The 115343-nt window shown below is 59.3% G+C and carries 100 protein-coding genes and 1 riboswitch (1 of these 101 running past the window's edge); of the genes, 56 read left to right on the forward strand and 44 right to left on the reverse strand.

The window, feature by feature from the left end; genetic code table 11:
* Positions 1-233: 233 nt before the first annotated feature.
* The gene (locus tag U9R61_RS01455) at positions 234-2075 is read right to left on the reverse strand and encodes a VanW family protein (protein ID WP_322487052.1); all 1842 of its coding nucleotides are present in this window, start codon (positions 2073-2075) and stop codon (positions 234-236) included.
* 275 nt (positions 2076-2350) lie between these two features.
* A complete protein-coding gene (locus U9R61_RS01460; protein ID WP_322487053.1) occupies positions 2351-4918 on the reverse strand; it encodes a GAF domain-containing protein in 2568 nt (855 codons plus the stop codon).
* Positions 4919-5074: 156 nt separating this feature from the next.
* Between U9R61_RS01460 and U9R61_RS01465 the strand changes: the two genes are divergently transcribed.
* Positions 5075-5638: a disulfide oxidoreductase gene (locus tag U9R61_RS01465; protein WP_322487054.1), complete on the forward strand. Its 564-nt coding sequence runs from the start codon at positions 5075-5077 to the stop codon at positions 5636-5638.
* Between the two features lie 483 nt (positions 5639-6121).
* Complete coding sequence (gene glmS / locus U9R61_RS01470) at positions 6122-7984, forward strand: glutamine--fructose-6-phosphate transaminase (isomerizing) (RefSeq protein ID WP_322487055.1); 1863 nt, start codon at positions 6122-6124, stop codon at positions 7982-7984.
* A 54-nt stretch (positions 7985-8038) separates the two neighbouring features.
* Here glmS and U9R61_RS01475 read toward each other — a convergent pair whose 3' ends face one another.
* The 8 genes from U9R61_RS01475 to U9R61_RS01510 form a co-directional block, all read right to left on the reverse strand.
* On the reverse strand, positions 8039-9379 hold the full coding sequence (locus U9R61_RS01475; RefSeq protein WP_322487056.1) for a DUF4129 domain-containing protein: 1341 nt from the start codon (positions 9377-9379) through the stop codon (positions 8039-8041).
* Between the two features lie 83 nt (positions 9380-9462).
* A complete protein-coding gene (rpmG, locus tag U9R61_RS01480; protein WP_066788233.1) occupies positions 9463-9627 on the reverse strand; it encodes a 50S ribosomal protein L33 in 165 nt (54 codons plus the stop codon).
* A gap of 128 nt (positions 9628-9755) precedes the next feature.
* Positions 9756-10928: an ArsA family ATPase gene (locus U9R61_RS01485; protein WP_322487057.1), complete on the reverse strand. Its 1173-nt coding sequence runs from the start codon at positions 10926-10928 to the stop codon at positions 9756-9758.
* A 71-nt stretch (positions 10929-10999) separates the two neighbouring features.
* The gene (locus tag U9R61_RS01490; RefSeq protein ID WP_066788244.1) at positions 11000-11383 is read right to left on the reverse strand and encodes an FmdB family zinc ribbon protein; all 384 of its coding nucleotides are present in this window, start codon (positions 11381-11383) and stop codon (positions 11000-11002) included.
* Positions 11384-11648: 265 nt separating this feature from the next.
* Positions 11649-12953 (reverse strand): pyrimidine-nucleoside phosphorylase, encoded by a 1305-nt coding sequence (locus U9R61_RS01495; protein ID WP_322487058.1) that lies wholly within the window; start codon positions 12951-12953, stop codon positions 11649-11651.
* A gap of 33 nt (positions 12954-12986) precedes the next feature.
* Positions 12987-14615 carry an NAD(P)H-hydrate dehydratase gene (locus tag U9R61_RS01500; protein WP_322487059.1) on the reverse strand — a complete coding sequence of 543 codons (1629 nt, stop codon included), beginning with the start codon at positions 14613-14615 and terminating at the stop codon, positions 12987-12989.
* 25 nt (positions 14616-14640) lie between these two features.
* Positions 14641-15057, reverse strand: a complete 417-nt coding sequence (gene acpS / locus U9R61_RS01505; protein WP_322487060.1) for a holo-ACP synthase — start codon at positions 15055-15057, stop codon at positions 14641-14643.
* Positions 15058-15063: 6 nt separating this feature from the next.
* Entirely contained in the window at positions 15064-16461 is a 1398-nt protein-coding gene (locus U9R61_RS01510) for a hypothetical protein (protein WP_322487061.1), read from the reverse strand.
* A 196-nt stretch (positions 16462-16657) separates the two neighbouring features.
* On the opposite strand from U9R61_RS01510, the gene lexA reads away from it, so the two are divergent.
* Positions 16658-17308 (forward strand): transcriptional repressor LexA, encoded by a 651-nt coding sequence (gene lexA, locus U9R61_RS01515; protein WP_416208805.1) that lies wholly within the window; start codon positions 16658-16660, stop codon positions 17306-17308.
* A 178-nt stretch (positions 17309-17486) separates the two neighbouring features.
* Here lexA and U9R61_RS01520 read toward each other — a convergent pair whose 3' ends face one another.
* The 4 genes from U9R61_RS01520 to U9R61_RS01535 all read right to left on the reverse strand — a co-directional run bounded on the left by U9R61_RS01520 (position 17487) and on the right by U9R61_RS01535 (position 22265).
* Positions 17487-18575 (reverse strand): ABC transporter permease, encoded by a 1089-nt coding sequence (locus U9R61_RS01520; protein WP_322487063.1) that lies wholly within the window; start codon positions 18573-18575, stop codon positions 17487-17489.
* 106 nt (positions 18576-18681) lie between these two features.
* On the reverse strand, positions 18682-19644 hold the full coding sequence (locus tag U9R61_RS01525) for an ABC transporter ATP-binding protein (RefSeq protein WP_322487064.1): 963 nt from the start codon (positions 19642-19644) through the stop codon (positions 18682-18684).
* Positions 19641-21983, reverse strand: a complete 2343-nt coding sequence (locus U9R61_RS01530; RefSeq protein ID WP_322487065.1) for a hypothetical protein — start codon at positions 21981-21983, stop codon at positions 19641-19643. Before U9R61_RS01530 ends, U9R61_RS01525 begins: the two co-directional genes overlap by 4 nt.
* 147 nt (positions 21984-22130) lie before the next feature.
* On the reverse strand, positions 22131-22265 hold the full coding sequence (locus tag U9R61_RS01535; protein WP_281181285.1) for a hypothetical protein: 135 nt from the start codon (positions 22263-22265) through the stop codon (positions 22131-22133).
* Between the two features lie 156 nt (positions 22266-22421).
* On the opposite strand from U9R61_RS01535, the gene U9R61_RS01540 reads away from it, so the two are divergent.
* The 3 genes from U9R61_RS01540 to murJ all read left to right on the forward strand — a co-directional run bounded on the left by U9R61_RS01540 (position 22422) and on the right by murJ (position 26238).
* Positions 22422-23228 (forward strand): biotin--[acetyl-CoA-carboxylase] ligase, encoded by an 807-nt coding sequence (locus U9R61_RS01540; protein WP_322487066.1) that lies wholly within the window; start codon positions 22422-22424, stop codon positions 23226-23228.
* Positions 23229-23547: 319 nt separating this feature from the next.
* Positions 23548-24669 (forward strand): LCP family protein, encoded by a 1122-nt coding sequence (locus U9R61_RS01545; RefSeq protein ID WP_322487067.1) that lies wholly within the window; start codon positions 23548-23550, stop codon positions 24667-24669.
* Positions 24670-24678: 9 nt separating this feature from the next.
* Positions 24679-26238 carry a murein biosynthesis integral membrane protein MurJ gene (murJ, locus tag U9R61_RS01550; RefSeq protein WP_322487068.1) on the forward strand — a complete coding sequence of 520 codons (1560 nt, stop codon included), beginning with the start codon at positions 24679-24681 and terminating at the stop codon, positions 26236-26238.
* A 19-nt stretch (positions 26239-26257) separates the two neighbouring features.
* On the opposite strand, the gene U9R61_RS01555 is transcribed toward murJ, so the two are convergent.
* On the reverse strand, positions 26258-27223 hold the full coding sequence (locus tag U9R61_RS01555) for a nucleoside hydrolase (protein ID WP_322487069.1): 966 nt from the start codon (positions 27221-27223) through the stop codon (positions 26258-26260).
* Between the two features lie 129 nt (positions 27224-27352).
* Between U9R61_RS01555 and U9R61_RS01560 the strand changes: the two genes are divergently transcribed.
* Entirely contained in the window at positions 27353-27859 is a 507-nt protein-coding gene (locus tag U9R61_RS01560; protein WP_322487070.1) for a ribonuclease H-like domain-containing protein, read from the forward strand.
* Positions 27860-27899: 40 nt separating this feature from the next.
* Entirely contained in the window at positions 27900-29699 is a 1800-nt protein-coding gene (gene pknB / locus U9R61_RS01565; RefSeq protein ID WP_322487071.1) for a Stk1 family PASTA domain-containing Ser/Thr kinase, read from the forward strand.
* Between the two features lie 111 nt (positions 29700-29810).
* Here pknB and U9R61_RS01570 read toward each other — a convergent pair whose 3' ends face one another.
* The 5 genes from U9R61_RS01570 to rdgB all read right to left on the reverse strand — a co-directional run bounded on the left by U9R61_RS01570 (position 29811) and on the right by rdgB (position 33585).
* Positions 29811-30008 (reverse strand): hypothetical protein, encoded by a 198-nt coding sequence (locus U9R61_RS01570; RefSeq protein ID WP_322487072.1) that lies wholly within the window; start codon positions 30006-30008, stop codon positions 29811-29813.
* 128 nt (positions 30009-30136) lie between these two features.
* A complete protein-coding gene (locus U9R61_RS01575) occupies positions 30137-30844 on the reverse strand; it encodes an ABC transporter ATP-binding protein (protein ID WP_416208806.1) in 708 nt (235 codons plus the stop codon).
* A 272-nt stretch (positions 30845-31116) separates the two neighbouring features.
* A complete protein-coding gene (locus tag U9R61_RS01580; protein WP_322487074.1) occupies positions 31117-32037 on the reverse strand; it encodes a branched-chain amino acid transaminase in 921 nt (306 codons plus the stop codon).
* Positions 32038-32065: 28 nt separating this feature from the next.
* Positions 32066-32902, reverse strand: a complete 837-nt coding sequence (locus U9R61_RS01585; protein ID WP_322487075.1) for an MBL fold metallo-hydrolase — start codon at positions 32900-32902, stop codon at positions 32066-32068.
* Positions 32903-32985: 83 nt separating this feature from the next.
* Positions 32986-33585 carry an RdgB/HAM1 family non-canonical purine NTP pyrophosphatase gene (gene rdgB, locus U9R61_RS01590; protein WP_322487076.1) on the reverse strand — a complete coding sequence of 200 codons (600 nt, stop codon included), beginning with the start codon at positions 33583-33585 and terminating at the stop codon, positions 32986-32988.
* Positions 33586-33793: 208 nt separating this feature from the next.
* Here rdgB and U9R61_RS01595 point away from each other — a divergent pair, with 208 nt between their 5' ends.
* From U9R61_RS01595 to U9R61_RS01605, 3 genes are read left to right on the forward strand one after another with little or no spacing between them, the layout of a single operon-like run.
* Entirely contained in the window at positions 33794-34747 is a 954-nt protein-coding gene (locus U9R61_RS01595) for a decaprenyl-phosphate phosphoribosyltransferase (RefSeq protein ID WP_322487077.1), read from the forward strand.
* Between the two features lie 5 nt (positions 34748-34752).
* Complete coding sequence (locus tag U9R61_RS01600) at positions 34753-35559, forward strand: isopentenyl phosphate kinase (RefSeq protein WP_322487078.1); 807 nt, start codon at positions 34753-34755, stop codon at positions 35557-35559.
* Complete coding sequence (locus tag U9R61_RS01605; RefSeq protein ID WP_322487079.1) at positions 35556-36536, forward strand: stage II sporulation protein M; 981 nt, start codon at positions 35556-35558, stop codon at positions 36534-36536. The genes U9R61_RS01600 and U9R61_RS01605 overlap by 4 nt, the downstream gene beginning before the upstream one ends.
* Before the next feature lie 11 nt (positions 36537-36547).
* On the opposite strand, the gene U9R61_RS01610 is transcribed toward U9R61_RS01605, so the two are convergent.
* The 8 genes from U9R61_RS01610 to U9R61_RS01645 all read right to left on the reverse strand — a co-directional run bounded on the left by U9R61_RS01610 (position 36548) and on the right by U9R61_RS01645 (position 45991).
* Positions 36548-38515, reverse strand: a complete 1968-nt coding sequence (locus tag U9R61_RS01610; protein WP_322487080.1) for a glycosyltransferase family 39 protein — start codon at positions 38513-38515, stop codon at positions 36548-36550.
* A gap of 214 nt (positions 38516-38729) precedes the next feature.
* The gene (locus tag U9R61_RS01615; RefSeq protein ID WP_322487081.1) at positions 38730-39074 is read right to left on the reverse strand and encodes a DUF192 domain-containing protein; all 345 of its coding nucleotides are present in this window, start codon (positions 39072-39074) and stop codon (positions 38730-38732) included.
* 18 nt (positions 39075-39092) lie between these two features.
* Complete coding sequence (locus U9R61_RS01620; protein WP_322487082.1) at positions 39093-40019, reverse strand: type II secretion system F family protein; 927 nt, start codon at positions 40017-40019, stop codon at positions 39093-39095.
* 9 nt (positions 40020-40028) lie between these two features.
* Positions 40029-41027, reverse strand: coding sequence for a type II secretion system F family protein (locus U9R61_RS01625; RefSeq protein WP_322487083.1), 999 nt, complete (start codon positions 41025-41027; stop codon positions 40029-40031).
* Between the two features lie 42 nt (positions 41028-41069).
* Positions 41070-42464, reverse strand: coding sequence for a CpaF family protein (locus U9R61_RS01630; RefSeq protein WP_322487084.1), 1395 nt, complete (start codon positions 42462-42464; stop codon positions 41070-41072).
* Between the two features lie 51 nt (positions 42465-42515).
* Complete coding sequence (locus tag U9R61_RS01635; protein ID WP_322487085.1) at positions 42516-43769, reverse strand: AAA family ATPase; 1254 nt, start codon at positions 43767-43769, stop codon at positions 42516-42518.
* A gap of 100 nt (positions 43770-43869) precedes the next feature.
* Complete coding sequence (gene cpaB, locus U9R61_RS01640) at positions 43870-44958, reverse strand: Flp pilus assembly protein CpaB (RefSeq protein ID WP_322487086.1); 1089 nt, start codon at positions 44956-44958, stop codon at positions 43870-43872.
* A gap of 148 nt (positions 44959-45106) precedes the next feature.
* A complete protein-coding gene (locus tag U9R61_RS01645) occupies positions 45107-45991 on the reverse strand; it encodes an alpha/beta hydrolase (RefSeq protein WP_322487087.1) in 885 nt (294 codons plus the stop codon).
* Between the two features lie 115 nt (positions 45992-46106).
* Between U9R61_RS01645 and U9R61_RS01650 the strand changes: the two genes are divergently transcribed.
* The 4 genes from U9R61_RS01650 (at position 46107) to U9R61_RS01665 (ending at position 49959) form a co-directional block, all read left to right on the forward strand.
* Positions 46107-46763: a uracil-DNA glycosylase gene (locus U9R61_RS01650; protein WP_322487088.1), complete on the forward strand. Its 657-nt coding sequence runs from the start codon at positions 46107-46109 to the stop codon at positions 46761-46763.
* Between the two features lie 250 nt (positions 46764-47013).
* Positions 47014-48765, forward strand: coding sequence for an alpha-amylase family glycosyl hydrolase (locus U9R61_RS01655; RefSeq protein WP_322487089.1), 1752 nt, complete (start codon positions 47014-47016; stop codon positions 48763-48765).
* Positions 48765-49541: a HipA family kinase gene (locus U9R61_RS01660; protein ID WP_322487090.1), complete on the forward strand. Its 777-nt coding sequence runs from the start codon at positions 48765-48767 to the stop codon at positions 49539-49541. The genes U9R61_RS01655 and U9R61_RS01660 overlap by 1 nt, the downstream gene beginning before the upstream one ends.
* Entirely contained in the window at positions 49522-49959 is a 438-nt protein-coding gene (locus U9R61_RS01665) for a DUF3037 domain-containing protein (RefSeq protein WP_322487091.1), read from the forward strand. Before U9R61_RS01660 ends, U9R61_RS01665 begins: the two co-directional genes overlap by 20 nt.
* Before the next feature lie 14 nt (positions 49960-49973).
* Here the strand turns inward: U9R61_RS01665 and U9R61_RS01670 are convergent, their stop codons facing one another.
* From U9R61_RS01670 to dnaX, 4 genes are all read right to left on the reverse strand, one after another.
* A complete protein-coding gene (locus tag U9R61_RS01670) occupies positions 49974-50345 on the reverse strand; it encodes a hypothetical protein (RefSeq protein WP_322487092.1) in 372 nt (123 codons plus the stop codon).
* 194 nt (positions 50346-50539) lie between these two features.
* The gene (gene recR / locus U9R61_RS01675) at positions 50540-51157 is read right to left on the reverse strand and encodes a recombination mediator RecR (protein WP_066788345.1); all 618 of its coding nucleotides are present in this window, start codon (positions 51155-51157) and stop codon (positions 50540-50542) included.
* 17 nt (positions 51158-51174) lie between these two features.
* Positions 51175-51477: a YbaB/EbfC family nucleoid-associated protein gene (locus U9R61_RS01680; protein WP_322487093.1), complete on the reverse strand. Its 303-nt coding sequence runs from the start codon at positions 51475-51477 to the stop codon at positions 51175-51177.
* 241 nt (positions 51478-51718) lie between these two features.
* A complete protein-coding gene (dnaX, locus tag U9R61_RS01685) occupies positions 51719-53536 on the reverse strand; it encodes a DNA polymerase III subunit gamma/tau (RefSeq protein WP_322487094.1) in 1818 nt (605 codons plus the stop codon).
* 256 nt (positions 53537-53792) lie between these two features.
* Here dnaX and U9R61_RS01690 point away from each other — a divergent pair, with 256 nt between their 5' ends.
* The 6 genes from U9R61_RS01690 to U9R61_RS01715 all read left to right on the forward strand — a co-directional run bounded on the left by U9R61_RS01690 (position 53793) and on the right by U9R61_RS01715 (position 57051).
* The gene (locus U9R61_RS01690) at positions 53793-53918 is read left to right on the forward strand and encodes a hypothetical protein (RefSeq protein ID WP_322487095.1); all 126 of its coding nucleotides are present in this window, start codon (positions 53793-53795) and stop codon (positions 53916-53918) included.
* Between the two features lie 121 nt (positions 53919-54039).
* Complete coding sequence (locus U9R61_RS01695) at positions 54040-54174, forward strand: hypothetical protein (RefSeq protein ID WP_322487096.1); 135 nt, start codon at positions 54040-54042, stop codon at positions 54172-54174.
* Between the two features lie 81 nt (positions 54175-54255).
* Complete coding sequence (locus U9R61_RS01700) at positions 54256-54414, forward strand: hypothetical protein (RefSeq protein WP_322487097.1); 159 nt, start codon at positions 54256-54258, stop codon at positions 54412-54414.
* A 12-nt stretch (positions 54415-54426) separates the two neighbouring features.
* Positions 54427-54720, forward strand: coding sequence for a hypothetical protein (locus U9R61_RS01705; RefSeq protein ID WP_322487098.1), 294 nt, complete (start codon positions 54427-54429; stop codon positions 54718-54720).
* A 40-nt stretch (positions 54721-54760) separates the two neighbouring features.
* Complete coding sequence (locus tag U9R61_RS01710; RefSeq protein ID WP_322487099.1) at positions 54761-55426, forward strand: hypothetical protein; 666 nt, start codon at positions 54761-54763, stop codon at positions 55424-55426.
* Positions 55426-57051, forward strand: coding sequence for an McrB family protein (locus U9R61_RS01715; protein WP_322487100.1), 1626 nt, complete (start codon positions 55426-55428; stop codon positions 57049-57051). The genes U9R61_RS01710 and U9R61_RS01715 overlap by 1 nt, the downstream gene beginning before the upstream one ends.
* Positions 57052-57058: 7 nt before the next feature.
* On the opposite strand, the gene U9R61_RS01720 is transcribed toward U9R61_RS01715, so the two are convergent.
* Positions 57059-57673 carry a WD40/YVTN/BNR-like repeat-containing protein gene (locus U9R61_RS01720; protein WP_322487101.1) on the reverse strand — a complete coding sequence of 205 codons (615 nt, stop codon included), beginning with the start codon at positions 57671-57673 and terminating at the stop codon, positions 57059-57061.
* Positions 57674-57845: 172 nt separating this feature from the next.
* On the opposite strand from U9R61_RS01720, the gene U9R61_RS01725 reads away from it, so the two are divergent.
* The 3 genes from U9R61_RS01725 to secA all read left to right on the forward strand — a co-directional run bounded on the left by U9R61_RS01725 (position 57846) and on the right by secA (position 64155).
* Positions 57846-58895 (forward strand): sensor histidine kinase, encoded by a 1050-nt coding sequence (locus U9R61_RS01725; protein ID WP_322487102.1) that lies wholly within the window; start codon positions 57846-57848, stop codon positions 58893-58895.
* The gene (locus U9R61_RS01730; RefSeq protein WP_322487103.1) at positions 58861-61086 is read left to right on the forward strand and encodes an HD domain-containing phosphohydrolase; all 2226 of its coding nucleotides are present in this window, start codon (positions 58861-58863) and stop codon (positions 61084-61086) included. Before U9R61_RS01725 ends, U9R61_RS01730 begins: the two co-directional genes overlap by 35 nt.
* A gap of 78 nt (positions 61087-61164) precedes the next feature.
* The gene (secA, locus tag U9R61_RS01735) at positions 61165-64155 is read left to right on the forward strand and encodes a preprotein translocase subunit SecA (protein WP_322487104.1); all 2991 of its coding nucleotides are present in this window, start codon (positions 61165-61167) and stop codon (positions 64153-64155) included.
* 263 nt (positions 64156-64418) lie between these two features.
* Here the strand turns inward: secA and U9R61_RS01740 are convergent, their stop codons facing one another.
* The 4 genes from U9R61_RS01740 to gnd all read right to left on the reverse strand — a co-directional run bounded on the left by U9R61_RS01740 (position 64419) and on the right by gnd (position 68564).
* A complete protein-coding gene (locus U9R61_RS01740; RefSeq protein ID WP_322487105.1) occupies positions 64419-64787 on the reverse strand; it encodes a hypothetical protein in 369 nt (122 codons plus the stop codon).
* A gap of 57 nt (positions 64788-64844) precedes the next feature.
* Positions 64845-65984 carry a glucose-6-phosphate dehydrogenase assembly protein OpcA gene (locus tag U9R61_RS01745; protein WP_322487106.1) on the reverse strand — a complete coding sequence of 380 codons (1140 nt, stop codon included), beginning with the start codon at positions 65982-65984 and terminating at the stop codon, positions 64845-64847.
* A 12-nt stretch (positions 65985-65996) separates the two neighbouring features.
* A complete protein-coding gene (gene zwf, locus U9R61_RS01750) occupies positions 65997-67517 on the reverse strand; it encodes a glucose-6-phosphate dehydrogenase (protein ID WP_322487107.1) in 1521 nt (506 codons plus the stop codon).
* A 144-nt stretch (positions 67518-67661) separates the two neighbouring features.
* Positions 67662-68564, reverse strand: coding sequence for a phosphogluconate dehydrogenase (NAD(+)-dependent, decarboxylating) (gene gnd / locus U9R61_RS01755; protein WP_322487108.1), 903 nt, complete (start codon positions 68562-68564; stop codon positions 67662-67664).
* 220 nt (positions 68565-68784) lie between these two features.
* On the opposite strand from gnd, the gene U9R61_RS01760 reads away from it, so the two are divergent.
* Positions 68785-70236, forward strand: coding sequence for an LCP family protein (locus tag U9R61_RS01760; RefSeq protein WP_322487109.1), 1452 nt, complete (start codon positions 68785-68787; stop codon positions 70234-70236).
* An 82-nt stretch (positions 70237-70318) separates the two neighbouring features.
* Here the strand turns inward: U9R61_RS01760 and U9R61_RS01765 are convergent, their stop codons facing one another.
* Positions 70319-71875 carry a PucR family transcriptional regulator gene (locus U9R61_RS01765; protein ID WP_322487110.1) on the reverse strand — a complete coding sequence of 519 codons (1557 nt, stop codon included), beginning with the start codon at positions 71873-71875 and terminating at the stop codon, positions 70319-70321.
* A 198-nt stretch (positions 71876-72073) separates the two neighbouring features.
* On the opposite strand from U9R61_RS01765, the gene U9R61_RS01770 reads away from it, so the two are divergent.
* The 17 genes from U9R61_RS01770 to U9R61_RS01850 all read left to right on the forward strand — a co-directional run bounded on the left by U9R61_RS01770 (position 72074) and on the right by U9R61_RS01850 (position 91598).
* Positions 72074-72514, forward strand: a complete 441-nt coding sequence (locus U9R61_RS01770; protein WP_322487111.1) for a MarR family transcriptional regulator — start codon at positions 72074-72076, stop codon at positions 72512-72514.
* Positions 72515-72595: 81 nt separating this feature from the next.
* On the forward strand, positions 72596-73834 hold the full coding sequence (locus tag U9R61_RS01775) for an extracellular solute-binding protein (RefSeq protein ID WP_322487112.1): 1239 nt from the start codon (positions 72596-72598) through the stop codon (positions 73832-73834).
* Between the two features lie 95 nt (positions 73835-73929).
* Positions 73930-75009: a sugar ABC transporter permease gene (locus U9R61_RS01780; RefSeq protein WP_322487113.1), complete on the forward strand. Its 1080-nt coding sequence runs from the start codon at positions 73930-73932 to the stop codon at positions 75007-75009.
* Entirely contained in the window at positions 75002-76099 is a 1098-nt protein-coding gene (locus tag U9R61_RS01785) for a sugar ABC transporter permease (RefSeq protein ID WP_322487114.1), read from the forward strand. Before U9R61_RS01780 ends, U9R61_RS01785 begins: the two co-directional genes overlap by 8 nt.
* Before the next feature lie 123 nt (positions 76100-76222).
* Positions 76223-78130, forward strand: a complete 1908-nt coding sequence (locus U9R61_RS01790) for an alpha-amylase family glycosyl hydrolase (RefSeq protein WP_322487115.1) — start codon at positions 76223-76225, stop codon at positions 78128-78130.
* 316 nt (positions 78131-78446) lie between these two features.
* Positions 78447-78650: a 30S ribosomal protein S21 gene (gene rpsU / locus U9R61_RS01795; RefSeq protein ID WP_066788396.1), complete on the forward strand. Its 204-nt coding sequence runs from the start codon at positions 78447-78449 to the stop codon at positions 78648-78650.
* Positions 78651-78874: 224 nt separating this feature from the next.
* Entirely contained in the window at positions 78875-79957 is a 1083-nt protein-coding gene (prfA, locus tag U9R61_RS01800; RefSeq protein WP_322487116.1) for a peptide chain release factor 1, read from the forward strand.
* A gap of 1055 nt (positions 79958-81012) precedes the next feature.
* Positions 81013-82053 (forward strand): adenosine deaminase, encoded by a 1041-nt coding sequence (gene add / locus U9R61_RS01805; RefSeq protein WP_322487117.1) that lies wholly within the window; start codon positions 81013-81015, stop codon positions 82051-82053.
* 112 nt (positions 82054-82165) lie between these two features.
* Entirely contained in the window at positions 82166-83719 is a 1554-nt protein-coding gene (locus tag U9R61_RS01810; RefSeq protein ID WP_322487118.1) for an ABC transporter ATP-binding protein, read from the forward strand.
* Positions 83720-83964: 245 nt separating this feature from the next.
* Complete coding sequence (locus tag U9R61_RS01815; RefSeq protein ID WP_322487119.1) at positions 83965-85104, forward strand: ABC transporter permease; 1140 nt, start codon at positions 83965-83967, stop codon at positions 85102-85104.
* 98 nt (positions 85105-85202) lie between these two features.
* Complete coding sequence (locus U9R61_RS01820) at positions 85203-85736, forward strand: acyl-CoA thioesterase (protein WP_322487120.1); 534 nt, start codon at positions 85203-85205, stop codon at positions 85734-85736.
* A complete protein-coding gene (locus U9R61_RS01825; RefSeq protein ID WP_322487121.1) occupies positions 85733-86200 on the forward strand; it encodes a flavin reductase family protein in 468 nt (155 codons plus the stop codon). Before U9R61_RS01820 ends, U9R61_RS01825 begins: the two co-directional genes overlap by 4 nt.
* A gap of 44 nt (positions 86201-86244) precedes the next feature.
* Entirely contained in the window at positions 86245-87048 is an 804-nt protein-coding gene (locus U9R61_RS01830) for a phosphodiester glycosidase family protein (RefSeq protein ID WP_322487122.1), read from the forward strand.
* Positions 87049-87160: 112 nt separating this feature from the next.
* Positions 87161-88201, forward strand: coding sequence for a lysylphosphatidylglycerol synthase transmembrane domain-containing protein (locus tag U9R61_RS01835; protein ID WP_322487123.1), 1041 nt, complete (start codon positions 87161-87163; stop codon positions 88199-88201).
* Positions 88198-89517 (forward strand): NAD(P)/FAD-dependent oxidoreductase, encoded by a 1320-nt coding sequence (locus U9R61_RS01840; RefSeq protein WP_322487124.1) that lies wholly within the window; start codon positions 88198-88200, stop codon positions 89515-89517. Before U9R61_RS01835 ends, U9R61_RS01840 begins: the two co-directional genes overlap by 4 nt.
* 171 nt (positions 89518-89688) lie before the next feature.
* On the forward strand, positions 89689-90744 hold the full coding sequence (locus tag U9R61_RS01845; RefSeq protein WP_322487125.1) for a LamG domain-containing protein: 1056 nt from the start codon (positions 89689-89691) through the stop codon (positions 90742-90744).
* A gap of 284 nt (positions 90745-91028) precedes the next feature.
* Positions 91029-91598, forward strand: coding sequence for a helix-turn-helix domain-containing protein (locus tag U9R61_RS01850; protein ID WP_322487126.1), 570 nt, complete (start codon positions 91029-91031; stop codon positions 91596-91598).
* A gap of 21 nt (positions 91599-91619) precedes the next feature.
* Here the strand turns inward: U9R61_RS01850 and U9R61_RS01855 are convergent, their stop codons facing one another.
* From U9R61_RS01855 to thiM, 4 genes are all read right to left on the reverse strand, one after another.
* Positions 91620-92423 (reverse strand): SDR family oxidoreductase, encoded by an 804-nt coding sequence (locus U9R61_RS01855; RefSeq protein ID WP_322487127.1) that lies wholly within the window; start codon positions 92421-92423, stop codon positions 91620-91622.
* A 136-nt stretch (positions 92424-92559) separates the two neighbouring features.
* Positions 92560-93360: a bifunctional hydroxymethylpyrimidine kinase/phosphomethylpyrimidine kinase gene (gene thiD / locus U9R61_RS01860; protein ID WP_322487128.1), complete on the reverse strand. Its 801-nt coding sequence runs from the start codon at positions 93358-93360 to the stop codon at positions 92560-92562.
* Between the two features lie 9 nt (positions 93361-93369).
* Positions 93370-94026: a thiamine phosphate synthase gene (thiE, locus tag U9R61_RS01865; protein WP_322487129.1), complete on the reverse strand. Its 657-nt coding sequence runs from the start codon at positions 94024-94026 to the stop codon at positions 93370-93372.
* A 179-nt stretch (positions 94027-94205) separates the two neighbouring features.
* The gene (gene thiM, locus U9R61_RS01870; protein ID WP_322487130.1) at positions 94206-95039 is read right to left on the reverse strand and encodes a hydroxyethylthiazole kinase; all 834 of its coding nucleotides are present in this window, start codon (positions 95037-95039) and stop codon (positions 94206-94208) included.
* A gap of 104 nt (positions 95040-95143) precedes the next feature.
* Positions 95144-95266: riboswitch (TPP riboswitch) on the reverse strand.
* Positions 95267-95591: 325 nt separating this feature from the next.
* Between thiM and infC the strand changes: the two genes are divergently transcribed.
* The 11 genes from infC (at position 95592) to aroQ (ending at position 112144) form a co-directional block, all read left to right on the forward strand.
* Positions 95592-96296: a translation initiation factor IF-3 gene (infC, locus tag U9R61_RS01875; protein WP_416208807.1), complete on the forward strand. Its 705-nt coding sequence runs from the start codon at positions 95592-95594 to the stop codon at positions 96294-96296.
* Between the two features lie 55 nt (positions 96297-96351).
* The gene (locus U9R61_RS01880) at positions 96352-96558 is read left to right on the forward strand and encodes a large ribosomal subunit protein bL35 (protein WP_066788446.1); all 207 of its coding nucleotides are present in this window, start codon (positions 96352-96354) and stop codon (positions 96556-96558) included.
* Positions 96559-96721: 163 nt separating this feature from the next.
* A complete protein-coding gene (rplT, locus tag U9R61_RS01885; RefSeq protein ID WP_066788453.1) occupies positions 96722-97081 on the forward strand; it encodes a 50S ribosomal protein L20 in 360 nt (119 codons plus the stop codon).
* 593 nt (positions 97082-97674) lie between these two features.
* Positions 97675-98478 carry an RNA methyltransferase gene (locus U9R61_RS01890; RefSeq protein WP_322487131.1) on the forward strand — a complete coding sequence of 268 codons (804 nt, stop codon included), beginning with the start codon at positions 97675-97677 and terminating at the stop codon, positions 98476-98478.
* A gap of 40 nt (positions 98479-98518) precedes the next feature.
* Complete coding sequence (pheS, locus tag U9R61_RS01895) at positions 98519-99568, forward strand: phenylalanine--tRNA ligase subunit alpha (RefSeq protein ID WP_322487132.1); 1050 nt, start codon at positions 98519-98521, stop codon at positions 99566-99568.
* A gap of 3 nt (positions 99569-99571) precedes the next feature.
* On the forward strand, positions 99572-100444 hold the full coding sequence (locus U9R61_RS01900; protein WP_322487133.1) for a hypothetical protein: 873 nt from the start codon (positions 99572-99574) through the stop codon (positions 100442-100444).
* Complete coding sequence (locus tag U9R61_RS01905) at positions 100441-101361, forward strand: DMT family transporter (RefSeq protein WP_322487134.1); 921 nt, start codon at positions 100441-100443, stop codon at positions 101359-101361. The genes U9R61_RS01900 and U9R61_RS01905 overlap by 4 nt, the downstream gene beginning before the upstream one ends.
* 186 nt (positions 101362-101547) lie before the next feature.
* Positions 101548-102543 carry a sugar phosphate isomerase/epimerase family protein gene (locus tag U9R61_RS01910; protein ID WP_322487135.1) on the forward strand — a complete coding sequence of 332 codons (996 nt, stop codon included), beginning with the start codon at positions 101548-101550 and terminating at the stop codon, positions 102541-102543.
* A gap of 145 nt (positions 102544-102688) precedes the next feature.
* Positions 102689-106477, forward strand: a complete 3789-nt coding sequence (locus U9R61_RS01915; RefSeq protein WP_322487136.1) for a right-handed parallel beta-helix repeat-containing protein — start codon at positions 102689-102691, stop codon at positions 106475-106477.
* A 10-nt stretch (positions 106478-106487) separates the two neighbouring features.
* Positions 106488-111641, forward strand: coding sequence for an NEW3 domain-containing protein (locus tag U9R61_RS01920; RefSeq protein ID WP_322487137.1), 5154 nt, complete (start codon positions 106488-106490; stop codon positions 111639-111641).
* Between the two features lie 41 nt (positions 111642-111682).
* Positions 111683-112144, forward strand: a complete 462-nt coding sequence (aroQ, locus tag U9R61_RS01925) for a type II 3-dehydroquinate dehydratase (protein WP_322487138.1) — start codon at positions 111683-111685, stop codon at positions 112142-112144.
* Between the two features lie 48 nt (positions 112145-112192).
* Here the strand turns inward: aroQ and U9R61_RS01930 are convergent, their stop codons facing one another.
* Together U9R61_RS01930 and U9R61_RS01935 are read right to left on the reverse strand one after the other, a co-directional pair.
* Positions 112193-113197 (reverse strand): amidohydrolase family protein, encoded by a 1005-nt coding sequence (locus U9R61_RS01930; RefSeq protein WP_322487139.1) that lies wholly within the window; start codon positions 113195-113197, stop codon positions 112193-112195.
* Positions 113194-113586 carry a metal-sulfur cluster assembly factor gene (locus U9R61_RS01935; protein WP_322487140.1) on the reverse strand — a complete coding sequence of 131 codons (393 nt, stop codon included), beginning with the start codon at positions 113584-113586 and terminating at the stop codon, positions 113194-113196. Before U9R61_RS01935 ends, U9R61_RS01930 begins: the two co-directional genes overlap by 4 nt.
* Before the next feature lie 391 nt (positions 113587-113977).
* Between U9R61_RS01935 and U9R61_RS01940 the strand changes: the two genes are divergently transcribed.
* From U9R61_RS01940 to yidD, 3 genes are all read left to right on the forward strand, one after another.
* On the forward strand, positions 113978-114487 hold the full coding sequence (locus U9R61_RS01940) for a MogA/MoaB family molybdenum cofactor biosynthesis protein (protein ID WP_322487141.1): 510 nt from the start codon (positions 113978-113980) through the stop codon (positions 114485-114487).
* A gap of 79 nt (positions 114488-114566) precedes the next feature.
* Entirely contained in the window at positions 114567-115205 is a 639-nt protein-coding gene (locus tag U9R61_RS01945; protein WP_066788492.1) for a 4-vinyl reductase, read from the forward strand.
* Positions 115206-115209: 4 nt separating this feature from the next.
* Positions 115210-115343: the 5' portion of a membrane protein insertion efficiency factor YidD gene (yidD, locus tag U9R61_RS01950; RefSeq protein WP_066788495.1), read on the forward strand. 79 nt of this gene lie beyond the right edge of the window; 134 of the gene's 213 nt are visible here — the first part of the coding sequence; the start codon lies at positions 115210-115212; the stop codon falls past the right edge of the window.

Here is a 115343-nt window from a genome sequence, read left to right on the forward strand (position 1 = left end):
GCCGTCGCTTGGGGCGCCAGATGCGATGATCGTTCACGAGCACCCCGCGCGTCGCATTGGAGCGAGAGCCCGGTTTCGTGGCGCTCGTAGCACATGAACCGTGTTGAACGACAAGGGGTATCCCCGAACCGGCGCGCCGTTGGTTCGCATAGCGGCGCTTCATGCCACCGCGAAAGCGTGTGGGCTTTCGCGTCACGGTTTCTGTAAGGGCGACCCTGATAGTCGACCTTACTTTAACCCGTCGCATCCTGCACGGGTTCAGCCGGCGCCGGTTCTGGCGTAGGAGTCGGCAGCGGTTTGCCATCGGGGCCGAGGTCAGCCGGATTATACTCAAAGATATCGGGCCATGGCTTGAAGCGCGTGACAAACTCGCGCCGTTCGATCTCTTTCTCATCAGGGCCTAGCACAATCCGGGTAAAGAGAATATCCATCCCGCCGCGAGCCTTGTCACTCTGGCGCGGCTGGCCGACGGGACGATCCGGCACTGCCACATAGACCGGCTCGGTCGGGGCTGGTGTGCGGTTGGTAATCACCGGCCCTTCCAGCAAGACTTTCCGGCCGGTATCAGGGCCATAGAGCCTGACTTCGGCCAAGTTACGCCGGGTATCCACCAGTGTCTGCATCAAAATCCAGCCACCGGTATCGTTGAGGAACTTCAAATCGGGACCGCCGGTAAAGATCGTCGCATCCATCCCCGGCCCGTCGCCATAAGGACCAAAGCCATACCGATCGTACCAGTTGATGTAAAACGAATGCCCCCAGCGCTCGGTGATCGGCAAACCAGCCCAAAACGCAGCGCGGAACACCGTCGTACTATCTTGGCAAATCCCGCCGCCCCACTCCAACTGAGTGCGATTCTGAATAATCGCGTATCCCTCAACAAAGCCGTTTGAGCCATCAATCCGGCCAATGGTCTGATTGAACGAAAACTCTTCGCCGGGAGCAATGAGCACCCCGTGCAGCAAGCGCATACCGGCTTGAATATTGGTCACGCGGTACGGCGCCGAGCCGGTAAAGTCGCTCCGCCCAACCCCAATCAGGGTCGTAAGGCCCAATTGATCGAGGTTCGCTGCGTTGATCGGCGGCGGGATCTCGCGGAAGCTGACCGCTACGGTGCGCTGGTCAGCCGGCTTGGTCAAGGCTGCCAACACTGCTTCGAGCGCCTGCGCTTCATCAATCCGCCGCCCCGGTTTGCCCTCTTGGAAAATTTCGAGCCGGCCATCATTCCAATTTAAGCGCGGATAGGTGCCTTTCACCTCGGTTGAATCGCCGAGCGCGCTCAATCGTTCTATGATCATCTCGCGATCGATGCTCACGGCCAACCGGTCACCGGCCGGATCGGCCACGCGCTCCACCCTGATCATACGGGCCAATTCATCGAGCGACCACACAAACGGCCGGTTATCAACCAGCAGGGTAATTGGCCCGGCTAGCATCGCTGCGATCTGATCTTGGGCTACAAACGCCGCATCATCGCGCAACGCCGGTTCGAGTGTGCGCGTGCGCAAGGCTACCGTGTCGGAGTTTAAATCCTGAATGGCGGCGAGTATCTCGTGGAGCGTTTCAGTCACCAGCACTTGGCGACCAGCCGCACTTGGTTCCACCTGCACCGTGGTGCCATTCAGCACCAACCGGGCATCAACCGCTGGTCGTTCGACTTCGGCAACCCGCGCCAGCAGGTAACGCTGCATAGCCTCTTGATCGATCGAAAGCCTGAGCGGCAGCTCAACCCCATACTGCCACACGGCCCCGATCTGTTGCAGATTGGTGAAGAGATTATTGCCCCGGCCAACAGCCAGTGCGGCATCCAGCGCTTCATCAATCTCGAGCGTCACCCCTAATTCAGCGAGGGTCGGCGTCCACGAACGGCCGCTGTACGTCAAGACCACCGGTTGGGCCAGAAAGGGGGCAAACGTCGCCTCGATCGCAGCGCGGGCATCATCCCGAGTCAGATTGCCCACCGGCACGCCACGCACGCTGATATTGGGCAAAATACGGCCCGCATAGCTCTGTTCCAGATAGACGAGCGTGCCGGCAACAAGACCAACGCTGCCAAGCAGCATCAGCAACAGCACCCACCATCCACGCTGCGACCGACGCCGTGTTCGCCGAACTGAGCTATGCTGCTCCGCCGGCTGTGGCACGGTCTGATCTGGACAATCAACTGCGCCGGGCAACGACGGCACAAATGTATCATCTGCCGGGCGAACGTGAGCTGGATTGAAAGGCTGCGAATGCTGGGCCGACACCAGAACCTCCTCACCACCACATATTTTGTCTGACAATTTACTATACCGTTGCAAGAGCGGCATGTCAATAAATCAAAGCTGACAAATAGCTGGCGTTTAGTTCAAGACAACGGCATCTCGCGCATCCGGATCAGCCGTTGTACCAACGCAAGCAGCGCCTCGGCCCGGAATGGCTTTTGCAGCGTGGCTACTACCGGCACATCCCCTAACTGGCTCGCATCAACTGGGTAGCCACTGATCAAGGCCAGCGGAATGCGCGCATCACGCGTCGTGATCCGGCGACAGAGATCATACCCGTCGGTATCGGACAGCGTCAGGTCAATCAGCGCGCATGCAATCTCACCACCGCACCCCACGAGTTGGAGCGCTTCACTACCGCTGGATACCGCTTTGACCTGATACCCGGCATGCACCAGCATCCGTTCGATCAACGATCGCACTTCATCGTTATCATCGATCACCAGCACCAACGGCCCTGCATCGCTTTCGGCAGAGAACGGGGTGTGTTCCGTTACTGTAGCCGGCTGCGGCGCAAGCCAAACGCTAAAGGCGCTGCCGCTGCCGAGCTGGCTTTCAACCTCTAATGCCCCGCCATGCCGGCGAACAATGTTGAGCACACCCGCTAGGCCGAGGCCATGGCCATGCGCTTTGGTGGTAACGAAGGGATCAAAAATGCGCTGGCGAATCGCCGGATCAATCCCAACCCCGTTATCGCGCACTACCATCACCACGTACTCGCCGGGTAATAACTGTTGTAGTGGTATTAAGCGATGGGATGTATCGGTGTCAAGTGTGCGCTGCCGGGTCTGAATCCAAATCCAGCCGCTGCGCTCTGGCAACGCTTCATAGGCATTCATCACCAGATTCATTAACACCTGCCGGAGTTGCACCGGATCAGCCATAACGTCCGGTAACTCCGGCGCCAAATCAAGCCGCACTTCCACCTGTGATCCCAGCGACGACTGTAACATCGGTAAGGTTGCTTCAATCAATTGATTGATTTGCAGAGTCTGGATCTGTAGGCGATCTTCGCCGGCAAAATTCAACAGTTGATGCGCCAAATCACCGGCTTGGTGGGCAGCGCTTAACAGGTGGTGCAGACTCTGCCAGGCAAATGATTCAGTGGTGTATGCCGTCTGCAACAGATGAGCATTGCCAATGATAATATTGATCAGATTATTGAAGTCGTGGGCAATCCCGCTCGCCATCACCCCCATACTCTCTAACCGCTCGATCGCTTGCAACCGCCGCTCATAGTTCAACAGTGCGATCGACTGTTCGCGCTGTTCAGTCAAATCTTGGCACACCAGCAAGAGCTCAGCAACGTCGCCATTCAACTGCCACCGGCACGTGATCGTCCAGAATAACCACCGCTTATGCCCCTGCACCGCCAGCATCGTTTCAAACGAACGGCTACTGCCGCTGCTCATCACCTCGCGCACCAGCGCCGCAAACAATGGCCGTTCCGCCTCCGACAGCAACGCAGACGGATAATCAGATCCGATCATCTCGCCGCGGGTGCGGCCAAAGACCTGCTCGGCCATACGGTTGAATTCGGTGATGCGCAAATTGGGGCTGAGGCAGATAATCACGTTGCCAGCCAATTCGATCAATGAGCGAAATCGCTCAAAGGTTTCGAGCATACGGGCAAAAAGAAACGAGTTTATTAACGCGACACTGACTTGGTCAGCGAGCAGCGATAACAAGAAAAAATCTTCATCATCAAGCGGGGGATTGCCAGTTGACTCAACAATAATCACGCCGGCCGGAATGCCCTCAGCGTAACGCAAGGGCACAATTATGCACTGGGTCGTGCCCGGCCACACCTCAATAAAATCGGGATCAAGGCTGGCATCGCGCACAAACTCGGCCTTACCAGTGCGCAGAACTCGCCCCGCCACACCTTCGTGCAATTGAATTTTTTGCAACACCTGATCATAGCCAACGACGGATTGCAAACGCAATGCGCCATCTTGCAATAAATAAATGCTGACCAACTGATACCCAAACACTGAATGTAATTGGCGCACCACGAGTTGGCAGAGCATCTCGGTTTGCAACACCGAATTGACGAGGCCGGCCACCCGCTGCACCAGCAGCAATTGGTTGAGCCGGCGTTTCATGGTGCGATACAGGACGACATTTTCTACCGCCAGCGCCATGCGCTGGGCCAATTCCGTCGCAAACTCAATATCGGCTGGCGTAAAGCGGCGGCCCGATGCGTCGGTGAAATTCAAAACCAATACCCCATTGACCTGATCGCGCGCCCGCATTGGCACGCAAAGCAGATGGCGGGGCCGGACTTGCATTATCACGTCGCGGTACGCTGGCGAAAACGCCGGTTGTGCGCTGTACTCATCGGGAAGATCGGCCAGCAACACCAGTTGCCCGCTCCGCAGCACTTGGGCCGGGGCAGAGGCTGGATCAACTAACGGATCGGCTTGGACAAGCTGATCGGCGAGCGGCTGTTGGCGGGGATCGGCGCAGGCCATCGCAACTCGGCGCGCCTGCTGATGTTCGTCGCGAATGATGATTGCGCACCAATCGCCCAATAGTGGCACTAACCGGTGGGCAACCTGTTGAAACGCCTCAAGTTGGTCGAATGAGACGAACAAGACGCCTACGTCGGCAAGCAAACGGGTTTGTGCCGCGGTCCAGCGTTTATCCATGTGATCACGCCGAATGTATGTAGTAATACATCAACAACCCGCTCGCTACATCGCAATATTATTTTTTAGTATACACTTGCTTAAGCGCCGCTTCAAGCAATATCTCGTGATACAATGCAAATGATTCATAAACTAAATGAGGTGGAGCACGACGTTATGGAACGCGCCCAATCGATGCCGATAACCACTGCGACAACAAAGCTTGGCTTGCTTGATTGGTTGAGCCTGAGTTGCCGGCATATCGCCTTACTCACTGCGATGACTGCAACCGCCGGCAGTCTCTTTTTTAGTGAAGTCTTACGCTGGATTCCGTGCGAATTGTGTTGGTATCAGCGGATTTTGATGTACCCGCTGGTTGTGATTCTCTTTGTCGGGATTTGGCGTGATGATCGCAAAGTCTACCTCTATGCGCTGCCGTTAGCGCTGGCTGGTATCGCCGTCTCGCTCTACCATTACCTGATGGTGATGCTGATTATTCCCCCCGCCCCCTGCGCCGGCGCGGTGCCTTGCGCGTTCGATTACATCAATATTCCCGGCGCGCTGAGCTTTGTGAAGATTCCGTTTCTGGCGCTGGTAGCCTTTAGCATCATTAGCGTGATGATGGCTAATCTGGCGCTGGCCGAAACGCCGCCAGCCTGTGGCCGCCCTGCCCGTATCACGGCTACATTGATCGTCATCGGTACCGCCGCGCTCTTTATCGGCTTGGGGATGATGATCTAATCGTTAGCCCCGCCATAAGCAAACTGTCATTACCCAACTGCCCGGAGTGTGGTATACTCCGGGCATCAATACTAACTGGCTAGGGCTGCGCGGGGGCGCAGCCGGGAGGGTATCGCACACCACGGATTGAGACGATGAAGCGCATGGGCTTCGCCTACCGGCGAAGTTGACGAGGACGGAGGTTCCCGGCGCGAGCCGGAGCTAACGGGCGTGAGCCGCCCGGAACATCGAGCGATCAGCGGAAGCCTCCCCGGTGCAGGGCGCCACCGGCGAGCCGATGGGGTAACACCTCCCGGTGACGGGCAAGGGCAGAGCCGTCGGCAGCGAACCACCACATGCTTTTTCCCCCAAAACCCGATCTGAATATCCTGTCCAAGCTGCTTGACCGCAGACGCTTGCTCACGCTTTCTGCTGAACCCTATGCAGCAGTAGGCTGTGCGCCTGCTGGCTGGCGCTGCCATGATATTGTTAGGAGTTCTCAGTATGTGCGGTATTGTTGGGTATATTGGGCCTCGCGAAGCGACCACCGTTGTGATCAATGGCTTGCAACGGCTTGAATATCGCGGTTACGATTCCGCCGGTATCGCGATCTATGACCCTGACCTCGGTCTGCAATTGCGTCGCAGCGTCGGCAAGCTGAGCAATTTGCAGCAGCGACTGGCCGCCGAACCAACGCACGGCCAGATCGGGATCGGCCATACCCGTTGGGCCACCCACGGCGGCGTGACCGAGATCAACGCTCACCCCCACCGTGACGCCAGCGGCGCGATTGTCGTCATCCAAAATGGTATTGTCGAGAATTATCTCAGCCTCAAGGGACGGTTGCTCGAACTTGGCTACCAGTTTGAGTCGCAAACCGACACCGAAGTGATTGCGAAGCTGATCGGCCACTACTACCGCGATAGCCGCGATCTAGTCACGGCGGTGCGCCAGACGCTCAGCGAGCTGCGCGGCGGCAATGCGATTGTGGCCTTCTCAATCCACGAACCTGATACGCTGGTAGCGGCGCGGCTTGGCAATGCTGGCGGCGTGGCGATCGGCCTCGGTGAGGATGAACAGTTTGTCGCCTCGGATATTCCGGCCATCCTCGACTACACCCGTACCTTGATCTTCCTCGAAGATCGCGATGTCGCCGTCGTGCGCCGCCACAGTGTCACGCTCACCCGGCTTGACGGCACCCCGGTCGAGCGCCCCACCCACACGATTGCGTGGGATCCGGTGGCAGCGGCCAAGGGCGATTATCGCCACTTTATGCAGAAGGAGATTGCCGAGCAGCCACGCGCGCTGATGGATGCGCTGCGCGGGCGGATCGACCAAGAGCAAGGCCGGATCGAATTAGAGGATCTGCGCCTGAGCGATGACGATCTGCGCCGGGTGCGCCGGATCTACGCTACCGCCTGCGGTACGGCGTGGCATGCGGCGCTGGTGGCGAAATTTTTGATTGAGAATCTCGCCGGGGTGCGGGTTGAAGTCGATTACGCCAGCGAGTTCCGGTATCGCGGGCCGATCTTGCAGAGTGATGGTGAGCGCGACGCTTTATTGCTGGCGTTCACCCAAAGCGGCGAGACAGTTGATACGCTGGCGGCGATGGAAGAGGCACGCGCGCAGGGCGCGCCGAGCGTGGCGATTGTCAACGCGATCGGCAGCCAAGCGGCCCGGGTGGCTGACGGCGGCCCGATTTATCTCCATGCCGGCCCTGAGATTGGGGTCGCTTCGACCAAAGCCTTTACCTCGATGCTGGTCGTTGCTTACTTGTTCGCGCTGCGACTAGCGCAAGCGCGAGGAACGCTCACACCGGCCCAGATCCGCGAGCATATTCAGGCGTTGATCGAGCTGCCCGGCAAGGCGGCGCAGACGATCGAGCTGGCGACGCCAATCTGCATTGAGCTGGCCGAACGTTATCACCGTGCCGGCAACGCGCTCTTCCTTGGCCGCCAGATCAACTATCCGATCGCGCTTGAGGGTGCGCTCAAGTTGAAAGAGATTAGCTACATCCACGCCGAGGGCTACCCGGCGGGCGAGATGAAACACGGCCCGATCGCGCTGATCGACGAGAACATGCCGGTAATCTGCATTGCGCCTCGTGACCACATCTACGAAAAGATGATCAGCAACGTCGAGCAGGTGCGCGCCCGCCACGGGCAGGTGATCGCGATCGGTCACGCCGGCGATGCACTGCTGGCCGAAAAGGCCAATCACATGATCGGCGTCCCCACAACCCTGCCGCTCTTGCAGCCGGTGCTGAACGTGATCCCGTTGCAAATCTTCGCTTATCACGTTGCGGTGCTGCGCGGGTGCGACGTCGATCAACCGCGTAACCTCGCGAAAAGCGTGACGGTGGAATAACAAAGGCGGCAAGGGGCGCCCTGCCGTGCGGGGGTGCCCTGCCGTGCGCCCCTACTACGACGGACGTACCGTTTGGGCGGCTTGTTCGGCGATGGCGGCCTCGGTTGGATCGACGCCGGCGGGTTGATAACGCGCTCGCTCGTAGATAGCGGTAAGCTCGGCAAACGGCGCGGGGTCGGGCAAGGTGGGGGCTACCGTCGCATACCACTCGGCGGGTGTCTGCGCCGGAGGCCGGCGTAAACCGCGCTCCTCCAGCGCTAGCAGCGCCTGAATATAAGCGCGGCGTACTCGCGTCACCGGGTCGGCGCCGCGCAAAGCCGCCAGCGCCGCTTGCAAGCCGCTCAACCGGCGCTGAAACGGATTGCGCAGCGCGCCGAGCAGATCGCGCACATCGGCCAGCAGACTTTGGCCGATATCGAGCGACTCGCGCTCTTCATCCGTTTCAACCCGGCGCGCGCGCCGCCGCCACCAGACCAGCAAGACCAGCAACACTGCCAGCGGGATCAACGCCAGCCAGAAGGTTGCCTGCTGCGCCAAGGCGATCACCGTCTCGACGGCGGCATCGTCGATCGGCGCCGTATCGGTCACCGGCGGCGGTTCAGGGCGGAGGTTCATCTGGGCCAGCGCCTGCCCCAACAGCGCCAAGAGCACCCGGATCAGATCACCAAAGATTACGGTGAACAGATAAACTAGCGCCGCTCCAATCAGCGCCAACGGCAAGAGCAAGAAACGCAGCAGGTTGACCACGCCATCGAGCGCCGCCTCACCGCTGAGCAGCGCGGTCAATGCTGCACCAATCGCCAACACGCCGCCGATCACCCCCAAGAGCAAGAGCGTCCAGCGCAGATCGAACACCCGCGCGCGATCAGCCGCCGTTTCGACGAGGTGGGCTAGCGCCAGCGATCCTAAGCCTGAGCCGATCGCGACTGCCACATACGCCTTTAACAGATCATCGGGCAAGGCAGCGCCGGCGCGCAGCAGCGGGCCAACCAGCAGCGATGCGATCACGGCAACCATCCCTCTGCCGGCAAGGGTGAGAATGGTGGCGCTATCGTGGCTCTCCAACCCCGCTCCCCGCCATGTCAGAAAAAACGCAACCAGCGTCGCCACGTATGCCAGACCACTTTGCGGTTGGCCCGGCAGCAAGGCTAGCCACAGCGCCAGCAGATCGCCGCCAACCACCAGCCACAGCAAGCCGGTAGCGGCAAGCAGCGGCGCCAGCGCTAGCGGCACATAGTGGAACGGACGGTGCAGACAGCGCGCCGCGCCATCGGCCAGCCAACCGAGCAGTACGGCACCAAACAACCCCGGCCACGGCAATGCTAGCGTAGCCAGCGCCAGCAACGGCAACGCGACCAGTGTCGTTTCAAAAGCGGCAAGGAGAACAATACGCAACAGGCGGATCATGCACTTAAACTGAAACATGTATGGGCAGAGCGCTGCTCTGCCCAGCTTGTTCGCAGAGCGCTGCTCTGCCCCTACTTGGTCTCGCGGTACACCACGTGACGGCGGACAATCGGATCATACTTGCGCAACTCGAGGCGGCTCGGATCGTTGCGCCGGTTCTTCTCGGTCGTATAGGTATGGCCGCTCTCGGTGCTCTTCAGCTTGATCACGATGCGGTTACCCTTCTTGCTGGCCATAGCGATCCCTCTTCCCAGAACTACACACGAAATTGCGCCCTTGGGGCGCACTAGCGGTTAGTATACCATATCAACGGAATGCGAGCAACTTACACCGCGGCGTACAGGGTAGCGACGCTAACCCCCTCCTACGCTGCCGCCTCGCGCCGGAAAATCACCCGGAGCGACGAATCCTCGAAGAAGGCATCTTGGGCGCGCAAACGGGCCAACGATTGCGGCAAGACGATGCGATGGCGGTGCCAGCCGACCGAAATCAGCAGCTCGTCATCGCTCTGAGCCAGATGGACTTGATCCTCAGAAGCAAACGGCAGCGGCACGATCAAATCGTAGCCATCGGGAGTCTTTTCCAGCCGTTGGGTGGGGCCTTGATAGAGGAAAGCCGCCGGATCGTACTTGCCAAAGAGGTGGTCGGCCAACTGCGAAAGCAACTCAACCCCGACAATCTCTTGCGAGAAGTGGGGCGCGCGCAAGATTGGCAACGGCTCGAACATCTCCTCGACCATCGGCGCGTATTGCTGCTGCATCGCCCGCCACTGGCCAAAGTGAGCATCCACTTCGGGCGGCAGAATCCGGTTGACGACAATCCCATCAACCGCATAGCCGAACAGGCTGAGGTAGGTCAGCGAACGTTGCGCCTCGCGGATCACCATCTTTTCGAGGTTCATCACGATCCGCGCCGTGCAAATCTGCTGGTTCGTCAGCAACTGGCGCACATCGATCAGGGCATCGATCGCCTGCTGCGCCGACGCCAGCACATCGTCATCGGCGATCGGCATATCGGTCACGCGCCGCGCCACCGGACGCACCACCCGCAGCAGCGCCCGCGCAATCGGGAAGAGGCGGGCAATCCACCACCGCATCACATCGGGCAGTGACAGCAAACGCAGCGTCTCGCCGGTAGGAGCGGCATCGACTACGATCACGTCGTACTTGCCTTCATCGTAATGGCGCTTAATCTGAAGCAGGCTGAAGAGTTCTTCGGTGCCGGGAATGACCGACAGCTCGCCTTGGGCGATCGTTTCGACCCCCTGCCACGCAAGCAGATCGGCTAAATAGCGTGACACCACCCCCCAGCTCGATTCAAGCTCGTGGAGGGCGTTAATCTCTTGCGCCCACAGATTCGGCGCCACCTGAATCGGTTCGGCGCGCAAATCAACCCCGAGCGAATCGCCCAGCGAGTGGGCCGCATCGGTCGAGAGCACGATAGTCCGATACCCAAGTTGGGCGCAGCGGAGGGCGCTAGCCGCTGCCACACTGGTTTTGCCAACGCCGCCCTTGCCGGTGTAGAAGAGGATGCGCATACTCGACCGTTCATTCTAGAATCGACTTTGCTTTATAATACCGTTAGATTGTCTTGTATGCAAATGGACAATCACGCCCAACCGAGATCATCAGGCTTCGCTGGCGAACGACCCTCCTCATCGTCCTGTTTGCCGCTCAGCTCCTCTTCGAGCATCTGATCGACCATCTCATCCCAATCTTCGCCGGCGTCTTCGCCTAACTCCTTGCCCAAGCGCTTGGCCCAACGGGCAATCGAACGCGGATCGCTCTCGTCTAACCCCATAAAGTTGGATGGATCGGCTAACGACTCGATCCGGTCATCTTCCGACTTCAGGGTAGCAAAGCGCGAAATGGCGCGGCGAACCTCGGTATTGCCGCAACGCGGGCAAGCCAAGCCGGGTGGATCGCTAAAGCCGCGCACTAACTTTTGGAATTGGCCATTGCAGGCCGGGCAGAAATATTCATAGATCGGCATAGCCAACCTCGTGATGGTAGATTCTTATGTCATCGCGAGCCGCAGGCGGCGCAGCAATCTCCTTCTCTAAGCGGGAGAGATGCGTACAGGCATACTTCCCGTAGAAGCAGGGGATTGCTTCGGGCACTCCGCACCCTCGCAATGACATGCTGGTTTGTCATTGCCCGCCGCTGTCCGCTTGTCATTGCGAGCCAAAACGGTACTCGACAAACTGGTAAAATTATATCCTGTCCCGGTTTCAAACATCTGTTGCTAAGCCATAACCTTAGCGAATAATCTCTTCAACCAACGGCAATGGCGGCGGCGGTGCGTTATGAATAGTATAGGCGGTGCGCAACTGATCAGCAACTGCCTCGACATCGCTCTGGCGCGCTGCATGAATGGTGAGGAGCGGATCGCCGGCAGCAACGCGCGTTCCCACCTTCGCCCGCAAGACCAACCCAACCGCGTGATCGATCGTATCTTCTTTACGTGACCGGCCACCGCCGAGTGCATTTACTGCCAAGCCCAAGGCCTGCCCATCAATAGCGGTAACAAACCCAGCCCGTGGCGCCGGCAGCTCGACCTGCACCGGCGCCGTGGGCAATCGCTCCGGTTCGTCAATCACCGCTGGATCGCCACCCTGATTGACCACCATGGCCCGAAACTTCGCCCACGCCGCGCCACCGTGCAACGCTTCTGCGAGCATTGTCCGCGCTGCATCAGCATCAGCCCACACCCCGGCCATCTGCACCAGCTCGCTGCCTAAGACCAGACACAACTCGACCAGATCGTCTGGCCCCGTCCCGCGCAGCGCCGCGACAGCTTCGCGCACTTCGAGCGCATTGCCAACCGAAAAGCCGAGCGGTTGCTGCATACTGCTGAGCACAGCGGCTACCTTCCGCCCGGCGTGGCGGCCAATCGCCACCATAGTCTGGGCCAGCCGGCGCGCATCGTCGAGCGTGCGCATAAATGCGCCTTGCCCGTATTTGACATCAAGCACAATGCAATCAGCTCCAGCCGCCAGCTTCTTGCTCATCACACTGGCGGCGATCAACGGGATCGACTCAACCGTAGCGGTCACGTCGCGCAAAGCGTAGAGTTTCTTATCCGCCGGGGCCAAATCGCCGCTCTGCGCGGCAACGACCAAGCCCAACTCGCGCACGGCGCGGCGAAACTCTTCGGCGCTCAGGTTAGTGCGAAAGCCGGGAATACTCTCTAATTTATCAATAGTGCCGCCGCTAAACCCTAGGCCGCGCCCGCTCATCTTGGCTACCGGCAACCCCACCGCCGCCACCAACGGCGCCAGCACCAGCGTGGTCTTATCACCAACACCGCCGGTCGAATGTTTATCGACAATCAGCGGAGCAATATCGTGCAGATCGAGCATATCGCCGCTGCGGGCCATGGCCATCGTCAGATCAGCCGTCTCGCGATCGTCCATGCCACGTAGCACAATCGCCATCGCTAGCGCCGCCATCTGATAGTCGGGAATCTCACCGGCAGCATATCCTTTGACAACCCAATCAATTTCAGCCTTCGTCAATGCTCTGCCGTCACGTTTGGCGGCAATAATATCAACTATACGCATCGCGGCCATTCCTTTCCCACCTTGTGCAATACTTCAGCCTGCGCGCAACTCGCGGATCGCCTGTGGCACCAATGGTAACAGATCGCCAGCCACCACGCCGGCATCACCCATGGCGGCGCGGGCCTTGTCCCCGGCAGCACCATGCAGATAGACACCCAACGCCGCAGCCGCAAGTGGCGCGCAGCCCTGCGCCATCAAGCCGGCGATAAGACCGGCCAGCACATCGCCCGAACCGGCGGTCGCCAAGGCCGGATTAGCGCCATCGTGAATCAGAGTATGGCCATCGGGCGCCGCGATCACCGTTGTCGCCCCCTTGAGCACCACCGTCTGCCGCCAGCGTTGGGCCGCCTCCGCCGCCACCGCCACCGCATCCGGCGGCAACTCGGTCACGCCAAGCAACCGGCGCATCTCGCCGGGGTGAGGCGTCAGCACGCACCGTTCGGGAGATAACCGCTCGAACCAACCGCTAGCGCTCGCCAATAGATTGAGGCCATCGGCATCGATCACCGTCGGCGGCAATTCGACAGTTTTCTGCGGCAAATGAGCTATCGCATCCCCCACCGCTACAAACCCCACCCGCGCCCGGCTGCGCACCTGATCGAGACCAAACAGACGCAACACCAACTGGCGGGTTGCCTCAGCTTGGCCCAAGCCCGGCCCGATCAACAACGCCTGATAACGCGTCAAATCGTCGGCCAGCTCATCGATCGCCGCCGGCCCGATCGCCCCCCAATCTCCTTCGGCCACCGGCAGCAACGTCACTTCCGGCGGAACTTTGGCCAGCGCCAACACATTCCGCCCGGTCGCCAAGGTAACGAGACCGGTGCCCGAACGCTGCGCACCGGCGCAGGCCAACACCGCGGCGCCGGGATAATTGATCGAACCGGCTAGCACCAGCACCTTGCCAAACACGCCCTTGTGCGCATCAGCCGGACGCGCCGGCAGAAATGCGCGGGCCTGCGTTGCCGTTAATAATTCACTCATCGTCAAAGCCTCATCTAAAGATCCCAGACCAATCGGCGCTACCACTATCATGCCGGCATAGCCCCGTCCGGGCCAGAGCAACAATCCCCGCTTGAGCAAACCGGTCGCCACCGTCAGATCGGCCCGGATGGCGATGGTTGCCACTTGCCCATCATCGGCAGCCACACCACTCGGCAGATCGATCGCCACAACGCGCAGATCAGCGCGCTGCGCACGGGCAGTGTTGGCAGCGGCAATGATCGCGGCCAGATCGTCTGCCGGCGGGCGAGCGCCGGTGCCGAGCAGACCATCGATCACCAACGTCGCTTCGGCAAGCATAGCCCTTAGCAACGCCCCATCCGCATCATCAGCCGCGTGTACTTCACGGATGCCGCGTGCGCGGCATATCAGCAGGTTATCATCAACCCGGTTGCGCCGCCAGCAATAGAGCGTCATCTGCGCGCCGGCATCGGCCAAATGGCGAGCGGCAACCAGCGCATCACCACCGTTGTTGCCGGGGCCAACCAGCGCCAGCACTGTGCGCCCATCCAACGGCGCGAAATGAGCAAGCGCAGCCTCTGCCACCCCAGTACCGGCCCGCTCCATCAATACGGCCCAATCACTGCCGGCAGCCACCGCCGCTTCCTCGGCGGCGCGCATCAGGGCCGCTGTCACCACGAACGGCGAAACAGATTCCATGCGCCACTCTACCTCACAGGTCTCGCTACAAACCCCATGCGACCACGCTAGCCAGCGCCAAATCACCGGTATGCGACAGGCTCACTGCCAGCGTTGCAATCCGCAGGTCAGCCGCCGTCTGCGCCGCGATCCCTGTCAGCCGTAACACAGGCCGGCCCGCCGCCTCACGCACAACCTCAATCTCAAGCAACCCGGCGCGCGGACGATCGGCAACGGCTAGCGCGCCTAACCCACGCAATCCAATTCCTAGCGCCTTGGCACACGCTTCCTTGGCTGCCCACCGCGCCGCCAGCGCCTCGAAACGCAGCGTACCATCAACGGACACACAATCGGCCTGCTCGGCGGCAGTATAGACGCGAGCAAGAAAGCGCTGACCATAACGCAGCGCCGCTTGCCGGATTCGCGCCACTTCAACCAAATCAATGCCGTGATAGAGCCTCATCTTGCGTTATTGCGTCCCGACCAACGACACATCGACGACCCGCGCATCGTAATCATGCCCATTGGCATAAATTTCAACGCTGCGCAAATAGCGGTAATCGGGCAACCATCCCTCATCGCGCAAATCAACCCGGAAGCGCGTCCACGTTGCTGGATCAACCCGCTGATAATAGACGCCATCGGCGCGCACCCGCAAATCCTGATCACTAGCTGCCGTATAGAGACACACCACCCGCTCTTCGTCAGGATCAGTGGGACTACTGCGGCGGGCCACAATCCGGATCATAATCGGGCATTCGGTACCGCGATCGCCGGCGGCCAATAATGACTGATAATCAATCCGTCCCCAGAGTGAAAAGACCAGCGAGCGGAACTCGGACACATCAACCCCGGCGCCATTCACTCCCAACGACTGGCGAATACTGGTCACAAACCCGTTGACTTGCCCGCCCGTCCGGTAAAACCACGCCGCGGTACGCCGGTCTTCCGGCGGGCAGTTGAGCGCCGGATTCGGCGGCCGGCAAATCATCGCCAACCGGAAAAAGCCTCGTTGGGGCAGCGGCAGATTCGGCGTCCCTGAGACTTGCCATGTCGTCGCGCGCGGCAAGGTCGGATCATCGGCGCGAGTGGTATTGTTATATTCCGCCTCGGAAAAGAGGGAAAACCCACCATCACGGATCAACTCCCAGCGCGCCGGCACCGGCAGACCGGGCAAGCCGGCTGGATCGACCTCAACGCGCTGGCCGGCAGCTAACCGCACCGGTTGGCCAACGGCCCCATTGACGACCGCACTGCCGGTACGCACCGCAATATCGGCGATCAGTGCGGGCCGGCCATCGCTGCGGATAACGCGCCGTTCCGGCGGGTATAGGCTAATGCTATAACTGCCGCCGGGAGTGAACTCGACCCGTGCATCTCCAACCAATACGGTAAAGCGCACCGTTTGAAACGGCTGATCGGCACGCAAGTCGTACCGCACATACCCACCGGTTTGCTCAAGCGTAACTTGCAACGCGCCGCTATACCAGCGGGTGGTGCGCAATTCGATCAAGCGCAATTCTGCGTCAGCCCACAAATCGAGCTGGCTGCCTTCAAAGAGACGCAACGAGGCCACTTGCCCATACCCGGCATTCGGCAAGGCGCGCAATCCATCGCCTTCGCCAAGCTCTTGCTGATCGCGCGTACCCTGAAAGATCGTCCGGCCTGCCGGCTGCCAGACAATACTCTCATTCAGACTCCGCACGACCAATGTCGCCTTCTGCGTATCAGTCGCCGCAAGGTACCACTGTCGCACACTCAATGCTACCAGCGTGACAAGAGTCAAAAACAACCCCAGAAACATAAACAGCGTCAGCCACGCAATACGTAGGGTGCGGCGTTGAGCAACTAATCGATCATCTGGCACAGTTGTTGTTCCCATACTGTGCATTATACTCGAAGCGACCTGCCTACCAGCAAGCGGCCTCATACCAGCCGGATCGCAAAAACTTGAACAAACGTACTTGACAAAACAAGTGTTCGGAAGCTATAATTGCTACATCAGTTCTAGTTTTGTCTGCCGCAGTCCGCCGGGGCCGCGGCCTAATGAAAGGATAGCGGCCATGAGAAGACGCGAGATGTCTGATCGACAAGCGGATATTTACGAATACATCGTCAACTTCATCAAAGCGCGCGGCATCTCGCCATCGATCCGTGATATTCAGCACGATCTGAACATCTCATCAACCTCGGTCGTTTCCTACAATCTCGATGTGCTTGAAAAGTTGGGCAAGATCGTGCGCAACGACAAGATCTCGCGCGGGATCAGCATTCCGGGTTTGTCACCGGCGCTGTTGAGCCAAGAGATTGGGCGCGTGCCCTTGCTTGGTACTATTACCGCCGGTTCGCCCCTGCCCGACCCCGAAGAGATTGACCACAGCCGCGCCGAGCAGATCGTGGTCCCGGCCGATGTGGTGCCACCCACCCGTCTCGACGGGGTCTATGCGCTGAAGGTGCGCGGCCAATCAATGATCGATGCGCTGATCGACGATGGCGATATTGTGTTGCTTCGCCGGCAAGAGACAGCCGAGAACGGGCAGATGGTCGCGGCATGGTTAATCGACGAAAACGCGGTCACGCTCAAGAAGTTTTATCGCGAAGATGGCCGCATTCGCCTCCAACCGGCCAATTCAACGATGCAGCCGATCTACACCTCACCCAATAATGTGCGCATCCAAGGTCGTGTGATCGGTGTGTTGCGCAGTCTGGTGTAGCAGCCTGCCCCTAATGGAAAGCCGCACGGCAATGCGGCTCTAAAACGGTGGTGTAGCTTATCACTGTGAGCGCAGACGCGGCGCACACTGGTAGATCCAAGAGTATGTCAGGGCGGGTGGTATATGTATGGGCGGGTTTGAAACCCGCCCGTACGTCATCCTATCTCGACCGCATCCACTACGGCACCGGCGCTGGATTGACCGGCACCGGCATTGGCACCGGATCGACCGGCATCAGCCACGGATCCACCGGCGGTACAATCCACCACCAATCGATCCGCACCCACATCAACAGCGCAATCGCCCCCACCGCCGCCACAAATCCTACATCGCTCCAGCGTGGTCGCCAGCGCCGCGCCGGTAAGGCAAGGTGTGAGCTGAGCCAGAGCAACACAAAGGTTCCCAGCCAGAAACCCAACAAGGTGGCCCGATAGACCGGCATGAGCACTGGCCCCTCCGGCACATACCGGATAATGCCGACACTAAACTGTGACAAGAAGGGCACAACCATAAAGGGATCGTTCACACTGAAAAACGGCACATCGGGTTGCAAGGCGGCTGGAGTCACGGTTGTCACCGCTACAATTGCGCTAAACGGATTGAGATAGAGCAGCCACGGCGGCGGGCTTTGCCCCATCGGGTTGCTAAATTGCGGCCAAATTGACGCAACCAGCAACGGCACCCCGCACAAGATCAGCACCAGCGTATAACTCGCAATTGTTGCCGGCGTCGTCTGGCCAAACAGCGATGAACAGAAGAGCCCGATCGTGCCGAAAAAGAGCGCGGCGCTGCCTAATAGCAACACCACCCAAATCAACGTGCGCAGCTCGATCCCGCCAAAGATTAACACCGTGCTAAACACCGGAATGGAAGCCACAATCAACAACAAGAGATAGCTGAGCGCGCCAATCAGCTTGCCCGCCAGCAGTTGGCCGGGTTTGAGCGGAGTGGCGAGCAGCATATCATAGGTCAACCGTTCCCGCTCACTGCTGATCGCGCCGCTGGTGAGGATCGGCGCCACCAAGACGATAAAGAGCATCTCAGTGAACGCTAAACCCTTAAAGAGCGACTGCCCAATGTGTGAGCTGAGCACCACCATGCCAGTGCGGGCCTGAAACACCATATACTGGTAGATGCTAAACGCACTGAGGATCAGCAGTAATAAAAAGGCGGTCAGGATCAGATACGGGCGAAACCCACGCATGCGTGTGCGAGCTTCCCGCACCAGTATCGGATTGAGCAGTGGCCGACGAATGTGGGTTGCCATAGGCATTCTCACTGGTAGCTATTATGACAAGCGCCCCAAGGGCAGCGATGACGTTACCGTCTGCCAGCGGTGCAAAGTGGTACTGCCGGCATCCTTACCCCCGGCTTCAACCGTTAGTTTGGCCCGTGGTGGCCGTTAAGCGCAAGAAGAGTTCTTCGAGATTTTCGCTGCGTGCGCTGAATTCGCTGACCGCGACGCCGGCATTGACCAATTCAGCGAGGATCGCGGCGCATTGCTCTTCATTGAGCGGCTCGCTGAAGTCGATGATCAACGCCCGCGGATCGGCGGCGGCAGCGCCGGCGGCGCTCACTAGCGGGTGGCGTTGCAGCAGCGCCAACGCCAAAACCACATCATTCGCGCGGGCAATGCGCAACCGCGCCCGCGCGCCGGTCGCTAACTGCTGCTGCACCTCGGCCAGTGGCCCGCTGATGATCATCCGTCCGTGATCGATAATCCCGATCGCATCGCATACCTCGGCTAATTCACTGAGAATGTGCGAGCTGAGCATAATCGTCTTGCCCATATCGCGCAAGGTGCGCAGCAGTTCGCGCAACTCCACCCGCGCCCGCGGATCAAGCCCGCTGGCCGGTTCATCAAGCAACAAGACCGGTGGATCATGCACCAGTGCATGGGCCAGACAGAGCCGCTGCTGCATGCCGCGCGATAGTGTCTGCACAAAGGCATCACGTTTGCTGGCCAGATCGACCAGATCGAGCAACTCATCAACCACCTGCCGCAGCCGCGCGCCGCGCAAGCCGTAACAACGGGCAAAGAAGTCGAGGTATTCCCACACCCGCAGATCGTCGTAGACCCCAAAGAAGTCAGGCATATAGCCTACCAGCCGTTGCGCGGCGCGCGTCGTCAACCGCTCGCCCAGCAGGCGCACCTCGCCTTTGGTGGGGGACAACAAGCCAGCCAAAATGCGCAGCGTGGTGGTCTTGCCGGCGCCGTTGGGGCCAATAAAGCCGTAGATGCAGCCCTGTTCTACTCGCAAGTTGAGCCGGTCGAGCGCAACCAGCTTTTTGTTGTAGCGGTGCGTAAGATCAATCGTCTCGATCGCCAGCGTCATGGCATTCGCCCCTGTATGACCGGATCAACATAGACACACGAAAAGCTCTGACCTTGATCGAGCCGTTGCAGACGAACCCGCATTACACCATTAACGTTGAGAAAGCGCGCCGGTTGTTCAACGCCAACGGACAGGTTTTGCATCATCGGATCAATCGATAGCGCCTCCCACTGGCCCTGCACCCAATCGTACACTTCGATCTGGCCATTCCAGAAGGCATCGGAACGGATATCAAACTGCAAACTATTGACTTGCAAGCCCTGTAACGATCGCGGCAAGGTAAAGCGTATCACCGCCGGTTGCAGATCCGGCACCAACCCGACTTGATCACCAGTGTAGCACGGACTATTCATATTCCCCATCTGCTCGAACGCAGCAGCAAAGCCATTGCGCAGCGTGAACTCGCCTGAGATCTGGAGCTGGGCAATACCGCGCACCAGTGCCAGTCCCTGCATCGTTGCATGTCGATCCACTGGTTCGAGCTGCGCTCTTTGGTCGCTGTACCAACCTAGCACCAGCGGCTGCGCACCGCGCGTGCCCGTGCCATACCCATACAACGCATCAAGGATGCGGCCACGCAGTTGCAACGCCGGCTGAATCGGTTGGCTCATCCGCCCGCTCTCTTCAAATTTCGGGCCATAGATGAGATAACCAAGCATGACACCTTCAAAAGCATGCTTAGGCCGCTCGAGCTGCACCGTGCGTTGCTCTCCCGGCATGAGGGTCTCGATCAGCGTGAGGTAATCGTTATACACGACGGCGACCTCTTCCAAGGTTTGGGAACCGCGATTCGCCACCTCACCCAAAACCTGATCACCGTTGACCGTAATCCAAGCCGAAAGACCGGGTGAAGGTACGATTCGGTCAACCATCACGGCTTGCAACGACCATTGCGCCACATTCAACCCTTCCACTACCTGACCATCAGACGCTATCTGCACATAGCGGCCATTAACCGGCGGCTCCGGACTCCACGGCCCCTGCACGGTAATTGGACGCACCAACGGCGCTTCACCAACCGCGCGCAACCGGTAGGTTGAACGATCAGGCGAAAAGATGCCAATAAAATCACGCTCGCGCGCCAAGCCCGGCTCAACAGCATCGATCAACGCGATTTGGCTGACGATCACATCGCCGCCGCGCAGGTTGAAGCCAGCGCCATAGGCAGTTGCGGCAAAGATCACCGTGATCGCCGGCACCACCACCCAACCGAGCGCCAGCCGATCGAGCCGGCGCAAAACGAGGTAGGTAACCGGCCCTACCACGATGAGATAGCAGCCGAGCAGCAAGGCCAGCAGGTTTATGGACGGCAGATCAAGCACCGGCAAGCTCGTCAATGCATTCGCCAGATTCTCTTCGATAAAAGCTGCATAGAGCTTTGTGCCGAAACCCATTCCTGACGGAACAAATGCAGGTGGCGGTAAGATGGATTGCCAGAGTTCGCGCCAACCGGGCCAATTGATCAATTCCGGCGTCGCCAGATCGAATGCAATCACAATGACATTGCCATCACCGTACCGTTGGCCAAAGGCCACCGGCGTTGGGCTATCAAGCAATGGCAGAGTAAGTGGATAAACGCGATCCGGCTCATTATTCCGCGGCGTTAACTCAAGTGGCGTGAGCAGCGGATCGCTCAGCGATGGCAAGAGGTTGCCCGGCGTAACCGGGATCAGTTCAGGCGGTAACAGAGCTAATGTGCGATTGATACCAGCGTCACCGTTGACAATCAGCGTGCCGCCGCGCAACACCCATGCTTGCAAGGCGCTGCGCTGCGCCGGCGCCAATTCAGCGGCTGCGACATCGGTCAGGATCAGCGCATCAAACGGCGATAAGCCTAACCCCTCCGCCGGAATATCGGCCAGCGCAAACGATACACTCGTGACTTTTATCCCATCGGCCAGTTGGGCCGGGAGGCGCACGCTCCGCTCGCCAACAACACCCACCAACAATCCTTCACTGACCGGTTGCAAGCGCGTTGATGCGGTGGCGATCTCTTCATCATTGACCAATGCGCGCACCCCCAACTGGCGCGGCGCCCCCTGTATATGGATATAGAGCGTCAATCCTTTGCGACTACCGCCGGGTAAATCGATGATGGCACTGTGGAACGGCCCCTTCGGAGTGCCGGCCACAATTTCCACTGTGCGATCAACCCCATTGTTAGCCACCTCGATCACAACCGGCAGCCATGTGCCTGAGCGCGCAAAGCCTTGAAATGCGGGCCGCACGGTCAGCGTCACATCGGCATTCTGGGCAGCCGCCGGCACCAGCCACGCCGGCCCTATCACCGCCAGAACCATCACCACCACGAGCCAACGCCACGCACGCTTGGTCTGCATGCGGTATCCTCCCTCCAGCAACACCTGCACTGGCATTCCGGTTCAAGGACGTTCCCAGCAAGGAAAAAGTTCCCTAAAAACACAACCACGCCAACCCTCAGGGCGAGGGGAGGCGCGGCGCGCAAAGCTGCGGTACAATAGGAACGGTTAGCGGCGCAGACGGCGCGGCAGATTGCGATCGCGGACCCGAACCCGGATCGGCTCAGGCTGCACCCGACGCAGCGAAATGAACAATCCTCCGGCTATGAGGATGAATGCCGCCAGTAGGATGAGTGTGGTCATACGCGAATCCTTTCCGCTGCGAAGAGGTAAGCACCCGCAGGGGTACGTGCATAGCTTCAGTAGTGGGTAGTATAACGAAAAATTGTTACCGCGTCCATACCATTTGGTGGATTTTTAGCGATTTTTCATTTTCGCCATCACGGACAAGAGCAACATATGCTTGATGCTGATGCTATTCGCGCCGGTTTAGCGCCCGGCGCAACCCTGCCTGCCACCATTCACTGTTGCGAACAGGTTGGCTCGACGATGGATCTGGCGCGTACTGCCATCGCGACCCTGCCACCGAGCGCCTTGCCGGTATTGATCGTCGCTGAAGAGCAAACGGCCGGCCGGGGCCGGCTTGGCCGGCGTTGGGTCGCCCCGCCGGGCAGCGCACTGTTGTTTTCGCTCGGCATCCGCCCGCCGGCCGTCGTCACGACGACACCCACCGCCTTGATTTGGCTGGCGGCTGTAGCGTTGCTCGAAACGATCGAAGCCGAAACGCCACTGCGCGCTGGGTTGAAATGGCCGAATGACGTGTTAGTACAAACACCCGCCGGCTGGGCTAAAACCGCCGGCATCCTGCTCGAAGGCGGGTGGGATAACGGCACGCTGGCGTGGGCCATTATTGGTTGCGGGATCAATGTGAGCGCCGCGCCTGATCCGCAAGCCACTCTATACCCCGCAACGGCCTTGACGATTGCCGGTGCGCCGGACGTTGACCGGCTCAGACTGTTGCAGGCATTGTTACACCGGTATGACTTCTGGTTCCGCCAGTTGCAAGCCGGCGACAGCGATCGGTTGTGGGAGGCGTGGCGCAGCCGGTTGCTCACTCTTGGCCAGATGGTCACGATCACGACCGGTAGTGGCACGATCCACGGCACAGCAGTGAATGTCACGCGCAGCGGCGCGCTGCTTGTACGCGAACCTTCCGGCGCAGTGAGCGTGGTCGAGAGCGGCGACGTGGGCTTGATCGGCAGTTAGCAGCGCAATCGGCAGCCAAACTGCCATCTTCACAACGCGGCTAACCGAGTCGAGCCTACAATACAACCACAATACACGCAATGCTGTGCCAGATTCGAGCTACCATCAGCCATTTTTCAGCTCTACATCATTTTAACGGTTGTTCACGTATTTGGCTTGATATGGTATAGTAACAGTCGGTGCGGAAGATTATCACAAAGATGCCCGATCCGCGTCCGATCGCCGCAATGCGCGACGGTGACAGAAAACCGGGGTGGGTTCTGTATTGTCACGTCGCACAGCCGAAGCGAACGGCATCTGAAATTCGGAGCAGGAGGTTATGTTGGCTTTGCGCAGGCGCATCCTGACCAGCGCCGCTTTTATCATAAGTCTGATTGCCGTAGCCATGATGCTGCGCATTGCCTTTGAATGGCGTCAGGCGCTAGCTGATATTGACGCAATGATTGTCACGCCGGTAACGTTGCCCACTGAAGCGAGCGTTGCGCCAACTCCCCAATCGATCACCTCTACCCGCGAGATCTATGGCCCGCCACCGGCCCCTCCGGCGGTGCAGCCAATCGTAGTCGCACCACCGCCGGTTGATAACCCACCGGCGGCAACGGCAACCGCTGAAGCACTGCGGCTCAGTCGGCCTGAAATGAACATTCTCTTGTTGGGCACCGACGCCCGGTCTGATGATACCGGCCCCACCCGCACCGACGCGATTGTGTTAGTGCATATCGCCCGCGATACCGGGCGCGTCAGTATGCTGTCAATTCCGCGCGATCTTTGGGTGAGTTACCCCACCGGCGGCGAAGGCCGGATCAATGCCGCTTATGCGATTGGCGAGAATCGTTTCGGCCCCGGCGGCGGCGCGGCGCTGGCCAAATCGACGGTGAGCAAGTTATTGGGGTTGCCGGTTGACCATTTCATCTTGATCAATTTTGAAGGGTTCAAGAAGATTATCGATCTCATTGACGGGATTGAGATTGACGTTCCCCGCGCCATCTACGATCCGGCCTACCCCACCGAAGACTACGGCACCATCGAGGTCTCTTTCAATGCCGGTCGCCAGTGGATGGATAGCGCGCGCGCGCTGATTTATGCCCGCACTCGCCACGCCGATAGCGATTTTGGCCGCAATCAGCGCCAGCAGCAGGTGTTGATGGCCATTTTCCACCGTATCCGCGACCGGGGGCTGCTCCAGCAATTGACCAGCCTCGATGACTATACCGGCGCATTGCGCGGTTACGTGACCACGGATCTCAGCCGCCGCACGATGCTTGAACTGGCGAATTTTGCCCGCACGATTGATAGCGAGAATATTTTACGCTACGCGATTGACTCGTCATCGATTGTCGAACTTGGCGGCGGCGCAACCTTCCGCGTCCAACCACAAGCATTACGGCGGATTGTCGCTCAGTTCACCGGCGAAGCCGTTTCGACGGCTGGCGGCGAGTAGTACCTTCCTGTGACCGAGCCTTCCTCTTCGACCAGCGTTTTTCGCAGCATTGCGCTGGCGGCGTTACTGATTAGTCTCGGCAATGTCGCCAGCCGCGTGTTGGGGTTGGTGCGCGAGCCGATTATCGCCGCCTACTTCAGCCGCGGTCTGGAAGTTGATGCGTTTACCTTGGCATGGACGCTGCCCAATGCCCTTTACGAGCTGCTGATCAGCGGTGCGGTCAGCGCGGCGCTGGTGCCGGTGTTTAGCGAATACGCCGAACGTGACCGCAACGAGTTCTGGCACGTCGTTTCCACAGTCATCACCCTCGCGTTTACGATGCTGGTCATTGCCAGTGCACTGCTGGCATGGCAGGCGCCGCTTGCAGTGGCGCTGCTCGCTCGCCCCACCGAGTCGGCGTTGCAGGCTGAAGCCGTGACCTTAGTCGGCTGGCTGCTGCCGGCAGTGACGCTCATGGGGATTTCGGGGATCGTTACCGCCGTGCTGCATGCCCAACGCCGGTTTTTGTTGCCTGCCTTTGTCGCGGCTGCTTTTAACACCGGCATGATTGTCGGGATTGTGACGCTAGCGCCGCTGGTGGGGATCAAGAGTCTCGCCGCCGGCACGTTGTTAGGAGCCAGCGCCCAACTCCTCATCCAGTTGCCGGGCTTGCGCGACGCCAAATTGCGTATCCGTTTCGATCTGCGCCATCCGGCTGTGCGGCGCATTTTGCGCCTCTATGCGCCGGTTACGCTTGGGATCGGTTTTTCGCTGATCGGAGCGGTGATCGACCGCTGGCTGGCGTCAGGGTTCCCGGCGGCGCTTTCGACCATGCGTTTTGCCACCACCTTGATCCAGTTTCCGTTGGGGCTCGTCGCTTCAGCGGTGGCGCTGGCCGTCTTGCCAACCCTTTCACGCCAGAGTGCCGCCGGTGACGAGCCGACGTTTCGGGCCACGCTGGCGATGGGTCTTAAGATTGTGTTGTTGTTGATCTTGCCGGCCACCGCTGGGCTGGCCGCGCTGAGCCAGCCGATTACCGCCACCCTCTTCGAGCGCGGCGCGTTTGGCGCCGAAGATACGGCTATCACCGCGCTCGCGCTCCTCGGTTATCTGCCGGGATTGCCGGCAGCCGCGATCGATCAGATGCTGTTGTTTGCCTTCTACGCGCGCAAAAACACTCTCACCCCCAACTTGATCCAAGGCGCAGCCATTCTCTGCTATCTAGCAGTTGCTGTGCCGCTCGCCGAATGGACATCGCTTGGCTTCTTGGGGTTAGTGCTGGGCAATTCGGTTCAATGGATCGGGCACGCAATCATTACGGCATGGCTGTTGCAGCGATCGTTGCCGTTGGGTGGCCTGCGACTGGGCGAAGCAACCGTGAAAGGCGTTATCGCCAGCGGTATTATGGCGCTGGCCGTGAGCGGCATTGCCACACTGGGCCAGAACTGGACGCCACTCGTACAGGTGGCGGTGGCGGGCAGCGCCGGTATCGCGATCTATACGCTCCTTGCCATTGCCTTGCGGCTGGAAGCCGCGACCTTTTTACTCAACATCATCCGGGCGCGTTTGGGGCGAACGCCGTCGTCATAGGGAAAGCAGCGCTCTGGCGCTATGACGCCTCATACAACCGTTCCTCAAGCGCCTGCATCCGCTCGACGAAGAGTGACAGGAAGCGCGGCGTATCAAACGTCACTACCGCCCGCGCGTTCGGTTGGCGGCCATCTTGGAGCATGAAATCGGCCACGGTAAAGCCCATCGTCAGCGGACTGCACGTCTCGACGGTGACATGCACATCGGCATAGGTAGCCAGATCGGGCAGAAAGACCAACACCAGCGCCGCCGGGTCGTTGATCGCACAACTGTCGTACCCAAAATATCGGCGGTGAAACTCGATGTAAAAACGGGTCGCATCGGCGATAAAGCGCCCGACTGGCTTACCGGCATGCGCCAACCGGTTGACCTCGCTCTCGTGCAGCCGCACCAGCCGGGTAATATCCCACGGCATAATCACCAGCGGCGCACCCGACGAGAAGACAATCTGGGCCGCATGCGGATCGGCATACACGTTAAACTCAGCGCGCGGCGTTACATTGCCATCGGCCCGCAGCGCGCCACCCATTATGACAATTGCACGCAACGCACTGACCAGCCGTGGCTCTTTGCGCAGCGCCAACGCCACATTGGTCAGCGGCCCGACGGCGACTAACGTCACTTCGCCGGGTGCAGCCATCACGGTGCGAATGATAAAATCGACCGCATGCTCATCCGCCGGCTGTACCTGCGCTGCCGGCAGCCGCGCATAGCCTAATCCGTGCTGACCGTGGGTGTCATGCGCCGTGGTCAGCGGCCGCAACAGTGGCCGATCACACCCGGCAAACAGCGGGATGTGCTGGCCGCCGCCCAATTCGAGCACGGCTAAACCATTCGCCACCGCTTCGGCTAAGGTGCAGTTGCCATGCACGACGCTCAGGCCGGCTAGTTCGATTTCGGGCGAAGCCAGCGCGAGTAAAATAGCTAATGCATCATCAATACCGGGATCGGTATCAAGAATGATGCGGTGGGGCGAGGCACTCATAGGGACTCCTTACAAGAAACAAATCGCACCACTGAAACGTTGATTACTATAGCATAGGATGTAGCGCGCATTGACGCACTGCAAGGGGCGTGCCATAATGAGCGCGAGACGGCTGCAATAGGAGTTGGCATGCGCGCCTATCTCGATATCGAAACTTCTTACAACGGCGTCATGAGCGTGCTGGGAATCTACCGGCAAGACCGTGGCATCATTCAATTGGTTGGCGGCGGGATTAGTGATATTGCGCTGTATGAGGCGCTAGAACATGTAACAACCATTGTCACATTTAACGGCAGCAGTTTTGATCTGCCGGTGATCAAGCGCCAGTTGCACGCCGATTTGCGCGCCGAATTCGCCCATCGCGATTTGTTACACGAATGCCGCCAGCGCGGGTTGCGCGGCGGGCTGAAGGTCGTTGAAGAGAAACTTGGCATTGCCCGCGCCTCTGCCGGCCTCAGCGGGCGTGACGCGCCGCGGCTGTGGAATCGCTACGAGCAGTATGCTGATCACGCCGCCCTACAAACCTTGCTGGATTACAACCGCGATGATGTGGTCAATTTGGCATTGCTGGAAGCCATTCTTGATGCGAATGGCCCGCTGTTGGCCAATCCAGCCCGCATTGTGAAATTGTGGTAACTCGTCACTGATTTGGATGCCTGTGCAAGATCGCTTACCAATGCAACCACAACTACTTGACGGTCGCTACCAAATTGAACGACTGCTCGGCGATGGCGGCATGGCCCGCGTCTATTTAGGACGCGATCGGCGACTGAATCGCCCGGTAGCGATTAAGATTCCCCATCCTCATTTGATGACCGATCCCGACTTTCTGGCCCGCTTTCGCCACGAAACGCACGCGGCGGCGATGGTGAGCCACCCCAATCTGGTCGATGTTTACGATGTCGGCCAAGATGGTGACCAGCACTATATTGTGATGGAGTATGTCGCGGGATCAACACTGAAACAATTGATCAACCGCGAAGCGCCGTTCGCCATCCCGCGCGCGGTGCGGATCGGCGAGCAGATTGCGCGCGGCTTGCACGCCGCCCACCGCGCCGGATTGATTCACCGCGACATTAAGCCGCAAAATATTATCGTCACCGATGACGGACAGGTGCGGATTACCGATTTCGGCGTCGCCAAGAGCCATCTGTCCACCGCGATGACCGAGACCGGCATCACGCTCGGCACCGTTGACTATATCGCCCCTGAGCAGGCGCAGGGCCGCCCGGCAACACCGCAATCCGACATCTACGCGCTGGGGGTGGTATTGTACGAGATGCTCACTGGCCGGCTGCCCTTTACCGGCGACACGCCAGTCGCGGTGGCGATGAAACATATTAGCGAACCGCCGCCGCCACCGCGCCGGTGTAATCCGCATATCCCGGCTGCACTTGAGGCGATTATCCTCCGCGCGCTAGCCAAAGACCCGGCCTTACGCCAACGCAGCGCGCTTGAATTGGCCGAGGAGTTGCGTTCGTATGAGCAACTGGTGACCCAAGCTACGGTGGTCAACCCCGGTATTGAGCCGCCGGCCCAAGTACGACCCGCTGCGCCGCCACGACCCACTCAAGTCACAGCGAGCCGTCCGGCGGCAATTCCGAGCCCGCGCCCAACCACCGCCCGCGCCCCGCGGCAAGAAGGCTTGGGGTGCGGCGTCTTTCTGGTCGGGATGCTCACGCTGGTCGGCGTGCTCGCGGTCGTGTTTGTCGTCAGCAGCGGAATGCTGAACAATCTTTTCGGCAATCCTTCACGGCCACCAACCACCCAACCGCCCAATGGCCAGAGCACCGAGGTCGTGCCATCACCGACCGTGGTGACAACCGTCACAGTGCCCGAACTCGTGGGCCGCAGCGATGGCGAAGCGCGCACGTTGTTGCAGCAAAACAAGCTCATTCCTGTGCCCAGCAGCGAGCATAACCGCACCGTGCCGCAGGGGATCGTCATCACGCAGGCCATCCCGCCCGGCACGATCGTCGAAGAGAATAGTCCGGTTTCGTATACCGTTAGCTTAGGGCCATTATTGGTGGAAGTACCAAATGTCACTGGTACGCGCCAAGATATTGCCCGCAACCAACTGGCTGCCGCCGGTCTGGTGGTGAATGTGGTGGAAGAGCCGAGCCAGCGGGTTGATGAAGGTTTTGTGATTCGCCAATCGCCCAGCGCAACGCTGCGCATTCCGCAAGGCGATACGGTAACGATTTACGTCAGTCTAGGCGATGTTGTGCGCTTTCCTGACGTGATTGGACGCAGCCGCGCCGAGGCCGAAGCTATCTTGGCCAATACGCCGGGATTAACGCTCATGTTTGTTGATGTACAGGGCCGCGACCGTTTGCCCAATTTCGACCGCTACGCACCCAACGAAGTGGTCAGCGCCGCGCGGATCGTAGGCAACAATCAGGTGATTGGTATCAGCAACGGCGATTACCTCCCCCGTGGCAGCAGTATTGTGCTAGGCGTACGCGCCGAAGAGTAGGGGCATAGCAGTGTTATGCCCCTACTCTTGGCGCGCCACAACTGTATTCAAAAACAACAACGCGGGTGGTGCCGTTGCCACCCGCAATCATTGAACGCTGGAACGCGCCGCTTAGGCGTGGTCAGCAGCCGGTGCGTATTGGGAATGCAACCGCTCGGCTTCAGCCAACAATTGCTGGCGCTCACTGACGCTCAGCGCCCGATCGGCAAAGCGGCGCCACTCTTCATTCGTGACCCACGCCCACTGGCCAGCAGCAGTCTTGATCCAGCGCGGCGCCTTGGGGGTTGCATGGTGATCGGTTTGCATCATGCTTCGTCTACCTCCTCATCAATCTAAGACACAACTCCACTATCTTATAGATGCCAGTCACAAGTGAAGTGTAACAACTTGTTCTTGCGACCGGCTGAATAAAGCGTCACTCGCGGCTAACAACCTGCTCATCGCGTTGCCAGCACGGTTTCTTCGCTGATCCGGCCATTGCGCAACTGGAAAACCCGATCGGCAACACCGATCATCTCGCGGCTATGCGTCACCATCAGCAGCGTTTTACCCACCTGCCGGGTGAGCCGGTCGAGCAGATCAAGCACCTGCGCGCCGGTATCGCTATCAAGATTGCCGGTCGGCTCATCAGCCAACACGAGATCGGGGTTATGCACCAGCGCGCGGGCAATCGCTACCCGCTGCTGTTCACCGCCGCTGAGCCGATCAGGATAGGTATTGGCGCGATCGGCCAACCCCACCGCAGCCAGCATCTCTAACGCCATTGCGCGCGCCGCCGGTCCGCGCTGGCCGTTTAACTCGAGCGGCAAGAGGACATTTTCTAACGCCGTCAACGTTGGCGCAAGGTTATAGAACTGGAACACAAACCCGATCGATCGGCGACGAAAGAGCGTGCGTTCTCGTTCGCTCAGTCGGTCAAGCCGCTGGCCGGCCACCCAGATCGCGCCCGAACTCGGCGTGTCAATCCCGCTGACCAGATTGAGCAACGTGCTCTTGCCGCTACCACTCTTGCCGAGCAGCACCACAAATTCGCCGGCAGCCACAGTAATCGTAATATCGTGCAACACGGTGCGCTGTTGATCGCCCTCAAGGTACGATTTCGTGACCTGCTCGCACCGGATGACAGTTTTGTCAAGCATTTGCATTGCCTATCGCAACGTTTTGCACAAATATATCAGTATTATACGGCATGTTGCCCAGAACATGCAACGCATTGCGTAATAACACTGCGCTGGCTCAGGTAAGAAGTGCGGCAGGAGGACTGCCGCACTTCCACCGGTGGCGGGATGAGAGCGGCAAACGCATTGTGGCATAGCACTGCGCTAGCTCAGGTAAGAAGTGCGGCAGGAGGACTGCCGCACTTCCACCGGTGGCGGGATGAGCAACGATGCGCTACGCGGCGCAAACGCGATTCATCCTAGGCGTATTCAAGCCAGCCGTAGCGATCGGGCCGCTCGCCTTGCACAATGCCAAAGAAGGCCTCTTGCACCGCAGCCGTGATCGGGCCACGGCGACCGGCACCCACCGGGATGCGATCCACCGAGCGGATCGGCGTTACCTCGGCGGCAGTGCCGGTAAAGAAGAGTTCATCGGCAATGTAGAGCATCTCGCGCGGCAGAATCTGTTCACGCACCTCAACCCCCATCTCATGCAAGAGGGTCATCACTGTATCGCGGGTAATCCCGCTGAGGATCGAGGACGTCAATGGCGGTGTATACACCACTCCATTGCGCACCAAAAACAGGTTTTCGCCGCTGCCTTCGCTCACGTGGCCGTCGGCATCGAGGGCAATGCCTTCGGCATAGCCGTTCGCCAGCGCCTCCATCTTGATCAACTGCGAGTTCATATAATTGCCGCCCGCTTTGGCCAACGCCGGCATCGTATTCGGCGCAAAGCGATTCCACGACGAGACACACACATCAACCCCTTGCTCCATCGCTTCGGCGCCAAGGTACTTGCCCCATTCGATAGTGGCGATCGCCACTTCGACCGGGTTATTCTGCGGGTTGACGCCAATTTCGCCGTAGCCGCGGAAGACAACCGGCCTAATGTAGCCGGCACGCAGCCGGTTGGCGCGCACCGTTTCTTTGACCGCCACCACCAATTGATCGAGGGTGTAGGGAATGGTGGTGCGATAAATTTTAGCCGAATCGATCAACCGTTGCATATGCGGGGTCAAGCGAAAGATCGCCGGGCCTTGCGGCGTTTCATAGCAGCGGATGCCCTCGAAGAAGCTGGTGCCATAATGAACGACGTGCGACATCACGTGGATCGTCGCTTTATCCCATTCCACCAACTCACCATTGAACCAGATGTAATCCATTTTTTGGATCGGCATTGATCGTCTCCTTTGCTTGCCTCCAAGTTCATGACTCATCAAACGCAAACAGATGCGGTTGCTGCCATCGCTCACTGACGCGCCAGATCGAGATACCGCCCGCGATCGGCTGCGCGCGCGCCGGCAGCGGGTGTAAGCGCGGAATCCGTTGCACACCAGCCTGCCGTAGCGCCCGCCCGACCTCGGCCACCGCTGCCTGCGGCGTGTTGGCATGGCGCGAGAGGTGGGCCAGCCAGACATCGCTCGGCGCGCCATTTGCAACGATCTGGGACAGCAATTGGCCGCATTGCGTGTTATCGAGATGGCCGCGCGGCCCGCTGATTCGCCGGCGTACCGCCGGCGGATACGGCGCAGACGGCAATAACTCGCGGTCATGGTTCGCTTCGAGCACGATCAGATCCGCCGCGCTGAGCGCGGCTACCGTCGCCGCATCCCAACTGCCCAAATCAACGGCCACCGCAACGGTCACGCCTGCCGCCTGTACGCGATACCCAACCGGGTCGGCAGCATCGTGCGGCACGCGAAAACTCTCGACGCTAAATACGCCGACAGCGCCCCGTTCGCCCACGGGCAAAGCCGCGACCGGCACCGTCGGCGACGTTTCACCGAGCGCCGCCAATGTTGGCGCATTGGCCACCACCGGAACGCCGTACCGGCGAGCGAACGCTACTGCGCTCAGGGCATGATCGTCGTGCTCGTGGGTTAGCAGCACTGCTCGCACCTGTGCGGGAGCAACGCCGCGCTCGGCAAGCAATCGTTCGAGCGAGCGCAGCGAAATGCCGGCATCGATCAGCAATGCCTCATCACCCGCCTGCACTAGCAGCGCATTGCCGGCGCTACCTGAAGCTAACGACGCGACCAGCACACGATCCTCCAACCCGCTTTCCCAATTTTTTGCGCCGGCAATATCGCCCTCATCCTTCACTCTGCTGCGCCAAGCGGGCCGTGCTATGATGATGCATGCAGCCAGCGTGCCAACACCTCGCGCGCTGCCCGCGCCGCTTGGGATCGATGGCTGATCTGATTCTTGCGCTCGGCGCTCAGCTCGGCCAGCGTTGCATCTTCATCGAGCACGTAGAAGAGGGGGTCATAGCCAAACCCGCCGCTGCCGCGCGGGGCAAACTCGATCACGCCGGGCAACGTGCCTTCAATTAGCTCGGTCGGACGATTGGGATGGGCGAGCGCAATCACGCATACAAAGCGGGCCAGCCGCTGATGCCACGGCACATCGCGCATCTGGTCGAGCAGATACTGCAACTGCGCCGGGCCGGTCACACCGCCATACCGTGCCGAATGCACCCCCGGCGCACCACCGAGCGCCGCTACTTCTAAACCACTATCGTCGGCCAAGGTTGGTAACCCGCTGAGCGCGCAATACCCCTCGGCTTTCAGCCGCGCATTCTCGGCAAAGGTTTGCCCGGGTTCCTCCACCACCGTCGTAATACCGAGATCGGCCAATGAATAGAGGCGCAGGTTGAGATCGGCGAAGATCGCGGCAAATTCGCGCAATTTACCCGGATTGTGGGTGGCGATAAGCAATTCGTGCATAACGTTGTTCGTTGGGATGCTCACGCTAAAGCTGACAGCCATTGTACACGAATGTAGAGGCGCGGGCAACCAAGGCAGAGGGTAGACACTAGGGATTAGGGAAATAGGGAGATAGCACTCTAACACACTTCCTCATTCATTGACGATTGTTGCCCTTGTCGAGTACAATCAAGACAAGTTAATCGTACCAAGGCATTGACAGGCAGGCATGAACAATCTTTCCGGCACCCAATCCATCGAACGCGCTGCACCGCTCAGCATCCGTTCGTTGCGCGCTCTCGTGCGCACGATGCGCCCGCGGCAATGGATCAAGAATGTTTTCGTCTTTGCCGCGATCGCCTTTTCCGAAGGGCGTCTCTGGTATCATCAACCACTTGAACTCCTACGCGTGATCGGGGCGTTTGTCGCATTTAGCATGGCGGCTAGCGCCATCTATCTGATCAACGATCTGGTTGATATCGAGAAAGATCGTGCGCATCCGAAAAAACGGCATCGCCCATTAGCTGCTGGGTTGCTTAGCCCCACTGTCGCAGCCGTAACCGCAGCAATATTGATTATGTCAGTCTTTCCGTTTGCGGTCTGGCTGGATGGCGATCTCGATTTTGTGCTCGTGCTGGCCCTCTACGTGGTGGTGCAGGGTTTTCTCTACAGCTATTGGCTCAAGAATGTCGTGATTTTCGACATTCTCATTATTGCCGCCGGTTTTGTCTTACGCGCCGTCGCCGGTGCGGCGGTGATCGATATTGTGATCACGCCGTGGCTGATCGTTTGTATGGGATTGTTGGCGCTCTTCCTTGGCATTGGCAAGCGCCGTCATGAGTTGAAACTGCTTGAAGACGGGGCCGGCAATCACCGGCGCATCCTCGAAGAGTACTCGATCCCCTTGCTCGATCAGATGCAGGCGATCGTTACTGCGAGCATCGTGATGGCATACAGTATGACGGCCTTCTCGGCGCCGGTTGCGCCCCAAGAGCCGTTTCCAATGCTGATGATCACGATCCCGTTTGTGGTCTATGCCATTTTCCGCTATCTGTACCTGATTTATCAACGCGATGGCGGTGGCGCGCCCGAAGAATTGGTGCTGCAAGATCGCCCGCTAGCGCTGAGCATTATCTTGTGGGGTCTCACAGTTTTGGGTGTTCTGATCATCTTTCCGTCGTAACTGCCGTGTATACCTTCATCAAATTTGGCGGTTCGGTCATTACCGATAAGACTGGACGCGAAGCGGCTGATGTGCCCGTGATCGAGGCTCTGGCCGGCGCAGTGGTGGCGGCGCGCACTGCCGATCCATCGCTGGCGTTAGTGCTCGGCCACGGCAGCGGCTCGTTTGGCCACCACTACGCGGCGCGCTACGGCGTTCATCGCGGGACGCCGCTCGATGCTGACCATACCGGCTTTGCCCTTACTGCTGCCGCGGCGCTGCGCCTTAACCGGATCGTGGTTGACGCCTTGCTCGCCGCTGGCGTTCCGGCGGTCAGCTTGCAACCGTCGGCTTCGCTGCGCAGCGCCAATGGCCAGATTACCGATTGGGAAACTACGCCGATCAGCGAGGCGCTTAAGCGCCGGTTGGTGCCAGTGATCCACGGCGATGTCGCCTTCGATATGGCCCAAGGCACCGCGATCATCTCTACCGAAGCGCTGCTGAGCTTTCTGGCGCTACGCAGTCCGCTGCAACCGCGCCGGATCGTGCTGGTCGGCGAGGCGGCGGTCTACACCGCCGATCCGCACCGTGACCCGTCGGCCCAGCCGATCCCGTTGATCAATCGCGCCAATATTGGGCAGGTGTTGGCTGGCGCCGGCGAATCGCGCGCCGCTGATGTCACCGGCGGCATGCGGAGCAAGCTTGAGTTGATGTGGCGCTTGGTCGAGACCGTACCCGGCTTAGAAGTCTACCTCATCGGGCCGCAACCCACCTTGTTGACCGCGGCATTGCTTGACCAACCGCTCGCTAGTGGCACTTGTATCCGGCAATGACCACGCCTGAACACCAGATTCGCCAACGCCATAAGGCATGGAAACGTCTGGAGGAGCTGATCACCCGCGCTAACGGCGGGATCGGCCAATTACCGGCGGATGAATTGCGCGAGCTGGGCCAACTGTACCGGCAAGTCGGCACCGATCTCGCTATTGCCCGCCGCGATTATCCCGATCATACACTTACCAACTATCTCAACCAGCTCGTGACGCGCGCTCACGGGGTGATCTATCGCTACAGCGCCGCCGAACCCAATCGGGTAGTCACGTTCTTCCGCTATACCTTGCCGCACACCTTCCGCGCTACGTGGCCGATGACATTAACCGCGGCGTTGGTGTTTCTGTTGCCGGCTATCGCCTCGTTTATCGCTGCCTTCCGCGATCCCGCCTTAGGCGAAACCTTCGTGCCCGGGGCTGATTTCATCGTCAATCAGATTCGCAACGGCGAAGAGTGGTGGTTACGGATCAATGAAGGCCCCGCCGCCGCTTCAGCCGAGATTATGACTAACAATATCACGGTCGCGATCAGAGCGTTTGCCGGCGGGGTCACGTTAGGGTTGTACACCCTCTACGTGTTGCTCGTGAACGGCTTGTTGTTGGGCACAGTTGCCGGCATTGCCCAACGCTTCGACTTTGCGATCAATCTCTGGGGCTTTGTCGCCGCGCATGCCACACTCGAATTCAGCGCCATTTTCATCGCCGGCGGCACCGGCCTGCAACTCGGTTGGGCGATCCTCCGGCCCGGCACGCTGAGCCGACGTGTCGCATTAGTCGTAACCGCACGGCGCGCCGTGGTGTTGCTGATCGGTTGCGCCTTGATCTTGGTCGTCGCCGGTCTGATCGAAGCCTTTATCTCACCCACCACCCTCCCGCTGGCCCTGAAACTGTTCGTCTCGATCAGTTCAGGCGTCCTCCTCTACGCATACCTGCTGCTTAGCGGGCAAGATAAGGAAGAGGGCAGCAATGAGCCAAGATGAGCGGGTACCCGTCATTCACCGCCGCCGGCCGGTCGCCGTATCAGCCGGATCGACTCCACAATCACCATTCCGCCATCACCGGTGCTGACCGGATCGAAGCGCAACCCGCCCGCGAGATCAAGTCGTTCGGCCAAGGCGGTGACATCCAGCCGGTAGGTAGTCACCGTCGCCCCCTGCGTTAAGGTAAAGCGGAGCGAATACGCTTCACTGGTCTGGCCAGCGGGGTCAAGGAGAAAGAGTTGGGCATCGCGCGCAGTGGTTGTCGCCGCCAAGCGCACCTCTACCGCCGCCACATCAGCCAGCGAGAACAGCAGCGGCGGACTGATCAGTGCCGGATCAAAGGCCGGCGTCACTTGCCAACCGGCAGCCGTCATGACTTCAGTCACTACTCCGGCAGCGCGCCAACCCCAGCGCCCAGCGCGAAAATCCCAGCCATCCGTCCACAATAACGCATTCGCACGCGGAATCATGCGATACGACGGCAGATCATCGGCCAACGCCACCGGTCGCAACTTGGCCTGGAGGGGGGCGTAACAGGCCGCCACCTGCTCGGCGGTCAAGCCAAATCGCTCAGCCGGAGTTGGCGGTTGGCCGGGCGGGGCAGGCGCCGGACGCTGCGCTGCATCGGCAATCAACACCGCATAGCCGCTCGCCAAGGCGGTCTCGATCCGTTGTTGGATCAGGGCGCAAGCCGCCGGCCAATCGCCGCCGCTCGCAGTCATTGCCTGATTAAGGCCATAGACGGTATCGCGCCCCCAGTAATGCGGCAGATAGAGTTCGAGCACACCATCGGCCACAATAATCAGATCACCGGGTTGACTCAATTCAGCAAGCGCCGCAGCAATCCGGCGTTGCAGATCGCGGTTGGCATCACCCCGTTCCACGAGCGCCGGCACATTGAGCACCAGCAGCGCTCCTGCCAGAGCGACACCGGCTACACCTGCCACCCCTGTACGCCAACGATCGAGCGCATGGCGCGAAGCCAACGCCGCGCTGAGTAGCACCGCCAGCGGCGGCAGGCTAGCAATCCAGAACTCGATATTATCCGGCTCCCACCAGAGGAAGAACAGGCCATACACCAACAGCCAGCTTAGCAATCCGGCCAGCAACGAGCGCGGCAACCGAGCAATCCCGCGCCACCCAGCCAGCAGCAGCACGCAGACCAAAACACCCACGATCGCGCCGCCGTTCATGGCCAGCGTTTCACTCCAACCCTTGCCCAAACCGGCCAATTTCGCGCCATCAATCGCGCCCCCCCAAAACCCGGTGCGGGCATAGCCGGTCAACCATGCCCACACCGCATCCCAACGGCGCATCCCGCTGACACCAAGCGCCACCCACAGATACGCGCCACCCACGATGAACCCCAGCGGCAGCAGATAGGCCATTCCCAAGCGCAGGCGGTCACGATGAGCGCCAACCGCCAACCCAATCGTCACCAGCGCCGGAATCGCTAACAAGGCATTGGTCTGGTGGCCCAGCACTGCCACTCCGTGCGCTACCCCCAGCCAACAGGCCGTCTGCCAGCGTGGCCGGCGCGCAATGACGGCCAACAACCACAGCGCAGCAATCAGGGCAACCGCGGCAAGGGTGTAGACCTCTATCTCTACGGCGTAATACCAATAGGCATAACTCCAACCAACGCTCAGCGCCGCCGCCAGCGCGGCAATGGTCGAGCCAGTCACAGCGCGACCGAGCAAAAAGAGCAGCGCCACACCGGCCGCGCCGGCGAGCGCATTCACCGCTTGCAGCCATAGCTCGGCGCTACCCTGCCAACCCAAGCTGGCCGCCAACCAGCGGATCAACGCCCCCAGCGGGCCGTAGAGGAGGTGATGGGGATGAAACAACTCTGGCCATGGCTTACGATCCACATCAAGGACATACGAGAGGGCATCATACGTATGCACCTTGGTTAATGTGAGCAGATAGAGGACAACAAAAACGACGCCGAGCAGCGGCGCCAGCCAGCGCGAATACATCTGGGAATCGTTCATTGGCGACGTTTAAATGAGCTAACTTCGCTATATCGGCAACTTCTCATCACGAGCAAAGCCACGATATGGGATATACAGAGTGAGGCAGTGATGCTGCCGCACTCTGTATAACGAGAGAGGCCAATCTCAACGAAATCATGTTTCCCGCAACAGATCTGTCCGCTGCGCACCCAATCGATGCCGTGACGCAGCAGAAGCTTCATTCTGCCACCGGCTGCACCACAATCTGATCACCGATGGCGGTTTGGGTGGCGGCAATTACCCCCGCCGGCAGCTCAAGTACATAGCGCGCACGCCGGTGACCAGCGTAGAGCTGCCATGGCGGCAATGAAGGATAGAGCGCCACTACCTGTCCCTGCCGATCAACGAAGATAGCATCAATTGGAAACCGCATAAAGAGCATATGAATGCTGTTACACGGTTCGATCAATAGACCGCTCTCCGGCGGTAATGATGATCGGCCTAACAAACCACGGCCCCGGCTGAGAAACGTGCGCGCCACTTCGCATTGGCGGGCAAGGACAGCACGCCGAGTTTGGTTCACAACTTGCACCATCACCGCTCAATTACCGCCCATCGCACCCAGCGCCATCATGATCCGCGGTACTGCCGGGCCAAGGATAACCACGAACAAAGCGGGGAAGATCAAGAAGACCATCGGGATCAGCATCTTCACCGGCGCCTTCTGGGCTGCCTCTTCTGCGCGTTGGCGCCGGCGCACACGCAACTGATCAGACTGGATGCGTAGAATCTTCGACATTGACACACCCAATTGATCAGCCTGTATCACCGCGGAAACGAAAGTCTGCACATCATCGACGCCGGTGCGAGCGGCCAGATCACGCAACGCCTCGCGGCGGGTGCGACCAAGGCGAATATCTTGCAACACGCGCTGGAATTCGCGTGACAATTCGTTATCCCACTTCTGCGCTACCCGCTGCAGCGCTAAATCAAACGCCAAGCCGGCTTCAACACTGATGCACAGCAGGTCAAGCGCATCGGGCAACGCCTTCAGAATATTCTTCTTGCGCTCTTTGATCTTCCGATCGAGCCAAATGCCGGGCAAGATATACCCAATCATCGCCGCGATCAGCGTCCCGATCAAGGCTTGCATCAACGGCAGGCGACCAATCACTAACAGCCCAATCAACATCATCAACACGATTGCCAGCGCCATGCGCAAGCCAATGAACATATTAGGCGAGATATTGCCGGGATTACCGGCCAATTGCAGACTCGTCCGCAACCGTTCCTGATTCTGCTTGAGGCCAAACCGGCCTAGCGTATTCAGCAGCGCGCGAAACATCGGGATGAGCACCCGTTCACGAAACGGCTGCTGCAACTCAAGATCTTCGAGCGACAGCGACACATCGGTATACTGATCGAGCCGCTCGCTGATCGCCCGCGACTGGTTCATCTGGCGCACCGCAACGATGAGCAGCGCAGCTCCGACCAATACGATCCCGGCGATAATCAAGATATCGATCATAGCTGCACCTCACACTTCGATATTGATAATCTTCTGGATCGCAAAATATCCCATTGCGATCATCACCAACGAACTCACCGGCATACAGCACCACGCCTCTGGCGGCATCCCAAACGTGAACAGGGGGGCCATATAACTAGGATTAACGACCGTAATAAACATCGCCAAGGCTATGGGCAGGCCGGTAATAATCCACGACGAAATTCGGCCTTGCGCAGTGAGGGTAGATATTTCACCCTTAATACGCACCCGCTCACGAATGGTATGGCCGATCGTATCGAGGACTTGAGCGAGATTCCCGCCAACTTCCATCTGAATGCTAACGGCGGTAATCAAGAGATCGAGGTCATCAGAGGGAACGCGCCGGAGCAAGTTTTGCAATGCTTCCTCGGTTGAGCGACCGAGACCAACTTCTTGCACCACGCGGCGAAACTCGGTCGAAGCTGGGACGGGTGCCTCACGCGAGACCATATCGAGCGTCTGCAAGAAGCTATAGCCGCCGCGCAGCGCATTTGCCATCATTGTGATGACATCACCCAACTGGTTATTGAACGCCTTCACCCGTTGTCTAGCGCGAAAACTCACATACAGATTAGGCAGAAACGAAAAAACAATCGCGCCAACCAGTGCTGCGGCCACTTGAGCACGAAAATCAGCCCGCCCCAAGATCATGCCAAACACCACGCCAAGCAGGGCCGCCCCCAGCTTCAGGCCCATAAACTCGGCCACGGTGAGTTTCAGATCGGCCCGCGCCAGCTCATTCTTGATCGAGCTGCCCTGCTTACTCCGTGAAACAACAGCATCAATCCGCTCGATCGCTTGGCGCGTGACAGGCTCATTGGGTCGTTCTTGCGCTTTGCCACCGGCATACGTCTCAAGGCGCTGCGCCACATCAACCGTAGCCGACTGCCGCATCAGCGCCACCACCACGACCAGCAGCAAGATCAGCAAGAGACCTAATATGCCTAACGTGACCGGCATCATCTCCGGTGATAACAAGACATCCATAGGATCGACGCCTCCCTCTAGCGCCGGCGGTGGGCGGGATGCTTAGAAGCTGAAACGCTCCGACGAACCAAAGATGGTTGGCGGCAAGAAGATATTTAGCGCCTCGAACTTCTCGAGGAATCGCGGTCGCACCCCAGTGGGGCGCAATTGGCCCACAATCTTGCCCTTCTCATCCATACCGGTCTGTTCAAAGACGAAAATATCCTGCAAGACGACCACATCGCCTTCCATCCCAGCAACCTCGGTGATTTGGGTCACTTTGCGCGAACCATCTTTGAGACGCGACTGTTGGACGAAGACGTGGATAGCGGAAGCGATTTGCTCACGGATAGCGCGCGCGGGCAGATCCATGCCTGCCATCAAACACATCGTTTCAATACGGCTAATGGCATCACGCGGCGTATTGGCGTGGATCGTCGTCATCGAGCCATCGTGACCGGTATTCATCGCCTGCAACATATCAAGCGTCTCACCGCCACGGCACTCACCGACGATAATCCGTTCGGGGCGCATACGGAGACAGTTAATCACCAGATCACGGATCGTAACCTCACCTTTGCCTTCAACATTTGGTGGACGTGACTCAAGCGTTACGACGTGATCTTGGCGCAGTTGCAACTCAGCAGCGTTTTCGACCGTAATAATCCGCTCGTCTTCTGGAATGAACGACGACAGCACATTGAGCAACGTCGTCTTGCCTGAACCGGTACCACCGGCCACCACAATATTCAGCCGCGCTTTGACGCATGCCGCCAGAAAATCGGCCATATCTTGCGACATCGAGCCAAAGCGCACCAGATCTTGCACCGTCAGCTTATCCTTGCGGAACTTGCGGATGGTAATCGTTGGCCCATTCAACGCCAAGGGGCGAATCACCACATTCACACGCGACCCATCTTTGAGCCGGGCATCGACCATCGGCGACGACTCATCGACGCGCCGGCCCAGCGGTGCCACGATTCGATCGATAATCCGCATCACGTGGTCATCGTTGGCGAAGGTGATATCGGTTTTGATCAACTTGCCCTTCTTTTCAACATAGACCTGTTTCGGGCCGTTGACCATAATCTCACTGACATCTTCATCGGCCAGCAATGGTTCGATCGGCCCCAAGCCGATGATATCAGCCGTAATGCTCTCAAACAGGCGCTGGCGCTCGGCGCGTGACAACACGATGCTCTCGCTATCGAGAATCGCGTTAAAGATCTCTTCGACCTGCTTACGCACCTTGGCCGGATTATTGAGATCTATCTGCGGATTCAACTCGTTAATAAGACGATCCTGCACGCGCGAACGCAGCTCACGGAACGTCTCGTCCGTGCTTGGCGCACCAGCCGCCGGTAACCGGCCGGTTGCTTCAGACCGGATCGGCGCACGCGACGCCGCCGGTTCGACCGGTGTAGGGACGTTCCCACCAATTCGCTTCAGCAACGACATCGCGCTCACCTCCCTGATCGATACCGCAATCACCGGTCAATGCCACACGCATCAACGACGGGGAATCAGACCGCCGAACAAACTGCGCGACTTCACCCCACTCTCGGCTGTCGCCTCTTTGCTCGCTTTTGCAACCAATTCCCGCGCCAGATTCATAATATCCTTCGCCACTTGATGGTTGGGTTTCGCCATCACGATTGGCGCCCCCTGATTAATCGCCAACGTCATTTCCTGCGCTGCATCGCCAATCTGCAATGCCAACTTGCGTTGCAGGTGCTTCTCTACCTCATCAGCACGAATCCCAGTGCGATTGGTCGCCTTATTCAAGACCAACATCACCTTCTCGGAAGGGTAGCTCAGCAGATCAGACACTTCAAGGAAAAGCTTGACATTGCGGATGCAGTGCATCTCGAGCGTCATCAAGGTCACGATGCGCTGGGCCATATCAAGCGCGGCCAGCGAGCGGTCTTGAAACGAGGCCGGCGTATCAACCACGACGTAATCATACTCGTGCCGCAACACCTCAAGAATGGCGCGGATATGATCAGCCGTCACCATTTCACCCCGTTGCGGATCGAGCGGGGCCAGCAGCACCTTCACTTGGGTGGGATGGGTTGCCATCACATCGTTGAGCAGATCGTGATCAAGCCCTTCGATCCGCGCTGCAACGTCAACGATCGTCTTATCGGCGCGCAGATTAAGAATAACGCTCAGATCGCCAAAAATCACATTCCCGTCAACGAGAGCTACCTTCTTATTCGTTTGCTGTCGGATCGCGATCGCCAAATTAGCGGCAATCGACGAAACACCCACCCCGCCTTTCGGGCTAAACACAGCAAAGATCTGGCCCTCGACCGAAGGTTTTCCGGCTGCTGCCGCACCAGCCGCTGCGCCACCGGCAACCGTCACCACCGGACGCATCGCTGCCAGTTTGGCAACATGCCGGATGGAACGGTAGAGGTCATCGGCGCTAATCGGCTTGATCAGAAACTCGCGTGCGCCGGCCAACATCGCCCGCCGGATATAATCAGTCTCGCCCTGCACGCTCATAATGATGACTTGAATGCCCGGATCTTGGGTTAGAATCGCTTCGGTGGCAGCGATTCCATCCATATCGGGCATATTGATATCCATCAAAATGACCTGCGGACGGTACTGGCGGGCGAAAGCAATCGCCTCGCGCCCATTGCTCGCCTTAGCCACCACTTCGATATCTTTTTCAAAAAAGAGCAACTTCTCGAGCTGATCGCGCGTATCAACTACATCATCCACGATCATCACTCGAATCTTCTCGTCGTCACTCATGCCTTAGCTCCTCAGACCTCGTCATGTATTGGCCGCAACGGGCGCGCATCATTTCTGCTTACTGTCATTGTACTCTAGAGCCGGCACCAATGGAATAGAGTTATGGCTGCGGAGTTGGCGTCGGCTGTAAGATAGGCGTTGGCCGCAACGACGACGGGGGTACGGTTGGCGTCGGCGCCGGCACGAAGACTTCATCGGTGCTATAGACGCGCGGCTGCAACGGTCCGGGCAGCGGCAAACCAAATTCACGCACCATATAATCAATGGTCACGCCGATGGTTTCTTCAATATCACTATCATCGGCGCTCCGCAACGCCAACACGATGCGCGCGCTACTTTGGAGAGCAAACTCGAGCAACTCGATTTCTTGATCGGTCAGGGCAAGCACTAACACCCACGACCCTTCCGTCAGGTAGTTTGTGCTAGTACTTGGCGCGCTGCTAACCGGCTGATTAATCGGCTGCCCGGAAGCATCAACTGGCGGTGGGCCGCTACTGGTGGGAGGTTGGTTCGCAGCACCTTCTTCAGTTGGAACTGCTTCCGGCGGTGGCCGTAAAATCTGCAACACCTGCGCACGCTGAATAATCGTCTTAGTGGTGAAGAAGGTCTGTTCACCAACGTATTCGTAACCACTGGCGAATTGATCATTCGTTAATGGAGAAGATTGGACTGCAGTAGGTCGTACAATCAAACGATCAACCGAAAACGTGGCAATCACATCCACAAAATCATTAACTGCCACTTGATCCGCCACACCTGACAAACTATCAACCGAGATCGGATATGCCTTCACCTGCGCTTGGCCGGGCTCGGCGGTCGGCATCCGTTGGGCAAGGCCGGCGTCGCGCACATTATCGCGCCGGATCGACTGGCCGGCCACGACCGGGTTGATCAGCAACTTGCCGAGGACATCATTAATGTTGCTAAATTCGTTCTTTTCGTCAAATTCGGTGATGGGCACTTCCACCACATCGAGCAGCGCCGGATCGTTGAGCAAGGTATTGGCGTCAAGATCCACTCGCGCCTGCACCACGCGCACGAGCGGCACTATCGTTGGCGTCGGTGGAAGTTCCGGTGTTGTCGAGGTCGTAGTCTGTCCCGCGCCACCGCGCAAGAGCAAGAAAGACGCCAACCCACCAATAATGACGATGAGGCCGATGAGTAGAAACAGTAATGCGCCACGCCGCATAGAAGGCAACCTTCCTGTTCAGAGCGAAGCCGGTCAACTTCGCACATTGCCTTGCCCATTATAGCATACGCTGGCAAGAGGGAGCAGGAAGTTTACGCCTTTTATGCGGCGAAGTAGTCTTTACACTTTATCATTGCTACTGTAAACACTACGACAAATAATCGTTTTCTCCATCGAGAAAGCGCGCAATTGCGTGATAGCAAGCCGCCGGCTCTTCAACCATCGGCACATGACCACAATCAGGAATGAAATAGACCTTCGCATCCGGCAAGTAACGGCTGAGCGCTTTGACATTGATGGGTGGAAAGACCGGATCATAGCGCCCGCTGATCAACAACACCGGCGGCAATGGCCGTCGCACGGCGCGCTTGAGTTGGGGATGACCCATGATCGCCGCCGCTTCTATTGCGACCAGCGGATCCATCGCGACGAGATCGGCAATGCCTTGCGCTAACAATGAACTATCGAGCGGGCGGCGCACCATCGGGCGGGCCAGCAATTCAGGCGTGGGAGGCATCGTCCACCATACCTGTCGCCATTGCTGAGTCACACCCCACCATGGCCGCCACCAGATCAGCCACGGTCGCCAATATGCCGCCGCTACTTGCCATTGCGCCCCAGCGATCGTGACCAGATTATCCTCGTAGAGATTGGCGCTGAAGCCAAAGCTGATCAGTCCTAACCGCTCGATCCGTTCGCAAGCGAGATCGGCAACGGCTAACGCAATCGCCGCGCCAAGTGAATGACCAACCAGCGCAAACCGGTCAATATCGAGCGTATCGGCAACCGCCAGCACCGCGCGCGCATACGATGCCAACGTCACCGGTTCGTCCGGCGCCGGCGAAGCCCCACAGCCGGGCAGATCAATGGCAATCAACCGCCGATTCGGCAAAAAAGCCGGCGCCGCTTGCCAATAGCGGCTTGAACCGCCCCATCCATGCAAAAAGAACAGGGGGCGTCCCTGACCAGAAACCCGAAACGCGACCGGACCAAGCGGACTTTCAATTTCCCAGAGTGTCGGCGACGTTGACATGGCAAACCTCCTCTGTTCGCTGGATTCCACTATAATCCCAAACAGTTACAGAATGTTATCAACTGATACGATGGCAGTCGACAAATATGTCAAATAGGTGATGAGGGAGGGATGCGTGGCGAGTGAGATAATTGCGGAATTGATCGCAGATCTCGCGTTGCTGCCAACGCCGGCCCATACTGTCAACATGTATGCATGGGAGGCGAACGATGACGAGCAACGGCACGGCAATGCCATCCGGCGGGCGAATCTGGCCTTGGCGCTGCAACTGGCGTATGAGCGCGGCCCTGATCTAGTGCTGATCGGCGAAGCTCCCGGCTACAACGGCGCGCGCCGCACCGGCGTGCCGTTTACCAGTGAACAGATCTTGTTGGCGGGGGTCGATCCTCCCGGCCAATTTGGCGCGGCGCGCGGCTTCCGGCAAGCCACAAACGATGGGCGGATCTCGCGCGAACAGACCGCGACCATCGTGTATCGCGAACTCGCGGCGCTGAACCGGTTTGCGGTGGGATGGAACACCTTCCCGTTGCACCCGCACCAACCCGGCCAGCCACAGAGCAACCGCACCCCGCGCCAGAGCGAATTGGCGCTCGGCTTGCCATTGTTGGCCCGCGCCTGTGCGCTCTTTCCCGGCTGCCGAGTGGTGGCGATGGGGCGGATTGCGAGCCAAGCGCTAGCCAAGCTTGGCATTGCACACCACGCCGTGCGCCATCCAGCCCAAGGCGGCGCGCGCCAGTTTGCCGAGGGATTGCGGAGCGTCTTGAAGACATAAGGTGCAGAGGACGCAGAGGCGCAAAGGGTTTGGATGTTCACGAAAGTGTGCTTGGGAAGCTGGGATCCGAATGGGTTACGCCTTCGTATCGTGGCTTGAAACACCTTGGCATTCAGATTGCTTTGCATCTTAGCGCACCTTCGCGCCTTTGCGGTCAGACTCGCTGCGCCTTTGCTTCCTTTGCGTCTCTGCGTTGCAGATTTGCTATAATGCAGGCAGACGCAATTAGTTGATTACAAAATGGTTTCTTATGCACCGATTATCCTTGCTCTTGCTAACGGCAATGCTTTTGGCAGCGTGCGGCCTACCGGCGGCTACGCCACCCACCCCCGCCGAGACGCCAACTTCCGCTGCCACCCCAACGAATACCCGCCCGCCAACGCCAACCCGTGACCCGCGGTTGCCGACCTTGCCGCCTCGCATCACCCCCGGCCCTACTGCGACGCCGTTCCCGCTCGCAGCCGGTTGGTGGGAAGGCGCGGTCTGCTATGAGATTTTTGTGCGCTCGTTTTACGATAGCGACGGTGACGGGATCGGCGATCTCAACGGGATCATCGCCAAGCTGGATTATCTGAACGATGGCAACCCCACGACCACCACTGATCTCGGCATTAACTGCATCTGGCTGATGCCGGTAGCCGAGGCGGCCAGCTATCACGGTTACGATACGATTGATTACTACACCGTCGAAAAAGATTACGGCACCAACGACGATTTTAAGCGGCTGGTCGCCGAAGCAAATAAACGCGGGATTAAGATCATTATCGATCTGGTGCTGAACCACACCAGCACCCAGCACCCGTGGTTCCAAGAGGCGTTGCGCGACCCCAATTCGCCCTACCGCGACTGGTACCTCTGGTCGGCGATCGACCCCGGCTACCGCGGCCCGTTTGGTAACAACGTCGTCTGGCACAAATCGCCGGTGCGCGATGAATATTACTACGGCGTCTTCTGGGGCGGGATGCCTGATCTCAACTTCCGCAATCCGGCAGTGACGGCGGAAGCCTACAAGATCGCCCGTTTTTGGGTGGAAGAGATGGGAGTGGCCGGTTTCCGGCTCGACGCGATCAAGCATCTGATCGAGTACTACACGCTACAAGAAGACACTGCCGAGACGTTTGAATGGCTACGCGAGTTTCGCCGCTTCCTTGAGCGCGAGCTGCCGGGCACCTTTACGGTCGGCGAAGTCTTTAACGGCAACCCGCGCACCTTAGCGTCGTATTACCCCGACCAGCTCGACTACTACTTCGAGTTTGAAGTCGCCAAGCAGATTGTCGGCGCAGCCAATACTGGGTTGGCGCGACTGTTGATGCAAGCTGCCCAAGACGCCTACACCAAACTGCCCTACCAACGGTGGGCGCCGTTTTTGACCAACCACGACCAAAACCGGGTCATGTCGGTGCTTGGCAACGATTTTACCAAGGCGAAGCTAGCAGCGCTGGCATTGTTGACCATGCCGGGATTGCCGTTCATCTATTATGGGGAAGAGATTGGCATGCTCGGCGTCAAACCCGATGAACGCATCCGCACGCCGATGCAATGGACGAAAGAGGAGTTTGGCGGCTTCACCAGCGGCTTCCCGTGGCAAATGCCACAGCTCGATTACCCATCGAAAAATGTGATGCTGCAAGACGAAAACCCGGATTCGCTGCTCAATGCCTACCGGCAACTGATTCACTTGCATATCAACACACCGGCGCTGGCCACCGGCGACTTTATCCCGTTGCAGGCCAAAGGCGACGACATTGCCGCCTACATCCGGCGCAGCGGCGATGATATAGTAATAGTGATCATCAATTTCGACGCCCTCTCGACCGAGCCGTTTACGCTCTCGTTGAGCGGGAGCGATTTGCCGGACGGAACGTACCAGCTCGTGTCGCTGTACGGCACGCCACCGGCCCCGCCGGCGCCGCTGACCATCAGCAATGGCGCGATCGTCGAATACCAACCGTTCACCGAAATCCCGGCCCAGACGGGCTATATCTTGAAGGTGGAGCGTTAATGTTACGGAGAGTGACGGCCACCCGTTATGTGGCGCCGCTACGTGAAGGCGGCTCGCTGCCGGCGATTGTCGAAGCCGACGACGACGGCCTGTACGTGGTCAAGTTTCGCGGCGCGGGGCAGGGGCCAAAGGTACTGGTCGCCGAGCTGATTTGCGGCGAACTGGCCCGCGCGCTCGGCTTGCCGGCACCGGAACTAGTGCTGATTGAGGTTGATCCGGCGTTGGGACGCAACGAACCCGACGGCGAAATACAGGACTTGGTAACGGCTAGCGCCGGGTTGAATCTGGCTGTTGACTTCTTGCCGGGCGCGCTGGCGTTTGATCCGATCGCCATTCGCACCGTCAACCGCGAATTAGCCTCGTTGATCGTCTGGTTTGACGCCTTTATCACCAATGCTGATCGAACGCCGCGCAACACCAATTTGCTCTGGTGGCACCGGCGGCTGTTTCTGATTGATCACGGCGCGGCGCTGTACATGCATTACACGTGGCACGATTATCAAAGCCGGGCCAGAATGCCGTTCAGCCAGATCCGGGAGCATGTGCTGTTGCCGGCGGCAACCGAATTAGCGACGGTTGACGAGACGCTGGCACGGCAGATCACCCGCGACCTGCTGTGGGAGATTGTGGCGAAAGTTCCGGATGAATGGCTGGCCGATCCGCGCTTCCCCTCGGTTGAAGCGCATCGGGCAGCGTATGTCGAATACCTCAGTCTGCGGCTGGCAGCGCCGCGCGCATTCGTACAGGAGGCCATCGATGCCCGCGAGCGCCTTTGAGTATGCTCTGTTGCGGCTAGTGCCGCGTGTCGAGCGGGGCGAACAGATCAACATCGGGGTGGTGCTGCTCTGCCGGCAACAACGCTTTCTCGGCGTGCGCACGCAACTCGACGAGGGTCGAATTGCCGCGCTCTGGCCCGATCTCGATCTTGAGCCGGTGCGTGAGCAATTAGCCGCCTTTGAGTTAGTCTGCGCCGGCGGCAGGGCAGCGGGGCCAATTGGGGAACTGCCGATCTACGAGCGATTCCGTTGGCTCACGGCGACGCGCAGCACGATTATTCAACCCTCAGCAGTGCATTGCGGGTTGTGCGAGCAAGCGCCGGCGACACTTGAGCACATCTTTGCCGAGATGGTGCTGGTGCCGGGTGAGGTGATGACGCCGCATAGCCGCGAAGAGACGCAAAACGAAATCGGGTAAAGCGGCTATGGCGCTCACAACTCGGCGCGCACCCGTTCGACCATGGCTTGGAGCGCAAACCGGGCCTTGCCCAGATTAGCAATCTCGCTGAGCACGCCGAGCACACCGTAATAGCCGGGCATAATCTGGGTCGCCAGCATTAACAGCGCATCGGTTTCGATCACCAGATCGCGCACATAACCGGCGCCAATCCGGTCAGCCGCCGCGGTCGCCCGCGAGGTCAGTTCGGCCAATTCGAGTTCGGCCAACTCGATATCGAGATCAAGTTCAACGGCGGTGGGGTGGTAGGCCATCGCCACACTGAGGCCATCGGTGCCGACGATACCGGCAAACTGGGCGCCTTTGATGCTGGCGATCGTTTCGTTGAGGATCGTGGTGACGTTCATAACAGTGTGATTGGGTTATTGCGAAGCGATTGTATAGAGCGGTTGTTTCATCTTGTGGGCTAACGCTGCGAGTGACGTCGTCCGCTATCGTGGGGGATTGCTTCGCCGCGCAGGGCAATGCGGCGCATTGCCCCTACGCGCGGCTCGCAATGCAATGACATCAGCAGCGGCGCTCTGCCGCACCCCGATTGCCCCTACAACTCCCGCCGGCCTTCCAACGCCGAACCAAGCGTTTCGGGATCGGCCCATTCCAGATCGCCGCCAGTGGGCAGGCCACGGGCAGGGCGCGTCACCCGCACGCCGAGTGGAGCCAGATCGCGCAACAGCAAGAAGGCGGTCGCTTCACCCTCGGTATTGGGATTGGTGGCGAGAATTACCTCGTTGACCGGCTCGCTGCGCACGCGGGCCAGCAGCTCATCAATCTTGAGATCCTCGCGGTAGATACCCTCAAGCGGAGCGATATGGCCGTGCAAGACGTGGTACAAGCCGCGATACGCGCCGGTACGTTCGATCGCCAGCACATCGAGCGGCTCTTCAACCACGCAAATCTTGGTCTGATCGCGGCTGGGATCGCGGCAGATCGGGCACAGCTCGCCGACGGTGATATTGAAGCAGCGCCGGCAATACCCCACTTGCTCTTTGACATCGAGGATGGCCTGCGCCAGCGCTTGGGCCTGCTTCGGCTCAGCGCGGAGCAGGAAGAAGGTCAAGCGCGAGGCGGTCTTGGGGCCGATGCCGGGCAGCTTGGCAAACTCCTCGATCAAGCGGGCCACTGGCGCAGCGATCAACGTTTGTTCTGGGTGAACGGCCATACCTTCCCCGCAGCGGCTTAGAACAGCCCCTTCAGCCCGCCAGTGAGCGGCTGCATCCGCTCTTCGGCCAACTGCTGGGCTTTGCGCGAAGCGTCGTTAATGGCAACGAGCAACAGGTCTTGCAGCATATCCACATCATTCGGGTCAACCACCTCGGGCGCAATCGTGATGGACTGCACCTCACGGTGGCCATTCATTTTGACCGTAATCGCGCCGCCGCCAGCTGTGCCCTCCACAATGGTGACGGCCAATTCTTCCTGCACCTTCTGCATCTGGCGCTGCATCTGCTGGGCCATCTGCATCAGTTGGCGTTGATTCATGGAATCTGCTCCTTTCACGCACTGGTAAAGAGGTTTACATTTGGGTTTGGCGTGCGGCATTCAAACTGCCGCCCCCAAAACTGTCACGCTGAAAATCACAACCTGTTGGTAAGATTTGGAATGCGGCAGTTGCACTGCCGCACGCCATACTGTCGTACGCAGACAACCCACTCACGACCGGTCACAGAACCGCACGCTTCTTCTACACAGGGTACCATACTGCGCGCCGCTTGTACAGCAATCATTCCGGTTCGAGCGGCTCAATATCCACGATCTGAGCATCAAAGATATTCAGAGCAGCGCGCACCAATTCATCTTTGCGCGCCTCGCGAATCTTGCCGCGCAGATCGGTAGGTTCGACCGATTTTTCTTCGATGGTGCAGCGGACGGCATAGACCTTGCCTAACCGGCGGCGCAAGACCTCTTCGATAATCGCCCGATTTTTCGGCTCTTCCAGTCGCTCTTTGTGAAATAAAGACGACACCAGCAAGACGATGGTATTCCCTTCAACATCGTAGGGACGGGCGCTATTGAGCAGCGCCTGCACGGTCGGGCTGCGCGGGCGGACATCGCGCTTAAAATCTTCCCACGTCGCTTCGAGTTGTTCGAGCAATGACAGTTCGGCGTCAGCGGCGCGAGCGACTGCTGGATCAGCCGGCGGGCGGGCGTGTTGGGCTGTGGCCCATGCCGCTGGCGGCGGAGGCGGCGGATCAGTGACAGGAGCAGGCGCGGGCGCTGACGGTTCAGGCGACGGCGCTGGCGTAACCGGCGGCGGATCGGCAGAGGCTGGCGGGCGCGATGGTTCAGGCGGGCCAGCCGGTTGCGGGCGGGAAGCGGGGAGGGGCGCAACGCTAGCACTCGTGACAAAGCCAAATTGACTCTCAGACAATTGCGGGCGCGGCGCGACGGCTGGTATACTCGGCTGGGGCCGGGCCGGTTGCGTACGCGGCGCTAGCGGTTGGGGCATGGGGGCGGGAGCGAGCAACGCTTCGACCACCGCCACTTCGAGCGGCAGGTGGCCGTAGGGCGTGGTGCGCAACTGGTAATCGAGATTGCTAAACAGCTTCACCCACTGCACCAGCGCCACCATCTCGGCCTGCTGCGCCCACTGCGCCAACTGCGCCGCCTCATCGTCGCCGAGATCGAGCAGCGTGCGATCGCCGGTCGCCTTGAGCAACATCACCGCGCGCAGCCGTTCCACCAGATCGCGGGCAAACTGGCGCAGATCAGCACCCTGATTCGCCACCGCATTGACCGAGCGCAGCGCAGCGGTCAGATCAGCGGCGAGCAAGGCCGCAATCAACGCATCTACCTCGGCGGCAGCGGTCATGCCGAGCAGACTCTGCACGTGGTGCAGGGTAATCGGCCCCTCGACGAACGAAGCCAACTGTTCGAGAATGCCGAGCGCATCGCGCATACTGCCGGTCGCAGCGCGGGCAATCGCTTCGGGAGCGCCATCGGCCAGCGCGATCCCCTCGGCGGCGGCAATCCGGCGCAAGTGGGCCGCCATGGAAGTCACGCTATGGCGGACGAAGGTAAAGCGCTGGCAGCGCGACAAAATCGTCGCCGGCACCTTATGCACCTCGGTCGTGGCGAGGATAAAGAGGGCATGATCGGGCGGCTCTTCGAGCGTCTTGAGCAGGGCATTAAACGCTGCCGTCGAAAGCATGTGGGTCTCGTCGATGATATAGACCTTCATGCGAGCGACGCTCGGACGAAACTGCACCCGCTCGATAATCTCGCGCGCATCCTCCACGCTAGTATGGGAGGCGGCATCCATCTCGATCACATCAACCGCGCGGCCCTCGGCGATCGCCGTACACATCTCGCACGTCCCGCAGGGACGCGCCGCCGGATCGGGATGGAGACAGTTCACCGCCTTGGCCAGCAAGCGGGCCATCGTCGTCTTCCCGACGCCACGCGGGCCGGTGAAGAGATAGGCATGGCCGACCCGGTCTTCGGCAATCGCATTGCGCAGCGTCTGCACCACATGCTCCTGCCCCACCAGCTCGGCAAAGGTTTGGGAACGCCATTTGCGGTAGAGTGACTGAACTGCCATCGCGCTTTCAGGTGTCGGTTGGTCAGCAGATGGTATTATACCAGAGGCGAGCGGACAGCATATCTGATCCAGCATCCGGCCCTCAAGGGTCGGGCTACTATTACGAAGCCCGCTACGCGGGCTGAATAGCCACGAAAAGACACAAAAGGCACAAAAACATCCCGTACGATATCTGGCGCGCGGTGGTTGCCCACTGGCTGGCAAAGCTCACCGGCGAGCATGTGCCGGCAGCTCGTTGGCACGAGAGGTTGCTTGGGTGCGCCAAAACCCGGAACCGCTGGCCCGCATCGCGCAGGCGGCTGACCGGCGCCTAGCCAGCGAGCAGCGTTACGGGTTGATCGTCTTCGACGCCCTCGACCGCACTAGTACTGACCAGTACTGACTGGAACACGGTAAGCCAAATCGGCTTCGATCTCTTGCGCGTGGTCGTTGTGGTTGAAAGAGTTTAAACGGTTGCATGCCAAAGTCTTTCTCCGCGAGGATCAATTCACGAGCACGGTGCCGTGCTGCGCGACCTTTATGCCCGCATCACCGGCTATCCCGCCCGCACCGAAGATGGCGTTTGGATATTGAGCAACGACGTGAAATGTGACGAGCGCCGGCAGCGCGCACTCTTCGCCGCTTTAGCCAGCGACTGAATGGGCAAAGATAGCCGGCGAGGCGCACCCTACGTATGGTACGTATGGGTGGTCAGTCACTTAGCCGATGGACATGGGCGCGTGTCGCCGCGTTCCTTTCTGGCCGCGATTCGGGCGGCGGCTAAAGACTCGAAGCGCTATCCGAACTATCCCTACCCGCTCCATTACGAAAGCATCACACGCGGCGTCCAACAAGCATCACAGACACGGGTGGATGAAATTGCTGAAGACTATCCGTAGTTCACGAAACTGATGGAGCCGCTCCGCGGCCTATCCGTACCTTACCCTTGCCCGATTGAAACGATGATAGCGCGCTGGCAAGAACGCTTTCCGAACGGGCCGGTTGATCTTGGCGGAAACTATTTGCCGCCACTATGGACTGATGACGGATGGAGCGGCATCAAAAATCATTTGCGTCACCTTGGCATTTTTGCATTCACGAGCGACAATCGCGTCAACATGCCCGACATCTACCGGATCGGTTTCGGGCTTGGCCGGCGCGGCTGGGTCAAACCGATCAAAACTGGAACATCACCGGTGGTATAATGTTATATCAATACCACCCGTCTGCGCCAGAGGATGCCTTATGCTCACCTACGAGCAATTGATTGCCCTGTTGATCGAAAGCTTCGAGCAACACCAGATCAACATCGTCCACACTCAAGAACTGCTTGACGTTCACACGTTGGGGCGCAGCCTGCACGTGACTTGTTTGCCGCCGAACGTTGACAAAACCGGCATGTTGATGCAACCGCCATTGCGCGCTGTGGTGAGCATCCACTGGCCAGCGGAGCTGACCATTGCCTCATTGCACGGCCAACCCATCATTGATGCACTCAACCAGATCGTCGCCGAGCGGCTGCACACGATGCGGCGCGCGAGCCCAATGGCGTTCGACGTGACCTATTTCCTGCCGCTGAGCGATAACGAACAGCAGGCAGCCGATTTTGAAGATACCACCGCCAAGATCCTTGACCTCTTTGTGCGCCATGCTGACATTGAGGATAACTTCGAGATCAACGGCGTCCTCCGCTTAAGCAGTGAACAGTCGCCAGCACTGGCGCAATTAACCGTGAGCCGGCTTTTCCCGATGGAGCGATTGCAGGCTAAGGCGGTGGAAGAGGTGATTGCGGCCATGAGCGGCGAACTGTGCGAGATCCTGCCGCAGTTAGCAACGATCTTTCCGCCAACGCCGGGCGATCCTGAACCGGGGCTTGATCCGCAGTTTTATTTGCGACCACCGACTGTCTGATGCCATTTTCGCCTTCCGCGCTGCAAGCACTGCTCCAACCCGGCGTGAGCGAGCGCTGGCAAGCGGTGCAACGCTGGTTGCACCCCGACATGCTGACACTGGCCAACCGTGCCGCCGAACGGGCGGCAGCGCTTTTGCCGCGACAGTGGCCGCTGTACGAGTTGAGCTTCAAGACGCGACGCACGATTGATCGCGGCAAGGGCCGGCGCGATCCGATCGAAGACTATTGGTTCGCGTTCGACCGGCCACCGCGTGGGGCCGGCGTTATGCTGACGGTGAGCGGGGTTGAACGCACGGTCACGGTGGGCTTGCAACTGTGGGGAACGCGGCGACCGCAACTGGCCCGGCTCTGGCGCGAAGCGCGCCCGTTGTGGGCAGAGCTAATCGACCGGATCGGCGCGGAAGGGCAGGCGCGGTTTGCCAGCCGTCGCCCACCCGCGCCGGGCATACGCTGGATCGATCACTATCTGACCCAACGGCAAGCCCAGTACCTGTGGGCCGGTTTTGTCTATCCGTGGGACAACGTACCGCCCGATGAGCGGCTGATTGATGATCTCTGCGCGTTGCTGCCGCTCAATGAAGCCTTGATGGAGCTGGCCGAGATCGAGCTGGCGACCACCCATACCTTGCGCGAGACGCCAGAACGCTACCACGTCGGATTGCCGCCGTTCGAGCAGATTGCCGCCACGATTCGCCGGCGCGGCATGGTGATTGATGAACGCATGCTGGAAGCGTTTCATCTGGCGGTGCAAGCGCGGCCCCTCGTGATTCTGGCCGGGCCGAGCGGCAGCGGCAAGACGTGGCTAACCCGGCTGTACGCCGATGCGCTGATCGGCGGCGGTGAAGGCCAACCTAACCCGATCTACCTGCTGGTGGCAGTGCAACCCGACTGGCACAGCGCCCGCGACCTGCTCGGCTATTACAACACGCTTACCGGTCTCTACCAGCCGACCGCATTTCTGCGCCATGTGCTCAAGGCTGCCGCCGACCCCGATCAGACCTACATCGTCTGCCTCGACGAGATGAATCTGGCCCGGCCCGAATACTATCTGGCGCCGATCCTCTCGACGATGGAGACGGCCGAGGGGTTGATCGATCTCGGCACCCCGCTGGCCGAAACGCCGCTGACCGGCGGCGGGGTGGTGCGCAACCCGCTGCGCTGGCCGGCCAATCTACGCTTGATCGGCACCGTCAACGTCGATGAAAGCACCTTCTTACTCAGCGACAAAGTGCTTGATCGGGCCAACTTGATCGAACTAGGGAGCATTGATCTCGACCGCTTCCGCGCCGCGTATCAAGGCGTCATCGACGACCAAATCTGGCAGATGCTGGCCGCGATCCAGACCCACATGGCAGCGGCAGGAAAACCAGCGGGGTATCGGGCCTTAGGAGAAACACTCCGCTTCATCGAACAAGCCAGCGGGATGAGTCCATTCGAGGCGCTCGACTTACAGATGCTCCAACGCCTCTTGCCGCGCCTGCGCGGCGACGACAGCCCGCGCTTCCGGCAGGCGCTGCGCGGGTTGCACGCGCTCTGTGAGGGAAGGCTCCCGCGCAGCGCAACCCGGCTCGAACAGATGTTAGCCCGGCTTGATCGCGAGGGGTATACGGATTTTTACGGCTGATCCGGCGTCACGCCACCCGCACCGCGGCGAGACAACGCACCGGCGAAGGGACACTGCCCACCGGTTGCCACGTGCGCCCGCGATCATCGCTACGCCAGATCTGGCCGGCATCGGTACCGGCCCACACCACGTCAATATGGTAGGTGCTCGGCGCAAACGCACTGAGCGCACCTTGCCACGCACCGGTCACTTCCTGCCACGTCTTACCGCCATCCTCGCTGCGCAGCAAGCGGGAGCCATGCGCGACCGCTGCCAACAACACCTCTTGCTTCCCCGACAACACTGCTAGCAAATGTGCATCCGGCAGGCCCAGATCGGCATTACGCCAAACGCCCATCCCCTGCACGGTCGCTACCGGCAAGCGATCACTGGCGAGAAAATTAAACAACGCCCGATCCTCAGCATCGGCCTCGCGCCACTGCCGGCCACCATCATCACTACGCAAAAAGGCCTGCTTCGTCGCCACCACCAGACTCAGCGAATCGGCGGCAACCAGCGCAAACACCTGCTCGCCGGCCAACGCCGTATCGGGCAACAAGCGCCAGCGACCCGCACCACCCGGATCACTGAAGATGTACAGACCATTATCGGCGCCAACGTAAAGCACTCCAGCCTTTGCCATGCCGCCTCCTCCACCATATCTCAAACAGGCGCACTCTGCAAACCTCACGCGATTGTAGCATACCATTGCATGATGCAATGTGATATGATGATAGAGTATCTCAAGCTAAAGCACATCCCCGTTCGATGGTGCCACATAGTTGCTCGCTGCACAATCACTGCGGGAGGGGATTATGTCGCTCGCACATCTGCGCCAGCTTTGGCAGAGCGCCAATCCGGCATCAAGCGCACTGCGCTTAGCGTTTTGGTACACGATCATTGCCGGAGCATGGATAGCCTTCTCTGACCGGCTCCTCGCGTTTATGATCAACGATATCAAGAGCTTGACCGACTGGCAGACGGCGAAAGGCTGGTTGTTTGTGCTGGCAATGGCCGGTTGGTTGGGAGGGGAACGGTGGCACACGCTCACACGATACCAGCGCATCAACGACGAACTCCGCGCCCTCAATGCCTCGCTCGAACAGCGCATCGCCGAACATACCGCGCCATTGCAGGCTGCGAATGCCGAATTGAGCCAGCTTAATCAAGAGCTTGAATCCTTTACTGCGACTATCTCGCACGACATCAAAGTGCCGCTGCGCGTCATTGACGGCTATAACCAACTCCTCTTACGCTTCCATGCGCACCGGCTCGACGATGACGGCAAACAATGCCTCAATAGCATTCGCACGGCAACCACCCAAATGAACCAGCTCATTGACGATTTACTTGCCTATACCCACATTGAACGCAAAGTTCTGGAATATGCCGAGATTAACCTTGCAGCCATCATCGAAGAGATTTTGGCCATGCACACCGATCAAATCGAGACACGCGGCGTCATTGTCGAACAGGATATTCGCTGCCCGATGATGCGCGGCGACGAGATTGGCATCACCTTGGCGCTGCGCAACCTGATTGACAACGCGCTAAAATTTACGGCCCATGTCCCTCAACCGCGGCTGGCAATTGGCGCAGAAGCCGTGGGTGATACGGTGCGATTATGGGTCAAAGATAACGGAATCGGGTTTGACATGCGCCATCACGAGCGAATTTTTGCCATCTTTCAACGCTTGCACCCCCAAGATGCGTATCCCGGTTCCGGCGTTGGGTTAGCGATTGTGCAAAAAGCGATTGAGCGCATGGGCGGACGGGTTTGGGCCGAGAGCAGCCCCGGCGCCGGCGCAGTCTTCTACGTGGAGATTCCGCATGCCACTACATCACCTGCATCTGTTGCTGATTGAAGATAATCTCTTCGACGCCGATCTCTTCCGGCGCGCAATGCTCCTGCACGATGCTACGATCACCATCACGCATATCGATTCGTATCAAGCTGCATACGCCCATCTCAGCAGTTTATCAACGACTGCGCCATCCTACAATGGGGTAATTCTCGACTTACACCTCCGTGATGGCGATGGCCTCGATCTGCTCGCCTACATCAGAGCCCGCCATCTGCCCCTAACTGTGATCATCCTGACTGGCGGCGGCGGCGATCACATGGTGATTAGCGCCCTGAAAGCCGGCGCCGATGATTATGTCATCAAGCGCGATGACTACCTCGACCGGATCAGCGCGATCATCGAGCAGGCGTGCCAGCGGTTTCATTCCCAACAAGCGCGGCGCAGCCAGACAATTACCGTCACCTATGTTGAATCCGGCGCGACCGACAGCGAAACAACGATCCACTATTTGCAACGCACCGCGCCCCACCTGCACTGTGTGCCGGTGCGCAGCCAGCGCACGTTTGTGCATGCTTTAGCCCGGGGCCATCCTGCCGGTGATGTCGTACTGATCGACTGCGCTCAACCACGCTTGGCAATGCTCGATCTCGTGAAAGAACTGCTCCAATTCCGCCGGCTGGCGCAACCGATCATCGTGATGGCCCAGCCGGGCAACGAGGAGTTTCCCTTACAAGCATTACGTCTTGGCGTGGCCGATTATATTATCAAACGGGAAGGCTTTCTCGCCCAATTGCCGATCGCGATAGAAAACGCCCACTACCGCGCCCAACTCCACCAGCAAAACGAGCGCCTCCGGCTACAAGCCCAAGCGCTCAACGACGCCGCCAACGCGATTATGATCGCTGACCGCAACGGTATCATCGAGTGGGTCAACCCGGCTTTCACCACCTTGACCGGCTACGAAGCAACCGAAGCGATCGGCCAATCAACCCGCCTTTTGCGTTCCGGCAAACAAGATCGCGCCTTCTACACCGCGCTCTGGGATCAGATTCTGGCTGGTAACCCATGGCGGGGCCGGCTGATCAACCGGCGCAAAGACGGCAGTCTCTACCACGAAGAGATGACGATTACGCCGGTCACTGATGAAGACGGCATGATCAGTCACTTTATCGCCATTAAACAGGATATTTCCGAACAGGTCGCCCGCGAGCAGCGTCGCGCCACGCTGGCCGCAATTGGGACATCCCTGCGCCCGGCACAATCGTGGGCCGAATTGACGCCAATCTTGTTGGAGAGGGTGCGCGAGACATTTGCAGCCGAAAGCATTGCCCTCTTGCGGCCACATAACGGCATCTTGCATGTTGATATCGCGCTGAGTCATCTAGCTACACTTGAACAACAACCAGCGGTGCTTGCCAGCTTAAGCGATCGGTTTCGGCACATCAGCGGCCCTATTTCGGTCTCAGACCTGCTCAGCGCGACCGGCAAGACCGTGATCGGCGCACCATTGTACGCCGCGAATCGCTTGGTGGGGGTCTTGTTGTTGCAGCGGGCCACGCCGCTGAGCGAAGCCGAGCTGGACTTACTGAACGACATTGCCGAGCTGTCCGCCAACGCGCTGCACCGCACCGACCTCTTCGATCAACTGCGCGCGGCGAATGCCGAATTGCGCGCCGCGTATGATGAGACGATTGAAGGCTGGTCGCGCGCGCTCGATCTGCGTGACCGCGAGACCGAAGGCCATTCGCGCCGCGTGACCGAATTGACGGTACGGATCGCTGCGCGTATGGGCTTTAGCGAGGAAGAGCTGCTGCACGTGCGCCGCGGCGCGCTGTTGCACGATATTGGCAAGATGGGCATTCCCGACGCGATCTTGCTCAAGCCCGGCCCGCTCAACGATGAAGAGTGGAAAGTTATGCGCACCCACCCCACACTCGCGGTCGAGCTGCTGCACCCAATCGCCTTTCTCGCGCCTGCGCTCGACATTCCGTGGTGCCACCACGAAAAATGGGATGGCACCGGCTACCCGCGCGGTCTGCGCGGCGAGGAGATCCCGCTGGCAGCGCGTATCTTCGCCGTGGTTGATGTCTACGACGCTCTGACCAGTGACCGGCCCTACCGGGCCGCGTGGTTGCGGGAACGGGCGCTAGCTTATATCCGCGAACAAGCCGGTTGCCACTTCGATCCGCGAGTGGTGAAAGTTTTCGAGCAGGTCATCGCTGAAATGGGCAGCAATGATATAATGAGATGAGGAAACGACGGGCGCAGCGCGCTGCGCCCGTACCTGATTGCAGGGGTTCAGTGCGCTGCGCCCGTATAAGGAGTTGGTATGTTGAATTTTCTCCGGCGGTTGCTGGGTGACAGCAACGAGAAAGAGATACGCCGGCTGCAGCCAATAGTGGAAGAGATCAACCAACTTGGCCCCGAATTCGCCAAGTTGAGCGATGCCGAGCTGCGCGCCAAGACTGATGAATTCCGCCAGCGTCTGGCCGATGGCGAGACGCTTGATGATATACTACCCGAAGCCTTCGCTACCGTGCGCGAAGCAGCCGCGCGCACGATTGGGATGCGCCATTTCGATGTGCAGTTGATCGGTGGCATTGTGCTGCACCAAGGCAAAATCGCCGAGATGAAGACCGGCGAAGGCAAGACGCTCGTCGCCACCTTGCCGCTCTACCTCAACGCGCTCGAAGGCAAAGGCGCCCATTTGGTCACCGTCAACGACTATCTGGCCAAAATCGGCGCCGGATGGATGGGGCCGGTTTACCACTTCCTCGGCCTCTCGGTCGGCTTTATCGCCCACGAACAGAGCGCGTTGTACGATCCTGACTACATCGATCCCAACGCCAACCCCGAAGACCAGCGCCTCGTCCATTGGCGACCTTGCACCCGGCGCGAAGCTTATCTGGCCGACATCACTTACGGCACTAACAACGAGTTCGGCTTCGACTATCTGCGCGACAATATGGCCTACGAGAAATCACAGCTCGTGCAGCGCGAGTTGCACTACGCCATCGTTGACGAGGTTGACAATATCTTGATTGACGAAGCGCGCACGCCGTTGATCATCTCTGGCCCGGCGCAGAAGTCGTCTGATCTCTACCGCCAGATGGCGAAGCTCGTTCGCCAGTTGCGCCGCTCGTCGGTGACGGCCAAGCAGGTGAAAGAGGAAGGGCTGGAGCCGGACGGCGATTTCTTCGTCGATGAGCGCACCAAGAGCATCTACCTGAGCGAAAAGGGTATCGAGAAGCTCGAAAAGCTGCTCAATATCCCTGCCGGCGAGAGCCTGTTCGATCCCGAACACTACGAGAAGACCCACTACGTCGAGAATGCGCTTAAGGCACAGTTTATCTACCAGCGCGACCGCGACTATATGGTGACGCCGAACGGCGAAGTGGTGATTATCGATGAGTTCACGGGGCGCGCGATGCCGGGCCGGCGCTGGAGCGACGGCCTCCATCAGGCGATCGAGGCCAAGGAAGGCGTGGCGATTAAGAATGAGAATGTGACGCTGGCCACCATCACCTTCCAGAACTACTTCCGCATGTACAAGAAGCTGGCCGGTATGACCGGCACGGCGTACACCGAGCGGGAAGAGTTCGCCAAGATTTACAATCTCGATGTGGTGGTCATTCCAACCCACCGGTCGATGATCCGTGAGGATCTGCCTGATCAGATTTACGCCACCGAAGAGGCGAAATTTAACGCCGTGCTGCGCGAAGTGCAAGAGATGCACGAGATCGGGCGACCGGTGCTAATCGGCACCACTTCGGTTGAAACCTCCGAGCGGATCAGCGCGATGCTCAAGCAGGCCGGCATCCCGCACAATGTGCTCAACGCCAAGCATCACGAACGCGAAGCGGCGATTGTGGCGCAAGCCGGGCGCAAAGGCGCGGTGACGGTCGCCACCAATATGGCGGGTCGCGGTACCGACATTCTGCTCGGCGGCAACCCCGATGGTTTGGTTGAGGAGTTTCTGCGCAACGAGGGGCTGAGCATCGAAACTGCTACTCCCGAGCAGAAGCGAGCCGCATGGGAGAAGGCGAAAGCGCTGACCGAAGCCGAAGGCGAGGAGGTGCGCAAGCTCGGCGGTTTGCACGTGATCGGCACCGAGCGCCACGAGGCGCGCCGGATCGACAACCAGTTGCGCGGGCGCGCCGGTCGCCAAGGCGATCCCGGCTCGTCACGCTTCTTCCTCTCGCTCGAAGATGAATTGCTGCGCCGGTTTGGCCCGGTCGACCGGATCAGAGGCTTGATGGAGCGGTACGTTGGTTTCGATGTACCATTGCAAGCCGGCCTGCTCGATCGCACAATCGAAGGTGCGCAGACCCGCGTCGAGGGCTACAACTTCGATGCCCGCAAGCACACTGTCGAGTTTGACGACGTGATGAATAAGCAGCGCCAGATTATCTACGCCGACCGCAAGGCTATCCTCGACGAAGCCGACATGCGCGAGCGGGTGCTCGATCTGATGGCGGAGGAGATTCAGAGCCAGATCGACGAGCATCTGAGCGATGAGTCTGATGAGCTTGAGTTGACCGAGGTCTTGCGCGCGTATCGCCGGATCAACCCGACTCTGCCGCCGACCGTCACTGCCGAGACGTTGAAGGGGAAGAAGAAAGAGGAGATTGAGCAGTTCTTGCTCGATCAGCTCGAAACCGCTTACGCCGAGCGCGAGAAGGCGATTACCCCGGAAGTGATGCGCACCGTCGAGCGACGAGTGATGTTGGGCGCGATTGACCGCCAGTGGGTCGATTATCTGACCGCAATGGACGAATTGCGGCAGAATATTCTTTTGCAAGCCTACGCGCAGAAAGACCCCTTGGTCGAGTTTAAGCGCGAGTCGTTCCGCATGTTCGATGAGCTGAAGGAGAATATTGCGCGCGATATTGTTTACAACGTGATCCCGGCCTCGTTCCAGTATGAAGCCTACCTGCGCCAAATCGCCGAAGAGCAGGCCCGCCGTTTGGCAACCGCTCAAATCGCCGGCGGCAGCAGCGAGGTTGATCAAGCGCGCAAACCGCAACGCCGTTCTACACCGCAGATCGGGCGCAACGATCCGTGCCCATGCGGCAGCGGCAAGAAGTTCAAGCATTGCCACTTGGGTCGCGAGCACGAGTTGGCGAGTTTAGGGAATGCAACGCCGGTGGCAACGCCTGCGCCTTCACCAGCTAAGCCAGTGCGTCCGGCCAACCCGGCTATCGCCGAAGAGGCGGCCAAGATCAAAGCTGCGATCGATAGCGGCCAATTGCCACCAAACGGCTCCGCCGCGCAACGCGGGCGCAGCCCCCAATCAGTGCCGCGGGGAAAGAAGCGATAACATCACGCCCCTACCCCTTGCCCCTCCCCCGCTGGGGGAGGAAAAGGTACGACTCCCTCCCCCGGAGGGGGATGGCTGGGGTGGGGACATATCCCACTCCCTGCTTGTTATTGCTTCGCCGCAGCGGGGCAATCTCCTCCACGCACGGGATGGATACACTCAGCCATTCTTCCCGCCAAAGCGGGAGATTGCTTCGGGCACTGCGCGCCCGCGCAATGACATATGGGCCGCGCCGCGCACCCATAGCAGGGCTGCTGCCCTTGCTACATCGTCAAAAACGACAAATAAAAGATCAACAAAAAGATAAACGACACTGCATTCGCAATCAGCGCCGCCATGTAACTAGGGGCAGCTTTACGTTTGCGGATCAGCATCAGCACGAAGCCCTCAACCAGCACCGCTACCACAAACGCCCCGACAATCACGAATAACGGGTTTTCTAACGCCAGCAGCAATTGGCCCAGCAGCACAATCACCACCGATGACACGATACTGGCCACCACCACATCACCCAACGCGCGAAAGAGCGGTTGCCATTTGATCTGCACCATCGCCTGCCATTCAATCAACAGCATTAGGATAATGATGCCAACACCGAGCGGGCTCAGGAAGAGTTCTTGAAACGGAAACATCAGCGCGATCCTTGTCTGCATACATGCGGTTGGTGAAGCATTATAGCGGATCTCCCGCTATGGCAACGCCAACCGTCGCGCCAGCCCGCCAGCGAGATGCAGCGCCGCGGCAAAGGTACGGTCGCGGCTGAGCAGCCGTAGTTCGCTGTTGAGCAGATCGGCCAGTACTGGCCGATCAATCGTCGCCGTGCGTTCGATCGGGTGTGCACCGGTAATGGTCGCTCGCGTGCAAGCATGGCCGGCATCACTCGTCAATTCGACCACAAACTCTGCCTGCTGATTATCCACCACCCGCAGCACCAACCGTGCTAACCCCTCAACACCCGCCCGATCGACTGGCCGGATTGCTACGCTCACCAGCCGGATGGCCGCCGGCCCCACCCCCACCGCCGGTCGCCGCAGGTAGATTTGGATGGTCTCGCCCTCGATCCCGACCGCGTCTTCCAGCGGTGTCCATTTCAAACAACTCGTCAGCCAGCCTACAAAGAGCAGCGCCGCTACCGGATTCGGACGGTTGCCGGCGGCGTATTCGATCACGATCTCGTCAATCCGGTGCAAATGCGGTAAAAAGGGGCGCGTATCGAAGAATTGGGCCGTCAACTCGCGCCACGGGGTCAGGCGCGTCCAACCCAAATCGCTCACCGCCGGCGCACCGTTGGCTGTCTGTTCAAACGCGGCCAACTCGGCCAACTCACGCAGCGGATCAACAAAGCTGGTCGAATCGACGATGAGCCGGTCGCAGAGCCGGTAGAGCCGTTGCACCAGCGGCTGGGCGAAGGGCTGCGGGCCGGGAGCCCACAGCACCACCGGCAGATCGGGCACCAGCAGCGGCAAGACGAGGCTGGCCAGTTGCCCAGCCGGTGCGCCGCGGGCGCTAATCGTCACTTGCTCGCCGCAGACCTGCGTGCGGCCAGCATTGGCTAGCGTGCAGAGCGCCTGTGCATTCGCCTGCAACTCGGTCGCCGGGCCGGGCCGGTCAATCACGATCACGGTACGGTTGGGGTGTTGCGCCGTGAGCGCCGGTGCTACCGCCAAGGCTTGTTCGGCCCAATCATCATCAGGCGCGCGCACAATCAGGTTGAGCGTCAGCGCCCGAATCACCGCTTGCCCGCCAGCTTCAGGATGCGTCGCTTGCTCTTGCCACATCTGGCGCAATTCGCGCTCGATCGCATTGATGTCGATTGCCGCTTCGCTCATACCATCTCCATCCTATAGTCGCCGCCACGACCGGCCATCGCGGGCGATAAATTCATCGGCTGCCGCCGGCCCCCAACTACCAGCTTCGTAATTGGGGAACGGCTGCGGCGTGCCTTCGGCCCATGCCTGCAAGATCGGCGTCAACAGCGCCCAACTGGTTTCAACCTCGTCACGGCGGGTAAAGAGGGTGCCATCACCGAGCATGCAATCGAGCAACAGCCGCTCATAGGCTTCTGGTGAAGTGACGCCGAACGATGCACCGTAGCGAAAATCCATTGTCACCGGACGGATCTGCGGTTGGCCGGGAGTTTTCGAGCTGAATTTGAGCGAAATCCCTTCGTCAGGCTGGATCTTGATCGCCAAGACGTTTGGATCGAGATCGTTGAGCGGCGTATCGGCAAAGATCATCGTCGGGGCCGCCTTGAACTGAATCGCGATCTCGCTCACCCGCCGCGGCAGGCGCTTGCCGCTGCGCAAGTAGAACGGTACACCAGCCCAGCGCCAATTGTCGATAAACAGCTTCAACGCCACATAGGTCTCGGTTTGCGAAGTAGGCGACACACCTTTCTCTTCGCGATAGCCGCGCACCGGGCGGCCATTGGCGCTGCCCGGCCCGTACTGGCCGCGCACCGTATCGTTGACGGACAACGGACGCACTGCGCGCAACACCTTGACCTTCTCGTCGCGCACCGCATCGGCGTCGTAGAGCGACGGCGGCTCCATTGCCACCAGACACAGCAACTGCATCAGGTGGTTTTGGATCATATCGCGCAGTACGCCAGAGGTATCGTAATAGCCGCCGCGATCCTCGACCCCGATGGTCTCGGCCACGGTAATCTGCACGTGATCAATGTGGCTCCGGTTCCAGATCGGCTCGAAAATGCCGTTGGCGAAGCGAAAGATCAAGATATTCTGCACCGTCTCTTTGCCGAGATAGTGATCGATGCGGTAGACCTGATCTTCGCGAAAGACCGACAACACCTCGGCGTTGAGCGCCTGCGCGCTGGCGAGGTCGTGGCCAAACGGCTTCTCGATGATAATCCGTGTCCATCCATTTGAACGCGCTAGCCCGTGCGCGCCGAGCTGGGCAATAATCGTGGGGTACGCTTCGGGTGGCGTGGCCAGATAAAAGACGCGATTGCCACCGGTGCCGCGCTCGGCGTCGATCACCGCTAGCCGCTCGGCCAAACTGGTATAGGCATCAGCCTCGGCAAAACTGCCGCGATGGTACTGAATCCCTTGGGTGAAACTGGCCCACAATTCGGGATCAACCGACCCAGAGCGCGAATTGGCATTGACCGCCTCGCGCAGCAGATCGCGAAAATAATCGTCGCTCCAATCGCGGCGAGCGAAGCCGACCACTGAAAAACCGCCGGGCAAGCGGCGTTCGCGGGCTAGATTGTAGAGCGCCGGCACCAATTTGCGGCTGGTCAGATCACCGCTAGCACCGAAAATCACCATCGTGCAAGGTTCGGGGGTGCGGCCAATGCGCAACCCGGCCCGCAGCGGATTATCCAAAACAGGCGTCGCCATGCGCTCACTCCGTGCTTGTTTTTTATCGCAGAGGCGCAGAGGTGTTTGATATGCTACGGCAAGACAACTTCCCGGCGCTGAATACCATCCTCTTGTCCTTCCCCTACAACCTCGGCGACCTCTACGGCAAACAATACCTTCACCTTACTCCGCCTTCTTGACCGCGTGGCCGCCGAACTGCTGGCGCAGCGCGGCCAGCACCTTGGCACTGAAGCTGTCTTCCTGCCGCGAGCGGAAGCGCATCTGCAATGAGAGGGTAATGATCGGCGCCGGTACATCGAGATCAATGCTCTCTTGCACCGTCCACCGTCCCTCGCCGCTGTCTTCGACATAACCGCGGATGCTGCTCAGATCGGCATCGGCGCTGAACGCGCGCTCGGCCAATTCCAACAACCACGAACGCACCACGCTGCCCTGATTCCAGAGGTGGCTAATCTTGGCTAGATCAAAATCGTAGCGCGACTGGCGCAAAATCTCAAAGCCTTCGGCATACGCCTGCATCATGCCATACTCGATGCCGTTGTGGATCATCTTGACAAAATGGCCGGCTCCATGCGGCCCGCACAGCAGATAGCCATCCGGCGGGGCCAGCGTCTGCAAGAGCGGTTCGACGTGGCGGAACGACTCCTCGTCACCGCCGACCATCATGCAGTAGCCGACCTGCAAGCCCCAAATCCCGCCGCTGACGCCAATATCGAGAAACCGCAAACCCTGAGCCACCAACTGCTCGGCGTGGGCAATGCTCGCCTTATAATTATTGTTGGCGCCATCGATCACAATATCACCCGGCGCGAGCAACGGTGTCAACGCGGCCAAATGCTCGTCGGTGGCAGCACCCGCCGGCAACATCAACCACACTACGCGCGGCGGGGTCAGCATCGCCACCAAATCGGCCAACTCTTCCGCCGCGATCAAATCGTGCTCAGCCGCCAATTCACGCGCTTTGGCAACGGTACGGTTATAGACAATCACCCGGTGGCCGCCGCGGCGCAAGCGAATCGCCATATTCGCGCCCATCCGGCCCAAACCGATTAATCCTACTTCCATCAGTCGCTCCTCAAGCTAACTATTGCGAGTGCAATCGATCATCCTTGCTAAGCATTATACTCCGGTCTGATGACGACGCGAGGGCAATGCGGTATGCTGATTGGCGTTACGCAGGGTCATGGCGCTCGCGGATACCAACATCTGGGCCGTTGCGACACAACGTCTGGCTTGGCAACGTCTCTACTATAAAGAATGATCCCTATTACTTCGGAGGTTATGTATGTCAAACATCCCCAACCATCAACCGCCTCGCCCTCCGGCTGGCCGCCCGCCCTACACCGGCGAGACGCTGGTGATGCGACGGATCGAGCATAAAGGCGCTCGCCAAAGCCCGCCACTGCCACCGCAGGCTACGCCGCCACGTCGCGCCACACCCAAGCGGCGGCGCTGGTCAATGAGTTGGATCGGGCTGGGGATAGTGGCAATCGTTGCGCTAGCGCTGGGGTTTGGCTACTGGCAAATCCACCGGCTGGCGCAACGGATCGTGGTTACCGACCCGCGCGGGCCGGTCATCACCTCGCCATTATTGGGAGCGAATATCTTGGTGATTGGGGTTGACATCCGGCGTGACCGTCCCGAAGAGGGGATACGCAGCGACACGTTGATGCTCGTGCGGCTCGATGGTATTGGGGGATGGGCTAACCTGCTTTCGATCCCGCGCGATACACAGGTTGATCTGCCCAACCGTGGCCCTAGCAAGATCAATGCCGCCTACGCTTACGGCTACTACCACTCAACCGAACTCTACGGCGACGGTATAAGCCCGGAACAGGGCGGGATGGCGTTCGCCGCCGACATAGTCAGCCGGTTTCTCAACTTCGAGCAACGCGGTATGCGGGTCGATCACGTGGTGCAGATCGATTTTGACGGCTTTGCCGCCTTGATTGACGCCCTCGGCGGGATTACGATCGACGTGCCGCGCCGGATCGTCGATAACGCCTATCCCACCCCCGACTACGGCGTCATGCAAGTCGTCTTTGAACCCGGCCCGCAACGGATGGATGGCGCGCGGGCCTTGATCTACGCCCGCACGCGCCACGCCGATAACGACTTTGGCCGCACCGAACGGCAACAACAGGTTGTACAAGCGATCGTGAATGAGATCCAGCAACGCAACTGGTTTGAGCGGATGCTGCTGTTGCCGCACCTGCTCGATGCCGTCACCCAAACTGGCGATACGCCGGCAATTCTGACCACCCTGCCGCTTGCCAACTTCGACACTCTACTGGCAATGGGCCGGCTGGCCGCCAACCTTGATCCGGCGCTGATCGGGCGCTACCGGATCGAACCGGGCAGCGTCGCGGTGCAAGAGAACGGCACCAACCTGATCTGGGATGCCAGCGATGTAGCGGCGCTGGTCAATCGCTGGCTGACGCCGCCGGGAGAGGCGAGCGAGCAAGCGCGGGTGCAGGTGCTCAATGGGGCCGGCGTGGTTGGGTTAGCCCGCCGCACCAGCGAAGAGCTGAGCGCCAACGGCTTTACGGTGCTCGCCCCTGCTGACGCGCCGCCGGGAGACTACCCGCGCACGGTGGTGTATCAAGCCGGCAACGTCCCCTTCACCGCTCGCCGGCTGGCCCAAATGCTCGGCGCTGAGGTGATTGTTGGTAAACCGGCAGCAGTGTATAGCGAGGCAGAGATTGTGGTCATCTTGGGCCGCGATCGCACGCCGTGAAGTCAGAGAGTGGGGAATAGGGAGCAGGGAGCAGGGCAGGTAGCATTATGATGCACTCATCCCAATCCTTATTCCCTCACGCTTACCCCTCCTCCAAAGTCGAGAGAATGCGGTGCGCGCGTACAGCCAGCCAGAGCGCAAAATGCTCCTCGGCGTTGTCGAGATCCATCCCGCTAATCTCTTTGATGCGCTCGATGCGGTAGAGCAACGTATTGCGGTGAACGTGCAACGCTTCGGAAGTGGCGCGCAGATTGCCGAGGTGGTTGAAATAGGCTTCGAGCGTCTTGATCAGATCGGCGTGCTGGCGTTTATCATACTCGGCAAGGCTGGCGAGCGTCTCGCGGTAGAACGACCACAGCTCCGGCGTCTCGCGCAAGCGGATGAGCAAGCGGTAGACGCCTAAATCGCCAAACGCAAGCACGCGATCGTTCCCGAAAATCTGGCGGCCAAGGCTGAGAGCCTGTTCGGCTTCTTCGAGCGTGCGCCGCCATTCCGAGAGATGGGCTGCCGGCATGCCAACGGCCAGTACGATATTCGGATGGTCGAGCAACAAACGCTCACGCAACTGCTCGGCCACCTCGCGCGCCCGGCTGACGGTCGGCGAGGGCAACATACAGAGCACATTGCTCTCGCGTCGCGAGATAGGCGCATTGATATTCAGCCGCTTCAGCTCATTCTGAATATTTGCCGCTGCCCGTCCTAACGTCGCCGCACTGGCACCATCGATATGCACCAGCACTGCCGTATGGGACGTCGTAAGGGTATAGCCCAATTCTTGGCCACGCTGGATCGCTGCGGCCATATCGGCAGGCGGCCCAGCCAGAATACTGGCGATAAAATCGCCGCGCAACCGCTCTTCGACAGCCTGCACCGCCTGTTCTTTAGCCAATTCGAGCGCCAATGCCAACGCACCGCGCTGCACCGCCGTGCGATCCCATGGATCAAGCGTCGCGCCGGCAATCGCGACATAGCCGGTTGGCACACTGCTATTGCCAATCGGCTCGACCCAGATTTGCTGGTTGAGCAAACTCGTCTCACCGCGACCAGAGGGCCGCAGCGCCTGCAAAGCCAGCCGGGCCTGCCCGCGCCCGCGCTGCGCCCGAATCACGCCATTCGGCGCATAACAGGCCACACTCTGGCCGGTGCGCTCGTGCAGAATATCGAGCAAGCCGCCAATCCCGCCGCCTTGCAATGAACGCTGGGTCAGCAAATCGTAGAGCTGGGCGGCCCGCCGCTCGAACTGGGCTTCATAATCGGTAATCAGGCGCGTGATCTCACGCTCGACCTCGCGCAGATCGACCCCATCGGGCAAATGCAACAACGGCAGCCGGGCCTCTTCCGCCGCTTGCTGATCTTCGGGTGTGATCACGCCCAACGCAGCAACGCCGGCAATCGGCACCGGCGCCTGCGCCAAGCGACGCACCAACACCGCTAATGTTAACCGCGCATCGAGTGCGCGCGCCGCTTCAACCGATAGCAAGGCAAGTTCACCACCGCGAAGTTCGGCAAAGGCCGGCAACGTAGCGCGGAGGGTGGCAATCCAACTAACCTGACGCCCCAAGCCGGCAGCGCCAGCGACGACCGCAGTGCCCTCCGGCAACGCTAGTCGCACAACATCGCGAACGGTGATGGTTACCATACTAATGCATCACAAATCGTGATCACCGAAGTTGACCGTATTATACATTGTTCTGGTGATCAACGGCGCACGTCCCTCTTGACAACCGCTTGTCACATCTGCTATAATCTCGCTCACAACATTTTTTTATACAACTATTTTGTTGACAACGAAGTTATCCAAATGCCTATGACGCCATCCGGCACCGAGCAGCACCGTATGATCCAAGAAGTTTACGTCTTACTGGATGATGGTGACCGCCGTCTGCTGCGCCAATTCCAGCTCAACCCTACCCAGTACGCGGCGCTGCTGCTGCTGGCTGAACATCATGGCGTGCGGCTGTCGGATCTGAGCGTCCATCTGTTGATTGACAAGAGCAGTATGACCCGTCTGATTGACCGCCTTAGCTCTCTCGGTTTGGTTGAGCGTATCGCTGATCCGAGTGACCGGCGCGTGCAACGGATCGGGTTAACGGCGCATGGCCGCGCCCACTTAGCCAAGGTGCATGCTGCGCATAGCGAATCACTCGCGCGCCGGTGGGCGGTGCTTGATGGGGCTGAACGTGAATTGCTCACTCGCTTGCTGCTCAAGCTCCGGCGCGAATTGACGATCATCCAACATGAGAGTGAAGGAGGTGCGATATCGAGCGATAGCGATTGATTGTCCCATCTCATCACCATCGTTTCGACGGTATAGTTCCTAATTATTTGGGCATTGTTGCCCCAGCCAAAGGAGAAACGTGTGAAGCGCCTGTCGTTTGCACTGTTCGCGTTGCTGACCCTGTTCGCCACCCTCCTCGCTGCTTGCGGCCAACCCACTCCCGCCGCCCAACCCACGACTGCTCCTGCTCAAGCTACGACTGCGCCGGCCCAACCTGCCGCCGGCGGCATGGCCATTACCGGCACTGTCACGCTCTGGCATGCCTATGGCACCGGCAGCGCCGAGGAGAAGGCGATCAATATGTTGATTGATCGCGCCCGCGCCGCCTACCCGCAGGCCACCATCAATGTGCTGCAAATCCCCTTCGATCAGATTTTCAATAAGTTCAATAACGAGGTCTCGTCGGGCGGCGGCCCCGATATGTTCATTGCGCCGAATGATAGCCTTGGCAGCCAGATCCGCGCTGGGGTGCTGGCCGATCTGAGCGAATATCAGAGCATGTTGACCGATGCCGCGCCGACCGGCGTGGCCGGTATGTCACTCAACGGCAAACTGTACGGCATCCCTGAGTCGTTTAAGGCGGTGGCGCTCTACTACAACAAGAGCAAGATCACTAACCCGCCAGCGACCACCGATGAGCTGCTGGCACTGGTTAAAGAGGGCAAAACGCTGGTGCTCAACCAAAATGCCTACCACAATTTTGGCTGGTTGCAGGCGTTTGGCGGCCGGTTGATGGATGACAACGGCAAGTGCACTGCCGATCAGGCCGGCGGCTCTGAGTGGTTTGCCTACCTCAAGGCGCTGAAGGAAGTGCCGACTGTCACCTTCTCGACCGACGGCGGCCAAGCTGACTCGCTGTTCAAAGACGGCAAGGCCGACATGATCATTAACGGCCCGTGGGTGCTGGGTGACTACCGCGCCGTGCTGGGCGACAACCTCGGCGTCGCGCCGATGCCGGGAGCCGTTAATCCGGCTGGCCCGCTCACCGGCGTCGATGGCTTCTACGTCAGCATCAACAGCCAGAACGTGGCCGGCGCGGTGGCGTTGGCGATGTTCCTGACCAACCCCGAATCGATGAAGATCTACGTCGATGAGGCCGGCCACGTGCCAGTGAGCACCAAGGTGCAGATCAGCGATCCGCTGGTGCAGGCCTTCGCGCAGGCGTCGGCGACCGGCGTGCCGCGACCGCAGATCCCCGAACTCGACAACTACTGGGGCCCGTTCGGCGATGCAATGACTAAGGTACTCGACGGCGGCGCTGATCCCAAGGCTGCTATCACCGAAGCCTGCGCGCTGATGAATACCGCTAACGGCAAGTAATCCGTTTAACCGCCTGCCAGACCCTCAACGGGGAGGGTCTGGCAGTGTTATCATACGCAATACCTGAACGTTCCAACCGCAGGGGAGGAAGCCGCATGGCAACCACAAATCCAGAGCTGGCCTCGCCAACGGCGCGAGCGCCGCGCTCAGCTCTGTACGAGGGGTGGAAACAACTGCGCACCCCGATTGTCTATCTGCTGCCAGCGCTGGTGATTATGCTGGTCGTCACCTTTTACCCGCTGGCGTTTCAAGTCTGGATGTCGTTTACCGACTATGGCGTGATCAAAGAAGAGGGGAAACAGACGCTCAACCCCTTTGGTCCCGGCGGCACGACCCCGCCCAATTACCGGCCGGCCCAGTTTGTCGGTTTTAAGAACTATCTTGATATTATTACCAATAACCCGCAATTTGTCGCTCGCCTTGGCGGTAACTTCGATTTTTGGCGCTTACTGGCCTTCAACTTGTGGTGGACGTTCTCGAATGTCGGGTTTCACGTCGCGCTGGGCATTATTATCGCTGTCGTGTTGAACGTGGACGGGCTGTGGGGACGCAAAATCTATCGAGCCATTTACATTTTACCGATGGTATTGCCGAATATCGTGGTCGCCACGGTCTGGCGCAATATGTTTGATGACCAGTACGGTTCGATCAATCAGTTGATTAATCTCTTCATCACGCCGTTTGGGCTTGATCCGGTGCAAATTCGCTGGTTCAACCAGATTCAGGACCCTATCCCCGGCATTGGCCTGCCGCTCAGCTATTATGCGATGTTGATTGCCAATATCTGGTTGGGTTGGCCATTTATGACCATCGTGGCCACCGGTGCGCTGCAATCGATCCCGAAAGAGATGTACGAGGCAGCCAGCATTGATGGCGCGACCGGGATGCAGCAGTTCTGGCGGATCACGCTGCCGCTGCTGCGTCCAGCGATGGTACCGGCGGCGATGGTTGGCATTGTCACCACCTTCAACCTTTTCCACGTGATCTACTTTATGAGCGGCGGCGGGCCGCTCGGTCGCACCGAGATTATGGTGACGCAGGCGTTTAAGTTGATCAACGTCAACCAACTCTATGGGGTTGCCGCCGCATTTTCGGTCATTATTGCGCTGGTGCTGATCCCGATCTTCTTGATTACCAACAAGATTTCGCGCGCCACGGAGAGCTACGATGTCTAGTGTGACCGCTCAGCGCCGTTCAGGCAGCACCGCCGCCGGCCGCCGCTTGCAATGGTGGCAGCAATTGGTGTTGCAAGCGATTTGCCTGTTCATCGCCGCGACCGTGCTCTTTCCGGTGCTCTGGATTATGAGCATGTCGCTCGATCCGCGCAACATTTCGCGCCCCACCGAACTGAATCTGATTCCCCCCGGTGCGTCGCTGCAAGCCTATTTACAGGTGCTCGATCGTCCGACCGCCAACCCAGTGACGTTCGCCGAACTGGCGTTTAATAGCCTGCGTCTCGCTGGCGGAGTGTCGGCCTTTGCCCTCCTCATCGGCGTCAGCGCGGCGTATGCTTTTTCGCGCTTCAAGTTTCCCGGCCGGCAGTTTATGATGATTGCGGTGCTAGCGATCACCGTCTTGCCCAGTGTGGCGACGATTGCGCCGCTCTTTGCGCTGCTCAATAGCATTCGCATCAGTAGCGCGATTATGAGTATTGTGCTCATTCTCGCCGGCCTGATGCTGCTCGGTCTCACCCTGTTTGCGGTGGTGCCGGCGATCCGGATTGGCTCGGCGGGGCCGGGCAACTACTTCTTCGGCGCGGTAGGGTTGGTCATTAGCCTTGGCTTGATCTACGGCGGCCTCGCCCCAGCCCGCAGCGAAGTCTTTGTGTTGCGCAATTCGCTGCTTGGGGTCGGGATTGCGATGGTGTCGGGGGCCTTGCCGTTTGCGATTTGGAACCTGAAGGGCTACCTCGACACGATTCCCAAAGAGCTGGAAGAGGCGGCGATTATTGATGGCGCATCGCCGAATCAGGTCTTCTTCCAGATCGTGTTGCCGCTGGCGACGCCGGCACTGGCCGTCACCGGGTTTCTTGGCTTTACCGGCGGCTGGACTGAGTTCTTCCTGTCATGGCAGTTCCTGACCGATCCCAAAGATTTTACGCTGGCGATGTCGCTCTATAACATGACCGGTCAGTACGCCGGACAAATCCCGTGGTCGCGCTTCGCTGCCTTTTCGATTTTGCTGTCGTTGCCGGTAGCGATCGTTTACCTGTTGTTGCAGCGGTATATCATCGGCGGCCTGACATTGGGCGGGGTCAAAGGGTGATGTGATTGCATTGCGGAGCCGCACGGCTGTGCGGCTCCGCAATACCGTTCGGCGATACAACATGTCGAGCCGCACGGCTGTGCGGCTCCAACCATCATCGTAATCCCCAAAGGATCGTTCACCGTGGAACAGATTCACGTCTCTGCCGACTTCATTTTTGGCACGATGGCCACCGATAGCCGCCGGTTGGGGTATGTGCGGGCCGAAATGGCCGGTATTTCCCACCGCTACCGCATGGAACCGGCGGTGCCGCGATCCGGCGAACCGGTGCGGCTGTTCGTCACCCTCGGCCCGTCAATCACCACCGATCGGGTCAGCGTCTACTACACGACCGATGGCAGCGAACCAGACGGGCACCGCGGCCAACCCGCGCCGGGGAGTGCCGTGGCGCAGGGGCATCGCCTTGCCAGCCACTGGGATACGCTGCTGTGGAGCTATATGGAAGAGTGGGCGATCGATCTGCCGCCGCAACCGTCCGGCGCCGTCGTGCGTTACCGGATCGAGGCTTGGCTGAGCAAAGGCGAGGGGTCGCTCTGGTATAGCGAAGTAATCGGCGCGACCGAAGGCGATGGTAGCGTGCTTGGCCATCCCGGCCCCGGTGATCACCACCTGCGCGAAATGGGGGCCGAGTTCAACCTAACCTTTTTCCGCCGTCCGCGCACCTGCGCCTACCGGGTTGGCGACGAAGGCGCACCGGCATGGCTTGATGAAGCCATCATCTACCACGTCTTTATTGACCGGTTTCATCCCGGCCCCGACCGCCAATTTGCCCACCCGCCTACGCCGATGGGCATCTACGGCGGCGCTCTGGCCGGCGTGACCGCTCATCTCGATTACATTGCCAGCTTGGGCACGACCGCGATCTGGCTCTCGCCGCTCTTCCCTTCGCCATCGCACCACGGCTACAATGCCACCGATTACTACAGCGTCGAACCGCGGATGGGGACACTAGCTGATCTGCATACGCTGATCGCCGCTGCCCACGATCGCGGGATGCGGGTGATCTTTGACTACACCGCCAATCACTTTTCGAGCCGGCACCCGATCTTCCATCGTGCCATCAACGATCCAAGCAGTCCGGAACGGGATTGGTTCATCTTTACGCAGTATCCAGACCAGTATGTGTCGTTCTTTGGCGTCGCCGAACTACCGCAGCTTGACCTTGATCATCCGCCGGCGCGCCAGTTTATGATCGACGCGGCGCGCTACTGGCTCGAACAGGGGGTTGACGGCTACCGGCTCGACTACACGATCGGCCCCTCACACGATTTTTGGACGGCTTTTCGCGCTGCGATGCGGGCGATCAAAACCGACTGTGTGTTGTTGGGCGAAGCGGTTGACACGGCTGAGGTATTGCGGTCGTATGTTGGTCGGCTCGACGGTTGTCTTGACTTTCTGCTCTTGCAAGCCATCCGGCGCTTTTTCGCCTTTGATGAGATTAGCGCCAGTACGTTCGCTATCTTCCTCAACCGACATCTGGCTTACTTCCCGCCCGGCTTTGCTCTGCCCAGCTTCCTCGACAACCACGATATGAACCGCTTCTTGTGGGTGGCGCGCGGCGATACCCGCCGGTTGCGGCTCGCCGCCCTCTGCCAATACACGCTGCCCCACCCGCCAGTGCTTTATTATGGCACCGAAGTCGGACTAAGCCAACGGCTCGACGTGCGCCATGCCGACGGCAGCGGCCACCCCGAAGAGTCACGCTTGCCGATGCTATGGGGTGACGATCAGGATCGCGACCTGTTGCAGTTTTACCGGCAATTGGGCGCGCTGCGCCGGGCAACGACCGCCATCTGGCGCGGCGAGCGCGTCTTTACCCACATCGACGACCAGCACCGCCAATTAGCCTATACCTGCACCGCCAACGGCGCAACGTGGCTGGTTGCACTCAACAACGCACCCCACACCGGTGCAATCCCATTGCCGGCTGGCCGCTGGGAGGTTGCACTAGCAACGCAGACCGCTGATACTATCGCCGGTAACGTGATCTTGCCGGCGTATGGCGGCGCTGTCTTACGCCGCCAAGCATAGTGTCGATACCGCGGCGCAGAGGAGCGCAGAGAGAAGCCGTTTTCCAAAGCGCTGCGTTCCCTGCACCCTCAGCGGTGAAGGTCGTTCCGGCACAGGGGCATGATTCGCAGCGTTTGCGCATTCGCCGGCCATCCGGTATACTATTGCTTCGGTGTAGGAATCACGGCATTGCCGCTGCTCAGGGGCGCACCAAATCTGTTGCGAAGGAGGTGATGAGGGAGGATCGCGGGTACGACCATAGAGCCGGGCGTCGCCCCCCGCCAACCCACGGTTCTGTGCCGCATGCCGGTTGCCGTTCCGCCGATCTAGCAGCGCTATGCGAGTTGAACGTCGTGAAGGCGAAACCGTTGAGCAACTGATTCGCCGTTTCAATAAAGGTGTCGTCGCCGAGCGGATCACCAAGACCTATCGCGAGAAGATGCACTTCGTCTCGAAGAGCGAGCAGCGCAAAGAGAAGCGCCGCCGCGCTGAGCGCAATCGCCGCAAGAAGCTGGCCAAAGCTGCTTCGCTGGGAATGTAGCATGCGTATTGCTGATGGCACGATGCGCGATTATGATGTTGCGTATTGTGCCATCGGTTATCTTTGCGGAAATGGCGCTTGGGCAAGATAGCGGCGCGCAATGCCGTGCGCTAGCCCGCCGCTGGTCACACCAATCACAGTGACTTCGATCTGGAGCAAGGGCTAGTTGCGCCACCTCGCCCCAGATCAGCAACCACTATATCATCCAGATGGAATAATGTCTTATGTTCGATAAACTGGCTGCCGTCGCCGCGCGCTACGATGAACTCACCGAATTGATGGCACAGCCTGAGGTGGTGACCAACGTCACGCTCTTGCAGCAGTATGCCCGCGAACAGCGCGAATTGGAAGATGTGGTCGCTGCGTACCGGGACTATCAGGCGACGGTACGCGCGATTGATGAAGCCGAGGCGATGCTGGGCGAGAGCGACCCCGAATTGCGCACGTTGGCTCAAGAAGAGCTTGAGACGCAGCGCAAACGGTTGGCCGAACTCGAAGAGCAACTCAAGCTGTTGCTGCTGCCGCGCGATCCCAACGACTCGAAAGATGTGGTGATGGAGATCCGGCAGGGTGAAGGCGGTGATGAAGCCGCGCTCTTTGCCGCCGACCTCTTCCGCATGTACACCCGCTTTGCCGAGTCGAAGGGGTGGAAGGTAGAAGTTGACAGCATCACCGAAAACGGCATCGGCGGCATCAAAGAAGTGATTTTCCAGATCCACGGCGAAGGCGCGTACAGCCAATTAAAGTACGAGGGTGGCGTCCACCGGGTGCAGCGCGTGCCCGCCACCGAAGCCCGTGGCCGGATTCACACCTCGACCGCAACGGTGGCTGTGCTGCCCGAAGTCGAAGAGGCCGAGATCGAGGTGAAGCCGGAAGATTTGCGCATCGATGTCTTCCGCAGCGCCGGCCATGGCGGCCAAGGCGTCAATACCACCGACTCGGCGGTGCGCATTGTCTACAAGCCCGGCACCCCCGAAGAGATTGTCGTCACCTGCCAAGACGGTCGCTCGCAGATCCAAAACCGCGAACGGGCGATGACCGTGTTGCGCGCTCGCCTCTATGCTCGCGAACAAGAGAAACGGCAGCGCGAGATTGGCGCCTCTCGCCTTGCGCAGGTCGGCAGCGGCGAACGGGCCGAAAAGATCCGCACCTACAACTTCCCCCAAGACCGGATCACCGATCACCGGATTGGTCAGAACTTCTCGAACCTGCCGGCAGTGCTGAACGGCGAACTCGACAAGATTATCGAGGCGCTGATCGTCTACGACAACGCCGAACGGCTGCGCGCCAGCGGGATTACGAATTGAGGTGGCTGGCTAAAAAAGGAAGAGGCATGGAAGAGTCTACCACAAATCTCAATGAGTCTTCGGCGACCTATACCCGAAACACAGTCATACCTTCTTTTTTAGTCAGCCCCTGCTCAAAAGAATTCCGATCGACGAAACCGCAATAGATCCGCATCTTCCCACACTATGATACACTCATCCCAATGGTGAAATTTGGGTGGGTGATGCTCTCGCATGGTTGCGTTCACTTGCATCCGAGAGGGAGTTTATTCATTTGTGGATTTTCTGAAATTATCGCTGACATCAAACTTCCTGCATCGCGATACTTCGCCGGATGTCGCTGGTTGATCTGGCATTATAAAAACAAGGCTAATCTCGGTTCAGACTAGGGACGTTCCCACGAAAGCACCATTCATCTTAGACAGAGTAAAAACTTTACGTTTAAAACGAGCAGGACAACTTTTCGAGCTGCTTGTCAAGCTCATCCTCCAAGAGATAGGTTTAGCGTGCGAATCACGTACAATTCATATTCTAGTACCCCACTATCCTGATGTGCAAATTTCTTATGAACTTGATCTCGTTTTTTCACGCTATCACACGATCGTCGCCAAAGAAACCAGATTTATCAACCCTAATAAAATTATAGGATCCATCAAAACAACGAGTAAAGGTTGCCAGGAAGAAATATTGCGGTTGTAACCATTTTCTTACACGATGCACAAAGAGCCAGAATCAGAAATAATGATTTTGGCATCAATTCAACATTTAGAAGCAACCACTTTCTGGGCTACACTATTGCGTTAAATCAGTTAGACGGAGTGTATTGTGTAGATTCCGAGACAGTGTTCAGTGATCGTCTACGCCCTTATATCAGTGATTTTCAGTCATTTTTGACCAAGGATTTGTGGCAGCTCTCGCGGTGAACCATACCACAATAACTAGCGAATAATAGCCATTGGTCATTTACACTGGTTCACTGATCAGATACGATTGCTCCACGAACGCTCCCGCACCCACACCCCGCAACATCCGCTACAATACTATCTAACATCGTTCCTACGAGCGGGAGAAAGGCTATGCTCACGCCGGCGCTCGCGACTTTTATTGAACGCATGCCCAAAATCGAGCTGCATCTGCACCTCGAAGGTGCAGTCGCGCCGCGCACGTTTCTCGAGCTGAACCAACGCAACGGCATTCCGCTGCCCGTGCGCAGCGAGCAAGAATTGGCCGCCCTCTTTCACTACGATGATTTTCACGCTTTTTTGGGCGCATTTATGGCGCTGGCTGCGACCATCGTGCATGGCGAGGATTTTGAGCTGCTCGCGTTCGAGCTAGGGATGGAGCTAGCGGCGCAGCATGTTGTCTACGCCGAAGTGATGCTCTCACCGATGCAGCACGTGCGGCGCGGAGTTGATTTGCGCGAGGCGCTGGCCGGCACTGCCGCCGGCTTTGCGCGCGCGGCCCAGTATGGCGGGCCGCGCGTGGGGCTGGTGCTCGATTATGGTCGCCAATACGGCGCTGCGGCGGCATGGCCTATTCTCGAAACGGCGATTGCTTGCCGCTCGATCGGGGTGGTTGGCTGGTCGATTGGCGGCAATGAAATTGGTCATCCGCCCGAAGAGTTTATCGAACTATTTACCGCCGCCCGTGTCGCCGGTCTTGGCGTGATGGCCCATGCCGGCGAGGTGGTTGGCCCGGCCAGCGTCTGGGGCGCGATTGATGTGCTGGAAGTGAGCCGGATCGGTCACGGGATTCGCAGCGTAGATGATCCGGCGCTGCTGGCCGCCCTCGCCGTGCGCGGGATCGTGCTCGATGTCTGCCCAAGCAGCAATATTCGCACCAAAGCCATCACCGCATGGCCAGCCCACCCGCTGCGCCAGCTCTACGATGCCGGCGTACCAGTGACGATCAATTCCGATGACCCCACCTTCTTCGAGACCACCATCACCGAAGAGTTTCGCCGCGCTGCGCATTACCTCGGCTTTACCGCCGCCGATTTCTGCGCAATGACCCGCACCGCCGCCCAAGCGACCTTCTTGCCGTTTGCCGAACGCGCAGCACTGCTCGCTACCGTCGAACAATCGCTACACCAATTGCGCACTGAGCTGGGAGTATAGGCAGTTGCCGGCGAAACGGTCAGAATATGCTACAATACCCTATATCTCCGGCAGCGCCAGTCGATTGCAATGCCCGTCTGTCTTGCGCGATACGTATGCAATGAGGTTGCCTGTGACGCAGAATGGCTCAGACCGCCCGGTTGTGCTGGAAGCCCGCGGTATCACCAAACGCTTTCCCGGTGTTGTCGCTAATGATAATGTGTCGCTGAAGCTGTATAAGGGTGAAGTGTTGGCGCTGCTCGGCGAGAACGGCGCTGGCAAATCCACCCTGATGAACATCCTCTACGGGTTGTATCATCAAGACGAAGGCGAGATCTTTGTCAAAGGCGAACCCATTCGCATCAGCAATCCGCATGAGTCGATTGCGCGCGGCATCGGCATGGTTCACCAACACTTTCAGCTCGTACCGGTAATGACCGTCACCGAGAATATTATTCTCGGCAACGAAGTGACCAACGGCCCCTTCCTCAACCGCAAACAGGCTGCCGAACGCATCCGCGCCATTTCTGAGCAGTATGGCCTGCCGGTTGACCCCAACGCCCTTGTGGCCGATCTTGACGTTGGCGCGCAGCAGCGGGTTGAAATTATCAAGGCGCTCTACCGCAACGCCGATATTCTGATCCTCGATGAGCCGACCGCCGTGCTGACCCCGCAAGAGGCCGACGATCTGGTGCGGGTGATGCGCACCCTGACGGCGCAAGGAACTTCGATCATCTTTATTACCCACAAGCTGCGCGAAGTCTTAGAGGTTGCCGACCGGATCATCGTGTTGCGCGGCGGCAAAGTGGTCGGCGAGACCACGCCGGCGCAAGCGACCGAAGCTAGTCTGGCGGCGATGATGGTTGGGCGCGAAGTGATTTTGAAGGTCGAGAAACAGCCGGCCCGCCCCGGCGCGCCGGTGCTCGAAGTGCGCGGTTTGCAAGTCCGTGACGATCGCCGGCTGTTGGCCGTCAAAGGCATTGATCTTGAGGTGCGCGCCGGTGAGATTCTCGGCATCGCCGGTGTGCAAGGCAACGGCCAGACCGAGCTGGTTGCGGCGCTAACCGGCTTGCGCCCCAGCGAGGCCGGTACGGTGCGGATCGCCGGCGTTGACGCCAGCAACGCCACCCCGCGCCAGATCAGCGAGTTGGGGGTGGCCCACATTCCCGAAGACCGCCAGCGCGACGGGTTGGTGACATCGTACCCGCTCACCGATAATTCGGTGCTAGAATTGTACTACCTGCTGCCGTTCGCCCGCGGGATCGTGCGCGACGAGCAGGCGATCAACAAGCATTGCACCCGCTTGGTGGCCGAGTTTGATGTGCGCACGCCGAGCATTCACGCGCCGACTAGTTCGCTCAGCGGCGGCAACCAGCAGAAGCTGATCGTCGCCCGCGAGTTTACCCGCCCGCTCAAACTGTTGATTGCCTCGCAACCGACCCGTGGCATCGACGTCGGTTCGATTGAGTTCATTCACAACCAGATCGTGAAAAAGCGCGACGAGGGTGTAGCCGTATTGCTGGTCTCAGCCGAGCTTGATGAAATTTTATCGCTCGCCGACCGGATCGCCGTGATGTACCACGGCCAGATTGTGGCCACAGTCAAGAACGGCGAACTCTCGCGGGAAGAGTTGGGCCTCTTGATGGCCGGCGCGAAGCTCGATCGCGCAGTGCCGGTGGAAGCGTAATGAATGCGCTGGCGAGCCGTCGCCCCCTGTCATTACGAGCTGAGCGGGTAGGGTCCGAGCAACGCTCGGCCCGCTGCGCGGCGACGCAATCTCCCACGACAGAGGGAACGATGCCTTGAGCGGGTCGTCTTTTGCACGAGCAGGAGATTGCTTCGGGCGTTGCGCGCCCGCGCAATAACAGATTGGCGTCAGCGCGCGCCGCGCCCGCGCAATGACAGACTGGTTAAGCGATAAGGGAGAAAAGCATGGCGCAAGCAGCCACTGAAGCGGGGGTTCGCCCCTCGGCGCTCCGCCAAGTATGGGATCGCTGGTCAGGCATCCTCGTGCCAATACTGGCCGTTTTTAGCGCACTGGTCGTTGGCGCATTCATCATCGGCATTACCGGCACCGATTGGCAAGCCGCCTATATCGGCTTGTGGGAAGGCGCGTTCGGTTCGCCGCGCGCGATCGCCGACACCGTGGTGCGCTCGACGCCGTTTATCATCTGCGGCTTAGCAGTAGCGCTCGCCTTTAAGGCCGGGTTGTTCAACATCGGCGCGGAAGGGCAACTGTACGCCGGCGCAGTCGCAGCGGTCGTCATTGGCACCACGTTACAAATGCCGGCTATCTTTCACCTTCCGGCCACGCTGATTGCTGGCGCGCTCGGCGGGGCGGCGTGGGCGGCGATTGCCGGCTTTCTCAAGGCGCGTACCGGCGCGCACGAAGTGATTAATACGATCATGCTCAACTATATCGCGTTACGCATGACCGACTGGCTGATCCGCAGCAAGACGCCATATATCCTCGGCGATCCTGCCGATACCACTGGCGCCCGATCGCGGCTGATCGCCGATACAGCCCGCTTGCCCGGCATCCAGGTGGGCAGCTCGACCATTTTACACCTTGGCATTCTGCTTGCGATCGTGCTGGTCTTCGTGATCGCATGGCTGCTCTACCGCACGACCCTCGGCTTCGAGATGCGCACCGCCGGCACCAACCCGAACGCCGCTCGCTACGCCGGAATCAGCGTGCCGCGCACGATCGTGCTGGCAATGGCGTTTGCTGGCGGGTTGGCCGGAGTGGCCGGTGCGATTGAAGTGAGCGGTGTACGCGGTTCGCTCAGCGCCGATTTCTTTTCCGGTCTTGGCTTCGACGCAATTGCTGTTGCCCTGCTCGCTCGCGCCAACCCGGTGGGGATTATCTTTTCGGGATTACTCTGGGGCAGTTTGCTCACTGGCGCGCGCTTGATGCAAGTGCGGGCCAGCCTATCGATCGATGTGATCAAGATTGTCCAAGCCTTGATCATTATGTTCGTCGCTGCCGACCAGATTGTCCGCTTTATTTATCGCCTGCCCAAACGCAAAGCGGGCGAAGAGACCCAACTCTCGAAGGGATGGGGCGGGTAAGAGTGCGGCAATGCCAAGGTGCATCAGGATATCAGGCTAACGGATTTGTACTCTCACACCAGTTTCGCGTTGTTCTTATCGCCAACGACGGCGCTCAGATGAGCGCCGTTGTCTGCCTTGCTGTTCAGGTGATTATGGACGACATCATGATTCAACACCGGCCGGCCAAACCGGCTGCCGAAGAACGGATGGCCGAGATTATCTTGCCGCATCAAACGAACGGCTACGGCACCATGTTCGGCGGCGATGTCATGGCATTGATGGATAAAGCCGCCGCCATCGCGGCCTTGCGGTTCTGCCGGCTGCCAGTCGTCACTGCCTCAACTGAACGGATCGATTTTCGCACCCCGATTGGACAAGGCGAGATTGTTGAAGCCTTTTCGCGGGTGATCTATGTCGGGCGCAGCTCGATGGTAGTGCGCGTGCGACTCTTCGCCGAACACCCGCTGATCGGCGATCGTCGCCTCTGCACGACCGGCTATTTCAGCATGGTTGCGATTAACCGTGAAGGCGGGCCATCGCCAACGGTACCGCAACTGCTCTTGCTTGATGACGAAGCCCGCGCCGAACATGCCGTCGGCGCCGAGATTCACGCCGCGATCGCGGCCCGCCGCAATACAGGACGACCATGATCGACGAATCACTCTTTCGCCAAACCATGAGTCATTTCGCTTCGGGGGTAACCGTCGTCACGACCGCCCACGAAAGCCGCTTGGCCGGCTTGACCGTGAGTTCGTTCGCCTCGCTGTCGTTGCGCCCGCCACTGGTACTGATCTGTATCGATCATGCGGCAACCAGCCACGATGTGATCGCGGCTGCCGGCCAATTCGCGGTGAACATATTGGCTGAAGATCAAGAATATCTCTCGCGCCGCTTTGCGATGCATGATAGCGAGAAATTTGCCCCGCACAGCTACACCCTCTCGCCGCGCGGGTTGCCACTTCTGCACGGCGTGCTGGCCCAAATCGAGTGCCGGTTGCACAGTACCCTGACCGGCGGCGACCATACCATCTTCGTGGGTGAGGTAGTCGATGCGCGTGTCTTTGGGGGTCGGCCCCTGTTGTACTACCGGTCGGGATATCACCAGTTGGGGTGAGACGTCACGGCCACATTTGGCGTGGCGCGTTATGGAAGAGTGTAATGCTACGGTTATTGTGTGCGTTATTCGCCGGTCTCTTCGTCTTTACCGCCTGCGCCGGGGCTTCCCCGCCCAACAGTGTGCTGGCTGACGTGCCAACCCTGATGCCGACCCGACCAGCAACACCCTCAGCGTCTGCCGGTGACTGGCGCCCGCTGGCCGCCGGGATCGAATTGCGTCGTTTAGACACGCCCGGCGTGCCGGTGCAAGTGATTCGCGTCGATCCGGCCAAAGTGCGGTTCGTCGTGGGCTATGATCCTGCGGCACCACGTACCCTCAGCGCTTGGGCAGCGCAATACGGCGCGGTTGCCGCAATTAATGGCGGCTTTTTTGATGCGAACGGCGAACCAGTGGCGATGTTAATCAGCGATCAACGAGTCATTGGTCAGAGTTATGTCGATCAAGGTGGTATGTTTGCGATTGATGACGCCGGCGTACCACATCTCTGGTCGCTCGCTGACCAGCCCTACGACGGTACACCTTTTGTGCAAGCCATTCAGGGTTGGCCGCTGCTGGTGCGTCCGGGGAATAAAGCTGCCTATACTAGCGACGACGGCCAACGCGCGCGCCGGAGTGCGATTGCGCTCGATCGGGCCGGGCATGTGCTCTTGATTGTCGCTCCCGGCGCAACGTTTAGCCTTGCTGAATGGTCGCAATTTCTGGCCGGAGCTGATCTTGGCATCGAGATCGCGGTCAACCTTGACGGCGGCTCTTCTACCGGCCTCATCGCGCAAAGCGATCGAGGCGGCCTACGGATTGACTCGTTTGTCCCCCTCCCCTTTGCGCTGCTAGTACTCCCGCTTTGACAGGCTGTGATAGCAAGGGTAAGATGCAGGGAAGCGGCAGTGCGGCGCGCGGATAACAGGGGCATAGCAGCGCTATACCCGTACATGAAGGATTATTTAAAAGGGAATCTTTGTGCGGTATTGGAAATTATGGCTTGGGCTGATTATTAGCGCAATCTTCCTTGGGATTGCCCTCTATGGCCTCGATCTGGCCCATTTCTGGGAAGCGCTGCGCGAGGCGAATTATTGGTGGCTGCTTCCGGGAATCGCCGTCTATTTTGCCACCGTCTGGGTACGCACGTGGCGCTGGCAATCGATGCTCAACCATATCACGCCGGTACCGCTGCGTGAGCTCTTCCCCATTGTGGTCATTGGCTACATGGGCAACAATGTCTACCCAGCGCGCGCCGGTGAAGTATTGCGCAGCTATGTGCTGCGGCGCAACTGCGGCATCGCGATGAGCGCATCGCTGGCGACAGTGGTGCTTGAGCGGTTGTTTGACGGCTTGGTGATGCTGCTCTTTGTGGCGATCACGCTGCCCTTTGCCCCGCTGCCTACCGCATTTCGCACCCTTGTCATAGTATTTAGCGCCCTGTTCATTGTGGCGTTGATCGCATTCATCGCTTTAGCCGCCCACCCGCAACGCATGAGCCGGCTGTACGCCCTTGCCGTTGACCGGTTTGCGCCGCCGTTCCTCCGCCCGCGCATTCACGGTCTCTTTGACCGGTTTATTGCCGGGTTGCAATCGCTGCGCAGCCCGCGCGAAATGCTGGTTATTCTGCTGACCTCAACCCTGATCTGGCTCGGTGAAACGCTCAAATATTGGTTCGTGATGCACGCCTTTCCGTTTGAAGTCTCGTTTTTGGTCTTGATGCTGATGACCGCGGTGGTGAATCTCTTCACCACCATCCCTTCTACGCCGGGGTATATCGGCACCTTTGATGCGCCCGGCATTACGATCTTAACCCAGTTCGGCGTGACCCATGCGCTAGCCGCCGGCTATACGCTGGTGCTGCACGTGGCGCTATGGCTGCCGGTAACGCTGCTTGGCGCGTGGCATATGCTGCGCCAAAGCCTCACATGGCGCGATATGGATCGGGCGGCAGCGTTGCGTGAACAGGCAACGACGACAACAACTGAAGACACTTCTGTCACCCAGAAGGTGTTGCCATGAAGATTGCGATCGTCGGCGCCGGCATTGCCGGTCTGAGCGCTGCGTATGATCTCGCCGGACGCGGCCATGCGGTGACGGTCTATGAAGCCGGTGAGCAGGTGGGCGGGTTGGCGAGCGGTTTTCGTGATCCGGCGTGGCAATGGCCGCTCGAACGGTTTTACCATCACATTTTCACCACCGATCACACTATTATCGATCTGACCAACGAGATCGGCATGCGTGACCGGCTCTTCTTCCGCGCGCCGGTGACAGCGCAGTGGTGGCGCGGGCGCGGATATGCGCTCGATGGCGTGCTGCCAGTGTTGCGCTTCCCCGGCTTGCCCTTACTCGACCGGCTGCGCTTTGGCGTGAGCGCCTTTTACCTCAAGTTCATCACCAACAATTGGCAACGGCTCGAACAGGTGACGGCCACCGCGTGGACGGAACGCTATTCGGGGCGCAATGTGGCGCGGGTGATCTGGCATCCGCTACTCGAAGGTAAATTCGGCCCCCACGCCGATGAGGTCAATATGGCATGGCTGTGGGCGCGGCTGCGCGCGCGCAGCTTCAAGCTAGGGTATTTTCAAGGCGGCTTTCAAGCGTTTGCCGATGGGTTGTGCGCTGCTTGCGCGCAGCGCGGGGTACAGGTGTGGCGGCAAACGCCGGTGAAGGCCGTGACGCAGACAGAAACTGGTTGGCAGGTGATCGCCGGCGATCACCCTCCCGCTGATTACGACGCGCTGCTCGTTACCGGCGCGCCGGGATTGCTGGCGCGGCTGGTGCCCCATCTCCCGACCAGCTACCTTGGCCAACTGCGCCAGTTGCGCTCGATGGGGGCGGTCGTGATGACCATCGCCCTGCGCCAACCGCTCACCAACGGTATCTATTGGCTCAACCTGCCCAAAGATGAATTCCCATTTTTGGCGCTGGTTGAACACACCAACTTCATTGAACCGGAATATTACGGCGGCGACCGCCTGCTCTACTGCGGCGACTATCTCGATCCTGACCACGAGTATTTTCAGCTTACGCCAGAAGCGTTGCTCGAACGCTTCATGCCGGCCTTACGCCAAATCAACCCCGCCTTCCGCCGCGAGTGGGTGCGCGCGTACTGGCTGCACCGCGAAACCTACGCCCAACCGATTGTCCCGGTCAATCACAGCCGCAATATCCCGCCGATTGCCACCCCGCTGCTCGGCCTCTACTGGGCTAGTATGAGCCAAGTCTACCCGTGGGATCGCGGCACCAACTATGCGGTTGAATTGGGCCGGCGCGCAGCGCAGATCATACTCGCCCGCCCGCACCCAACGGCGCAACCGGTACCTTCCGGCTATTGATGATGCACTGATGATGTGATAAGTCATTTCTATATCACACGATACATGCGAAGCTATCTCCATCCGACGCAAAATCATCTTCCTCATTCGCGCTGAGCGAAGATCGCTGCGGGTAGTCTGGGCCAGCGTTGCCTTACCCGGACCATTCCGCACAACACCATAGGGGGGAATATGCACACATACCGGCTGATAGGCATCGTGATCCTGATCAGCGTCCTCATCGGTTGCAGTGCGAGCAACGCTCTCCCATCACCCACGCTAGCCCAAGGGCCGGCAGAAACGATCAACCCTGCCCAGCCTGTCATTACCCCAAACTCGGCTGCTACCACTAGTCTTGCCCAAACCGCACCTAGCCCGCTCGCCACTACGCCCGCCACCGCAACGCCAAGCTCAGCCGGCGGCTTCTCCATCCGATTGTTCGGCAGCAGTACCAATGATCTCGACCGGATCAAAATCCCGCTCGGAACGATCAGCAGCAGCGGCCAACTAACCAGTTTGCGCCCAGTGAATGTCGGCGGCGATCTGACGCTGGAGTTCTGGATGAAGGCGAATGCCGCCGATAATACCGCACCAGCTTGCGATGGCTGGTACTACGGCAATATTATTATTGACCGCGACATCTTCGGTAACGGTGATTACGGCGACTACGGCATTGCGATTTGCGATGGCAAGTTGGTCGTTGGTTTCAGTGTAGGAAACGACGATCAATTACTGAAGGGCAATCGCACCGTCACCGATGGCGTGTGGCATCACATTGCTGTCACCCGCGCCAATAGCGGGCAGGTGCGGCTGTTTGTAGACGGCCAGCTCGACGCGCAGATGAACGGGCCGAGCGGGCGGATTGATTATCGGCTCAATCGCCCAACCTCGTACCCCAACAGCGACCCCTACCTCGTGTTTGGAGCCGAAAAGCATGACTATCCGGGCAGCCGCTACTACAACGGCCTGCTCGATGACGTGCGGCTGTCGAACAGCGTGCGCTATACCGGCAATTTTACCCCCCCTACGGCGCCGCACCCCGCCGATGCCAACACTTTGGCCCTCTACCGCTTTGATGAAGGCAGCGGCACCGCGATCGGCGACAGCGCACCGGGCAACCAAAGCCCCGGCACATTGCAACCACGCACCGGCGGCACGGTCCAGCATTGGTCGACCGACACCCCCTTTGCCAACAGCAGCGCGCCGCTCACCCCGCGCGCCTTTTTGCCGATGATTATCCGCAGCTAGGCGCACTAGCCGCCGGCGCCTCAGCAATTCCGCAACCGTCTCGCCATTGTTGCCCGGCTACGCACGAGCGTAGCCGGGCAAGGTTACATTATTTCTGGCAAATGATGTACGTATATAATTATAATGTTGACAACACGCGAAAAGATAGCATTCAGGTGCGCAGGCGATTGAGCCACGCGGCCTAGACGATGCTCGCCTTAGCTAGACCAACCCTCGCCAACACCTGCCCCGAAAGAAGTGATATAATCAGCAAACGGTCTCAAATCTGATGACGTTAGGAGTCGATGATGATTCTACACAAATTCGATGTTATTAACCATCCAGTGCGGATGCGCATCTTCCAAGCCTTGTACAGCGGCCCCTATTCGATTAACCAACTGAGCCGTTTGCTGCCCGATGTCCCGCGCCCATCGCTCTACCGTCACATTCACAAGATGCTCGACGCCGGAATCATCAAAGTTGCCGCCACCCGGCACGTCAACGGGATTGAAGAGCGCTTTTTCCTGCCGGTGTTCGGGCAAGTGCGACTATCCGAGATTCATGATGAGGAGGGTATGAAAAAACTTGCCGAGCACGTGAGCATCTACGGCTGGGTGGTCGCGCAAGACTTTGCCCGCTACCTGCTCGAGCGCGGCGATCCAAACTTTGACGATATTTCCGCTCACGATTTTACGTTTTACGCCACTGATGAAGAGTGCCGCCAACTGCGCGATGCGATTCACCAATTGTTGCGCTCAGCCGAGCAGCAACCTCCCACCGAGGGGCGCACGTTGCGGCGCATGTTTGTGCTGGGATACCCACTAGCCACGCTGCCGCACAAGACGACCGACCACAACAACAACGGAGCGGAATGATCCTAGGGCCACGCGCCCAGACTATCCTCCAAGCAAGCTCTTCATTTGGCGGAAGATCAGGCGCACGGCAAACTGTGGATTGATCCGGTAGAGCCGATCCATCATCGTTGCATCGTTACCGACCAGCACTCGAAACCGATTGCGCTCCATACCCTCGACGATGATTTGCGCTGCCCGCTCAGCCGGCAATGGCGTGATCGAGGGTTGTTTATCGGTGCGCGGCAAGCTGCTCACACCTGAATTCGCCGTGATGTTGGTACTGATGGCGCCGGGGAAAACGACCGTCACCCGTACCTTGGTTTCCAGCAGTTCAGAATATAACCCTTCGGTAAAGAGCTTCACCGCTGCTTTGGCCGCGCCGTAGATGGTCTGTCCCGGCACCGGCACAAAGCCGCCCATGCTCGAAATGTTTACAATATGCGCTTCGGGCCGGGCCAGCAGGTGAGGCAAAAAGGCTTTGGTCATCCTCACGGTGCCGTAGAAATTGACATTCATAACCCGCTCAATCGTCGCCTCATCGAGATCAGGCACACGCACAAACGGCTGAATGATGCCAGCATTGTTGATCAGGCCATCGACTGCACCGTGGGCAGCCACTACGCGCGCCGGTAAAACAGCCACGGCGGCGCGTTCGGTAATGTCCATTTCGTGGGTTGAAAGCCGGCTGGCTTGCGCTCCCGCCAATTCCACCGTCTCACGCAGGGTAGCCGAGTTGAGATCAACCGCCGCTACCCGCGCCCTTTTCGCCAGTAAATGCAACACTAAGGCCCGGCCGATTCCGCTGCCGCCGCCGGTAACGACAATGACTTTGTTCTGTACGCGCATAGGTATTGTCCGTCATTCTTCGATTAGCTTGAACAAATGGTGAGGGTACCATACTCGACAATATCTGTCTTGTCAACCAAAACAGCCGAGACGGCCAATGTGGCCGTCTCGCTCCAACCATCCGTATTGCCGGCGATCACGCCGCTTGTTCATACCACGCGGCGAAATGATGCACTGGCCCGTGACCATGGCCCAAACCCGGCGCATGGCGCAAGGCCAAGGTGATATATTCTTTGGCCGCTTGCACGGCCTCGGGCACCGGCAGACCTTTGGCTAAGCCAGCCGCTATCGCCGACGCAAACGTGCAACCGGTACCGTGGGTGTGGCGAGTCTCGATCCGGGGTGAAGTGAAATAGCGGTACTGTGCCCCATCGTAGAGCACATCAATGCTATCGCCTTGCAGATGTCCGCCTTTGACCAACACCCAACGCGGCCCCATGCGATGGATCGCTTGCGCCGCTTGTTCCATCGCGGCGACTGTCTCGATCGCTATGCCAGTCAAGGCGCGCGCTTCGGGCAGGTTGGGGGTGACAATCGTCGCCAACGGCAAGAGTAGTTCAATCAGGGCCGTTTGCGCTGCCGGATGCAACAGCGGATCGCCGCTCTTGGCGACCATCACCGGATCGATCACCAGTGCGGGCCACCGGTAGACCCGCGCTTTTTCAGCAACCACAGCGATAATTTCGGTATTGGCCAGCATCCCGGTCTTGACCGCATCAACCCCAATATCGCTGACCACCGAATCGATCTGCTGGCCGACAAACGCCGCCGGCAATTCGATCACCCCTTGCACACCGATCGTATTCTGCGCCGTCACCGCGGTAAGGGCGCTCATTCCATACACCCCCAGCGCGGCAAAGGTCTTGAGATCGGCCTGAATGCCGGCCCCGCCGCCCGAATCCGAGCCGGCAATCGTCAAACAGCGTGGCAACGCCATAGTTACTCCTTATCTATGCACGTTGGCGCGCGCAGCAGCGACAAGCGCGCGCAACTGCTGCGCTGCCGCAGTGACATCTTCGGCAGCGACCACCGCCGACACGACGGCGATGCCTTGCGCGCCGGCAGCGATGGCATCGGCAGCGTTGGCCGCATTGATCCCGCCAATCGCGACGACCGGCAGCGACACGTGCCGGCAAATCTCACGTAGGCCATCCATCCCGATTGGTGGCGCGGCGTCGGGTTTGGTCGGGGTAGCGAATACCGGCCCTACCCCCAGATAATCGGCGCCGTCTTGCACGGCCTGCATTGCCTCGGCCAGATTAGCCGCCGAGACCCCCAACAGCTTGTCAGGGCCGATCAAGCGACGGGCCACTGCCGCCGGCATATCATCTTGGCCAATATGCACCCCCTCGGCATCAATCGCCAAGGCCACATCGAGCCGGTCATTGACGATCAGCGGCACGCCAGCGCGCCGGGTCAGTTCGCGCAACACCTGCGCTTCGGCGATCATCTGGCGGGTAGCGGCTACCTTTTCGCGGTACTGCACCACCGTCGCACCGCCGGCAATCGCTGCTTCGATCACTGCCAGATGCGAGCGGCCCCGTGATAAGCCGGCATCGGTGACGACATAGAGGCTCCAGTCAATGTGAGTTTTTGGTTGCATAGATGAATAACTCGATATGGCGTGCGGCAGTTCCACAGCCGCACTGTATCATGATGAGTACGAACGGTTTGGAATGCGGCAGTTCCACTGCCGCACGCCATAACACACTGGCTGATTTACGGCAATGAGACTACCGCACACCATCATGCGATGAGTGCGCGTAATGCGCCTGACCGCACCTACCGCGCCACTGCGATGCTCTGGTCGTCGCTCAAGCTGGTGACGCGCGCGCCGGCCCGAATCTGATCCGCCGACAGGTGGTATATCACATCGTAGAACGCCACCTTAAAGCTGGCCGGACCGTGCGCGAGCGGAGCGGCCAGCTCGGCGGCCACCCCAAAACAGGCCAAACCGGCTGCGGCGGCCAGCACATAATCCCCTTCGACCGCCGCAAAGGCCGCGATCACGGTCGTCGCCGAGCAACCGGTGCCGGTCAGCGTCTTCAGCCACTCGTGACCATTATCAACCGCCAACACCCGGCTGCCATCGGTGACGATATCGCGCTTCCCGGTGACAGCCACCACCGTCTGATACTGTTGCGCCAGCTTCTGCGCCGCCGCCACTGGATCATCGGCTTCAACCACCGCTTCAACCCCCTTCACCACGCCACCCATGCCGGCCAACGCCCCAATCTCGCCCGAATTGCCGCGCACCACTGTGACCCGCAATTCCTCCAGCAAGCGGCGATTGCTCGCGGTGCGCAACGAAGTCGCCCCCGCGCCAACCGGATCGAGCACGATCGGGATGCCCAACTCATTCGCTCGCCTGCCGGCAATCAGCATGGCCTCAATCCAATCAGGCGACAAGGTGCCGACATTCAACACCAATGCGCCGGCCATGGCTACCATCTCGGCCACCTCTTCACGATCGTGAGCCATCACCGGCAAGCCGCCGATATGGAGCGTCACGTTGGCCGTGTCGTTCATCACCACAAAATTGGTGATGTGGTGGATCAGGGGGCGCTGCTGGCGCACCCGCTCCCGCAGTTCTGCGATCCGTTCGTTCAAGGTCATCGTTGCCTCCTTGCGCCAGCAAACGGATGAGCGTCGCGCAGGGACAAAAAAACCGCCCTGCCGCGGCCGGACGGTGAGTTGACGATCCGCGCAGACCATGCATCGGACTGCGCATTGCTCCTCCCTCCGCTGGCATAACCCAGATCAGGTTCAGAGGGTCGGCGCCGGCGGCAAAAGCCAAAGGCGCCCTCTCAGCTCGGTTCTCCCAAGCTCCCCCGGCATGAAGATTGTTGGATTTATGATAACATAGAACAATGGCTAGCGCAATCCGGCCAGCGCATTTACGATCATAGAACGAAAGAAAGAGTCTTTCAAGGCGAATTCGTTTGACGATCCCCGCCCAGACTGGTATAATTCAGGCTTGATGTGAGCAGTGGTTCACGTCGGTGTTTTATTGTCGTCTGCATAATATAAGGTTCGCTTTAACGGTGATGCCCATCCCGGCAACTAGTTTCCGGAACGTAGCCGTCACCGCTCGAAAGACGAAGGAGTCGCGCTATCAGAGACCGGTTTCGCATCAACAATCGCATTCGCGCCCGTGAAGTACGCCTGATCGATGAAAACGGCACCCAAGTCGGCATCGTCCCCTTGCGCGAGGCGCTGGCTATGGCTGAAGAGCGAGGGTACGATCTGGTTGAAGTCGCGCCCAATGCGGTTCCTCCGGTATGCCGTCTGCTTGATTATGGCAAATTCCGCTACGAGCAGAGCAAAAAAGAGCGGGAAGCGCGCCGCAATCAGAAGCAGTCCGAATTGAAGCAGATTCGGCTGATGCCGAAAACCGACGATCACGATGTCGCCGTTAAGGCGAATCAGGCGCGGCGCTTTTTGTTGGCCGGCGACAAGGTGAAGTTTAACTTGCGCTTCCGCGGTCGCGAAATGGCCCACCCGGAAATCGGGCGCAAGATGCTCGATGAGATTGCCGAGCAATTGAGCGATATTGCCGTCATCGAGCAAAAGCCGCTGATGGAGGGGCGCGTCCTCTCGATGTTGTTGGCGCCGACAGCGAAGGTGCTGAAAGCGGCCCAGCAGGCGCAGAAGGCTGCCGCTCAGCGCCAAGCTGCCGCAAATGCTCAGTCCGCCCCAGCGCCGGCAGCGCCTATTGCTACGCCGGCAAACGAAGACGAAGAAAAAGACCTGGTTGATGAGGATGAGCTTGACGAAGACGATGATCTCATCGACGAGGACGAAGATTACGATGACGACGAGGACGAAGACGATTTTGACGATGACGAGCAGGAACGCCGGCGACGGCGCTAAGTGATGCGAAACCGGTCTGGCTTCTGCTATCCGGTTGCGGTAAAGGAGCTATTCAATGCCTAAGATGAAGATGAAGACGCACAAGGGCGCGAAAAAGCGCTTTAAGGTGACTGCGTCTGGCAAGTTTTTGCAGCAGAGCGGTGTGCGCGGCAATAAGCGCAATCGGCCAAGCCGCTCGCAACGCGAGTGGGGCAAGGATCAGCCGACCTCGCCGGCTAATCGCCGCATGTTGCAAGTCGCGCTGCCTTACGGTTTGGAGTAAGCACGCCAGCGGCGGGTCGCTAATACCCGTCGCAAATGGTGGCCCTGCGCTGTACGCAGGGCTTTTGCTGGCACGTAACGTTATCAGTATTCAAGCTATAGCGCGGATGAAGTTCAGGGTTCGGTCTGCCACCCCCTGACCGGTCCGCCAAAGGAGAACAACCATGGCTCGTGTCAAGCGTGGCACAATGGTGCGCAAGCGCCACAAGAAGCTGTTAGAGCAGGCGAAGGGCTATCGCGGCGCGCGCAGCCGCCACTATAAGGTTGCCCACGAAGCGGTGATGCACGCGCTCGCCGATGCGTACCGCGACCGCCGCCGCCGCAAGCGCGATTTCCGCCGGCTGTGGATTATGCGTATCAACGCAGCTGCCCGCCTTAACGGCACGACGTACAGCCGCCTCATCAATAGCCTCAAGCAGGCGAATATTGTGATCGACCGCAAGATGCTGGCTGATCTGGCAGTCCGCGATCCGCAGGCTTTTGCCCGAATTGTGGCACAGGCGCAAGCGGCTGCGACGGCGTAATTACGCCAATGCGAAATAGGTATTTTTTACCGCAGAGGGCGCAGAGGATGATCCAATCCCCTGCGTCTCTTCGCGTTCTTGGCACTTTTGCGTTTGCCCCTTGGCGTGCTTCGCGTCCTTGGCGCTTTTGCATTTGTACCCTTTGCGTCTCTTCACGTCTTCGTGTTTGCCCCACCCCTAGCCCCTCCCCCGCTGGGGGAGGGGTAGCGCCGTGCAGTTCCTGCTCTTTGCGCCACTTCTAGCTGCTCTCCCGCTGGGTTCAAGGGCGAACAGACCATCTGATCCGGAACCCGGCCCGAAGGGCCGGACTAGGGTTACGAAGCCCGCTGCGCGGGCTGCTGGCTCATCCCTAGCCCCTCTCTCACTGGCGCAGGAGAGGGGAGCAGAGCTACACTTTGAGGCATTGCATAGCGATCAAAGGTTGTAATCGACCAAATTTCTGTCCGCCTCTCAACCCGCTGGGGGAGGGGTATCGCTCGCTTCCAACAACAGGGAAGAGACTGGAGCGCAAACCTTCCCATTCCTAGACCACTTCAGCATATAATGAACCATATTTGCATTTGGGCATCGTTACGTTTATGCACTAACTCATTGTGATTACCAGCCCTGCCAACCAACACATCAAATGGCTGCGCGCGCTGGCCGCAACGGCCCGCGAACGGCGGCGCGAGCGCAGTTTCGTCATTGAAGGCGTGCGGCTCGTGACCGATGCCCTCGCTGCTGGGGCCGAGCTGCGCCTTGCTCTCTATGCGCCTGAACAACTGGCTGCCACTGCCGCCGGCGCAGCGTTGCTCACCCGCCTGCAAACGCTGCCCCGCTGCTTCCCCGCCACTCCCGCCGTTGTGGCTGCCGCGGCCGATACCGAACAACCGCAAGGCGTGATCGCCGCCGTCGCATGGCCGGAATTGCCGCCCCGTCCCGGCCTCCGGCTCGTGCTCGACGAGATCCAAGACCCCGGCAACGTCGGCACGTTATTGCGCTCGGCGGCGGCAGCCGGCGTAGGCCTTGTGCTATGCGCTCCCGGCACCGCCGATCCGTTTAGCCCCAAGGTGGCCCGCGCCGCTATGGGAGCGCATTTTGTCGTGCCGCTTCGCCTGTCGGGGTGGGAAGAGATGGCAGCCGAACTTGGTCATTACACCGTGTATGCCGCCGATAGCGCCGGCAGCCAACCGTACTACGCGGTTGATTGGCGCCAACTGGCGGCGCTGATTATCGGCAACGAAGCGCACGGCCTCAGCGCCGCCGCCCGCGCGCTTGCCCGCCAGACCATCACCATTCCGATGGCCGGCCCGATCGAATCGCTCAATGCCGGCGTTGCCGGCAGTATTATCCTGTTTGAAGCCTTGCGCCAACGCACTGCCGATGCCTGCGCTCCTTCGGCGCGCAACAATGTATAATAGCAACAATGATCGCGTCTCTGGAACAAGATGGTGCCGCATGACCACACTGCTCGATGAATTGGCTGCGCTCGAACAAGAAGCTCTCAGCGCCCTCGAGTCAGTCACCGACTTAGCCGCCCTCACCGAATGGAAGAGCCGCTTTATCGGCAAGCAAGGCCGCCTCTCGCGCCTGAGCCGAGGCCTCGGCGCGTTGCCCGCCGAAGAACGGCCACTGGCCGGCCAGCGGGTGAATGCGCTGCGCGAACAGCTTGAAACCGTGTTCACCGCCGCGAAAGAACGGCTCGAAGCGCAAGCGATCGCCGCCGAGCTGGCCGCTGACCGGATCGATGTCGCCATGCCCGGTCGCCAGCCTGCGGTCGGTTATATCCATCTCACTAACCAGATCTTGCGGCAAGTGCAGCAGATCTTCGCCGAGATGGGTTTTCAGGTCTGGGAAAGTCCTGAAGTTGAATACGATGCGTTCAACTTCAGCCTGCTCAACTTCCCAGATGACCACCCCGCCCGCGATATGCAAGATACGTTTTATGTCGAGATGCCGGCAGGCGCGCCGTCGGTGCTCTTGCGCACCCACACCTCTCCCGGACAAATCCACGCAATGCGGCGCAATGCACCCAATCCACTGCGGGTGCTCATTCCAGGCAAGGTCTACCGCAACGAGCAGGTGACGGTGCGCAGCGAGATGATGTTCCACCAGTTTGAGTTCTTGGCCGTTGGGCGTAACGTGACGATGGCCGATCTCAAAGGCACGCTGAGCTTCTTTGCCGAGCGGATGTTCGGGCCGGGCACGCAAGTGCGGCTGCGTCCCAGTTTCTTCCCTTTCACCGAACCGAGTGCCGAGATGGATGTGACCTGCTTCCTCTGCGGCGGCAAGGGTTGCCGGATTTGCAAGTATGCTGGCTGGCTTGAGATCGGCGGCTGCGGGATGGTGCATCCGAATGTGTTGCGCAACGGCGGCTACGATCCGGCGGAATTCAGCGGCTTTGCCGGCGGTTTCGGCCCCGAACGGGTCGCGATGCTCAAGTACGGCATCGACGATATTCGCTGGTTCTACAGCGGTGACCAACGCTTCGTCGAGCAGTTTGGGTGAGCGATGCGCCGCGACGAACTGAACAAAGCGATTCACGATCTCTACCGGGCTGAACACGGGGCGCTCGGCGAGCGCGGCGGCTACGAGTTGCTCGACCGCGCCCGCCAGTGGGATCTCGCACCCACATTGGCCACCGGCGGCGTGATTGTCTTTCCGCACGCCGGGGTAGCTGATTGCGGTCACCAGATCGCTGCCACCGTCCATGCCTGCCTCGATAGCGGGGCCGGCCGGGTGCTGGTGATCAGCGTCTTGCACGCTTGGAATGACGAGATGGAACAGGCCCGCCGGCGGGTTGCCGCCGGCGGATCGCCTGCCGCCGAACGGTATTGGGGCATTCAGGGGCCGGGTCTCGACCGCGGCAATGAATGGCAGCTTGATCACGCTCTCTACAGCTTCCGCTTCCTCTGGGAGCTGGAAACCCGCCGGCGCGGCATCCGCGGGCCGCAGGTGATCGAGCGGTATCCGTATCTGGCTGGCGGCCACCCCGAACTATTGCCCGGCATTGACGAGCTAGTCGAACTGGCCCGCGATGCGGTGATCGTCTCGACCGCCGATCCCTTCCACCACGGCATTGGCTACGGTGACCCGCCCGACCAAGCGCTGGCCCCAGAGGCCGGCGGGTTGGAACTAGCCCGCCGTACCATTGAAGAAGGCATGCGCCTGCTCGCCGCCGGTGACTACTGGGGTTACAACCAACACTGCGTGCGCGCCAAGAGCGATGCCCGCGACGCCGGGCAGGTCTTCCGCTTCCTGCGCGGCCGCATCCACGGAGAGATACTCGATCTGGTGGCGAGCGATGCCACCCAACTGTACCAGACGCCGCACCCCACGTGGGTGGCCGCGCCGCTGGTGCGCTGGACGAAAGCAACCGCATGAACCGGAATCGTTTATGGCTGTACACCGTGCTCTTCGCCGGTGTCTTGATCGCTTCCACAGCATCGATCATGATCCGCTACGCGCAGGGCGCCGGCATGCCCTCGCTCAGCATTGCCGCCGGACGGCTAGGACTAGCGGCGCTGATCCTGACCCCCATCGCGCTGAGCCGGGCCAGCGGCGAGATTCGCCGGCTGCACCGGCGCGATATCCTGTTTGGCATGGGAGCAGGCGCATTTTTGGCGGTTCACTTCGCCAGTTGGATCAGCTCGCTCGAATATACGTCGGTGGCGAGCAGCGCCGCACTCGTCTCAACCAACCCGCTCTGGGTCGGGATCGCCTCGCTCTTCTTCTTCCGCGAACGGTTGCACTGGACGACGCTGCTCGGCATTGCGTTGACCCTGATCGGGACGATTGCGATCAGCGTGAGCGACAGCGCCAACCCAACCCAGAGCAACCCGCTGCTTGGCAACACACTGGCGTTGATTGGCGCGGCTACAGCCAGCGCCTACCTGCTGATCGGGCGCGATTTGCGCCGGCGGCTATCGGTGCTCGCGTACATCTGGCTGGTCTACACCAGCGCGGCGGTAGTGTTAGTAGTGTGGGCCATCATCACCGGCCAGCAATTCTTCGGATTCCCGCCGTATGTCTATCTCTTCATCCTTGGCTTGGCCATCGGCCCGCAACTGCTTGGCCATACCGCCTTCAACTACGCGCTTAGCAGCCTATCAGCCACCTATGTGGCAGTAGCCATTCTCGGCGAACCGATCGGCTCGACCCTGCTGGCCTTCATGCTCTTTGGCGAAACGCTGGCGCCGTTGCAATTCGGCGGGATCGTACTCTTGCTCAGCGGAATTGCCATCGCCTCTGTCGCCGAACAACGCACGCCAGAAAGCACTGCCCAGCAAGCGACAGGATAAAGCGCGTATGGCTTACGGCAATCCCGCTGCTGCATCCTAGCGCCATGCTAGGATGGAGTACGGCAGTCAGGCTGCCGCATTCCTCGTTCGCCCTGTATGAACGAGAGAGCTTACATTTGGATACGCACCTCGCTCGCCACACTTGTGGTATGATTAAGGTCTACTAGATTGCATTGAGGTTCGGCGGTGTTGATCGGTCTTTCCGTTTTAAGTTTCAGCTATCGCTGCGGCTTGATTGGCCGCGGCACCCCGCGCGCCGTCAGCCATCCGCTCGACGTTGAAGATATTGTGACGCTGGCCGCGCGCGCTGGCTTGCAAAGCATCGAATTTCCGCTCAGCCTGTTGCCCGACCTAGCGACAGACCGGCTGCATGCACTGCGCGAGCGGCTGAATCTGTGCGGTTTGACGCCGGTCGCCGATAGCGAGATCGCAAATGTTGATCTTCTTCGCACCCACATCCCGGCGGCGGCGATGGCCGGTGCGCGCGTGTTGCGCGTCTTGATCAGTCCAGTGCTCGAAGGCTACCGCCGTCCCTTCACCGACAATTGGCCGGCCTATCTGGCCGATGTGACTGAGCGGCTGCGCGCGGTCATCGATCTGGCTGCCGAACACAACATCGTGTTGGCGGTTGAGAACCACCAAGACGCCACTAGTGCCGATCTGGCCGCAATCTGCGCCGCGATTGACAGTCCGTACATCGGGGTCTGTTTTGATGCGATCAACACGCTGGTGGTGGGTGAAACGCCCTACGCCGCGGTCGAACGGCTTGGCCCGCTGATCCGCACTGTTCACCTTGCTGATTACGAAACCTACCCGACCACCCAAGGCTGGCGGCTCGTGCGCTGCGCCCTTGGTGAAGGCGATCTCGACATTCGCCGGTTGTTGGGCCAGATTGAACAACACGCCCCTGACGTCGCCTGCCAGATCGAGCTGGTCAGCCACAGCGCCCGCCACGTGCGCATCCTCGATGAAGACTGGTGGCGAGGCTACCCGCCCTGCGACGTGCGCGAGGTATTGCCGGTGTTGCGCCTGTTTGCCCAAACGATGCGCTTACGCGATGACGATTGGCGCACGCCGTGGGAACGCGGCGCTGGTGAAGAGCAGATCAGCTTGTACGAAGACCAGCAATATGCCGCCTCGATTGCGTACCTGCGCACGATCGGCGTCTTGCCCAAACTGTAAAGATAGGACTAAATTCCTGTCTAGTCGCCTCTTCAGCCAGCCCGCGCATCGTGTTACAATCAAGAGCAACTGGGAAGAGAACGTATTTGAAAGGAGCTGATCCGCTCCTTCTGCTGCGCGCCGCTCGTTGGCGCAAGGAGTTCGCATGCACGCGCGCAGAGTCTGGTGGTGGTTGGCAAGTCTGCTGTTTCTTGGCAGTACGCTGCTCTGGCCTCGATCGAGCTTCAGCCAGACGGGTATTGATGAGTTCTTCGTCGATACCCTAGTCGACAATCCGGTCACAAACATCAACAGCCATTGCACTGATGATCTGGTGAATGCCAATTGTAGCCTACGCCAAGCCATTGCCAAAGCAAATGCCACCCCCAGCACAAACCGGATTACCATCAGATTTGATCTCGTGACAGAGGGTTTCGTCGCGAGCACGCCCTACATCATTACCTTGAGCGAACGGCTGCCGCCGATCACGCGCGTCAATGTCACGATTAGCGCCGAAGTACTGGCCGGCACACCGCAGGTAGCCATCAACGCCAACGGCGCTGACGCTGGCATCGTGTTGAACGGCAGCAGTGCAATCATCGAGGGCTTAGCAATCTATGGCGCGAGTAGCGACGTGGGCATCTACCGCGGTAGCGGCATTTATATCAGCAGCGCTAATAATACAATCCGCAATTGTTATATCGGGTTGCAACTCGATGGAACCACACCTCCAGACGCCAATCGCAACCGTAACGGGATTACGATTATCGGCGCTAGCGCGCACACTAATCAGATTGGTGAATCTTCAGCACCTAACACCATTGCCGGTAACATTGTCAACGGGATTGTCATCGAAAATGCTTCGCAGAACACGATGCGAGCAAATCGGATCGGCGTACTTTACACGACTGCCACTGCCACGCGGCCTAATGGCGGTTACGGCATCCAGATTTTGAGTAATCCGACCATTGATCCGACAGGACGAGCTGAGTTGAACGTGATCGGCGGCGCAACCAATGCTGACCGCAATATTATCGGCGCTAACGGTCTCAGCGGAATCTTCATTAGCGGTTCGCAAACCTATACCACGACGATTAGCAGCAACCTGATCGGGATCAACCTCGATAGCGAACCTGCCGTTGGCAATGTCGGCGATGGCATCCGGATCGAAGACGGAGCGCAAGCGACAATGATCGGTAGTCCCAGCTCCACGCAACCGCTGGTGATCAGCAGCAACAGCGGATATGGCATTCAGGTGCGGAGCGGCGGCGGCACAGCGCCGGTCAATACTGCGATCAATGGCTACACCGTCATTGGCCTGAACCGCGGCGCTACAAGTGCGCGACCGAACGGACAAGGCGGCATCTGGATCAGTGAGAGCGCCGGCAATGCAACCATCGGCAGCGCAACGACCAATGTACGCATCGGCGGCAATAGCGGGCCGGGAATCCGGGTTGGCAGCAGCGTGAGCAGTATCACGATCACGAACGCTTTTGTTGGGGTGCTCCCCGCCGGTACTTCCACTTTCGCCAACGCTGGCGGCGTTGAGTTCAACGGCACGGCGCAGGTAACGATGACTAATTCTAGCATTGCCGCCAATACCGGCTACGATGTCCGGCTAGGTAATGTGGGCAGCGCCACCCTCGATGGAAATATCATCGGCCTGAGCGCCGATGGCCGCACGGCGCTAGGCAGCGCCGCCGCCGGGATTGCGGTGATCGATAGCCAGAATGTGATCATCGGCAGTACAAACGGCAATGTCATCGCCGCCGCTAGCGGCCCCGGCATTGATATTAGCGGCACAAGCAGCATGAGCATTACTATCCGGGCCAACATACTAGGGTTACGCCGTGACGCAACCGGGGATTCGTATAGCGCTGCCGCGGCCAACGCTGGCCCCGCAATCCGCATTACTGATGCCTCACAAGTCACCATCGCCGGCAACACGATTGGCGGCAACGGCAGCGCCGCCGGCATCGAGCTAAGCAATGCCAGCATACTTGCGATCCAGCAAAATCAGATCGGTTGGGTGGCCGATCCGGGTGGCGACCCCGATCCGCTGGCCCGCCCTGCCGGCACCGGCATCGCCTTGACGAATGTGATGACTGCTACCCTCAGCGGCAATCTGGTGCGGCTGAACGCGGCGGATGGCATCCGCTTCACCAACGTCGCCACTGCTACATTGGATACCAATCAGGTGCGAGCCAATGCCGGCGATGGCATGAATCTCACTGACACCAGTAATGTGACGATCAACAACAACAATGTGATCGAGCAGAACGGCGGTGATGGCATACAGGTAGGCGGCAGCAGCCTTGGCGTGGTCATCAATGGCAACCGGCTGCGCGCCAATGCCGGCTACACCGTGCTGGTGACTGATACGGCGCGCCGGGTGACGATCACCCAAAATCAGATGGCGGCTAACACCCTTGGCGGGATTGAGCTAACTGGCACGACCTTGTATAGCGGAACATCGCCTGATCCGGATCAAAACCTTACGCTCCCGAACCACAGCATTGATCCGCCGTTTAACTTCCAAGTCTTCCAAGACGGGCCGGTCAGCGGCAATGTCTTGGCCAGCACTGCCGAACGTGAAGAGGATCTCAATCCGGTCTCGGCCTGCGCCGGCTGCACGATCCACATCTATGGCGATGATACGAGTCTGGCGACACCTGATGGGCAGGGTTGGCAACCACTAGTTAGTGCGAGCGCAACTAGCGCCGGCGTCTTTAACGCGACGCTCAGCACCCCACCCCAAACCTACCGCCAACTGCTCTTTACCGCAACCGATAGGTTCGGCAATACTTCGGCATTCCGCATCTTTACCCCCACACTTGATCTGCGCCTCGTTTCAATGAGTCCGCTTGAGCAGAACGCCGCACCCGGCAGCAGTGTCACGTATCGGCTGCGGTTGGAAAACCATGGCACGCTTGGCATTAATCGCATTCGCTTCACGGCAACCGGAACCCTCAGCGGGTGGACAGCGACCGTCGCGCCGAGCGAACGTTTCACGCTGTTGCCCGGCGCGAGCCAATCGCTGACCGTGACCCTCACCCTCCCTACCGGTACCCATCCATCGGTGCAAGTACCAATCACCGACACCACCACCGTCTCGCTGACAGCGCCAGTACTTGATCCGATCACCCAAACCCTGCGCACTGCGGTTGAAGCCTTGCCGATCCTCGTAGCCAATCCGGCCACCGGCGCCGCAACCGTTTTGCCGTCTGACACCTACATCTATCGCCACCAGATCACCAACAACGGCAATGTGACCGTGCCGGTCGATATAAGCGCCACAACCGCCGATTTGATTGGGCTAGACACCTATAACACGACCGTGCTTACGCCAACCATCACCCTCGCGCCGGGGGCCAGCGCCGAGATTGCCGTGCAGATTAGGGTTCCGCCCGGCGCACAGACCGCCGATGCCAGCGGCAACCCGGTGCGGGCAACGACTGTCATTACCGCCACGCCGCGCGGATTTAGTGCACGGACGATCACCATGACCGACACGACTAGCGTTGGCCTGCGCTACGCCGCTGAACTACGCAGCAATCAAGAGCAGGATGTGCAAGCCGGACGCGAAGTAGTCTTCTTGCATACCCTGCGCAACACCAGCAACGGACGGGCAACCTTCCAGCTCAACTTCACCGCCAGCCGCGGCAGCACCTTAGTCGCCTTTGAGTCGGGCACTAGCGGCGTTACGATCACCGGTAACACGATAACGCTCGACAATGTTGCCGGCAGCGGTAAGGTTAACCAAATCGTGTTGCGCGTGCGCGTGCGGATCAGCGAGCTGATCTTGCCCGGCACCCGTGAAACGTTACGCATTTGGGCATCAATCCCCGGTTCGACTGAACCACTCAGCGGGGCTGAGGTGCAAGACGTAGCCATTGTACGCGATTCGTCGGGCATACCAGTGCCGGTAGTCTGGATACCGCTAGTGACTCGCTAGGAGCGGCTCTATGCACCGCCATCTGCGCATTGCGCTCCTGATTATCCTGTTCGTCAGCCTGATCCCGGCGGCGCAACCGGTGTTGGCAGCGTCGTTGGTCGTCAACTCACTAGCTGACACCAACGACGGCGCGTGTACGACCACTCCCGGCGGTTGCACGTTGCGCGAGGCGATTATTGCAGCGAATAGCAATGGCGTGCCTGATACAATTACCTTTAGTGTGAGCGGAACGATCTATGTGCAAAACACTGGCTTGCCGCCGCTCACCGAAGGTAATACCACCATTAACGGCGGTAGCGGGCATACGGTGATTATTAGCGGCGAACAGTTGCGTAACGCTAGTAATGAAGTAATCCCAGCCCATGGTCTCGTTATCGCATCCGACAATAATGTCATTCGCGGCTTGGTCATCATTCGCTTTAGCCGCAGTATCGCCATCTCTGGCGGCGGTTCCGGCATTTACCTGCGAAACAACGCACAAAACAACTTGATAGCCGATAACTGGATCGGTCATTTCAACGGTTTGCCTGAACCTAACACCGGTTATGGTGTCTTGCTTGACAATGGCGCAAGCAATAATCGGATCGGCACCGGCGATCCCGCCGACCGGAATGTGATCAGCGGCAACGCGATAGCAGATATAGGGATCTCCAACAATCTGAGCATAACTCTGCTGAATGGCAATCAGATTCTCGGTAACTACCTCGGCACAACAATCAGTGGCGATGCGGCGCTGGTTACGGCGCCATCACCAGGTAATTTGGGTGGTATTTCGATCGAAAATTATGCGCATAATACCGTGATTAGCGGCAATTTGATCGGCGGTTATACCGGCGCTAATGCCACCGGGATCGGGTTGTTCAGCAACACAACCAGTCCTAATTCACCAAGCATTCCGCGCAATACCCGTATCACCGGCAATTGGATCGGGGTCAATCCGAGTGGAACGATCATTTCTAACCGGATTGGTATTTTGATTGCCGGTGGCTCGGCGTATGGCGCAATTGATACTGTGATCGGCGATCCAACTGATCTAGTAGGCGGACGCAATTACATTAGCGGAAATACCAATGGCGGAATTATAATTAATGACACCCAATTCGCTACCGGTCCTACTGTCATCGCCGGCAATTATATCGGCATTGCGCTCAACGCGAGCGGCAATCCGTTTCCGGCAGGCAATGGCATGGTAAACCAAACCTCTGGCGGCGAAGGGATTTTTGTCGGGCGCAACACGGTTAATACCACTATCGGACCCGGCAACGTGATTGCTGGCGCGCGCACCAATGCCATCCGGATCCGTTCAGGCAATACCATTGTGCGGGGAAACTTTCTGGGTACTGACCCGGCAGGAATGCAAACTACTACAACCACCATCAACCAGCCGACCGTTGGTTATGGTACCGGTGATGCCACAGTTTGGATCGAAAACGGCAGCAATTCGGTGATCGGCGGCCCTAACCCTGCTGACCGCAACGTGATCGCCGCCGGCAATTTCGCCGTCACTGGTTCGGGGGCTGCGGTGTTGATCCAACCATGCGCAACTTGTACCGCTAACGGTAACACGTTGCAGGGCAATTATTTAGGTGTGCGCGCTGATGGCAATGGTATCCTTGCAAGCATCATCGTGCCTGATAGCCGCGGTGTGCGCATCAACAACGCGAGCAATGCGACGGTGCGTGACAATCTGATCGGTGGCGTGGATTTCGGGATTAATCTGAGTAACGCAAACCACAACCAAATGATCAGCAACCGCATTGGCGTGCGCGCTTCGAGTAGCGAGACGCTGGGAAGCGGCACCACGACCCGGAAAGACGGCATCCTTGTATCCAGCGGGAATAGTAATCGGATTGAAAATAACCTCATTGCTTTTACGGGTCAAAATAACGTCTCCACCTTTAACGCCACTCACGGTATTACCATCAATAGCAGCAATAACCAATTGATCGGCAACCGTCTGGTGCGCAATGGCCGGTTTGGCGTTGGTCACGGCATCTTTGTCGCCGATAATGTCTCTGAGGTGTTGATTTCGCGGAATACAACCCAAAACAACGAGGGCGACGGCATTGGTCTTGGCAACAATGCGAACGGCAATCTTGCCGTGCCGAGTTTCAACCCGATTACTGCCGGTTCGCCGATTATCACCGGCACGACCGGCTGCGGCGCCGGTTGTGTGGTTGAAATCTTTACCATGAGCGCCAGCGTGACTGACCGCAACCGTGAGGGGCCGGTCTTTCTAACCAGTGTTACCACTGCTGCCGGCGGGATCTTTAGCGCCAATATTACCGGTTGTCTAGGATTCATCACGGCTACTGTCCACAATCCCACTACCGGCAATAGCTCCCCCTTCTCAAACGCGCTTGATGTCAACGCCACAGACGCTTGTACCACGCCAACCGCAACCCTCACCGTCACCGGCGGCGCCAGCCGTTCGGTCAGCCTTGGCAGTACCGCCACATATACCCTGACGCTCAGCCATACTGCCTCGGTGACGCGCACCTACAGCCTCACCCTCGATAGCACACGCGGTTGGACAAGCGGGCCGGCATCGGTGGAAGTGCCGCCATCTGGCAGCGTGCAGATTATTATCAGTGTTGCGGTGCCGCTCACCGCCAGCGCTGGTGACACCGATACCACCACGGTGACGGCGCGCAGCGACCAAACGGGCTCGAATAGCGTGACCTTGACCACTGTCGCACAGGCGATCACGATCATTCCGGCCCAACCGGTCGTCTCACCCGGCCAGATTATCGAGCGCACCGGCACTACGGTCACGTTTACCCATACCGTCACTAACACCGGCCAACTTACCGGCAATCTGAGCATCATCCGGCCTGACGGCAGCAGCGGCTTACCGGTCTTTAGCGGTACACCGCCAGCGGGTTGGACGATCGCTTCGGCGACGTTCGGCAGCACGACCCTAGCTCCCGGCGCGACAACGACGCTCACTATCGTCGCGAATACGCCCTCTGGCAGCTCGTTGCTCGCCGGCGACTACCCGTTCTCGTTCCGCGTGCGCGCTGCCAGCCAGCAAGGGGCGCAACTCTTTACTGAGCAGAGCGATCCGGCAACTACCGATACCGTGCGCGTGCCGGTGGTGCGCAGCTTCGAGTTTACTGCTCTTGACCCAACCACCCGCCAATTGACACCGGCTAGCTCGGTTGAGTTTAGCTATGTCATCACGAATACCGGCAATTTTACCGATACCTTTATCATCACGCCGCCGACCGGCACAACTCCCACTTCCAGCTTGACGTTTGCCGCCGCCCCAGCCAGCAACTTCACCTTGGCCGCCGGGCAATCGCGCCCGATCACCCTCACCGTTACCACTGGCGCCAGTGAGCCGGTTGGCTTCTACAACTTTACCATCCAAGCCGGTGTCACCAGCGGCGCTAACCCGCCAGCCAACCACACGGCGACTGGCACGGCGCAGGTCATCGGCGGCGGCACGCCGGTCTTTGTGGGTACGCCAATCGTGGCCCCTAACCCGGTTGATCCCGGCGCGACGGCAACGATCACTATCACCGTGCGCAACGGCGGCAATGCGCCAGCCCCGTTTGATTTTGAGCAAACCTTACCTACCGGCTGGAACCTCGCCGGCAGCAGCACCACCTGCCCCTCGCCAGTGCCGACCAATAGCAGCACCTGTACATACACCTTACAAGTAGATGTTCCAGCAACGGCTGATGGCAGCGATACGCTGGTCGAAGTGCGCGCGATTGCCCGTAACGGCGGCCAGACCCCGCCTGCACCCGATAGCACGGCGAGTACGACCGCCACGGTAACGGTGACGACGATCCGCAATCTGAGCTTCGCGCCCACCCCGCTCAATGCGAATGCCGATCCGGGGGCGACCATCACCTTTACCCACACCTTGACCAACACCGGCAATGCACCCGACCGCTTCACCCTCAGCCTCAGCGGGTTGCCGAGCAGATGGACGGCGACGGTCGATCCGGTGACGACGCCTATCCTTGCGCGTAATGCCAGCGTCACTGTGACCGTGCAGATCACGGTTCCAACCGGTATCGCCGCCGGCGCAACCGCAACCGCCGCCATCCGCGCCACCTCGCAAGGCAATCCGGCGGTAAGCGACGAGGTGGTTGATAGCGTTACCGTGAATAGCATTGACGGGGCTGCGCTCTCGGCGGGCACAACCGCCAACGGCGCACCGGGGGGAACGGTCGTCTTCACGCATACCCTGCGCAACAGCGGTTCATCAACCATTGCCTACGATCTGAGCGCGCGCAGCGCCGATTCGAGTTGGCCAACCCCTGCCGTGACGCCAGCCACCACCGCGGTCTTGGCGCCAGGCAGCACGGTCGTGATCACGGTGACGGTCACTATCCCGGCCAGCACACTATCCGGTACAAGTAACCCGATCACGGTGGAAGCACGGGCAGCCGGCGGTACATCCGTGTTGGCCAGCGCCGAGAATATCGTTCAAGTCGGCGCGCTGCGCGACGTGTTGCTCGAACCGTCGCGGACCGTGATCGCGTTGCCAAACGCGACCACGGTCATCACCCACACGGTGCGCAATATTGGTTTCAGTGCCGACACCTACACCATCGCCGCCATCCAAGGCGATGGGCATGACGTGCGCGTCTTCCCCAACGAAGTCAATCTCGCTCCGGGGGAGAGTCGCGAAATCACCGTGTTGCTGACTCTGCCGGGCGGACTAGCTGCTCATCTCAACCTGAGCAACATCCGGGTCACGGCCACTTCGCAGACCGATGCAACGATAAAGAGCACCATTTTTGACAGCGTTCGGGTTGGATTGGTCACCGGCGTCTTGCTGAGCAGCGACCGGCTGCGCGGCATTCCGGCGGGAACCAACCAGATGACCTTTAGCGGGATTGTGCTGGAAAACCTTGGCAACGAGACCGACACGTTTGATCTGACCGCCAGCGGGCTGAGCAGCAAGTTTGGCGTTACGATCACGCCAAGCACGGTGGCGCTGAACGGCGGCGCAAGCGATGTCGGGATCAGCGTCACGGTCAACTTACCGCCGATCCAACCGTTTGCATTGCGCCACGATTTGGTTTTGACGGCCACCTCGCGGCGCGACCCAAGCCAACGCAGCAGTATCCGGCTCTCGATGATCTATCTCTACCGGGCGGATATCTTTGGCGAAACGGTCTTTATTCCGGTTGTCAGCCGATAGTAACGGCAGCGCGCTGCGCTGCCGCCAAGCGAGCAATGACAATGCCACCAACCATCTTAGTCATCCACGGCCCCAACCTCAACATGCTGGGCCGGCGTGAACCACAGATTTACGGCACCACGACGTTGGCCGACATTGACGCTGCGCTGTTGGATCGCGGCGCCGCAGCCGGCGTCAACGTGGTCTGCATCCAATCCAATCACGAAGGGGAGCTCGTTGATGCCATTCAAGCGCACGGCTGGGACACGCTCGGCATCATTATCAATCCGGGGGCGCTGACCCACTATGGATTATCGTTGCGCGATGCATTAGCAATGCTCTCAGCGCCGATTATTGAAGTGCATTTATCCAATGTCTACCAGCGCGAAGCCTTTCGCCACACCTCGGTGATCGCGCCGATCGCGCGCGGCCAGATCACCGGCCTCGGCTGGCGCGGCTATCTCCTGGCATTGGAATGGCTATTAGCTGAACGGCTGACTGCGAACGGGACAACTCAGGGATAAATGGCAAGGCGCACAGAGCTGCTCTTGCTCTGTGCGCCAAGAGTTACGCTAGGCCGCCATGCCAAGACTGCGCTTCTTCTCCTCGACATCAATCCCGTGCAAGCGAGCCAGATTCAGGCCAAGAATCTTCTTCTTGGCCTCTTTGGTCAACTGGCCGCAGCCATACCCCCGCACAATATCTTCGGGCAGCTCAAACTCCCAGAACGCCTTGAGCGCGCCGCGCGGATGCCAGATCGGCGACTCGCCGCCATAGATAATCTTATCTTCGCCGCACCAGAAGAGCAGCTTAGCCATTGTTTCGGCGAAGACCCGCGGCGAACGGACAACAAAGTTGACGGTGGCGGCGATGGAAGCGTACAGGTTGGGATAGCGCACCAACTGCCAGCAGATCTCATCGATGAAGGGCAAGCCCACGTGGAAGATAACAAAGTTGATCTCAGGGAAATTGGCCGCCGCGCCGTCCATATCCCACGCTTGAGTATGCTCCACCGGCTGCGGGCCGAGCGGCACCCCCTTGTGAACGCCGATAATATTCACCCCTAATTCGAGCGCCTTCTCAAAAACCGGGAACGCCACCCGCGGGTCGTCCATACGCCATGGAAACGGCTGGCCATAATCGTAGCGCACATTGTAGAGCTTGAAGCCGCGCGCGCCATATTCCTTCACCTGAATTTCCATCAGTTCGAGGGCCTTCTTGCCCTCAAGCGGATTAACCGATCCCCAGAAGATCGCCCGATCGGGGTAGCGACGAGCCATCTCGGCGCAGCGTTCCCACGCCGAGAGACCATCTTTAAACAGATCGGTCAGCGGCAAGGGCTGGGCAATGATCATGTCGGTTGGGCTTTCATCGAAGACCATCCGGCCAATCTCATCGACATGCCACTCGCGCATATACTCTTCGCGGCTGAGCGTCTTCTCGCCAGGGGCATTGAGCACTTGGTGGAAGGCGTAGAGATGCTCGATAAACATTTCGCCGGGCTTGCCAAAGGCGTTCGACTTATCGAAATTAAACACGTGACAGACGCCATCGAAGACAAACGCATCATCAATCATGGCGCACCCTCCTGCTGCGCGCCCCGCATGCGCGCCTCGCGCAGCGGCAACAACTGTTCGAGCGGCAAGCGCAGCCGCTCACGGGCCAACGCCGACATCCGTTCGGGCGACCACGGCGTATTCCACGTAATATTGACCTGCACCTGCTCGACACCGGGCAGCGACTTGACCTCCTCTTCCATCATTTGCAGCAGATGCCACGCAAACGGGCACCACCCAGTTGTGAGGATGATATCGATATGAACCTGCGGGCCATCGATCCGTATCTGCTCGACAAGACCCATATCCACTACGCTCACCTGCCGCTCTTTGCAGCATGGATCGTAGCATTGGCGCAGTACGGCCATCACGTCATCGTGACCAATTCCAGTGGTTGCGGTATCTGCCACTGACACCTCCTGACAAAGACACGGAAAGAGAACACCGTTCTTGAGGCGACGCCGGAGAACGACGCAGGAGAAGCTGTGCTGCGTTGCAAGAACATACGTACAAGAAGTGAGATCTAGAATGAATATATCACATACCTATAGTGAATACAAGTCAGTTGCAAGGTAACGGCGCGGAAAATATTGCGATGCTTGGACGATAGAGGATACAAACCACTGCGGAGTTGGCGCCACAACCAACGGCTCGATGCCGCGCACGATCGTTTTGGCGTTCTTGTACTCGATAGACCGGACACCAGAATCGCCTAATAGCAGTCAGCACCAAGCCTATTGGACACAACCGGCCAAATTATGGTAGGATACAGCAGATTAATAAACGGCGAGGAACCGTACTATGGGCCATCAAGAACACCGTCAGGCAGCAGCGACACAGACGGCGTCAATTCCTTGCGCGGTGCTGACAATGAGCGATAGCCGTACGGAAGCAACCGACGAGAGCGGTCGCTACATCTGTACGGCGCTGACGCAAGCCGGTCACAATGTGGTACAATATGCTGTGGTGCGAGATGAGCCGGCGCAAATCGTCGAGATGGTGCGTCGTTTTGCCGCTGAAGGGTGCAAAGTCATCATTACCAATGGCGGCACCGGCATTGCCCGGCGCGATAGTACCTTTGAATCGATTGACGCCTTGTTGGAAAAGCGATTGCCCGGTTTTGGCGAATTGTTTCGTATGTTATCATTTGCCGAGATTGGGCCAGCAGCGATGCTCTCGCGCGCAACCGCCGGCGTCTTCGGCAGAACGCTCATCTTCTGCCTGCCCGGTTCGCCCAACGCGGTTCAGCTCGGCATGAACCGCCTCATCTTGCCCGAATTGGCGCATCTGGTCTGGGAAACTGTGCGCTAATCGCCATTTTCTGTTATAGTATGAGCGTTATCGTAAAGAGCCGTTCTCTTCGTAGCTGTGAGAAGGAGCCAGAGAACCCATGACGTCAGTAGAAGCCTTCCGCGGCCTGTACTATCCTAATAAGATCGGCCGACTCTGCTTCCTGTCGCTGGAGGAAGTCATGGGTCAGAACGGCGTGAAGGCCCTGCTCCGGCTTGCCGATCTGCAACAGTACATCGACGCCTACCCGCCGAACGATCTCAAGCGCGAATTTCCCTTCGAAGCCATCTCGAAGTATTCGGTGGCGCTCGGCACGATGTACGGGCCGCGTGGAGCGCGCGGCCTTGAGTTGCGCGCCGGGCGGGTCGCCTTCTCGCTTGGTCTGAAGGAGTTCGGTCCGCTGCTTGGCATGGCTGATCTGGCATTGAAACTCATGCCGATCACCATGAAGCTCAAGATCGTGCTGAACGCCACTGCCCAAACGTTTGACCGCTTCTCCGACCAGTCGAGCCATGTCGAGGAAGAGCGCGGCCGGTTTGTATACCACATCACCCGCTGCTCGAACTGTATCACGCGCCCTGAGCCGGGACCGGTGTTCTACATCGCCCGCGGCATTCTCGAAGAGGCAACTGCTTGGGTGAGCGGTGGCCGCCGCTTCTCAGTCGAGCAGATCTCGTGCATGGGGCAGGGTAATTGCTCGTCATGCGCCTTCGCCATCGGCAAGGATCCGCTGGAGTAAGTGTATGCTGCGATGGTTGCTCTTGAAGCTGATCCGCTTCTATCAAGTCGCGATCTCGCCGTGGACGCCGCCGAGCTGTATTTATACTCCTACCTGCTCGCACTACGGCTATGAAGCGATTAAGAAGCACGGCGCACT

The sequence above is a fragment of the Chloroflexus sp. genome, from assembly GCF_034431535.1.
Taxonomy (GTDB): Bacteria; Chloroflexota; Chloroflexia; order Chloroflexales; family Chloroflexaceae; genus Chloroflexus.

Coding starts and splice junctions, on each gene's coding strand:
- U9R61_RS01460 (WP_322487053.1), bottom strand. CDS start 4,918: ATGGATAAACGCTGGACCGCGGCACAAACCCGTTTGCTTGCCGACGTA.
- U9R61_RS01465 (WP_322487054.1), top strand. CDS start 5,075: ATGGAACGCGCCCAATCGATGCCGATAACCACTGCGACAACAAAGCTT.
- glmS (WP_322487055.1), top strand. CDS start 6,122: ATGTGCGGTATTGTTGGGTATATTGGGCCTCGCGAAGCGACCACCGTT.
- rpmG (WP_066788233.1), bottom strand. CDS start 9,627: ATGGCCAGCAAGAAGGGTAACCGCATCGTGATCAAGCTGAAGAGCACC.
- U9R61_RS01485 (WP_322487057.1), bottom strand. CDS start 10,928: ATGCGCATCCTCTTCTACACCGGCAAGGGCGGCGTTGGCAAAACCAGT.
- U9R61_RS01490 (WP_066788244.1), bottom strand. CDS start 11,383: ATGCCGATCTATGAATATTTCTGCCCGGCCTGCAATGGCCAATTCCAA.
- U9R61_RS01495 (WP_322487058.1), bottom strand. CDS start 12,953: ATGCGTATAGTTGATATTATTGCCGCCAAACGTGACGGCAGAGCATTG.
- U9R61_RS01500 (WP_322487059.1), bottom strand. CDS start 14,615: ATGGAATCTGTTTCGCCGTTCGTGGTGACAGCGGCCCTGATGCGCGCC.
- acpS (WP_322487060.1), bottom strand. CDS start 15,057: ATGAGGCTCTATCACGGCATTGATTTGGTTGAAGTGGCGCGAATCCGG.
- lexA (WP_416208805.1), top strand. CDS start 16,658: ATGAGAAGACGCGAGATGTCTGATCGACAAGCGGATATTTACGAATAC.
- U9R61_RS01520 (WP_322487063.1), bottom strand. CDS start 18,575: ATGGCAACCCACATTCGTCGGCCACTGCTCAATCCGATACTGGTGCGG.
- U9R61_RS01525 (WP_322487064.1), bottom strand. CDS start 19,644: ATGACGCTGGCGATCGAGACGATTGATCTTACGCACCGCTACAACAAA.
- U9R61_RS01530 (WP_322487065.1), bottom strand. CDS start 21,983: ATGCAGACCAAGCGTGCGTGGCGTTGGCTCGTGGTGGTGATGGTTCTG.
- U9R61_RS01535 (WP_281181285.1), bottom strand. CDS start 22,265: ATGACCACACTCATCCTACTGGCGGCATTCATCCTCATAGCCGGAGGA.
- U9R61_RS01540 (WP_322487066.1), top strand. CDS start 22,422: ATGCTTGATGCTGATGCTATTCGCGCCGGTTTAGCGCCCGGCGCAACC.
- U9R61_RS01545 (WP_322487067.1), top strand. CDS start 23,548: ATGTTGGCTTTGCGCAGGCGCATCCTGACCAGCGCCGCTTTTATCATA.
- U9R61_RS01555 (WP_322487069.1), bottom strand. CDS start 27,223: ATGAGTGCCTCGCCCCACCGCATCATTCTTGATACCGATCCCGGTATT.
- U9R61_RS01560 (WP_322487070.1), top strand. CDS start 27,353: ATGCGCGCCTATCTCGATATCGAAACTTCTTACAACGGCGTCATGAGC.
- pknB (WP_322487071.1), top strand. CDS start 27,900: ATGCAACCACAACTACTTGACGGTCGCTACCAAATTGAACGACTGCTC.
- U9R61_RS01570 (WP_322487072.1), bottom strand. CDS start 30,008: ATGATGCAAACCGATCACCATGCAACCCCCAAGGCGCCGCGCTGGATC.
- U9R61_RS01575 (WP_416208806.1), bottom strand. CDS start 30,844: ATGCAAATGCTTGACAAAACTGTCATCCGGTGCGAGCAGGTCACGAAA.
- U9R61_RS01580 (WP_322487074.1), bottom strand. CDS start 32,037: ATGCCGATCCAAAAAATGGATTACATCTGGTTCAATGGTGAGTTGGTG.
- rdgB (WP_322487076.1), bottom strand. CDS start 33,585: ATGCACGAATTGCTTATCGCCACCCACAATCCGGGTAAATTGCGCGAA.
- U9R61_RS01595 (WP_322487077.1), top strand. CDS start 33,794: ATGAACAATCTTTCCGGCACCCAATCCATCGAACGCGCTGCACCGCTC.
- U9R61_RS01605 (WP_322487079.1), top strand. CDS start 35,556: ATGACCACGCCTGAACACCAGATTCGCCAACGCCATAAGGCATGGAAA.
- U9R61_RS01610 (WP_322487080.1), bottom strand. CDS start 38,515: ATGTATTCGCGCTGGCTGGCGCCGCTGCTCGGCGTCGTTTTTGTTGTC.
- U9R61_RS01620 (WP_322487082.1), bottom strand. CDS start 40,019: ATGATCGATATCTTGATTATCGCCGGGATCGTATTGGTCGGAGCTGCG.
- U9R61_RS01625 (WP_322487083.1), bottom strand. CDS start 41,027: ATGGATGTCTTGTTATCACCGGAGATGATGCCGGTCACGTTAGGCATA.
- U9R61_RS01630 (WP_322487084.1), bottom strand. CDS start 42,464: ATGTCGTTGCTGAAGCGAATTGGTGGGAACGTCCCTACACCGGTCGAA.
- U9R61_RS01635 (WP_322487085.1), bottom strand. CDS start 43,769: ATGAGTGACGACGAGAAGATTCGAGTGATGATCGTGGATGATGTAGTT.
- cpaB (WP_322487086.1), bottom strand. CDS start 44,958: ATGCGGCGTGGCGCATTACTGTTTCTACTCATCGGCCTCATCGTCATT.
- U9R61_RS01645 (WP_322487087.1), bottom strand. CDS start 45,991: ATGTCAACGTCGCCGACACTCTGGGAAATTGAAAGTCCGCTTGGTCCG.
- U9R61_RS01655 (WP_322487089.1), top strand. CDS start 47,014: ATGCACCGATTATCCTTGCTCTTGCTAACGGCAATGCTTTTGGCAGCG.
- U9R61_RS01660 (WP_322487090.1), top strand. CDS start 48,765: ATGTTACGGAGAGTGACGGCCACCCGTTATGTGGCGCCGCTACGTGAA.
- U9R61_RS01665 (WP_322487091.1), top strand. CDS start 49,522: ATGCCCGCGAGCGCCTTTGAGTATGCTCTGTTGCGGCTAGTGCCGCGT.
- U9R61_RS01670 (WP_322487092.1), bottom strand. CDS start 50,345: ATGAACGTCACCACGATCCTCAACGAAACGATCGCCAGCATCAAAGGC.
- recR (WP_066788345.1), bottom strand. CDS start 51,157: ATGGCCGTTCACCCAGAACAAACGTTGATCGCTGCGCCAGTGGCCCGC.
- U9R61_RS01680 (WP_322487093.1), bottom strand. CDS start 51,477: ATGAATCAACGCCAACTGATGCAGATGGCCCAGCAGATGCAGCGCCAG.
- dnaX (WP_322487094.1), bottom strand. CDS start 53,536: ATGGCAGTTCAGTCACTCTACCGCAAATGGCGTTCCCAAACCTTTGCC.
- U9R61_RS01705 (WP_322487098.1), top strand. CDS start 54,427: ATGGAGCCGCTCCGCGGCCTATCCGTACCTTACCCTTGCCCGATTGAA.
- U9R61_RS01710 (WP_322487099.1), top strand. CDS start 54,761: ATGCTCACCTACGAGCAATTGATTGCCCTGTTGATCGAAAGCTTCGAG.
- U9R61_RS01715 (WP_322487100.1), top strand. CDS start 55,426: ATGCCATTTTCGCCTTCCGCGCTGCAAGCACTGCTCCAACCCGGCGTG.
- U9R61_RS01720 (WP_322487101.1), bottom strand. CDS start 57,673: ATGGCAAAGGCTGGAGTGCTTTACGTTGGCGCCGATAATGGTCTGTAC.
- U9R61_RS01725 (WP_322487102.1), top strand. CDS start 57,846: ATGTCGCTCGCACATCTGCGCCAGCTTTGGCAGAGCGCCAATCCGGCA.
- U9R61_RS01730 (WP_322487103.1), top strand. CDS start 58,861: ATGCCACTACATCACCTGCATCTGTTGCTGATTGAAGATAATCTCTTC.
- secA (WP_322487104.1), top strand. CDS start 61,165: ATGTTGAATTTTCTCCGGCGGTTGCTGGGTGACAGCAACGAGAAAGAG.
- U9R61_RS01740 (WP_322487105.1), bottom strand. CDS start 64,787: ATGTTTCCGTTTCAAGAACTCTTCCTGAGCCCGCTCGGTGTTGGCATC.
- U9R61_RS01745 (WP_322487106.1), bottom strand. CDS start 65,984: ATGAGCGAAGCGGCAATCGACATCAATGCGATCGAGCGCGAATTGCGC.
- zwf (WP_322487107.1), bottom strand. CDS start 67,517: ATGGCGACGCCTGTTTTGGATAATCCGCTGCGGGCCGGGTTGCGCATT.
- gnd (WP_322487108.1), bottom strand. CDS start 68,564: ATGGAAGTAGGATTAATCGGTTTGGGCCGGATGGGCGCGAATATGGCG.
- U9R61_RS01760 (WP_322487109.1), top strand. CDS start 68,785: ATGTCAAACATCCCCAACCATCAACCGCCTCGCCCTCCGGCTGGCCGC.
- U9R61_RS01765 (WP_322487110.1), bottom strand. CDS start 71,875: ATGGTAACCATCACCGTTCGCGATGTTGTGCGACTAGCGTTGCCGGAG.
- U9R61_RS01770 (WP_322487111.1), top strand. CDS start 72,074: ATGATCCAAGAAGTTTACGTCTTACTGGATGATGGTGACCGCCGTCTG.
- U9R61_RS01780 (WP_322487113.1), top strand. CDS start 73,930: ATGGCAACCACAAATCCAGAGCTGGCCTCGCCAACGGCGCGAGCGCCG.
- U9R61_RS01785 (WP_322487114.1), top strand. CDS start 75,002: ATGTCTAGTGTGACCGCTCAGCGCCGTTCAGGCAGCACCGCCGCCGGC.
- rpsU (WP_066788396.1), top strand. CDS start 78,447: ATGCGAGTTGAACGTCGTGAAGGCGAAACCGTTGAGCAACTGATTCGC.
- prfA (WP_322487116.1), top strand. CDS start 78,875: ATGTTCGATAAACTGGCTGCCGTCGCCGCGCGCTACGATGAACTCACC.
- add (WP_322487117.1), top strand. CDS start 81,013: ATGCTCACGCCGGCGCTCGCGACTTTTATTGAACGCATGCCCAAAATC.
- U9R61_RS01815 (WP_322487119.1), top strand. CDS start 83,965: ATGGCGCAAGCAGCCACTGAAGCGGGGGTTCGCCCCTCGGCGCTCCGC.
- U9R61_RS01820 (WP_322487120.1), top strand. CDS start 85,203: ATGAGCGCCGTTGTCTGCCTTGCTGTTCAGGTGATTATGGACGACATC.
- U9R61_RS01825 (WP_322487121.1), top strand. CDS start 85,733: ATGATCGACGAATCACTCTTTCGCCAAACCATGAGTCATTTCGCTTCG.
- U9R61_RS01830 (WP_322487122.1), top strand. CDS start 86,245: ATGCTACGGTTATTGTGTGCGTTATTCGCCGGTCTCTTCGTCTTTACC.
- U9R61_RS01840 (WP_322487124.1), top strand. CDS start 88,198: ATGAAGATTGCGATCGTCGGCGCCGGCATTGCCGGTCTGAGCGCTGCG.
- U9R61_RS01845 (WP_322487125.1), top strand. CDS start 89,689: ATGCACACATACCGGCTGATAGGCATCGTGATCCTGATCAGCGTCCTC.
- U9R61_RS01850 (WP_322487126.1), top strand. CDS start 91,029: ATGATGATTCTACACAAATTCGATGTTATTAACCATCCAGTGCGGATG.
- U9R61_RS01855 (WP_322487127.1), bottom strand. CDS start 92,423: ATGCGCGTACAGAACAAAGTCATTGTCGTTACCGGCGGCGGCAGCGGA.
- thiD (WP_322487128.1), bottom strand. CDS start 93,360: ATGGCGTTGCCACGCTGTTTGACGATTGCCGGCTCGGATTCGGGCGGC.
- thiE (WP_322487129.1), bottom strand. CDS start 94,026: ATGCAACCAAAAACTCACATTGACTGGAGCCTCTATGTCGTCACCGAT.
- thiM (WP_322487130.1), bottom strand. CDS start 95,039: ATGACCTTGAACGAACGGATCGCAGAACTGCGGGAGCGGGTGCGCCAG.
- U9R61_RS01880 (WP_066788446.1), top strand. CDS start 96,352: ATGCCTAAGATGAAGATGAAGACGCACAAGGGCGCGAAAAAGCGCTTT.
- rplT (WP_066788453.1), top strand. CDS start 96,722: ATGGCTCGTGTCAAGCGTGGCACAATGGTGCGCAAGCGCCACAAGAAG.
- pheS (WP_322487132.1), top strand. CDS start 98,519: ATGACCACACTGCTCGATGAATTGGCTGCGCTCGAACAAGAAGCTCTC.
- U9R61_RS01900 (WP_322487133.1), top strand. CDS start 99,572: ATGCGCCGCGACGAACTGAACAAAGCGATTCACGATCTCTACCGGGCT.
- U9R61_RS01905 (WP_322487134.1), top strand. CDS start 100,441: ATGAACCGGAATCGTTTATGGCTGTACACCGTGCTCTTCGCCGGTGTC.
- U9R61_RS01915 (WP_322487136.1), top strand. CDS start 102,689: ATGCACGCGCGCAGAGTCTGGTGGTGGTTGGCAAGTCTGCTGTTTCTT.
- U9R61_RS01920 (WP_322487137.1), top strand. CDS start 106,488: ATGCACCGCCATCTGCGCATTGCGCTCCTGATTATCCTGTTCGTCAGC.
- aroQ (WP_322487138.1), top strand. CDS start 111,683: ATGCCACCAACCATCTTAGTCATCCACGGCCCCAACCTCAACATGCTG.
- U9R61_RS01930 (WP_322487139.1), bottom strand. CDS start 113,197: ATGATTGATGATGCGTTTGTCTTCGATGGCGTCTGTCACGTGTTTAAT.
- U9R61_RS01940 (WP_322487141.1), top strand. CDS start 113,978: ATGGGCCATCAAGAACACCGTCAGGCAGCAGCGACACAGACGGCGTCA.
- U9R61_RS01945 (WP_066788492.1), top strand. CDS start 114,567: ATGACGTCAGTAGAAGCCTTCCGCGGCCTGTACTATCCTAATAAGATC.